Source organism: Pseudogemmobacter blasticus (genome assembly GCF_003071405.1).
Classification (GTDB): Bacteria; Pseudomonadota; Alphaproteobacteria; order Rhodobacterales; family Rhodobacteraceae; genus Pseudogemmobacter; species Pseudogemmobacter blasticus.
Genome location: NZ_CP020470.1, coordinates 2,807,834 through 2,917,955, shown reverse-complemented (window position 1 = coordinate 2,917,955; position 110,122 = coordinate 2,807,834). Strand labels below are relative to the sequence as shown.

The window sequence follows — 110,122 nt, the reverse complement described above, 5'->3', positions numbered from 1 at the left end:
TGAATTTCATCAATGAACAGCACGTCGCGCGGTTCCAGATTGGTCAGGATCGCCGCCAGATCGCCCGGCCGCGCCAGCACCGGGCCGCTGGTCATGCGGAACCCCACCCCCAGCTCGCGCGCCATGATCTGCGCCAGCGTGGTCTTGCCCAGGCCGGGGGGGCCGTGGAACAGCGTGTGATCCATCGCCTCGCCCCGCATCCGGGCGCTGTCGATGAAGACGCGCAGGTTCGCCCGCGCCTCGTGCTGGCCGATGAATTCCTCCAGCGCCTGCGGGCGCAGCGCACGGTCGGAATCCTCGGGCAGCTTTTCGGGCCGCAGGGCGGGGTCAGAGGTCATGCCTTACCTCGGCGCCAGAAGTTTCAGCGCCTGCCGGATCAGCGTGGCCGTGTCGGCGTCGGGCTGTTCGCCCGAAACCGTCGCCACCGCCTGCGCCGCGTCCCCCGGCCCGTAGCCCAGGTTCTGCAAGGCCGACAGCGCATCCGCCGTTCCGGCCGCGCGGCGGGCGGCGGCCTCGTCAACCTTCGCGGGCTTGCGGGGCGCGGCGGCCACCGGCGCCGCCGGCTCGATCAGCTCGACCGTCTCGGCGGTGCCCGACAGCCGCGCGCCCATCGCCATGACCGAAGGCGCCTTGGATTTCAGCTCAAGGATCACCCGCTGCGCCAGTTTCGGCCCCACGCCCGGCGCGGCCTGCACGGCACGGGCATCGCCCAGCGTGATGGCGCGCGCCACCCCTTCGGCGCCCAGCGCCCCCAGAATGGCCATGCTCGCCTTGGCCCCCACGCCCTGCACCGTCATCAGCAGCTTGTGCCATTCGCGGTCCAGCATGGTGGGAAAGCCGAACAGTTGCAGCAGGTCTTCGCGCACCAGCAGATCGGTATAAAGGGCGCAGGCCTCGCCCACCGGGGGCAGCGCGGCCATGGTGCGGTCATTGACATGCACGATATAGCCCACGCCGCGACAGTCGATCAGAACGGTGTCCAGACCCTTCCAGTCCAGCCGCCCGGCAATCTTGCCGATCATCCCGCCGCCCTCCGCAGCGCCTGCTGCAACCGGCCGGCCGATTGCACATGATGGGAATGGCAGATCGCCACCGCCAGCGCATCGGCCGCGTCGGGGCCCGCGATCTGCACGCCCGGCAGATGCAGCCGCACCATATGGTCCACCTGCACCTTGGCGGCATGGCCGACGCCAACCACCGTCTTCTTCACCGCGTTCGGGGCATATTCCCCGACCTCCAGCCCGAACTGCGCCGGCACCAGAAGCGCGATGCCGCGCGCCTGCCCCAGCTTCAGCGTGGCCACCGCATCCTTGTTCACGAAGGTATGTTCCACCGCGGCCGTTTCCGGCTGATACAGGCGAAACACCTCGGTCAACTGGGCGTGCAGGCTGCACAGGCGGCGGGCCAGATCGTCGGTGGCGCCATCGCTGTGGCAGATGCCGTTCGCCACATGCGACAGCCGGGCGCCGGCCACATCAATGACCCCCCAGCCAAGATTCCGAAGCCCCGGGTCGATGCCGATGACGCGCATACCTGTTCCTTTTCGTCGCAGGAAGGGTTAGCACGAAAAGAGAACATCCGCCAAGACGTTACTTCTGCGTTGCATTCTTCGGGATGCGGCTGTATGCAAAGCCGTGAAAACGACGCAGAGCCGCAGAATAGCGACGTTTGCGCCGGCCAGCCGCCCAGGCTGCTTGAAAATCGTCAAAACCCTGGTGTCAGCCATGCATTGGCTGCAAGGCGGCCTTGTTGGCCGCTTCATTGCTTTTCTCACGCTGCACGTCTATCTCGCTCTTCGAGGGGCACAACGCCCCCGAATTGAGTAGTTTGTGAAAAGGAACACCATCATGGCCGCCATCGAAACGAGCCGCCCGGCGCCGTTCGGCGCCATCACGACTTACCGTGCGTTCAACGCGCTTTCGACCGTCTTCTCGACGATCGGCGCCTGGAACGACGCACGTGTCACCCGCAAGGCCCTGTCGAAGCTCTCGGACCGCGAGCTGGACGACATCGGCCTGTGCCGTGGCGATATCGAGATGCTGGGGCGCTGAGCCACCCCTGACCGAACCTTCGGTCGCCGGACGATGAAAGACCGTCGCGCAGGGAACCTGCCGGCGGTCTTTCTGTTTTCCGCACCCCGCCCCGCACCACATGCCGGCGCCGAACATGCAAAAGGCCGCCCCGACGGCGGCCTTTTCAGTCCGGCATCTCGGCCCAGGGGTCAGGCCGGAAAGACCTGCCCCAGGAAAGACGCGATCATCCGCGTCACCGGATCGGCGGCCATCAGCGTTGCGGCCAGCGGGTCAAAGCCGGTTCCGGTCGCCAGTTCCCCGACGCGGCGATCATAGGTTTCATCCCCGACATGGAACAGGATCGCGCCCTTCAGGACAAAGCCGATGGCGATCACCACCACCAGCGACCGCAGCAGCCGCCCGACAGACCCTTCGCGCCGAAAAGTCGAAGACCGGCCCAGCGTGCCCCGCGCCTCAAATCCATAGCCCTTGCGGCGCATCTTTTCGATACGTTCAACGCGGCCGTAAAATTCCTTGAGATTAGGATCAGACCACATTTGCACACCGGAAACAGCGTTTTCCAACACGCCCCCCTTTCCACAGGCCGCCTGACTGCGGCCCGGATAAGGGAACGTTCGCTCAGGAGAACTTAATCAGGCGTTATTTTCAAGCCCGGTTGCCTTTTCCAGCACCAATGCCGACCATTCGCCAAGATCGTTGCGATTCAAAAGACGGAAACCTGACCCAAGATAAGTTTCAATCACAGCTTCTGCCTGAACCGCCAGCAGGCCCGACAGAATCACGCGCCCGCCCGGTGCGGCATAGGTTGCCATCGCCGGCGCCAGTTCGACCAGCGGCCCCTTCAGGATATTGGCGAAGATCAGGTCAAAGGGTGCCGCCGCCTTGATCTTGCGGTGATCGAAACCCGCGGCCTCAAGACAGTCGATCCGGCCTTCCAGCCCGTTGATCGCCACATTCACCTTGGCCACATCCACCGCCACCGGGTCGATGTCGCTGGCGATCACCCGCGCCTCGGGCAGAACCTTGGCCGCGGCCATCGCCAGAACCGCGGTTCCGGCGCCGATGTCGGCCACGTTCGCGGGGCGGAACCCTTCGGTGAACAGGTGGTCAAAGGCCAGCAGGCAGCCCAGCGTGGTGGCATGGTGGCCGGTGCCGAAGGCCATGCTCGCCTCGATCTGCAACGCCACCCGGCCGGCGGGCAGCTTGTCGGCATCATGGCTGCCGAACACGAAGAAGCGGCCCGCATCCACCGGATGCAGCTCGCGCTGCACCTTGGCCACCCAGTCCACCTCGGGCAGTTCCGACACAAGGAAGGATTTGGCGCCGAAGGCCGTGGCCAGGATTTCCAGGATGATGCCATCGGGCGCATCGTGGAAATAACCGGCCACTTCCCACAGGCCCGACCCGTCTTCCACCTCGAAGACGCCCACACCATAGGGCTCGGGTTCCATCCGCTCAACCGCCTCGGCCAAGGCGCGGGCGGCGGCTTCGCCTTGCGTGGAAGTAAGGGCGGAATAGGTCGTCATATCGCAGGCTCCGGTCAGGGCGTGGGCCTTGCGTTACGCGGTTGGGGCCTTAGGCGCAAGCGTCAGGCCCCTTCGCGCCCGTTTCAGGCCGCCGTGACGCCCACCCCGATGGGGCAGGACACGCCGGTTCCGCCAATCCCGCAATAGCCGTCGGGATTCTTCGCCAGATACTGCTGGTGATAGTCCTCGGCGTAATAGAACACCGGCGCGGGCAGGATCTCGGTGGTGATCTGCCCCCGCCCGGCGGCGGTCAGCGCCTGCTGATAGGCGGCCTTGCTGGCCCGCGCCGCCGCATCCTGCGCCTCGGCGAAGGTGTAGATGCCGCTGCGGTAGGTGCTGCCCACGTCATTGCCCTGCCGCATCCCCTGCGTCGGGTCGTGGTTTTCCCAGAACAGCTTCAGCAGCGCGTCATAGCTCACGACCTTCGGGTCATAGATCACCCGCACCACCTCGTTGTGGCCGGTCAACTGGGTGCAGGTTTCCTTGTAGGTCGGGTTCGGGGTGAACCCGCCGGCATAGCCGACCATGGTCAGCCACACACCCGGCACGGCCCAGAACTTGCGCTCGACGCCCCAGAAGCAGCCCATGCCGAACATCGCCTCTTCCATCCCCTCGGGCACCGGCGATTTCAGCGGCAGCCCCGAAAGGAAATGCGTCTCGGCGGTGGGCAACGGCTCGGCCCGGCCCGGCAGGGCGCGGTCGGCGGTCACCATCTCGGTCTTGCGGCGGTCGAAAAGGAACATCTGCAACTCCTCATCTGTATGCCCAAGGAATATAGGGGGCGCGGGCCGAATGTCACTCGGCCGGGCGGGCCAAACCGCGCGACAACAAGGTTTCGTGACCGGGCGCCGGATGACGCGGGATCAGCATCACCAGCCCCACCGTCACCGCCGCCATGCCCGCGCCCAGCACGAACACCTTGTCCGGCGCCACCGCCCAAAGATAGCCCAGCGCCGCCGGCAGGAACACCGCCGCGATATGGTTGATGGTGAAGGCCACCGCCTGCGTGGGGGCAATGTCGCGCGGATCGGCGATCTTCTGGAAATAGGTCTTCAGCGCGAAGGACAGCGAAAAGAAGAACTGGTCGGCGATATACAGGACCCCCGCCACCACGATGCCCCAGCCGAACCAGGTCAGCCCGCCATAGGCCAGGAACACCAGCGTCAGCCCGATATATTCCACCGCCATCACATTGCGCTCGCCCCAGCGGCCCAGCGCCCGCCCCATGGCCGGGGCCGCCACCATGTTGACGGCAAAGTTCACCAGCAAGAGCGCCGTCATCTCGGAAACCTTCATGCCGAACTGTTCCACCATCATGAAGCCGGCAAAGACCACATAGATCTGCCGCCGCGCGCCCGCCATGAATTGCAGCAGGTAGAACAGCCAGTAGCGCCGCCGCAGCACCATATGCCGGTGCTGGGGGTGCGGTGCCTCGATCTGCGGCCAGGCCAGCGCGGCAAACACCACCAGCGCCAGCGTGATCCCGCCCGAGGCCAGATAGACCGTGTTGTAATCCAGGCCCAGCCTGTCCCACAAAAGCACGATCGCCCCATAGGACAGAAGCGACGCCGCCGACCCCACGCCGATGATCCGCCCCAGCACCCGCGGCGCGCGGTCCCGGCCCAGCCATTGCAGTTGCAGCGACTGATTCACCGTCTCGAAATAATGAAACCCGATCGAGGACAGCAGCGTCACCACCAAGAGCCCGCCAAAGCTGGTGAACCAGGCGGTGACCGCCGTCGCCGCGCCCAGCAGCGCCAGCGCCACCAGCGCCAGCGTCTGTTCGCGCATCACCCACAGGACCAGGATCACCCCCACCGCCAGAAAGCCGGGGATTTCGCGCACCGTATGCAGCCAGCCGATTTCCTTGCCGGTAAAGCCCGCCGCCTCGATCACGAAGTTGTTCAGCAGCGCGGTCCAGGTGGCAAAGCTCATCGGCATGGCAAAGGCCATGAGGTAAAGCAGCGCCTCGGGCCGCCGCCAGCGCGGCAGCCGTTCGGCCTCGGCAAGGGTCATGCGGTGCAGGATCATGCCGCGCGCTTACACCGGCCGGATATGCCGGGCCAGCCGAACCTTGTGACGGGCACAATTACACCACATCGCCCCGGTCCAGCCGGGCCAGCACGGTTTCGGCCCCGTTCATCACCCGCGCCCGGTGGTCGGCCGGCATCCGGTCCCAGGTCCGGTACATCTGCGCCATGCGGGGGTTGCGCGCGAACCGCGCCCGGTGCCGGTCCAGAAAGTGCCAGTACAGCAGGTTGAACGGACAGGCCGCCTCGCCCACCTTTTCCGCAACCTTGTAGCCGCAGCCCCGGCAATGGTCGGACATCCGGTCGATATAGGCGCCCGAACTGACATAGGGTTTCGACCCGACCACGCCCCCGTCGGCCCATTGGCTCATTCCCAGGGTGTTGGGCGCCTCGACCCATTCGAAGGCGTCGATATAGACCGACAGATACCACTGATGCGCCGCCGCCGGGTCCACCCCCGCCAGCAGCGCAAAGTTGCCCGTCACCATCAGCCGCTGGATATGGTGGGCATAGGCCAGCGCCTCCGTCTGGCCCACCGCCGCGCGCAGGCAGGCCATCCGCGTCTCGCCGCCCCAATAGGCCGCCGGCAGGGCGCGGCCATGGCCCAGCGCGTTCGCTTCCAGATAGGCCGGCCCCTTCAACGCCCAGATGCCGCGCACGAACTCGCGCCAGCCGATGATCTGCCGGATGAACCCCTCGGCGGCGTTCAGCGGCACCCGGCCCGCCCGCCAGGCGTCTTCGGCTGCCCGGCACAGCTCCAGCGGCCGCAGAAGCCCGATGTTCAGCGCCGCCGACAGCAGCGAATGGGAAAGCCACGGCTCGCCCTCCAGCATGGCATCCTGTTCGGCGCCAAAGCTGGGCAGGCGGTGCGTCACGAAATCGTCCAGCGCCTGCACCGCCTGCGCCCGCGTCACCGGCCAGCCGAACGGGCGCAGCCGCCCGAAATGGGCGAACCGCGCCTCCACCAGCGTCAGCACCTCCTCGGTCACCGCATCGGGGGCAAACCGCAGCGGGGCTCGCCGCAACAGGCTGCGCTCCGCCCGCTTGCGGTTCTCGGCGTCCAGGTTCCACTGGCCGCCCGCGGGCTTGTCACCCTCCATCAACAGGCCGGTCTTGCGGCGCATGTCGCGGTAGAACCATTCCATCCGCAGCTCCTTGCGCCCCTCGGCCCAGGCCGCAAAGTCACCCGGCGAACACAGGAACCGGTCATCCGGCAGCACCGTCACCGCCAGCGGCAGCGCCTGCAGGTCCGCCAGCACCCGCCATTCGCCCGGATGGGTGCAGATCAGCGCCTCCGCCCCCGCTTCCGCCGCCCGCCGCAGCAGTTCGGCCGCCAGCGTCTGCCCATTCCCGGGGTCATCAAGCCGCGAATAGGCAACCTGCCAGCCGGCCGCCCGCAAATCCTGCGCAAAGTGCCGCATGGCGGACAGGATCAGCGCAATCTTCTGCGGGTGGTGCGGGACGCTGGTCCCCTCGCCCGTCACCTCGGCCATCACCACCAGATCGCGCGCCGGATCGGCGGCCCGCAGCGCCGACAGATCCGCGGATAGCTGGTCGCCCAGCACCAGAATCAGCCGCGGCTTCGGCATCGTCCCTTCCCTGCGGCCCCCGATGGCCGTGCTGCGGCGGAACCTAATCCGTCTGCCGCCGCCATCCAGCCCGCCGGGAATGCGTTTCTGCTCTTTCCTTCGCGGAAAACGCCCGTATAGTCCGGCCCCATGACCAAAGCGCCGCAGATTCCTGCTACCTGCACGGGCTTCCGCCCGGCAGCCGCGCTTGGCCTTCTTCTTCTTAGCCGCCTCTGAGCGTGCCCTTGGGCGCGACCGCTCGGAGGTGACCAGCGCCCGGACCACGCAAACAGGCTAAGACTCCAAGGATTTCCCCGATGACCGACACGAATGCGCAACCCCGCGTCCTGATTTTCGATACCACGCTGCGCGATGGCGAACAGTCGCCCGGCGCGACCATGACGCATGAAGAGAAACTCGAAATCGCCACCCTGTTGGATGAAATGGGGGTCGATGTCATCGAGGCCGGCTTCCCCATCGCCAGCGAGGGCGACTTCGCCGCCGTCAGCGAAATCGCCCGGCGCGCGAAGAACAGCACCATCTGCGGTCTGGCCCGCGCCAATACCAAGGACATCGACCGCTGCTGGGAAGCGGTGAAGCACGCGAAATCGCCGCGCATCCACACCTTCATCGGCACCTCGCCGTTGCACCGGGCCATTCCCAATCTGGACATGGACCAGATGGCCGAGCGGATCCACGACACGGTGACCCACGCCCGCAACCTGTGCGACAACATCCAGTGGTCGCCGATGGACGCGACCCGGACCGAGGCTGATTACCTCTGCCGCGTGGTGGAAATCGCCATCAAGGCCGGCGCGACCACGATCAACATCCCCGATACGGTGGGCTACACCTACCCGTTCGAATCCGCCAAGATCATCCGCATGTTGCTGGAGCGGGTGCCGGGGGCCGATACCATCGTCTTCGCCACCCATTGCCACAACGATCTGGGCATGGCCACGGCCAACGCCCTGGCCGCTGTGGAGGCCGGCGCGCGGCAGATCGAATGCACCATCAACGGCCTTGGCGAACGCGCTGGCAACACCGCGCTGGAAGAGGTGGTCATGGCGATGCGGGTCAGGAATGACATCCTGCCCTACCGCACCGGCATCGACTCGACCAAGATCATGAACCTGTCGCGCCGCGTCAGCCAGGTGTCGGGCTTCCCGGTGCAGTTCAACAAGGCCATCGTCGGCAAGAACGCCTTTTTACATGAATCCGGCATCCATCAGGACGGCGTGCTGAAGAACGTCCAGACGTTCGAGATCATGCGTCCCGAAGACATCGGCCTGACGGCGAAGAACATCGCCATGGGCAAACACTCGGGCCGCGCCGCGCTGCGCTCCAAGCTCAAGGAACTGGGCTTCGATCTGGCCGACAACCAGTTGAATGACGTGTTCGTGCGCTTCAAGGCGCTGGCCGACCGCAAGAAGGAAATCTACGACGATGACCTGATCGCGCTGGTCGCGGATGAACAGACCAACGATGCCTATGAATTCCTGCAACTGAAAAAGCTGCGGGTCATCTGCGGCACCGAAGGCCCGCAGGAAGCGGACATGATCCTGACCATCGACGGCACCGATCACCACATCGACGCCACCGGCGACGGCCCGGTCGATGCCGCCTTCAACTGCGTGAAGATGCTCTTCCCGCACAAGGCGCGGCTGCAGGTCTATCAGGTTCATGCCGTGACCGAAGGCACCGACGCGCAGGCCACCGTCTCGGTCCGTCTGGAGGAAGACGGCCGCATCGTCACCGGCTCGTCCGCCGATACCGACACGATCGTCGCCTCGACCCGCGCCTATATCAACGCGCTGAACCGCCTGATCATCCGCCGCCAGAAAACCGCCCCCGGCGAGGATGTGAAGACCGTGACCTATCACCACGGCGAATGACCGGCAGCGCCCGGTGCCCTGCAACGCGGGGCACCGGGCAAGCCGTCACCTCAGCCCGCCAGCAACTTGCGAAAGCGCCACAGCACACCGGCCACCGCAACCACCGCCATGGCGGAAATGGCCGCGATCTGCGGCCAGACGGCCGCAAGCCCTACCCCCCGGTAAAGAACAGATTGCGCAAAGGCCGCGAAATGCGGCGCGGGGCTGACAATGCGGATGACGATCTGCAACCAGTCGGGCATGGATTCGATCGGTGTCATGCCGCCCGACAGCAAGAGCATCACCACGATCACCGGAATCACCAGCAGGCCGAACTGCCCCATGTTCTGCGCCAGCGTTCCCAGCAGCAGCCCGATGCTGCCCACCGCCAGGGCATAGACCACCGCCCCCACGATATAGACGCCCAAAGACCCGGCCACCGGCACGCCCATCAGCCCTTCCACCACCAGAACAAGGCTCAGGATCTGGGCGCACAGGATCACCATCCCGTTGGCCAGGATCTTCGACAGCGCAATCTCGTGCGGATGCACCGGCATGACCAGCACATGTTCGATGGTGCCATGCTCGCGTTCGCGGATCAGCGATGAACCGGCCAGGATCAGCATCAGGATCGTCACGTTGTTCATCAACTGCATGACGGCGGTAAACCAGCGCGGCGTCAGGTTGGCGTTGTAGAGGTTGCGGAACGCCACATCGACCTTTGGCACGCTCGCCGCGTCCGGGCCGGCCCAGGCGGCGATCTCGCTCAGAACCGCCTGTTGCAGGAAGGTGGCCCCGTTGCCGGCATGGGCCACCGCCGTGGCATCCACCAGCAGCAGCAGGCTGGCCGGCTTTCCTTTCATCAGGTCGCGCTCAAACCCCGGCGGAATGGACAGCACCAGCACATGATTGCCCGCCTTTTGCCCGGCCGCCGCCTGTGCCGGCGTCAGCGGCACCGGCGTGGCGAACATCGGCTGGCGGATGGCATCGGTGATGCGCCCGGAAAGCTGGCTCTGGTCCTCGTCCACCACCCCCACCGACAGGTTTCGCACCTCGGTCGAGGCGGCGTTCGACACCAGCCAGACCGCCGCGGTAAAGACGTAAAGGATCAGCACCAGCATCACCCGGTCCCGCGCCAGGGCCCGCAGTTCCTTGACCGTCAGCGTGGCGATGTTCTTCACGCTCTGCATCTATCGCTCCTGCTTGCGCAGGCCCAGAACGGCCAGGGCCAGATACAGGACCGCGAACCCCGCCAGCACCAGCCCCGGTCCTGCAAGATCGGCCCCGCCAAAGCCCTTGACGAAAGACCCCACGCTGACCGGCTGGAACCAGCCCCCCGGAAACGCCTGCCCGATCAGCCACCCGGCCGGGGCCAGCGTCGATGTCGGCACGATCAGGCCCGAGAAGTTCACCGTCGGAATGATCGCGATGATGGCGGTGGCAAAAACGGCGGCAACCTGCGTCGTCGTGAAGGCCGACATCAGTTGTCCAAAGCCGGTCGAGGCCGTGACATAGGCCAGCGCGACAAGGCCGAAGGCCCAGACATTGCCGGTGAAGGGAACACCGAACAGCCCGCGGGCCAGCAGCACCAGCATCCAGAAGCTGGCCCAGGCCACCACGATATAGGGAAGCTGCTTGCCGATCAGGAACTCGGGCCGCGTCACCGGGGTTGACCGGAAATTGGCGATCGTGCCTGTTTCCTTTTCCCGCACCACGCTGATCGCCGCCATGATCGCGGGGATCAGCATCAGGATCAGCATGATCACCGAAGGCACCATGGCATTGGCGCTTTTGAAGGACTGGTTGAACAGGAACCGCGTCTCGAAACCGACCGGGGCTGAAACCGCCTGCCCCGCCGCCAGATCCTCGTTGCTGCGGTTCAGCACCCCAAGCGCATATCCCCGCGCCACTTCCGCCCGAAAGGGCATGGCCCCATCGACCCAGACCGAGAGTTCGGGCACCTCGCCCGCCGCCAGCTTGCGCCCGAAGCCATCGGGGATGTCCAGCGCCAGCGCGATTTCCCCCCGCCCCATCCGCGCCATCAGATCCTGCGGCCCCGAGACCGGCCCCGCATCCGCAAACTGCCGGATCGCGGTGAACCCCTCGATCACCTGTCGGCTCTCGGCGCTCTGGTCCTGGTCAAGGGCGGCAAAGGCCAGCTCGTCCACGTCGAAGGAAATGCCATAGCCCATGGTGATGAACAGGATCAGCGGCCCGGCCAGCGCGAACAGCAGCCGGATCGGGTCGCGCATCAGTTCCAGCGCCTCCCTCCAGGCATAGGCCCGCGTGCGCACGGCCCAGGCCAGCCGCGCCGGCCCCGCGGGCGGCAGGTCAAGCGGACCCGTGGCCAGCGGCCGCGCGGCCTCGCCCATTTCGGCGGCCAGCACCGAGATGAAGGCGGCCTCCAGCGTGGGCGCGCCATGGCGGGCCACGATCTCGGCCGGTTCCCCCACGTCCAGCACCCTGCCCGCGTGCATCAGGGAAATCCGGTCGCACCTCTCGGCCTCGTTCATGAAATGGGTCGAGATGAAGATGGTCACGCCCTCCTGCCGCGACAGCCGGATCAGCTTGCGCCAGAACACGTCGCGCGCCACCGGATCAACGCCCGAGGTCGGCTCGTCCAGAATCAGGATGCGGGGCCGGTGCAGCACCGCCACCGCAAGCTGCAACCGCTGGCGGATGCCCAGCGGCAGGTCTTCGGGCCGCGTATCGGCAACATCGTCCAGATCGAAATCCCGCAAGACCTCGGCGATGCGGGCCGCGCGTCCTTCGGGCGGCAGGGCGTAAAGCCGGGCGTGCAGCGCCAGGTTCTGCCGCACCGTCAGCTCGCCATACAGCGAAAACGCCTGCGACATGTAGCCGATGCGCAGCCGGCTTTGCATGTCGCCCGTGGTCAGATGTTCGCCGAACAGCCTGGTCGTGCCCTCGCTGGGGGTCAGAAGCCCGGTCAGCATCTTCATCGTCGTCGATTTTCCGCAGCCGTTCGACCCCAGGAACCCGAAGATCTCGCCCTCGGGAATGGTGAAGCTGACATCGCTGACCGCGGTGAACTCGTTGAACCGCATGGTCAGGTGGCTGGCCTCGATGGCCGGCGCGGCCCCCTCGTGCGCCGGGCGCGGGGGCAGCACGACGGGCGTGGTATCGCCGCGCCGCGCCGGCGGCAACAGATTGACGAAGGCCGCCTCAAGACTGGCCGCGCCCCCCTGCGCCCGCAGCTCGGCCGGGGTGCCGCGCGCGATGACCTGGCCGGAATACATCGCCGCCAGCCAGTCGAAACGGTCGGCCTCCTCCATATAGGCGGTGGCGGTCAGCACGCTCATGCCGGGGCGGCTGGCGCGGATGTGGTCGATCAGATCCCAGAACTGCCCGCGCGACAGCGGGTCCACGCCCGTGGTCGGCTCGTCCAGGATCAGCAGGTCAGGGTCATGGATCAGCGCCGAACACAGCGACAGCTTCTGCTTCATCCCGCCCGACAGCTTGCCCGCCGGGCGGTCGGGAAACGGATCAAGCCCGGTCGCCTTGAGCAGCATCCCGATCCGCGCACCCCGCTCTGCCGGGCCCTGCCCGAACAGCAGCCCGAAGAATTCAAGGTTCTCGCGCACGGTCAGGGTGGGGTAAAGGTTGCGGCCCAGCCCCTGCGGCATATAGGCAATGCGCGGCGCAATGGCGCTGCGGGCCCGCGCCCCGGCAATATCGGCGCCCAGAACCGAAACCCGGCCCCTCTGAAGCTGCCGCACCCCCGCGACAAGCGCCATCAGCGTGGACTTGCCCACGCCGTCCGGCCCGATCAGCCCGGCCATGCAGCCCGCCGGAATATCCAGCGTGACATCGGTCAGGGCCGGCCTGCCGCCATAGGCATGGCTGACCCCCTGCAACCGGGCAACCGGGTCCATCGGCCTACTCCGGCAGCTTCACGGACAGCTCGGCCGGCCAGTCGGCCGAAGGGTCGGATCGCACGAACCCGATGCCCCGCACCCCGGCCTTGACCTGGCTTTCGAACCTTTCCAGCAACTCGCGCGGAATGGTCAGCTTCACGCGGAACACCAGATCCTGCCGTTCGGTCGCCGTCTCGACCGACCGCGGCGTGAACTGCGCCTCGGGTGAGACAAAGGTCACCCGCGCCGGCACCACGAAATTCGGGATCGGGTCCAGGATCAGCCGCGCCTCGTCGTTCAGCATCAGCCGCCCCACCGCATCGGCCGGCAGGTAGACGTTCATCCAGACATCGCTCAGATCCAGCAGCGTGACGATGGAAGACCCCGCCGCGATGACTTCGCCCGGTTCGCGCAGCCGGTACAGTACGCGGCCCCGCGTCGGCGCGCGGATGGTCAGGTCATCCAGCGCCACCTCAAGCTGCCGCAAGGACGCCCCCGACACCTCGATCAGCGCATCGGCATCGGCCACCTGCGCCTGCGCCATGGCCAGCGCAGCCTGGGCCGAGGTCAGCGCATTGGTCGCATCGTCCAGCACCGATTGCGCGGCATGGCCATCGGCGTTCAGCTTGCTGATCCGTTCCTGGTTGGTGCGGGCCACGTCCAGCGTGCTTTGCGCCTGCATCACCGCCGCCTCGGCAATCTGGCGGGCGGCACGCGCACGCAGCACATCGGCCTTGGCGCCCAGCATCCGGGCCTGGGTGTCGCGGTCATCCAGCCGGGCGATAACCGTCCCGGCCTCGACAAGCGCGCCCTCCGCCACCAGAACCTCGGTCACCCGCCCGGCATATTTCGAGGCCACCGCCACCGACTGCGCCTCAAGCCGGCCGTTGGAACTGGTGAACCCGGCATAGGCGTCGCCGCCACGGAACCGGGCGATCAGCGCCTCGAACGGCGTTTCGGCCTGTGTCGCGGCGGGCAGGCAGGACAGCGCCAGCAGGGCAGCAAGGGCAAGGGGCTTCATCGGCAGGCGCTCCGGTCGTTCGTTCATTGCGGGGTCGAGACGGTTTCAAGCCGGCGGTGCGCGCGCACCAGCAGGCTCTGGTCAGGCAGGGACAGCGGGCAGGCATCCAGATCGGCAACAACGGCCCGGGCCTCGGCCCCCGAAAGCCCAAGCCCGCGCAGGACCGAGGCCACCACCCGCGGCACATGCCCCGGCTCGGCCGGCCCCTCGATCTGCCGCAGCACGCAAAGAAGCGCGGCCCCTGCGATCAGATCAAGCTGAACCGCGGGCGGATCATCCAGGAACCGCCCCTGTGCAACACCCTCCGCCAGATGGGACGGCAGATAGTCATAGAACAGCGCCGCCGGCCCCGCGGCCTCCAGCCCGGTCGCGCGGAAGAAATGCGCCAGCAACGGAAAGGCCCGCGCCGTTTCGATGAACAGCGTCATGCCCAGGGCAATCTGCCGGGCCGGGTCGGCAACCGGGCGGACCACGGGTTCGATCTGCGAAATCAGCTCCGCCGCCAGCTCCTCGCTGATCGCCACCTTCAGGTCATGGACCGACGCGAAGTATTTGTAGAACGTCCCGCGCGCGACCTCCGCCGCGCGGACCACATCGTCGATGACCACCGCATCCGGCCCCCGTTCCTCCCAAAGGGGCACGGCGCTTTCGATCAGCCGCCGCCGCATCGCATCGCGCCGCCGCTCGGCGGTGCGGGTCCGGTGATCGGAAGGCGGGGCAGACAGGGACATGACGGCAGGATAGAGCCGGGTTTCGGAACTGTGAATGACAGTTTTGTCAAAATGACAAAACTGTCGCAGCAAATCGGCTGTGCTGCCGTGAAGCGCCCATAAAGCATACGCGCCGCATACCTTCCTGACACCCGGCCAGAACGCCTTAGCGTTCGGTCAGCTTCAGCTCGATCCGGCGGTTCTGGGCCCGGGCGGCTTCGTCGTTGCCCGGCACCACGGGGCGGTATTCGCCAAAGCCGGTGGCCGCCAGACGGTCGGGCGGAAAGCCAAGGTCGGTCTGCATGTAGCGCACCACCGACAGCGCGCGGGCCTGGCTAAGCTGCCAGTTGTCCTTGAATTCGCCCAGTCCCGACAGTGGCTGGTTGTCGGTATGGCCATCGACCCGGATGATCCAGTCAATGCCGGCGGGGATCTCGCCCTTGATCTCGTTCAGGATCTGCACCACGCCGGCAATCTGCGCCTTGCCTTCAGGCGACAGGTCGGCGGCACCGGGCTGGAACAGCACTTCGGACGAGAAGACGAAACGGTCTCCCACCACCCGCACGCCTTCGCGGCCGGCCAGCAACCTGCTGAGTTGTCCGAAGAATTCCGACCGGAAGGTTTCAAGATTGGCCTTCTCGGCCTCCAGCCGCTTGCGCTCGGCCTCTTCCAGTTCGGCGCGTTTCTTCTGCTCGGCGGCCACTTGTGCCAGCGCCGCGTTCAGTTGCGATCCCAGCGTGTCCAGTTGCACCTGCGCCGCCTCGTCCTTGCTGCGGGCGGCGTCCAGCACCTCTTGCAGCCCGGCCAACTGGCCGCGCAGATCGGCGATCTGCCGGTTCAGCAGTTCAACCTCGCGCGCGGCTTTCAGCGCCTTGTCCTGTTCGGCGGTCAGCGCAGCCTCGGCCGCCTTCAGCGCCGCGTCCTTCTCACCGGTGGTCGTGCTGGCCGCCGCCCGTGCCGCCGCCAGCAGCGTCAGCGTCTGCTCGGCCTTCAGCCGTTCGGCCTCCAGCGCCAGCGTCATCGCCGTCAGCTCCGTTTCCGACCCCGCCAACCGCTTGCGCAATTCCTCCAGCGCCGCCGCATCCGCCAGCCGCCGCGCCTCCGCCTCGGACACGCTGACCTTCGCCGCCTCAAGCGCCGCGCCGTCGGCCTCGCCCTTCTTGCGCAGGTCGGCCACCAGCGCCTCCAGCGCCTCGGTCCGGGCCGCTGCCAGCCGCGCTGTCTCGGCCCCGGCGTCGATTTCCTCGCGCGCCTTGGCCAGCACGATCTGCATCGCCTCGGCGTCCGAGATCAGTTTTGCCTTCGCCGCCTCAAGCTCGGCCACCGTCGCGGCCAGACCTTCGGCGCGGGCGGCGGTGCTGTCGCGATCCTTCGTCACCAGCGCCAGATCGGACAGCGCCTTGTCGCGGTCAGCGACCAGCGCCGCCACCTCGGCTTCGAAGGCGGTGATCCTGGCGGCGGCGGCCGAAAGCTCGGAACTGCGGGTGGCCAGATCGGCGTGCAGGCCCGCGATCACGCCGTCCTGCCGCACCGCCGCCGCCTCGGCCTCGGCCAGCGAGGTGGTCAGGCGGCCCACCTGCGCCTCAAGATCACTGGCGCGATTTCGTTCCAGACCAAGGGCTTGCGACAGCGCGGCCACCTGTTCGTTCAGCGCCGAAAGCTCGTTGTCCTTTGTGGTGATCGTGTCGCGCAGCACCGCCTGCATCAGCGTGAAGATGGTCAGGACGAACATCATCACCATCAGCAGCGTGGTCACGGCATCCACGAAGCCGGGCCAGATCATGTTGGAATCGCGGCGGCGCGACAGGCCCATGGCTTACCCCCGCGGGGCCGGGGGGGTGCGGGCCGCCTGCCGGATGGCGGCGGTCATCGCGGCCAGGTCGGCACGCAGATCGGCCAGCGCCTCTTCCCGCCCGGCACTGATTTCTTCCAGAATCCGCAGAAGCTGCACGTCGATCGACCGCAGGCGCATCCGGCTTTCGGGGTCTTCGCCCGTGTCCTCGGCGGGCCGGGCGGCGGCAAGGGTGGCGGTCAGCCGATCCTGCCCCTCGGCCAGCCGCGCCAGTGCCTCGGCCAGACGGTCCTGCCCCTCGGCCATGCGTTGCAGAAAGGCGCTGTCGCCCGATTGCGCCTCAAGCCGCGTGGCCAGCCGGTCCAGCGACTGCCCCAGCCCGCCAAGCCGCCCGTCCAGCAGACCACGGCCGGCCTCGGCCTGCGCCTGAAGCGCCTCCATCTGCCCGGCCAGATTGTCCAGCACCTGCACGATCACCGACTGGTCGGCATTGCCATCGCCATCCGACAGGCCGATCCGGGTGATCGAGGACAGCCATTCCTCAAGCTCGCGATAAAAACGGTTCTGGCCGTGGCCGGCGAACAGCTCCAAGAGCCCCACCACCAGCGACCCGGCCAGACCCAGAAGCGAGGACGAAAAGGCCGTGCCCATGCCGCCAAGCTGGCTTTCCAGCCCGCCCATCAGCTTGGAAAACACCTCGATCCCGGTCTCGCCTTCCTTCGGGGCCAGCCCGCGGATGGTTTCCACCACGGCGGGCACCGTGGTTGCCAGCCCCCAGAAGGTGCCCAACAGGCCCAGGAACACCAGAAGGTTCACCAGATAGCGGGTGATGTCGCGCGCCTCGTCCACCCGCTGGGCGACCGAATCCAGGATCGACCGGCCCGAGGTGGCCGAGATGGTCATCGACCGGGCCTTGCCGCGCGCCTGCAACAGCGCCGCCAGCGGCGCCAGCAGCACCGGCGGCGTCGCCTCGGCCGCGCCGGGCTTGCCGCGCACCACGCTTTCGATCCAGCTTACCGACTGTGCCAGACTCCAGACCTGCCAGAAGCAGGTCAGCACCCCCAGCACGAAGACGAAGGCGATCAGCCCGTTCAGCACCGGGTTGGCGGCAACAATGCCGGCGATCTGTCCGTGCATGGCCCAAGCGGCAGCTGCCACCAGCGCGCAAACCACCAGCATGGTGGTCAGGGCACGGATGGGCTGGCTGAACGTGGTGCCCGGCGTTGCCTGATCTGCTCTCATGGCCGGAACGGACTGCCCTGTTGTTGATCTTGCGCGCAGACTAGCAGATCGACCCGCGCTGCCAATTCAAATCGCCCTCTGCGTGCAGGGGGCCAGTTGCCGCAGGGGACTTCAACCCACCAGCGCGCGCACGCGGGCCGACAGCCATTCCAGATCGGGGTCGGCAATGCCCAGTTCGGCCAGATGGGCGGCCGTGGCCCAAAGATAATCGCGGTTCGGGCCGCGCCCGCCATGGGCATGGGCAATGATTTCGGCCTGTTCCTCAAGCGGCAGGCCGCCGCAATACTGCACATGCACCGGGTCAATCACATAGGCCAGCGCCCGCAGGGGGCCGGTGGCGGTATCCAGATCCAGCCATTCCTCAAGATAGGCCGAGGAGATCAGCTCGCGTTCGCGCAGCGCGGCCAGCGTTGCGGCTTCCTCTCCCGGCGCCACGCGAAAGGCCACGCCATCGCAGGCGGCCTTCGGCGCGCGGTCCAGCGCCAGCACCAGACCGGGCGCCGTCTCGCTGCCGCGATGGTGGATCGACCGCATACAGAAACTGCGGTGCCAGCCGGTTGCCCGCGCCAGCCTGCGCTCGGCCACCGGAAATTCCGGGTTCCAGATCAGCGATCCATAGCCGAAGACCCAAAGCGCATCGTCCAAAGCTGGCCCTCCTGTGCGGCCCCCTGTAAACACCGGGGAAGGCGGCAGGAAAAGGGGAAAGCGATGCGCTGGCTGGGATGGCTTGCCGGGATCGGCGCGCTGCTGTGGAGCGGCCTTTGGTACGGCGGATCGGTGCTGATCCATGACGGTGTCGAGGGCTGGTTCCAGCAACAGGCGGCGCACGGGATCACCGCGGAAAAGACGGCGCTGGCGGTGACGGGCTTTCCGGGCCGGTTCGATCTGGGGATCACCGGGCTGCGGCTGGCCGATCCGGCAACCGGAACGGGCTGGCTTGCGCCCGAACTGCATGTCTTTGCCCAAAGCTGGAAGCCCTGGCACCTGACCGCCGCCCTGCCGCCCACCCAGACCGTCACCCTGCCGGGCGAGACGGTCACCGTCACCGGGCAGGCGCTGGCCGCGACCCTTGGCTCGGCCCCCTCGCCCGATGTGCCGCTGACCGAGGTGACGCTGACCGGCGACCGGCTTGACCTGCGTTCGGACGCGGGCTGGACACTGGGGCTTGGCGAGTTTGCGGTGACCCTGCGGGTTGACCCGGACAGCCCGCCCGGCGGCTATCTCCTGACCTTCGATCTGGCGCCGCTGACACCCGACCCCGCCCTTCTGGCCCGGGTGCGGGCCGTAACCCTGCCCGACCTGCCGCACCCCGATTTCCCCGATGCGGTGGAAGCTCTGGCCGGCACGATCCACCTGCAGTTCAGCGCCCCACTGGACCGCCACGCGGCAGACCGCCAGCCCCTCCTGAACACGGTCGAGATTGCCGAAGCCGGCTTTACCTGGGGCCAGTTGTCCCTTGCCGCCACCGGCACGGTTCAGGCCGACGCCCAGGGTTTCGCCGCCGGCCGGATCGAACTGGCGCTGACCAACTGGGACCGGCTGCCCGGCCTGCTGGTGGCGGCGGGCGTGGTTCAGCCCGGTGTCGGCCCGACGGTGGGCAACATGCTGCGGGCGCTGGCGGGGCAGACGCCTGATCCGGCGGTGCTGAAGTTGCCGCTGGTCTTGCAGGACGGCCGGATGAGCCTTGGCCCCTTCCCGCTGGGTCCGGCCCCGCAGATGCACCCGCCCACCGGCTGAGCGGTCAGCGGCAATAGGGCCCGTTGCGCTGGCTGGCCGTGTCAAAGTGCATGTGGTCTTCGTGATAGCCGTCCGACCCCGGCCCCAGCGTGGTTCCGAAGATGCCGCAGGCGCTCTTGTAGGCGCGGCGCATCGTTCGGTCGAAGTTGCGCGCCACAGACAGGGTCTTGCCGTTGCTCAGAACGAAGCCGGCCACGTCAACGGCCTTGCCCCGGCCATGTTCGCTGATCTTGGCGCCCTTCTTGTTGTTGCGCGGGCGGCAGATGTAATGCGCGGCGATCTTCAGTTCGACCACCGAATTGCCATAGCTGGGCTGCAACACCTGATCGACCCAGGTGTTCAGCGCGCGGGCCGTGTCGCAGTCGATGGTGGCCGCCTGGCTGAGCCGCACACCCGAAACGCTGGTCACGCGAACGCCATCGGCCAAGCCGCAGCCCTTCACCTTGGCCTTGATAGGGGCGATCTTTTCGCCCTTGATCGCCGCCACCCCGCAGACCGAGCCCTTCTTCGACACGGTTTCGCGGTCTTTCTTGCGTTTCTTCTTGCCGGTCGGCGCCGGTTCGGGGGTCAGTTCGGGGGCCGGGGCGCTGGCGGTTTCCACCGCGCTGCCGCCGGGGCGCAGACCCAGCAGATCAAGCCCTTCGTCGCCCTGCCCCTTGCGGGCGGCGGCAACCTTCTGTTCCAGACCGCCGGGGCGCGGCGCCGGCCGCAGCGACGCCGCGATCACCGCCTGCGTCCCCTCCTCGGCCGCCGGGGGTGCGGCGGGCGTGGCGGCGGGGGCGGCCGTGGCATAGACCGGGTTCAGCACGGGCCGGGGTGAGCGGTCCATCGTCTGCGCCGCCAGCGGGGCGGACAGCAGCGTCAGGACAACCGCCAGCGCCGCCCTCATTCGCCCGCCGTTCCCTTGGCCGGATCGACACCGCGGCCAAAGTCGGGGGCGGCCGTGTCCTGCCCGGCCTCGATGATGCCACGGCGAATGGCCCGGGTGCGGGTGAAATAGGCGTGCAGATGGTCGCCATCCCCCATGCGGATGGCCCGTTGCAGCACGAACAACTCCTCGGTGAACCGGCCAAGAATGTCGAGAACCGCATCCTTGTTGGTCAGGAACACATCGCGCCACATCGTCGGATCGCTGGCCGCGATCCGGGTAAAGTCGCGGAAGCCCGAGGCCGAGTATTTCACGACCTCCTGTTCGGACACCCGGCGCATGTGATCGGCCACGCCGACCATGGTATAGGCAATCAGGTGCGGCGTGTGGCTGACCACGGCCAGCACCAGATCGTGCCGCGCCACGTCCATCTCATCGACATTGGCGCCCATGGCCTCCAGCAACGACCGCAGCCGCGCCAGCGCCGCCGGATCGGTGCCTTCCAGCGGGGTCAACAGCCACCAGCGGTTCTGGAACAGCGTGGCAAAGCCCGACCGGGGGCCGGAATATTCGGTTCCCGCCAGCGGGTGACCGGGAATGAACTGCACAGCGGCGGGGATATGCGGCGCCACCGCCTCGACCACCGCCTGCTTGACGGACCCCACGTCGGTGACCACCGCGCCCGGCTTCAGATGCGGGGCGATCTCGATCGCGATGGCCTCCATCGCGCCCACGGGCACGGCCAGAACCACCAGATCGGCCCCCTGTACCGCTTCGGCCGCCGTGTCACACACCCGGTCGCAGAACAGATCGCGCGCCACCGTCCGCGTCTCGGCCGAGCGGGCATAGCCGACGATCTCGCCCGCCAGGCCACCGGCCCGCATCGCATGGGCCATCGAACCGGCGATCAGACCCAGCCCGATCAGCGCCACGCGGTCATAGATCACGGTCATCGCGTTCCCTTGAACTGGGCCACCGCATGGGCGATGCGGCGGCACGATGCTTCATCCCCCACGGTGATGCGCAGGCAGTGGGGCAGTTTGTAGCTGGCCACGCGGCGCACCAGCAGGCCCTGGCCTTGCAGGAAGGTATCGCAAGCCTCGGCCTCTTCCACGCTGGCAAAGCGGGCCAGGATGAAATTCGCCGACGACACGTCCGAAGGCACGCCATGTTCCGCCAGCGCATTGGCCAGCCAGGCGCGCATCCGGGCGTTTTCCGACCGGCATTTCGCCACCCAGTCCTGATCGCGCACCGCGGCCTCGGCGGCATCAAGCTGCGCGTTTGACAGGTTGAACGGCTGGCGGATGCGGTTCAGCACGTCGATGATGGGCTTCGGCCCGTAGCCCCAGCCGATCCGCAGCCCGCCAAGACCGTAGATCTTCGAGAAGGTCCGCGTCATCACCACGTTCGACCGCGCCTCGACCAGCGACAGCCCGGCGTCGAAGCCTTCGACATATTCGGCATAGGCCCCGTCCAGCACCAGAATCGCCTGTTTCGGCAGCTTTTCGGCCAGCCGGGCCACTTCGGGCGGGCTGATCATCGTGCCGGTGGGGTTGTTCGGGTTGGCAATGAACACCAGCCGCGTGCGCGGGCTGCAAGCAGCCAGAATGGCATCGACATCGGTCACCCGCTCACGCTCGGGCACCTCGACCGGGGTGGCCCCCACCGCCAGGGCGCTGATGCGATACATCAGGAAGCCGTGTTCGGTGAACACCACCTCGTCGCGCGGGCCGGCATAGGCTTGCGCCAGCCACTGGATCACCTCATCCGACCCGACGCCGCAGATCACCCGGTCGGCATCCAGCCCGTGCACCTCGGCAATCGCGTTGCGCAAGGACGCGTGATCGGTGGAAGGATAGCGGTGCAACTGGTGCACCGCCCGCAGATAGGCGTCCTTGGCCCGGTCGGGCGCGCCGAACGGATTTTCGTTCGACGACAGCTTGACGACATTCTGCACCCCCGCGACATGCGCCTTGCCGCCCTCATACAGGGCGATGTCAAGGATGCCGGGTTGCGGGCGAATGGCGTCAGACATGGGGCTTCTCCAGAACTTGCCCGGCTAATACCGGCCCCGGTGGCGCAAGGCCAGACCCTTGATGTCAAAGCCCTGGTCGCGCCGGGGCTACTTTCCGACGTACTTGCTGCCGTAGGCCTTGGCCTGCAACCAGTCCATCAGCGCCATCAGCACGCCCGACAGCACGAAGGTCAGGTGAATCACCACCAGCCAGAACAGCTCGGACGCGCCGAACACGGCGGCCTTTTCGATGTCCTGAATCTCCATGAACCGCTTGAGCAGGTGAATCCCCGAGATCGCCACGATCGAGGCGATCAGCTTCATCTTCAGCCCGCCGAAATCGACCTTGCCCATCCAGTCGGGCCGGTCCTGTTCGTCTCCGATGTCGAATTTCGACACGAAGTTCTCATAGCCCGAGAACATCACGATCAGCACCAGATTCGCGGCCAGCGTCAGGTCGATCAGCGTCAGCGCCACCAGGATCACCTGTTCCGATTTCATCGTCATCAGCTTCGGCAGATAATACATCAGGTCGCGCGCGAAGATGAAGGTCAGCATCCCCAGGGCCGCGACAAGGCCCAGGTACATGGGCGCCATCAGCCAACGGCTGGCGAAAAGAATCCGCTCGAAAGTGCGTTCGACAGGGTTTGGCATGAAGGGTCTGGGCTCCGGCTGTGCTCGGGCCCCAGATAGTCTGGCCTGCGCCAAACGCAAGGCAGGAATACATGATTTCCGGCCCGGCGCTGCCCGTTACGGCGCGGCGCCGTCCAGCCGATGTTCCATCTCGATCTGGCGCAGGGGCGTCCGGGTCCAGCCCGTAGCCTGCAGGAACCCCTCTGCCATGCCCTCGGGCAGGGTGGCAGAGATCGTCCAGGGCTTGCCCGGCGTCTGCGCCATCGCCGCCCGCATCAGGGCACGCCCGGCACCGCGCCGCCGGGCCTCGGGCCTCACCGCCAGCGCCAGAAGCCGCGCCGCCGGGCCTGTCCGGTCCACCAAAGCCGCGGCCGCCCCCGCCGCATCGGTGAACGCCTCGACCGGCGCCACGGCACCGGCATGGCAGCGCGGATCGGTCTGCCAGCTTGCTCCGGCCGGCCAGGCCCCCAGCAGAAGCGGCAGCACCTCGGCCGGGCTGACGGCCTGCGCCGCCCCGGCATCCCGGCCCTCGTCCCCCGGATGGGAATAACTCACCAGGCGTCGCCGGTCGGTGAACCCCGCCTTGCGATAGGTTGCCACCGCCGGATCGTTGCCCTCGATCACCTCAAGGATCAGCGCCGAATCGCCCCGCGCCCGCGCGGTATCGATGGCCCAGCGGACGGCCCGGCCCCCAAGCCCGGCCCCGCGCCAGGCCGGCCGCAGCCCAAGCGCCGCAATCCGGCTGATCCGGCCGCGCCGGGCGACCAGAAGGATGCCGGCCGGACCGGCCTTGCCCGCAGACAGAAGGCCACTTGCCGACAGGTCGATATGCTCGGCCAGCACCCGCCGCATCAGTGCCGCCTCGTCGAACCGCACCGGCACGACATAGCCTTCGTAGCCCGAATTCAGGATGGCGCAGATCTCGGCCAGCGGACGGGTCCACAACGGCACCACCTGGAAATCCCCGGACATTGCGCTGCTCCTGTGCTGACATGGGCCGCGCGCGGGCGCCCCCGAAATGCAGAAGGCCGCGCCCACGGGCGCGGCCTTCGTCTCCGGCCCGGGGCCGGATCGGATCAGTTCTTCGCGTAGTATTCCACGACGAGATTCGGTTCCATCTGCACCGGATAGGGCACGTCGCCCAGGCCCGGGGTGCGGACGAACTTGGCGGTCAGCTTGTGGGTGTCAACTTCCACATAGTCCGGCACGTCACGCTCGGTCAGGGCCAGCGCTTCGGTGATGGCGGCCATCTGCTTCGACTTCTGGCGCACTTCCACCACGTCGCCTTCCTTGACCCGGTAGGACGCGATGTTCACGGCCTTGCCGTTCACCGTGACATGGCCATGGTTCACGAACTGGCGGGCGGCGAAGATGGTCGCCACGAACTTGGCGCGGTAGACCACGGCGTCCAGGCGGCGCTCCAGCAGGCCGATCAGGTTTTCGCCGGTGTCGCCGGTCACCCGGGCAGCTTCGGCATAGATGCGCTTGAACTGCTTTTCGGTCAGGTCGCCGTAATAGCCCTTCAGCTTCTGCTTGGCGCGAAGCTGGGTGCCGAAGTCGGACATCTTGCCCTTGCGGCGCTGGCCGTGCTGGCCCGGGCCGTATTCGCGCTTGTTCAGCGGCGACTTCGGACGACCCCAGATGTTTTCGCCCATGCGGCGGTCGATCTTGTATTTGGCAGCGGTGCGTTTGGTCACCCCTGATCTCCTTCTTTGCGTTTCAGAAGGGCGTTGTCCTCTCCGGGTCTCCCCGGCGACAGGCCGTCCCTTGCGGGAGCCGCCAACACCAATGAAAAGCCCCGGGTGTTCGACCCGGGACAGGGAGCGGCTTATACAGCCCGAACCGGCAGAGTCAACAGCCCCGCCAAACCTCAATTCCCATCACGCCCGCCCGGCCATCGGCGACAGCGTCAGCGGGTCGATGCCAAGGCTGCGCAGCGCGCTGGACCATTTCTGGGCATCGGGCAGCGCGAAGATCACCTCGTCGCGCGGATCGGCCACCAGCCAGTCGTTGCGGCGGATCTCGCCTTCCAACTGGCCAGGCCCCCAGCCGGAATAGCCCAAGGCCAGCATCGCCTGCGCAGGCCCCCCGCCCGAGGCCAGCGCCTCAAGCACCTCCAGCGTTGCCGTCATCCGCAGCCCGCCCGGCACGACCATCGACCCCTCGCCGCAGGCCCAGTCATCCGAGTGAAGCACGAAACCCCGGCCGCGTTCGACCGGGCCGCCCAGATGCACACGAATATCGCGGGCGTCCGCCCCGCGCGGAATACCCAGCGTTTCAAGAAGCGTGGCAAAGGGTGTCGCCTCAGCCGGATGGTTGACCACCAGCCCCATGGCCCCTTCGCCGGAATGGGCACAAAGCAGGATGACGCTGCGCGCGAAGCGCGGGTCGCCCAGGGCGGGCATCGCGATCAGGATCTTGCCGGCAAGGTCCATGGCTCTCCCTTCACGGCGGGCGCTGGCCACCGCTTGTTGCGCCAATGTGGGCCGGTGCGGGCGCGGCCTCAAGCCCTGTCCTGCGGCTTGCGGGCCACATCACGCGATCTGTCGCCGGGTTGTGATTTCCGCAAGGCGCCACACCGCCTATGCTTGGATGATGATCATTCGCGCCCTTGCCCGTTCCGCCTGCCTTCTGTTGCTCGCCCTGATGGCGACCGGCGCCGCCCGCGCCGAGGTCACCTCGCAGGATCAGGTTCTGTCGGCTGACCTGCTGACCGGGTGGAAGATGGACAGCGGCGCCCATATGACCGCGCTGAAGCTGGACCTGGCGCCCGGCTGGAAAACCTATTGGCGCAGCCCCGGCGATGCCGGCATCCCGCCCCAGTTCGACTGGTCGGGGTCGCAGAACCTGCGCGCGGTGCGGCTGCACTGGCCCGCGCCCTCGGTCTTCCGCACCAACGGGATGCAGACCATCGGCTACCATGATCAGCTTGTGCTGCCGGTCGAGATCGTGGCCCTCGATCCGTCGAAGCCGGTGATCCTGTCGGCACAGGTCGAACTGGGCGTCTGCCATGACATCTGTATGCCGGCCTCGCTGGCGTTCCAGGCGGCGCTGCCCTCGCCCGGGGCGCAGGATGCCACGATCCGGGCCGCGCTGGCCGCCCGACCCAAGACCGCGAAAGAGGCCAGGCTGAAGACCATCGGCTGCAAGGTCGAGCCGATCAAGGACGGTCTGCGCCTGACCGCCACGCTGGACCTGCCGGCCCGCGGCGGGCGCGAAACCGTGGCGTTCGAGACGGCCGATCCTTCGGTCTGGGTCGCCGAAGCGGTGTCCCGGCGGCAGGGCGGCAAGCTGGTTGCGGTGACCGAACTGGTGCCACCCTCGGGCGCGCCCTTCGCGCTGAACCGCTCTGGCGTCACCGTGACCGTGATCGACGACCGCGGCGCGATCGAGATTGCCGGCTGCCCCGCCCCCTGACCGGCCAGAAGCGGGGGCCAGCCCCCGCACCCCGGGATATTTATGGACAGATGAAACGGTGGAACGACCCCGCCAGATCACTTGCGGCGCTTGTGTTCCTCAAGGCGCGGCAGGATCTCGACAAAGTTGCAGGGGCGGTGGCGGTAATCCAGTTGCCAGACCAGGATTTCGTCCCAGGCATCGCGGCAGGCGCCGGGGCTGCCCGGAAGGGCAAACAGGTATTTCCCCCCCGCCACGCCGCCGGTGGCCCGGCTTTGCACCGCCGAGGTGCCGATCTTCTGCATCGAGACCATGGTGAACACCGTGGCGAAGGCCTCGATCTCTTTCTCATAAACGTCGCGATGCGCCTCGACCGTGACATCGCGGCCGGTCAGCCCGGTGCCGCCGGTGGACAGGATCACATCCACCCCGGGATCGGCGATCCAGTCGCGCAGGCGGGCGGCGATCCTGTCGCGGTCATCGGTCACGATGTCGCGCGCGGCAAGGTGGTGGCCGGCCCCCGTCAGCCGTTCCACCAGCGTATCGCCCGAGCGGTCATCCCCGGCTGTTCGCGTGTCGCTGACCGTCAGAACGGCAATGCGGACCGGAATGAAATCGCGGGTCTCGTCGATGCGGCCCATGTCGTTACCCCCGTTCCATCACCGCCAGCCGCAGCGCCAGCAGCGCAAAGATCCCGGCCGATACGCGCCCCAGCCCGCGCGACAGCGCGGCCGACCGCGCCAGCCTTGCGCCAAGCCCCGCCGCCGTCAGCGCCACCGCGCCGTTGACCAGCAGCCCGCCCAGATTGAACACCAGCCCCAGCACCGCGAATTGCGGCAGAACCGGGCGGGACGGGTCCACGAACTGCGGCAGGAAGGCCAGGATGAACAGCGCCACCTTGGGGTTCAAAAGGTTCACCACCAGCGCCTCGCGAAAGATGCGCGGCAAGGACGCCGCGGCCACCGCGCCCGGACGCGCCGGCCCCGCCCGCAGGCTTTTGACCGCCAGCCACAGCAGATAGGCCACACCGGCCCAGCGGATGGCCTCGAAGGCGGCGGGATGGGCCTTCAGCAGCGCGGCCAGCCCCAGCGCCGCCACGGCCACATGCACCAGACAGCCCGCCGCGATGCCAAGGTTCGCCATCATGCCGGCCCGCGGCCCGCCGCGCAGCCCCTGCGCCAGCACGAACATCATATCCGCCCCCGGTGTCAGGTTCAGCGCCAGCCCGGCGGGGATGAAGGCGGCAAGCGTCAGCAGATCGACCGGAAGGTTCATCCCCGCAGCCTTGCCTTGAGCGACAGCAGGTCCGCCCAGGCCTCGCGCTTGGCAGACGGGTTGCGCAACAGATAGGCCGGGTGCGTCATCGGCAGCATCGGGCGGTTCAGCGCCTGCGTCCAGGTGCCCCGCGCCCGCAGGATGCCGCGGTTGCCGGTCAGCGCGATCAGCGGGGTATTGCCCATGACCACAATCACCTGCGGATCGACCAGCTCGATATGCCGTTCGACAAAGGGGCGCATCATGGCAATCTCACCCGGTTCCGGGTCGCGGTTGCCGGGCGGGCGCCAGGGCATGACATTGGTGATGTAAAGCGCCGCCCCGGCATCGGGGCTGCGGCGCGACAGGCCGATGGCCGCGAACATGCGGTCCAGCAACTGCCCGGCACGGCCCACGAAGGGCCGGCCTTCAATATCTTCGTCCCGTCCCGGTGCCTCGCCCAGAATCAGGACGCGCGCCCCGGGGTTGCCATCGGCGAAAACCGTGTTGCGGGCGCCCTTCTTCAGCTCGCAATGGTTGAAGGCCAGCAGCGCCTCGCGCAGATCGTCCAGCGATTGCGCAGCGGTGGCGGCGGTCTGCGCCAGCCGGACAGGATCGACCTCGGGCGCAGGCGCGGCGGCAACGGGCGGGGAAGGACGCGCCGGCACGGGCTGCGCGGCAGCCACGGGCAGGCGCGGCGCCTCGGCCGGCAGGTCGTAGCGGTTCAGGGGCGCATCGCCCAGAACCTCATCCACCCCGGCATCCAGTTGCCAGGCCAGCGCGGCCAGCGCGGCGTGCCAGTCTTCGGCGATGTCGGTAGCGATTCCCATGGCGCAAGGTAAGCCCCCGCCGGGAGCAGGGCAACCAAGGCCCGCGCGGATGCCTCAGCAGCTTGTCGGTTGCGGGGATGTGTGGCAGCAGGTGGCGATGGAGCACATCGTTCCGATCGTGATGCTTGCCCTGACCCTGGCCGGGGTCATCGCCCTGCCCGGGCCCGGGCTGCGGCTGGCCACAACGGTGGCCGTGACCGTGCTGAGCCTGATTCTCCTGAGCCCCACACCCTATGATCCCGGCGCAGGCTACGGAATCGGGTTGGCAATCCTGGTCTTCAGCTTGTTGCAACTCTGCGCGGTCGCCGGGGTGGCTCTGCTCGTCCTGCGCGTCACCGGATTGGTCCGGCCCGGTTGGGTCAGGACCATGGCGGTTGACCCATGGCTTGCGGGGTTTGCCATGCTGCCCGTCGCCGTTTGGCTGGCTTTGGTGCTGGGCGAGGCGCTGGCTGGAACCCGGGCGCCACTTGCCACCCACCTCGGTCTGCTGGGGGCCTGCGTGCTTGTGGCCGTATTCGCCCTTTTGCGCCTGCGCGGCATCCCACGCGGTGCAGCGCTTGGCCTTGCGCTGGCCTTTGCCGTGATCTGCGTCACTTCCATGCGGCTTGAAGCACAGATCATGGCCGCCCTGCCCGCCCCCGCGACAAAGAACCCCGCCTGCCTGAGCTTTGGCGGCGATGCGGCCCCTGCCCGCCCGCTGATGGGCCTGACGACGGCCAAACCCCTTCTTTTGCTGGCCGAGCAGGACGGGCAGATCGTGACCTGGCGCTGGTCCTTCCGGGGCATGTATTTCTCGCGTGCGGGCGGATCGCACCCCCTGCCCTGCCAGCCCGTCGCCGGAGGGCTGGTGCTTCCCTGACGCTTGCCCCCCCGCCCCCGCTTTGTCATAAGCGGACAAACCGAAGGGAAACGCCCATGGCCTTCCGTGCCCGCCATCTGCTTGGCATCGAACAGCTTGCCCCGCTGGAAATCACCACCGTCCTTGATCTGGCCGAACGCTATGTCGACCTGAACCGCTGCACGGTGAAACAGTCCGACGTGCTGGCAGGCATGACGCAGATCAACCTGTTCTTCGAGAATTCCACCCGAACCCAATCCAGCTTCGAACTGGCCGGCAAGCGGCTGGGGGCCGATGTGATGAACATGGCCGTGGCCAATTCGTCGGTGAAGAAGGGGGAAACCCTGATCGACACCGCGCTGACGCTGAACGCCATGCACCCCGACCTGCTGGTGGTGCGGCACGCGGCCTCGGGCGCGGTGAACCTGCTGGCGCAAAAGGTGGATTGCGCCGTCCTGAACGCGGGCGATGGCCGGCACGAACATCCGACGCAGGCCCTGCTGGATGCGCTGACCATCCGCCGCTCGAAAGGCCGGGTCGAACGCCTGACCATCGCAATCTGCGGCGACGTGGCCCACAGCCGGGTGGCCCGCTCGAACCTGATCCTGCTGGGCAAGATGGGCAACAACCTGCGCCTGATCGGCCCGCCCACGCTGATGCCCCCGGGCTTTGCCGAACTGGGGGCCGAGGTCTTCGACGACATGCGCGAAGGGCTGAAGGGCGCCGATGTGGTGATGATGCTGCGCTTGCAGAAGGAACGGATGGACGGCGGGTTCATCCCCTCGATGCGGGAATACTACCACCGCTTCGGGCTGGACGCGGAAAAGCTGAGCCATGCCAAGCCGGATGCCATTGTCATGCACCCCGGCCCCATGAACCGGGGGGTCGAGATCGACGGCGAGCTGGCCGACGACATCAACCACAGCGTCATTCAGGACCAGGTGGAAATGGGCGTCGCCGTGCGGATGGCCTGCATGGACCTGCTGGCGCGCAACCTGCGCGCCGAACGCGGGCGGCGGATCGTGGAGACGCTGGTATGATCCGGGCAGGCGCGGCGCCCCGCTTGACCAGGGGCATCCCGCAATGAGCGATGATCCCGGCCGCAAGCCTGCGAAACCCGACGCCCGCGCCAGCGGCATGGTGGCCATGGCCGTGCTGGTCTTCCTTGCGGTCTTCACCGCGGTTTTCGTGATGATGGGATAGCCGATGGCCCGGATCGAACCTGATAGCATCGTGGCCCGCGAGGCCGATCTTGGCGCCGACGAGACGGTGCTTGAAGAGTTCCGGGCCGACCGCACCACCTATTGGCGCCAGCATCTGGTTCTGGCGGCGGTGCTGGGGGTGGCGGCGGGGCTGTTGCTGATGTGGCAGGGCAACCCCTATCCGGTGGCCGGCCCGCTGGGGGCCATCCTCGCCATCGGCGCGCGGGCGGCCTATCTGGCGTCCGAGGCGCTGTCCGACCGCTGGCGCCTGACGAAGACCCGGCTGATCGGCCCCGGCGGGCGCATCCTGCCCCTGTCCTCGATCCAGACGGTGCGGCCGATCCTGGGCGCGGTGCAGGTGATCACCCGGTCGGGCGACAAGCATCTGATCAAGTATCTGGCAGACCCCGACGCGGTGGCAGACCGCATCGCCCGGGCCAGATCGTGACGGCGCAAGACGAACCCCAACCCCCGCCCCTGCCCGTGCCCGACGGGTGGGAGGGGATTCTGGAACCCGGAGAGCGTATCCTCTGGCAAGGCCAGCCCGCCGCGGGTCTGCGCTTGCAGGATCTGCTGGACAAGCGCACGCCCTTCGGGCTGGTCTTCGTCGGTTTCGCGGTGTTCTGGATGGTGCAGGCCGCAAGCGCCTCGGGCGTATTCATGGCGCTGTTCGGCCTGCCGTTTCTGGCGGTCGGGCTCAACATGGCCATCGGCGGCCCGCTGCGCGATGCCCGCCGCCGCCGCGCCACCTTCTACACGCTGACCGACCGCGCCGCCTTTGTGGCCACCCGCGGCACCGGCGCACGCAAGCTGGACCGTTACCCGCTGGGCCCCGGCTTCCGCCCCACGCTGGAAGACGGCGATCCGGGCAGCGTCTGGTTCGCCACATCGCAGGCTGATGCCCGTCGCGGCTGGCGCGGCACCGGATCGGCGCGCAGCTATGATCTGGTCCCGGTCGGGCAGCAGCGGATCGGGTTCGAACAGATTTCCGACGCGCGCATGGTCTATGGCCTGATGCTGGCCAACCTGCGCGATCAGGCCGGGGTGGCTGCGGCAAAGGGCTGACCCCGCGGGCAATGGACAGCGGCCCGCCCACCGCGTTATGAACCCCGCACCCCTGCGGCAAGGCAAAGGGCGCCATGACCATCCTTTTCACCGACGCACGCCTCATCGACCCCGAGGCGCTGACCGAAACCCAAGGCAGCCTTCTGGTGGCCGAAGACGGCAGCATCGCCGGCCCCTGGACCGGAAAGAAGCCGCCGAAAGGCACGACCGTCATCGACTGCGGCGGCAAATGCCTGGCGCCCGGCATCGTTGACTGGGGCGTCAAGATCGGGGAACCCGGCGAACGCCACCGCGAAAGTTTCCGCTCGGCCGGGCTGGCCGCCGCCGCCGGGGGCGTGACCACGATCATCGCCCGCCCCGACACGCTGCCCGCCATCGACACGCCGGAAACGCTGGAATTCGTCACCCGCCGCGCGGCCGAGGCCAGCCCCGTCCGCATCCGCCACATGGCCGCGCTGACCAAGGGCCGCGAAGGCCATGAGATGACCGAGATCGGCTTCCTGCTGGATGCCGGCGCCGTGGCCTTCACCGATGTCTTCTCGGTCTCGTCCGACAGCAAGGCGCTTGGCCGGGCGCTGACCTATGCCCGCAGCCTGGGCGCGCTGATCGTGGGCCACCCGCAAGACCCGGGCCTGTCCGCAGGCGCCGCCACCACCAGCGGCAAGTTCGCCAGCCTGCGCGGCCTGCCGGCGGTGTCCCCCATGGCCGAACGCATGGGGCTGGAGCGGGACCTTGCGCTGGTCGAGATGACGGGCGCGCGCTACCACGCCGACCAGATCACCACCGCCCGCTCCCTGCCCGCGCTGCGCCGCGCGCGTGAGGCCGGGCTGGACGTGACGGCCGGCACCTCGATCCACCACCTGACGCTGAACGAACTGGATGTCGGCGACTACCGCACCTTCTTCAAGCTGACCCCGCCCCTACGGTCGGAAGACGACCGCCAGGCGGTGATCGCCGCGCTGGCCGAGGGGCTGATCGACGTGATCGCCAGCTTCCACACCCCGGCGGATGAGGAATCGAAGCGCCTGCCCTTTGAAGAGGCCGCCCCCGGCGCGGTGGCGCTGGAAACCCTCCTGCCCGCGGCGATGCGGCTTTATCATGGTGGCCACCTGTCGCTGCCGCAACTGTTCCGCGCCATGGCGCTGAACCCCGCGCGCCGGCTGGGCCTGCCGCAAGGCCGGCTGGCCGAAGGCGCCCCGGCCGATCTGGTGCTGTTCGACCCGGACGCCCCCTTCCTGATGGACCGCTTCCGCCTGCGGTCAAAGTCCAAGAACACCCCCTTCGACGGCGCACGGATGGAGGGGCGGGTGCTGGCCACCTGGGTCGGCGGGGTCGAAGTCTTCCGGGCCGAGGGGTAAGCCACATGCCGGAACTTGTCACATCCTGGGGCCTGTTGGGCGTGACCGCCCTGCTGGCCTATCTCCTGGGTTCGGTGCCCTTCGGCGTGGTGATCACGCGCGCCATGGGCCTGGGCGATCTGCGCAAGATCGGTTCGGGCAACATCGGGGCAACCAACGTGCTGCGCACCGGCAACAAGGCGGCGGCGGCGGCAACGCTGGTGCTGGACGGGGCCAAGGGCGCGGTGGCGGTGCTGCTGGCCCGTGCCTTCGTCGGTGCCGAAGACGCCGCGCAGACCGCCGCGCTGGCGGCCTTTGTCGGGCATCTATACCCGTTCTGGCTGGGCTTTCGCGGCGGCAAGGGCGTGGCCACCTTCCTGGGCACGCTGATCGCACTGGCCTGGCCGGTGGGTCTGGCCGCCTGCGCCACCTGGCTGGTCGGCGCGGCGCTGACCCGCATCTCCTCGGCCGCGGCGCTGATCGCGGCGGCGGTCACTCCGCTCTGGCTCTGGGCCTTCGGGCAGGGGCAGATGCTGATTCTGGTGATCGTCCTGACGATCCTGATCTACATCCGCCACGCCGCCAATCTGGCCCGGATCAAGGCCGGAACCGAACCGAAGATCGGCCAGAAGAAAGGCTGACGCCGGATGCCGTGGGAACCGTCAGACGGGCTGATCCTCACGCTCCTGGCGCTGGTCCTGCTGTTCGTCTATCTCCTTCTGCGGCAGTTCACCGGGCGCAAGCCGCCCACACAACGCAAACCTCCCGCGCAGGGCAGGCCATCTGTCCGACGTCAGCCGCTTCCGGAATACAAACGCCCGCCCGTCCGGCCCAAGCCACATGTCCGGCGCAAGCGAACCCCGGAAAACAGCCCCTATGCCGTGGTTGACGGGTCGAACGTGATGCACTGGCGCGACAACACACCCGATCTTGGCCCCGTCATCGCCACCGTCGACATCCTGCAGGCGCGGGGTTACCGGACCGGGGTGATCTTTGATGCCAATGCGGGCTACAAGCTGACCGATCGCTATCAGGACGATGCGCAACTGGCCTATCTGCTTGGCCTTCCGGCAACGGACGTGTTCGTCGTGCCCAGGGGACAGCAGGCCGATCCCTTCCTGCTGGATTTCGCAAGCAAATCCGACGCGATCGTGGTCAGCAATGACCGCTTCCGCGACCGGATTGCCGACTATCCCGCCCTTTCCGCCCCCGGCCGCCTGATCCGGGGCGGCTGGCAGGATGGCAGGGTCAACCTGACCCTGCCCGAAGCCTAAAGGCTGGCCGCTTCATAGACCGGGGTCAGCGACCCGGCCCATTCACCTTCATAGGCGGCAAGCCAGCGGTCAGCCTGCACATTGCCGGTCTTCAGGCTTTCGACCAGCGGCGCAAGGAAGCGTTCCTCGCCAAGGCCGCGCGCGGCAAGCCCCGCATGGGACAGGGCCACAGCCGACCGCGCCAGATCCATCAGCCGCACGCCCCCCGCCTCGCCCCGCAGGGCCGAGACCGAGGCCGCAACGCGCAGGCCCTGCCGGGTTTCGGCATCCAGCCCCTTGACCAGATCCCAGGCGGAATCCAGCGCGGTCTGGTCATACATCAGCCCGGTCCAGAACGCCGGCAAGGCCACCAGATGCGGCCGGTCGCCGGCATCGGCGCCGCGCATCTCGATATAGCGCTTCACGCGCGCCTCGGGGAAAACCGTGGTCAGGTGGTCGGCCCAATCGCTCAGCGTGGGCTTTTCCCCCGGCAGCGCCGGCAGTTGCCCCTTCAGGAAATCGCGGAACGACTGGCCAAGCGCGTTGATGTATTTGCCGTCGCGGTAGACGAAATACATCGGCACATCCAGCACCCAGTCGACATAGCGCTGAAAGCCCATGCCCGGTTCAAAGGCAAAGGGCAGCATCCCGGTGCGGCTGGCATCCAGATCGCGCCAGATCCGGCTGCGCCAACTGCGGTGGCCGTTCGCCGCCCCGTCGAAGAACGGCGAACTGGCGAACAGCGCGGTCGCCACCGGCTGCAAGGCCAGCGCCACCCGCAGCTTCTGCACCATGTCGGCCTCGGACCCGAAGTCCAGGTTCACCTGCACGGTCGAGGTGCGATACATCATCTGCGTGCCATGGGTGCCGACGCGGCCCATGTAATCGGTCATCAGGCGGTAGCGGCCTTTCGGCATTACCGGCATCTGGTCATGCCGCCATTCCGGCGCGGCCCCCAGCGACAGGAAGCGGATGCCCAGCGGGGTGGCGATAGTCTCCACTTCCGACAGGTGGTTGTCCAGTTCGGCGGCAACCTCATGGATGCCGGTCAGGGGCGCACCCGACAGTTCAAACTGCCCGCCCGGCTCCAGGCTGATGTTGGCACCGTTCCGCGTCAGCCCGATGGTGTTCTCGCCTTCCCGCACCGGGGTCCAGCCGAACCGCGTCTCAAGCCCCTTGAACAGGGCCGAGATCGAGCGGTCGCCGGCATAGGGCAGCGGGGTGCGGCTGTCGGTCAGCCAGCCGAACTTTTCATGCTCGGTGCCGATGCGCCAGTCGGCCTTGGGCTTGCAGCCGGCCTCAAGGAAGCCGGCAAGCTGGTCAAAGCTCTCGATCGGTCCGCCGCCGGACTGGGGAATCGACATGAGGGCTGGCTCCGGTTTTCTTGCAGGGTCATGGTCCGCACCCTTGGGGAGAGTGCGTCTCGGGATGGCAAGAGGTGGAGCGGCGCGCCCGGCCTGTCAAGCCCGGCCAGCACCCGCATCACGAAAGCTGATGACGTTGCTGACGGGCCGCCTCCAGACCCGCGTTTCATCCAGCGCCAGCGTGGGCAGGCGCGACAGGTCTTCCTCGGGCTCGGGCGACTTGCCTTGCAGCGCGGCCACCAGCGCGGCCGACGACAGGCCCGGCAGCGCCGAAAACGTGTCGAACAGCGCCGGCGCCCCGGCGGCATCCAGCGGAATCAGCAGGGCGCGGCCATTGGTTTCGTTCAGCCGCCACATCTGGCGGCCCCGGAATTTTGTCAGCCGCAGTTCGGCCAGATCGTCCAGGCTGATTTCGCCACCCAGCTTGGGGTGCAGGTAGCGCACCCGCGCCTCTGTCACCTCAACCAGACCGGGCGCGCCGGGGTCGATGTCGAACCGCGCGCGGCGCAGGCCAAGAATGGCCCAGCCGGCGCCAAGGGCAACGAAGGCCAGCCCGGCAAACAGCGGCAGCCAGCCGCCTTTCGCGATGGTCCACACCCCCACGGCAACCGTGGCAAGGCCGGCGGCCGGATCGACCCAGCGGCGCATCAGGCTTGTGACTTCAGGACGGATCAGGCTCATGTCGTCTCCCCGACCCGGAAAGGGCCGCGCAAAAAGGCGATGCGATACCAGCCGATCTGGGCAAAGCCGATCGCCCGGTAGGCGCGCGCCGCAGCTTCGTTATTGGCGAACAGAACCGCCTCACTCATCCCTTCCGCGCGCATCTCGGCCAGCAGGGCACGGGTCACCTCGCGCCCCAGGCCGCGACCGCGCAGCGGCGGCGGCACGAACACGCCGCCGACCTGCACCATCCGCGCCACCCGCGCATTCAGCGCCGCCATGGCCAGCGGCCCCTCGGGGCCGACCAGAAGCCGCGTGTCAGGGCCGGCGATCGCGTCCCGAACCCGATCGGCCACCAGGGCCGCCGTCGGCCCCGGTTCGCCAGACGCAAGCCCGGTTTCCCTGAGATACGCGTCAAACCAGCCGCTGAGAAGGGTCGCGTCCCCGGGCAGGGGGCGACGCAGCGACGCGGCATCGGGCGGCGCGGGCGGCAAGCGGGCCAGATCCAGCCGGAGCAGCGGTTCATGGTTCACCCGCCGGACCGCCGCCATCGGCAGGCGCAGCGCGGTCAGCAGCCGGTCGGTCTGCCCGGCCTCTCCCGCCGCGCCCACAATTGTGCGCCCGCGCAGCGCCAGGGCAAAATCGGCAATCGCCTCGGGCACCCCGGTCGCCTGCGGCAGCAGCATCCCGTTCGCGGCATGGCCCAGAACAGCCCGGATCGGCCCGGTTTCCGGCCAACGCCAATAGGTTGTGCGAAACGGATTCGGCGGTCCCGACAGGCCATGCGCCGCCAGACTGTTGCGCAGGAACATCGAGGTTGCGCTGTGGCCCGCCAGAAAGGCGTCCAGCTCCGCCTCCTCGCCCGGCACGGCCAGACGGATCACCGCCAGTCCCCGAATCGGGCCTGCCACAGCGTCAGCGCCGCCAGAGCCGCCGTTTCGGCGCGCAGGATGCGCGGGCCCAGGCTGACCGGCGTGACGAAGGGTCGCGCCGCCAGCCGGGCGCGTTCGTCGTCGGAAAAGCCGCCTTCCGGACCAATCAGGATGGCCGCCGGTTCGCCCGGCGATCCGGCCTCCCAGCCGCCGCCCGCCCCGGCGCGGGCCTCATCGGCCCAGTAAAGCCGCCGCCCCTCGGGCCAGCCCGCCAGCAGCCGGTCCAGCGGTTGCAGGTCTTCCACCACCGGCACCCAGGTCGCGCCGCATTGTTCGGCCGCCTCAACCGCATGGGCCTGCTGCTTGTCGGTGCGCAGCCGTTCCGAATTCATGTGCCGCGTCGAAACCGGCATCAGCCGGGCCGCGCCCAGTTCCACCGCCTTTTCCACGATGAAATTGGTGCGGTCCTTCTTCACCGGGCTGAACAGCAGCCACAGGTCGGGCGGCGCCCCCTGCGGCGCGGTCTGCTCCGCACAGACGGCAATGCCGCGCCGGCGACCGGCCTCGGCCACCTCGGCCCGCCATTCGCCATCCTGGCCGTTGAACAGATGCACCGCATCGCCCGCCCCCAGCCGCATGACGGCAAACAGATAGTTTGCCCGGGCTTCATCCAGGGCAACGGCTTGCCCCGGCCCAAGCGGCTGATCTACAAACACCCTGATCTTCGGCCCTGTCATGAGGCGACCCTATGTTTGAACCGCCCAGAACGCCAGAGGCCGCGCCCTTGGGCGCGGTGGCCGACGCCCCCCCCGACAACTGGGTCGATGTCTGGGCGCCCGAACCGCTGCGCCCCTATCTGCGCCTGTCGCGCGCCGACCGGCCCATCGGCACCTGGCTTCTGTATATCCCCTGCCTCTGGGCGGTGGCGCTGGCCGCCAATGCCGATGGCTTCCGCCTGTGGGACATCTGGCTGATTCTGTCGTCAGGCCTTGGCGCCTTTCTGATGCGCGGCGCGGGCTGCACCTGGAACGACATCACCGACCGCGACATTGATGCCGCCGTGGCCCGCACCAAAAGCCGCCCCATCCCCTCGGGGCAGGTCTCGGTGGGGCAGGCCCTGATCTGGATGGTGGCGCAGGCGCTGGTCTCGGCGCTGATCCTGTTCAGCTACAACTGGCTGTCGGTGGGCCTTGGCATCGCCTCGCTGGCATTGGTCGCGATCTATCCCTTCGCCAAGCGGTTCACCTGGTGGCCGCAGGTCTTTCTGGGGCTGGCCTTCAACTGGGGGGCGGTGCTGATCTGGGCCGCCCATTCCGGCAGCGTGCCCTTTGCCGCGCTGCTGCTTTACGCCTCGGGCATTGCCTGGACGCTGTATTACGACACGATCTACGCCCATCAGGACAAGGAAGATGACGCGCTGATTGGCGTCAAATCCACCGCGCGCCTGTTCGGCGACAACAGCGGCGCCTGGCTGGCGGGGTTCCTGGTGCTGGCCGTGCTGCTGATGGCGGCGGCGGTGATCCTCACCATCCTGCCCTCGCGCGGGCTGCTGCCGATGGGGATCGCGCTGGCGGGCGTCTGGGGCTTCGGCCTGCACATGGTCTGGCAGATGCGCCGGCTGGACCTTGACGATCCGGCCAGTTGCCGCGCCGCCTTTCTGGCCAACCGCGATGCCGGGCTGATCGCTGTGCTGTTTCTTGCCGTCGCGGCGCTGGTCTGATTGAACCCGGGCCGACAAACCCCTAGGAAGCGGGGGTTGCCGCTGCCGAGTCCGTCCCTTGCCCAAGCGTCTGCTGCGCCTTTCCCCGACCGTCCTTGCCGCGCTGACCTTTGCAGCGGCCGGTGTCCTGATGCTTTGCGTGGCCTTCGGCGCCGCGCTGGTGATCGAGCGGCGCTCTGAAACCGTGATCTCGGAACGGCTGGCCGCCGCTGGAATGGGCTGGGCCAGCGTTGAAACCAACGGCTTGCAGGTGCTGCTTTCCGGCACCGCCCCGAATGAGGCCGCGCGCTTCTCGGCGCTGAACCTGGTCGGCAGCCTGATCGACAGCTCGCGCATCCGCGACGGGCTGGACGTGGCCCCCGCCAGCGCCCTGGAAGCGCCCCGCTTCTCGGTCGAGATGCTGCGCAATGATGACGGGATACAGTTGATCGGCCTGATGCCCGAAGTGCCCGCCGACAAGGGCCTGACCGCGGAAGAGCTGGCCATCGCCGCCGCCGAACTGACACCGGGCAGCGAACCCGCCAACATGCTGCAAGCCGCCGCCTACCCGCCCCCCGAAACCTGGGACGCCGCGCTGGATTTCGGCCTGCAGGCGTTGCAGATGCTCAAGCGATCCAAGATCTCGGTCTCGGCCGAACTGGTCGAGGTGACGGCCATCGCCGCCAGCGCCGATGAAAAGCGCCGCTTTGAAACCCTGCTTGCCGCCCGCAAACCCGAAGGTGTGCGTCTGGTCACCGACATCTCGGCCCCGCGCCCGGTGATCACGCCCTTCACCCTGCGCTTCCTCAAGGATGCCAACGGCGCCCGTTTCGATGCCTGCTCGGCCGATACCGACCGCGCGCGCCTTCAGATCCTGGCCGCCGCCCGCGAAGCCGGCCTGCCTGACGGCGCCACCTGTGTCATCGGGCTTGGCGTGCCCTCGCCCCGCTGGGGCGAGGCCGCCGCCGCCGGCATCCGCGCCGTGGCCGCCCTTGGTTCGGCCACGCTGACCTTTTCGGATGCCGACATCACCCTTGTCGCGGGTGAAGGCGTCTCGCAGGCCGATTTCGACCGCGTGGTCGGCGATCTCAGCGCCGCCCTGCCCGATGTGTTCTCGCTGGAGGCCACCCCGCCCAAGGCCGATGCCGCCACCCTTGGCCCGGCCGAATTCACCGCGAAACTGTCGGGCGAAGGCAAGGTGGAACTGCGCGGACGTCTGGTAGACGAGGCGCAGCAGGCCGCGGTCGATGCCTTCGCAAAGGCCGAATTCGGCGCGTCCAAGGTCTATGTCGCCACCCGGCTTGACCCTGAACTTCCCAACGGCTGGCCCGTCCGCGTGCTGGCCGGGATCGAGGCGCTGGCGGAACTGCACGAAGGCAGCCTTCTGGTCCGCGCCGATCTGGTTGAAGTGAAGGGCATTACCGGATCGCAGGGGTCGCGGGCGCGGATCACCCAGATCCTGTCGTCGCGACTGGGTCAGGGCCAGACCTTCCGCGTCGATGTGCGCTATGACGAGGCGCTGGACCCGCTGGCCGCGCTGCCCACCCCGCAGGAATGTGCAGACCGGGTTGGTGCGGTCATGGCCAGCCGCAAGATCGCCTTCACCCCCGGTTCGGCCGAAATCGCCTCGGAAGCTGGGCCGGTGATCGACGCGCTGGCCGCCATCCTGAAGGATTGCCCCGGCATCCGCATGGAGATTGCCGGCCATACCGATTCGCAAGGATCGGAAAGCGGCAACCAGGCGCTCAGCCAGGCCCGGGCCGAAGCGGTGCTGATCGCGCTGCAAGGCCGCCGGATCGACGTGTCCGGCATGGTCGCCATGGGGTATGGCGAATCCACCCCCATCGCCGACAACGGCACCGAAGAGGGGCGCGAAGCCAACCGCCGCATCGAATTCGTGCTCAAGGAACCCGGCGCCGCCGCCCCCGCCGGCAACGCCAGCGCCCCGGCCGAAGCCGGCGAAGCGCCCGCCCCGGAAGCGGCAGCCGGCGGCCCTGACTTCTCGAACGACACCAGCCCCTCGGTGGCGCCCACCGAAAAGACCATCCGACCGAAACCGCGCCCCGCGCGGAATGGCTGAGGCCAAGGAAGACCCATGGACCGCACCACATTCGTCATCGCGACCGCCATCACCCTGCTGCTTTCCTTTGCGATGGGGTGGTTCGCGCATTGGATCCTGCACCGCTTCTCGCGCCAGTCGGGCGGCACCGATCTGGCCGAGATGGACCGTCTGGCCCAGTCCCTGCACGAGGCGGAAGAGGTGCGCGATCAGGCGGTGATCTATCTGGAACAGCGCGAGGGCGAATTGCTGAACCAGATCTCGCAGACCGAAGCCGAATTGCGCGCCGCGATGGATGGCCTGCGCGACGCAAGGCAAGAGGCCGAGGAGATGCGCGCCTATATCGAACGGATGCACGCGAACGGCTGACATCTGGCCTTTGTGCCGGCCCGGGCGTAGCCTTTCGCGCGATTTGCCGACAGATTTGCCGACAAGGACATTGCCCATGGCCCGCCCCCGCCTTTCCGCCGCCGCGCTGGTCGCCGCAACCCTGTCATGTGCCGCCACGGCCCGGGCCGACGCCGTGTCGGACGCGCTGGAGGCTGCGCAGGCCGCCTATGCTGCGGGCGACCTGACCGCCACCTCGCATGGCATCGCCGAAGCCAGCGCCGCCCTGTCCGCCCTGCAATCGGCCGAACTTCTGGCCCTTCTGCCCCCTGCCCCGGACGGCTGGACCCGGTCCGAAAACACCGACATGACCGCCAGCATGATCGTGGTCGGCGGCGGGTCGGGGATCGAGGCCACCTACACCACCCCGCAAGGCGTGACCTTCACGCTGGTGATCCTGGCCGACAATCCGATGGTCACCTCGGTGAAAGAGATGTTCGCCAACGAAATGCTGGTCACCATGATGGGCGGCGCGAAACCCATCGGCGGGGCCAGCTATCTGGCGCAGGACGAACGCAGCCTGATGACGCTGGTCGATGACCGGCTCATCGTGCAGGCCTCCGGCGCCCCCGTCGCGGTGATGGAGCCGGTTCTGGCCCGGATCGACCACGCGGCGTTGGCCGCCTATGGCAAATAGCGCCGCATCCGGCCAGCCGGCGCCAAGTTTGCCGTCGCACTGGACCTAAACCCGGCCCCGAACTGGACAAGCGGGGGCCGGCCATGTCATCGGTCTGCGATCCGTGTTTCCTGACCCCGAGGTCTGTCATGCTCGATACCGTCACCAACCTGCGCGACCTGCTGAAAGACCCGTCGCTTCTGGCGACCAAGGCCTATGTGGCCGGCGAATGGATCGACGCCGACGATGGCACCACCTTCGCCGTGGTGAACCCCGCCCGTGGCGACGTGATCGCCGAAGTGCCGAACCTGTCGCGCGCCGAAACCGCCCGCGCCATTGCGGCAGCGCAGGTCGCCCAAAAGGAATGGGCCGCGCGCACCGCCAAGGAACGCGCGGTGATCCTGCGCAAGTGGTTCGACCTGATGATGGCCAATCAGGATGATCTTGGCATCATCCTCTGCGCCGAAATGGGCAAGCCACTGGCCGAGGCCAAGGGCGAGATCGCCTATGGTGCCAGCTTCATCGAATGGTTCGGCGAAGAGGCCAAGCGCGTCTATGGCGAAACCATCCCCGGCCACCAGCGCGACAAGCGCCTGACGGTGATCAAGCAGCCCATCGGCGTTGTCGCCTCGATCACGCCGTGGAACTTTCCCAATGCGATGATCACCCGCAAATGCGGGCCGGCGCTGGCCGTGGGCTGCGCCTTCGTTGCCCGCCCGGCGGCGGAAACCCCGCTGTCGGCGCTGGCGCTGGCGGTTCTGGGCGAACGCGCGGGTCTGCCCAAGGGGGTTCTCTCGATCATCACCTCGAAGAAATCCTCCGACATCGGCAAGGAATTCTGCGAGAACCCGATCGTCCGCAAGCTGACCTTCACCGGCAGCACCGAGGTTGGCCGCATCCTGCTGCGGCAGGCCGCCGATCAGGTGATGAAATGCAGCATGGAACTGGGCGGCAATGCGCCCTTCATCGTGTTCGACGATGCCGATCTGGATGCCGCCGTCGCCGGCGCCATGGCGTCCAAGTTCCGCAACAACGGCCAGACCTGCGTCTGCGCCAACCGCATCTATGTGCAGGCCGGCGTCTATGACGCCTTCGCCGCCAAGCTGCGCGACGCGGTGGCCAAGACCAAGGTCGGCGACGGCCTGACCGGCGACGTGCAGTTCGGCCCGCTGGTCAACCATGCCGCCGTGGAAAAGGTGCAGGAACACATCGCCGATGCCACCGCGAAGGGTGCCTCGGTCATTCTGGGCGGCAAGCCGCACGAACTGGGCGGCAACTTCTTCCAGCCCACCATCCTGACCGGCGTCACCGACCAGATGGTCGTGACGAATGAGGAAACCTTCGGCCCCGTCGCGCCGCTCTTCAAGTTCGACACCGAGGAAGAGGTGATCGCCAAGGCCAATGACACGATCTTCGGTCTGGCCTCGTATTTCTACGCCCGCGACATCGGCCGCATCACCCGCGTCCAGGAGGCGCTGGAATACGGCATCGTCGGCGTGAATACCGGCATCATCTCGACCGAGGTCGCCCCCTTCGGCGGCGTCAAGCAATCGGGCCTTGGCCGCGAGGGCAGCCATCACGGGATGGAAGATTACCTTGAAATGAAATACATCTGTCTGTCGATCTGACCGGCATCCTGTTCGAAACGGCAAGGGGCGGGTCACCGCCCCTTTGTCATGTCAGGAGAAGACCGATGTCCGAAGACTATGTTCCGCCCAAGGTCTGGACCTGGGAAAAGCCCTCGGGCGGCACCTTCGCCTCGATCAACCGCCCCGTGGCCGGCCCCACCCATGATGCCGCGCTTCCGGTCGGCAAGCACCCGCTTCAGCTTTATTCGCTGGCCACGCCGAACGGCATCAAGGCCACCATCCTGCTGGAAGAGCTGCTGGAAGCCGGCCACGATGCCGAATACGACGCCTGGCTGATCGACATCAACAAGGGCGACCAGTTCGGTTCGGGCTTCGTGGCGGTGAACCCGAATTCCAAGATCCCCGCGCTGATGGACCATTCGACCAACCCGCCGCAGCGGGTGTTCGAAAGCGCCTCGATCATGCTTTATCTGGCCGAAAAGTTCGGCGGCGCCTTCATCCCGAAGGCCCCCGCCGCGCGCACCGAAATGCTGTCCTGGCTGTTCTGGCAGATGGGCAGCGCCCCCTTCGTCGGCGGCGGCTTCGGCCATTTCTATGCCTATGCCCCGGTCAAGATCGAATACGCCATCAACCGCTATGCGATGGAGGCCAAGCGCCAGCTTGACGTGCTGAACCGGCATCTGGCGCAGAACGACTGGATGGCCGGCGGCGAATACACGCTGGCCGACATGGCGATCTGGTCCTGGTATGGCAGCCTGGTTCTGGGCCGCGCCTATAACGCGGCCGAATTCCTGGATGTGGCAAGCTATGCCCATGTCCTGGAATGGGCCCGGCGAATCGATGCCCGTCCCGGCGTGATCCGGGGCCGCAAGGTGAACCGCACCTGGGGTGAGCCGTCCGAGCAGCTTCGCGAACGTCACTCCGCCGCCGATTTCGACAGCCTTCCCAAGGGCTGATCTTGCGAACGGCGCTGGCCAGCCCGCAACGGGCTGGCCGCAATACTTTGTAAACACTGATGTTATCGGATAGCGCCGCCGGGTTTCCCGCTAGCGGCGCCGCGTTTTTGCCTAACCTGCCGGGTCTGCCCAGATTGGCCTCATCGCCCCGCTGCCACGGGGTCAGCCAGGAAAGGACAACCCGATGTTCACCACTGTCAAATCTGCCCGCACCGCCGCGCTGGCCGCCCTGACCGCCCTGTCGGTCGCGGCCGTGCCCGCGGCCCCCGCGCTGGCCATGGGGGACAAGGAAAAGGGCTTCGTCGCAGGTGCCCTGACCGCCGTGATCGTGGACGAACTGCTGAAGCAGGGCCGCCAGGCCCGTGAACACCGCCGGGAGCCGGTCTATGGCGCACCGCCGGTCTATGCGCCTGCCCCGGTTTACAACCCCGCGCCGGTCTATGCCCCCGCGCCGGTTGCCACCACCTCGATCCATGCCACACCGGTTGCACGGGCCTTCAACACCTATTCGCTGCGCGAACGTCAGGCGATCCAGCGCAGCCTGCGCGCCTCGGGCTACTACGCCGGCTCGATCGACGGCGCCTTCGGCCCGCGCACCTATAACGCCGTCGTGGCCTATGCCCGCGATGCGGGCGCGCGCAACAACCTGCAAACCACCGGCGGCGCCTTTGCGATCTATGACGGGCTGATCTTCTGATCCGCCCCACCCGACAGGCGGCCCTGATCTTGCTTCCCCAGCCGGGGCCGCCCGCCCCCTTTCCGACCCCATCGGAAAGGGGGCTTTTCCTTCGCCGCGTCTCAGTCTGCGGTCATGTTCCAGGTGAACCAGGTCGTGTCATGCACGGTTTCCGCATCGCGCAGCACCCCGGCAACCGCGTCCGGCGGAACCACCGCCCCGCTGCGCCGGTGCGTCCATTCCAGCCGCATCGCGCCCGCGTCCGTCGCTTGCCCGGCAAAGTCGAAACGGAAGGCCGGGTTCTCCAGATGCACCTCGGGGGGCGGGTTGAAATCGAACCCCGCACCCGTGATCCGCACCACATGATGAAACACCGCCGGCCCGCCGCTTTGCATCGGCAAGACCCGGGGCCCGGGCTGCCGGTCCGGCAGGTTTGACGCGAAATCCTCGGCCGCGAAGGGGAAATCCTGATCCAGCCCGTCCGTGCGCAACGCCAGTCTGGGCAACCAGTAGCTTTCCTCCATCACCAGCCGGTTCTGTGGCCGGTCATCGGTCATGGCAATCGGATCACGCAGGATCAGGCCGGGATAGCGGTTCTGGTAGAACTCCAGATAATCGGTCTCGATCTGGCCGCGGGGCGAGGTGGCCCAGCGTTGCCGCATCGAATCCGCCGCCCCGCCGCGATAGACCGAGGTGACGGTCAGGAAGACCCCCGCAAAGTTGAAGTGATAGCTTTCCGTCACATCGGTGGACCAGGCGGTTTCCGCCGTGACCGGAATCGGCTCCAGCACCCGCTGCCCGGCCCCGGCCAGCGGCAGCGCCCAGGCATATTCGGGCGGGGCCATGGTGGCAAAATCGCCGCCCTGATGCGATCCGGTCGGGTCCACCCAATAGGCCCGGCCCTTCACCATGATCCGCACGATGGCATGATCAAAGGCCCCCAGCATGGGCACCTCTGCCGGCAGGGCTGCGCCATTGTCGATGTCGGTCAGCGCCACCTGCGCCTCAACCCCCAGCCGCCGCAGCATCACCACCAGCAGCAGCGCCTTGTCCTTGCAATCGCCAAAGCCCGAGGTGATCACCTCTGCCGGCTTGCGCGCAACAATTCCGCCCGCCCCGATCGAAAGCGAGACATAGCGCAATTCGTCCTGCACCAGCCGCAGCGCCGCAATGGCCCGCGTCTCGGGGCCGGAATTCGCCGCCGCAATCGCGGCAACCTTTGCGTCCCATTCCGGCGTCAGCGGATAGTCGGCGCCATAGCGGGGCGTCAGCGCCGCCGACAGCGGCCCCCAGTCCGGGTCGGCGCTCAGCCGCAGATAGGCGGTCGGGTCATCCTGCGGCGGCACCGCCTCTTCGGCACGGGGCGGCACATGGCCCAGCCGCTGCCATTCGTGGCGCACCGTGCCATCCGGTCCGGGGCCTTCGGCATGGATCACCCGGTCCGGCAACGCGCCCAGGGTCATGGGCCAGTCCTTCGGCCAGAACACCACCGTGCGCGTCAGCACCACCGGCACATTCCATTCCATCACGGCAAAGACCGAGCGTTCCCCCGCCCCCACCATCGGCTTCATCTCGCGCAGGCTGGCGTAATCGACAATGTCGCCCACCCGCAGGTCGGGCACCTGCAGATAGGCCGTCAGCGACCCGTCCAGGATCCCCTCCTCCAGCCGCTGTTCGCGGCGGAACACCTCGGGCGTCACCTTGTCGATCAGGTCGATCTCGCGCCCGTCGCGCAGGATCTTCAGCCGGGTCAGCGTCATGCGGTCAAAGGCCGGGTCATAGTCGAAGCTGATCGTCGCAGCCTCTTCCAGCCCGGCACGGTCGGTGACCTGCATCACCGTGCGGGCATAGGAATGGCGCTCCTCGCCCACGAACATGACCTGATAGTCGCTGAGGATGTAATGCACCCCGTCCTGCGCCTCGGCTTTCAGACGGGCATCGTCGGCCGGCAGGGGCAGCTCTTCCACCCAGTCCGGCGCGGGGCCAACGGCAAAGCCTTGTGCCCAGGCGGGCGCCGCAAGGCACAGAAACAGGGCAAATCTCAACAGGTGCAACATGGCGCTCTCCGCAATCGCACGAACCCTAGGTCACGCCTCGGGTCCGGGCAAGCGCCGCCCCCAAGGATTGCGGCCCGGCCCGCGTCCAATTAGCGTCATGCTGATGGATACGCCCGATGAAACCCTGGCCCAGGCCGCCAATGGCGGCGACCGCGCGGCCTTTGCCACGCTGGTCGGCCGGCATTACGACCGCATCCTTGGCCTTGCCTTCCGCCTTACCGGCAACCGGACCGAGGCCGAGGATCTGGCGCAGGACATCTGCGCCGCCCTGCCCGCCAAGCTGCGCCAGTTCCGCGCCGAGGCGCGGTTCACCACCTGGCTTTACCGCATCGTGGTGAATGCCACCCATGACCTGCGGCGCCGTCAGGCCACCCGCGCCCGGGCCGCCGATGGCTGGGGCGATTGGGAAATCGCCCGCCAGGACGAAATCGCCACCGAGCGTGAGGCGCAGGACTGGCTGGCCGCCGCCATGGCCCGCCTGTCGCCCGAACTGCGCGACACGGTGGCGCTGGTGCTGGGCGAAGAGATGACCCAGGCCGAGGCCGGTGCGGTTCTGGGGGTCAGCGAAGGCACCATCGCCTGGCGCATGTCCGAGGTGAAGAAACGGCTGCGCGCGATGGCCGCGGAGGAAGCAAAATGACCGACGACCGCGATCCGCTTGACCTGTTGAAAGCCGGCCTGAAGGCCGCCCCGCCACCGCCCGATCCGGCGGCCCGCGCCCGCGCGCTGGCGCTGGCCATGGAAAATTTCGACCGGCTCCAAGATTCGACCGAAGCCGCACGTCCCAAGGAAGACCGCCCCCCGCAGGCGGGTTTCCTGAACGGAGTGCGTTCCATGCTGAACTTCCTGACCACCCGCCCCGCCCTTGCCGCCACCACCTCGGTCGCGGCGCTGATCGTGGGCGTGGCCGTGCTGCTGCCGGTCGCGCAGAAACTGCCCGTGGCCCCCGGCCAGCCCCCGCTGGCAACCCCTGCCGAGGCGCCGCAACCGCCGCTGCCTGAAGCCTCGTCCCTGGCGCAGGCCGCACCGCCTGCCCCGGACACCCCGGTCGCGACCGGCACGGTCGAGGTGCCCTATCCCGCCCCTGCCGAAGCCGCGCCCAAGGTTGTCGTGGACATGCCCGAGGCCGAAGCCGCCGCCCCGGCGGCGGATGCGACGCTGGACTATCTGGCCGAAGCCTCCCCCCGCCTGCGCCGCGAGGCCCCCGCAGGCGGCGCAGGGATCATGCCGGAAGCCGTCGCCGCCCCGGCGGTCGAACCGATGGCTTTGCCCCAGCTTGACCCGAATACCGAAGCCTATGCCACCGCCGAGGCGAACCCCGTCAAGGTCACGGCGGAAGAGCCGGTTTCCACCTTCTCGACCGATGTCGATACCGCCTCCTACGCGCTGGTGCGGTCCACCCTGAACCTTGGGGTGATGCCGACCCCCGATCAGGTGCGCGTCGAGGAAATGGTCAACTACTTCCCCTACGCCTACCCCGCGCCCGAGGCGGGGCAGGCCTTCCGCCCCACCGTTTCCGTGATGCCGACGCCGTGGAACGAAGGCACCCGTCTGGTCACCATCGGGCTGCAGGGCGCCCTGCCCGCCATTGCCGACCGGCCGCTGCTGAACCTTGTCTTCCTGATCGACACTTCCGGTTCGATGGAAGACCCCATGAAGCTGGGCCTGCTGAAACAGTCGCTGGCGCTGATGCTGCCCGAACTGCGCCCCGACGATCAGGTCGCGCTGGTGGCCTATGCCGGGTCGGCCGGCGAAGTGCTGCCGCCCACGCGCGCGGCAGAGAAGGACAAGATCCTGGCCGCGCTGGACAGCCTGGCCGCGGGCGGCTCCACCGCCGGGGCAGAGGGCATCGAGCTGGCCTACAAGGTGGCCGCCGGCATGACGGCGCAAGGTGAGGTCAGCCGCGTGCTGCTGGCAACCGACGGCGATTTCAACGTCGGCCTGTCCGACCCCGCCGCGCTGGAAACCTTCATCGCCCGGAAGCGTGACGAAGGCATCTATCTTTCCGTCCTTGGCTTCGGTCGCGGCAATCTGGACGATGCCACGATGCAGGCGCTGGCCCAGAACGGCAACGGAACCGCCTCCTACATCGACACCCTGGCAGAAGCGCGAAAAGTGCTGGTCGATCAGCTCAGCGGGGCCCTTTTCCCCCTTGCCGATGATGTGAAAGTGCAAGTCGAATGGAACCCGGCGCAGGTCGCCGAATACCGGCTGATCGGCTATGAGACCCGCGCCCTGAAGCGCGAGGACTTCAACAACGACAAGGTGGACGCCGGCGAGATCGGCGCCGGGTTGCAGGTGACGGCGATCTACGAAATCACCGCGCCCGGATCGAAGGCGCTGAAGAACGATCCGCTTCGCTATGGCGCGGCCCCGGCAGCGGACGGCACGGCCGATGAACTGGGCTTCCTGCGCCTGCGCTGGAAAGCCCCCGGCGCAAGCGAAAGCCAACTGACCGAAACCGCGATCACCGGCCGGGAACCGGCAACTGATGACACCCGATTTGCCGCCGCCATCGCCGGCTTCGGCCAGATCCTGCAGGATTCGGTCTATCTGGGCGATTGGGGCTGGGATCAGGCCATCGCACTGGCCCTGGACGCGCGCGGCGACGATCCCTTCGGCTACCGGATCGAGGCGGTCAACCTGATGCGCCTTGCCCAAAGCCTGGACCGTTGATCCGGGCCGGGCAGGCCCTTGATGACACGACAAAGGGCGCGCCGGTCCCCCGGCGCGCCCTCCAATTCTTGATGGTGTGAACCTCAGTTCACCGTTTCAACCTTGGCCTCCAGCGCCGGGGTCATGGCGCCATCGGCACGGGCAATCTCGATCCGGCGCGGCTTCATCGCCTCGGGCACTTCGCGCACCAGGTCGATGTGCAACATGCCATGCTCATGCACGGCGCCGGTCACGCGCACATGATCGGCCAGCGCGAAGCGGCGTTCAAAGGCCCGGGTGGCGATGCCACGGTGCAGGAAGCTGCGCTCGGCCTCGTCGGTGGCCTTGCGGGCGGTCACGTTCACGCTGCCATCCTTCACCTCGACCGACAGTTCGTCGGGGGTGAAGCCGGCCACCGCGATCGAGATCCGATAGGAATTCTCGGCGGTCTTTTCGATGTTGTAGGGCGGATAGGCGGGCGGGGTCAGGTCGGAACTCAGAACCCGGTCCATCAGGTCGGCCACACGGTCGAAACCAACGGTGGCACGGTAAAGCGGGGCGAAGTCGAAGCTGCGCATGATCATCCTCCGAAAAGCGATGCGTCGTTCAGGTTGCCCGCCCCATCATGGGGCCGGGCGGTTGCGCCAGACCCGTCATGGCGTCCGGCATCAGATCATTTGGGAACGCCCCCTGCCGCCGTCAAGACCCCCCTCACGGCCGCCGTCAGGGCGACAGGAACTTCGCCCCCGCCGCCGCATCGCCGCCCGAGATCACCCGCACCCCCGGCGTCGCCTTGGGCGCGTCCTCCGCCTCCATTTCGGCCCGCAACAGCGCCAGCGGCGCATCCAGCGGCACGGCCAGCGCCACCTTGCGGCCCTCCATCTCGGCCTTGGCGGAAATCACCGAAACCACCTTCTGCACCCCGTCGCGCAGCGCGAAGACCGGCGCCCCCGACGACCCGAAGTCGATGTCGCAACTCAGCACCATGGCCTCGCGGAACTGGGTCAGCACCGTGCAGCCCTGCTGGATCGACGGTATCTCGGCCCGGTCCTTCGCATAGGACACCACGCTGACCCGGTCACCGCTGCCCGGCTGCGCCGCCGTGGCAAAAGGCTGCAACTGCGGCAACAGGATCGGCTGATCCAGCTCCAGCAGCGCCAGATCGTCGGCCACCCGGCTTAGGTCTTCCTGCGCCGAATAGGCATAGTCGGGATGGGTCAGCGACCGGCGCACCCCGCGATAGGCCTCGGCCCGGCCATTGCGCCAACCGGCCTGAAAGGTAATGTCGGCATCCGCCATCCGGGTGCCGCTGGTCTTGTCATACAGGCAATGCGCCGCCGTCAGCACCAGTTGCGGCCCGATCAGCACGCCGGTGCAGAAGGCATGGTCCCCCAGCGTCAGCTTGCCCACCGCCTGCCAGCCCTTGACCGCATCGCCGGTGGTCAGCGCCACCAGGCCGCTGTCCTGCGCCGCAACGGGCAGGGCAAGGCACAGGCCAAGACCAAGAAACCAGCGTTTCACCATGCCACACACCCTTGCCTGCCCCGGCACCGGCACCGGCACCGGGCCTAGGCCGCAATTCGGGCCGTTTTGCGGCGCCTCGGTCAAGCGAAATCCGCGGTCTCAGCCCGGCCCCAGCGCACGCGGGCGCGGCCCGCCGGTCGCCCAGTCCAGCAGTTCCACCGTATGCACCACCGGCACCGCCGTGCCCGACCCGATCTGCGTGATGCAGCCGATATTGCCCGCCGCAATGATGTCGGGCTTGCGCGCCTCAAGCGTGGCCACCTTGCGCGCCTTCAACTGGCCGCTGATCTCGGGCTGCAACAGGTTGTAGGTGCCGGCGCTGCCGCAGCACAGATGGCTGTCCGCCGGCTCCACCACCTCGAACCCCGCGCGTTTCAGCAGGTCTTTCGGCGCGGTCCTGATCTGCTGGCCATGCTGCAACGAACAGGCCGAATGATAGGCCACCCGCACGCCCTTCGGCGCGCCTTCCGGCAGGCCCAGCCGGACCAGCACCTCGCTCACATCCGCCGCCAGCCCCGCCACCAGCGCCGCATCAGCGGCCAGCGCCGGATCGCTGCGGAACATGTGGCCATAGTCCTTGACCGTGGTGCCACAGCCGCTGGTGTTGATGACAATGGCATCCAGCCCGCCGCCCCGGTGCTCTGCCGCCCAGGCCCGGATGTTCGCCGCCGCGCTGGCATGGGCCAGCGCCTCCTGCCCCATGTGGTGGGTCAGCGCCCCGCAGCAGCCCGCACCCTGCGCCACCACCACCTCGCAGCCCAGCCGCCGCAGCAGGCGGATGGTGGCATCGTTGATGTCCGGGTCCAGCGCTTTTTGCGCACAGCCGGTCAGCAGCGCCACCCGCATCCGCCGCGCGGCCGTGGCGGCAAACACCTGCGGCCGGTCGCTGGCACTGGCCGGCGGCACCCGCTTCGGCGCCAGCGCCAGCATGGCCCGCAACCGCGCGTCCGGCATCAGCCGGGCGAAGGGTCGCGCCAGCACCGCCCCCCGCAGCATCAGCCGCAACCGCCCCGGATAGGGCAGCACCCGCGCCAACAACCCGCGCAGCAGCCGGTCCATCAGCGGCCGGCGATAGGTCTTTTCGACATGGGCGCGGGCGTGGTCGATCAGGTGCATGTAATGCACCCCCGACGGGCAGGTCGTCATGCAAGACAGGCAGGACAGGCAGCGGTCGATATGGCGCACCGTCTTTTCATCGGCGGGCCGGTCGTTTTCCAGCATGTCCTTGATCAGGTAGATCCGCCCCCGCGGGCTGTCCAGCTCATCCCCCAGCACCTGATAGGTCGGGCAGGTGGCCGTGCAGAACCCGCAATGCACGCAGGTCCGCAGGATCTCGTTCGCCCGCGCGATGCCAGGATCGGCCAGTTGCGCCTCGGTGAAAGTCGTCTGCATCAGCCAAGGCTCCCCGGATTCAGAATCCCGCGTGGGTCGAACTGCGCCTTCAGCCCCGCCTGCAAGGCCGCCACCTCGGGCGATACCGGCGGCAGCACCGGGCTGCTCTCCTCGCCGCGCAGCCGCGTCGCATGGCCCCGCGCTCCAAGGGCCGACCGGATCAGCGCCCCCCGCCCCTCGGGGCAGGCCAGCCACAAGAGCCCGCCCCCCCAGTCCCACAGCGCCTCATGCGGCACCCGGGCGGCGGCCAGCGCCTGCGGCACCGCCAAGGCCTCGCCCGGCACGCAGGAAATCCGCCACAGCGCCCCCGGTTTACCGGCAAGGGCCGCCACATCCCGCACCCCCTGCCAGATCGCGGCGCTTTCCGCCGCCTCGGCCAACCGCCAGTCCCCCGCAATCCGCGCGCGCACCTGCCCCGCCCGATAGGCGACCGATCCCGCCATCCCCTCAACCCGGATCAGCACCTGCCCGCCCGCATAGGCCGCCCCCGACACATCGAACGGCGACCCCAGCGCCGACCGCAGCGCCGCCAGCCCCGCCTCGGGCGAAAACCCCTCGCCCACCAGCGTCGTCTCGGCCTCGGGCACGGCCTGCACCTTGAAGGCCACCTCTGTCAGCACGCCAAGACTGCCGCGCGACCCCGCCAGCAGCTTGACCAGATCATAGCCGGTGACGTTCTTCATCACCCGCCCGCCATTCGCGATCACCGCCCCCGTGCCATCCACGCAGCGCAGCCCCAGCATCGCATCGCGTGCCGCCCCCGCCTGCACCCGGCGCGGGCCGCTGGCATTCTCGGCCGCCACGCCGCCCAGCGTCGACACGCCCGTCCGCCCCAGCAGCGCCCGCAGGTCGGGCGGCTCGAAGGCCAGCCGCTGCCGCTCGGCCGCCAGCACCGCCTCCACCTCGGCCAAGGGCGTGCCCGCCCCCGCCACCAGAGTCAGCGCGCCCGGCTCATAAAGCCGCACGCCCGACAGGCCGCCCGTCTCCAGCACCGCGCCGGCCCCGGGCAGCCCCCGCGTGCCGCCGCCGCGCACCGCGACGGGCCCCGTCGCCGCCCGGATCGCCTCTGCCAGTTCCGCCTCAGTGCAAGGCCGCATCATCCACTCATTTTCTGTCTGAAAATATCCTCGGGGGTCCGGGGGCAGACGGCCCCCGGCGCTGTCATCCCGCGCGCCGTCCGGCCGAAACCGCCAGCGGAAATACCTTCGCCGGGTTCAGCAGCCATTTCGGATCGAACACATCCTTCACCCGCATCTGCGCCTCCAGATCGGCGGGCCGGTACTGCACCCCCATCAGGTCGCGCTTCTCGATCCCCACGCCATGTTCGCCGGTCAGGCAACCGCCCACCTCGACACACAGTTTCAGGATCTCCGCCCCCAGGGCCTCGCACCGCTCCTGATCCCCGGGCTTGTTGGCGTTGTACAGGATCAGCGGGTGCATATTGCCGTCGCCGGCGTGGAACACATTGGCCACCTCCAGCCCGAAGTCCGCCGCCAGTTCCCCGATCCGGCGCAGCACCTGCGGCAGGGTCGAAACCGGAATCGTCCCGTCCAGACACATGTAATCGTTGATCTGCCCCATGGCGCCAAAGGCCGACTTGCGGCCCAGCCAGATGCGCTTGGCATGGGCCTCGTCCGTTGCCTGTTCCAGCGCCACGGGGTCATGCCGCCGGGCAATGGCGGTGATGGCGGCAAGCTGCTCGTCAATCTCGGCCGGGCTGCCCTCGACCTCGACGATCAGCAGCGCCTCGCAATCGGGGTAGCCCGCCTTGGCAAAGGCCTCGCAGGCGCGGATGCAGGGGCGGTCCATGAACTCGATCGCCACCGGCAACAGGCCCGCCTTGATGATGTCGGCCACGCAGGCCCCGGCCACCTCGTTGGACGAAAACCCCATCAGCACCGGCCGCGCGCCCTCGGGCTTGGGCAGGATGCGCAGGGTGGCCTCGGTCACCACGCCCAACTGCCCCTCGGACCCGCAGATCACCCCCAGCAGGTCCAGCCCCGCCGCGTCCATCCACGGGCCGCCGATTTCAACCACGGTGCCGTCCATCTTCACCAGCGTCACACCCAGCAGGTTGTTCGTCGTCACCCCGTATTTCAGGCAATGCGCCCCGCCGGAATTCATCGCGATATTGCCGCCGATGGCACAAGCCAACTGGCTTGAAGGATCGGGGGCATAGAAGAACCCCTCCGCCTCGACCGCGCCGGTCACCGACAGGTTGGTCCGCCCGGCCTGAACCCGGATGAAGCGGTTGTCGTAATCGGTTTCCAGAACGCCGTTCATCCGGGCAATGCCCAGCACCACCGCATCCGCCGTCGGCATGGATCCCCCGGCCAGCGAGGTTCCCGCCCCGCGCGGCACCACGGGCACGCCTTCCTCCCAGCAGACCCGCAGCGCCGCCGCGACCTCGGCCGTCGTGCGCGGCAACACCACCGCCAGCGGCTGCATCCGATAGGCCGACAGGGCATCACATTCATAGGCCCGCGTCTCGGCCGGATCGTCGATCACCGCATCGCGCGGCAGCACGGCCCGCAGCCGCGCCACGATGGCAGGTTTCCGCGACAGGATCGCGGCATCAGGAACCGGCACGTCCATCGGCGATCCTCCCCATATTGGTCAGGAAATATAACCAATTTTACGCCTGGGCAAGCTGCAAGCACTGGCGTTACCGCAAGCAAGGGCGTTAAATGCGCAAATCATGCTGTCAAACCTTCCCCTTGTCCTGAGTCTGCCGGACATGGCCGCGCTGATCGGCCTCTTCGTCGTCTGGTTCGCCTGCGTCTGGATCATCGAAAACCCTCCGGCGCGGCACCCTTCGGTCTCGGTGCTGATGAAAACCTACAGGCATGACTGGATGCGCACCTTCGTCACCCGCGGCACGCGCATCTTCGACGGCACGCTGATCGATTCGCTGCGCCAGGGCACGGCCTTCTTCGCCTCGGCCTCGCTGATCGCCATCGGCGGCGGGGTGGCGCTGATCGGCAATGCCTCGACCGTGGAACGGCTGGCGCAGGATCTGCCGCTGGATACCGTCACCGTCGACCTTGCGCTCAAGCTGCTGGTCCCCGTCGCCATCCTGTCGAATGCGCTCCTCAAGTTCATCTGGGCGCACCGGCTGTTCGGCTATTGCTCGATCATGATGGCCGCGGTGCCGAATGACCCCGCCGATCCGCTGGCCTTTCGCCGGGCGGAACAGGCGGCCAAGATCAACGTCACCGCCGCCCGCAGCTTCAACCGCGGGCTGGAATCGATCAATTTCGCGCTGGCCTCGGCGGGCTGGCTGCTGGGGCCGGGCGGGCTGGCGCTGACCACGGTCGCCGCCGCGCTTGTCACCCTGCGGCGGGAATTCTGGTCACATTCCCGGCTGGTCATCCTCGACAAGACCGACTGACCGCCCCGCTCTCAGCGGGCGCTGCGGCGCCTGCGGCCCTCAACCAGCCAGGCAGCCACCGACAGACCCGCCGCCAGCAGCAGCCAGACCCAGCCCGGCAGCACGGCGCTGACCCGCACGTCCGAGGTGACATAGGCCGCGCGCGGCGTGATGCCGACCCAGCCACGCCCGGCCGCCGGCCGCCCTTCGGCCACGCTGCGGATGTCGGGCACACCCTCGGCCAGCCGCAGCACCCCGCCCCGGGTGGCCTGCACCACCGGCGCCAGCGCCTTGCCCGAGGCGATGGTGGCTACGAATTCGCGCGGCGCCGAAGGCCCGACCGCGATCACCCGCGTCAGATCCTCCTGCTCCAGCCGGTACAGACCCAGGGCCGGCGCCTTCCAGTCAAGCTGATACTTGCCGGGCGCCTTCCGCATCATCTGCAGCTCGACCTTGGCACCGTCCGGCCCCGTCACCGTCAGCGGTCCCGGCGCTTCTTCCCGGATGGTGCGGCGGGTGATGGTCAGCACATCGCCTTTCGCCGTGGCGGTCAGGGTCTCTTCCTCAAGCTCGGGCTCTTTCAGCATCCAGTGCGCCAGCCGCCGCAGCAGTTCCAGTTGCGGCCCGCCACCTTCATAGCCCCGGCCCCACAGCCACATCTGGTCACTGGCCAGCACCGCCACGCGGCCCTGATCCACCCGGTCCAGCACCAGCAGCGGCAGGCCGTCCGGCCCCTCCATCACCGTCTGTCCCGACAGCTTTTCCACCTCGACCGCGCGGAACCAGCGGCCCCAGCCGCCTTCGGGCGCGAACTTCTCCAGCCCTTCGGTCACCGGATGACGCTGCCCCAGGTCGGTGATCTTCGGGCGGAAGCCTTTTTCCACCACCTGCGCCGTGGGCGCCACCGGCAGGATTTCCGCCAGCGGCGACCGATACAGACTGTCCACCGCCCCGTATTCCGGCCCCGCCGCCACCAGCACCGTGCCGCCGTTGCGGACATACTGGACCACGTTGTCGATATAGGACATCGGCAGGATGCCCCGCATCCGGTAGCGGTCAAAGATGATCAGGTCGAACTCGCTGATCTTCTCGACAAACAGCTCGCGCGTCGGAAAGGCGATCAGGCTCAGCTCGTCCACCGGCACGCCATCCTGTTTTTCCGGCGGCCGCAGGATGGTGAAATGCACCAGATCGACGCTGGCATCCGATTTCAGCAGGTTGCGCCAGACCCGTTCGCCGGCATGGGGTTCGCCGCTCACCAGCAGCACCCGCAGCCGGTCACGCACACCGTTGATCTGCGCCACCACCGCGTTGTTGCGGTCCGTCAACTCGCCCGCCACCGGGGCCACGCTGAATTGCAGCACGTTCAGCCCGCCATGCGGCAGGGTGACCGGCAGGTCCAGATCCACCCCCACCGGCACGGTATAGGTCTGCGGCGGATCGGCATCGACCGCGATGGTCAGCTCGACCTCGGTCCCGGCCAGGGCGGGCACGGCGCCGCTGTCCTCGACCTGCAACTGCATCACGAATTCCTCGCCGATGATGGCGAAGGCAGGCGCGTTCTTCAGCACCACCCGGCGGTCCCAGTCGCTGTCCTGCCCGGTCAGCAACAGGTGGAACGGCGCCGGCATCTGCGGCGCAAGTTCCAGGTCATGCACCCGCCCGTCGCTGATCAGCAGCACGCCGGCCACCCGCGCCCGCGGTTCTTCCGCCAGCGCCTCTGACACTGCGGTCATGGCCAGAGTGCCCGCATCCTCGGCGCCGTCACCGAAGCGCACCACCCGCAGTTCGGTGTTGGGCAGGGCGGCCACCTCGGCCTCGATCCGCGCCACCGCGGCGCCGGTCTGCGCCGCCCGGTCGCCCAGGGTCTGGCTGGTGCTTTCATCCACCACCAGGATCACGATGTCCGACAGCGGCTGCCGTTCCTCGCGCTGCAAGGACGGGTTGGCCAGCGCCGTCACCAGCACCGCCGCCGCCAGCCCGCGCAAGGCCCAGCCCGCCAGACCGCGCCACAGCGCCAGCGCCAGCAGCAGCAAGGCCAGCCCCGCCAGCGCCCAAATCGCCGCCCAGGGCAGCAGCGGGTCGAACACCACCTGCGCGATCATTGCCCCAGCCTTTCCAGCAGCGCCGGCACATGCACCTGATCGGATTTGTAGTTGCCGGTCAGCACATGCATGATCAGGTTGATCCCGAAGCGATAGGCCATTTCGCGCTGCCGTTCGCCGGCAAAGCCCCGGCCCACCGGCACCAGCGCCGCGCCGGTCTCATCCGCCGCCCAGGCCGCCGCCCAGTCATTGCCGCCAATCACCACCGGCGTCACCCCGTCGTTCAGGTTGCGGAAGGGCATCCCCTCGGCTTCCTCAACGCCCGCAGGCGCGGCTTCCACCCAGATCGGGCCCTGCCCGAACCGGCCGGGAAATTCCTGCAACAGATAGAAGGTCCGCGTCAGCACATGGTCGGCCGGGGCGGTTTCCAGCGGCGGCACATCCAGCCCGGCCGCGATCCGCTGCAAGGCGGCCCCTTCCGGCGTGGCACTGCCAAACCCCGCCACATCGGCATCGCGCGTGTCGAACAGGATCATCCCCCCGGTGCGCAGATAGTCGTTCAGCCGGGCATAGGCCGCAGCCGATGGCGTGGGCATATCCGCCGTCACCGGCCAGTAAAGGAAGGGGAAGAAGGCCAGTTCGTCCTTTTCGATGTTCACCCCCATGGGCGTGCCCGGCTCGATCGAGGTACGCTCCCACAGCCGGTCGCCCAGACCTTTCAGCCCCGCCTGCGCCAGATCATCAACCTGCGCGTCGCCGGTGATCACATGCGCCAGCACCACCGATGTCGTGGCCTCCAGCGCGAAATCGTCGCCCGGTTTCGGGCCTTCGGGCGCGGCGTCCTGCGCGCGGGCCTGCCCGCCCAGGGCCAGAGCCGCCACCGCCAGCACCGCCACGCCCCGGCGCAGCCCCGTCAGGCGCCCCGCCACCCAAAGCGCGGCCAGAATGTCCAGCAACAAAAGCCCCAGCCCCGCCGCCAGCAGCGGCCCTTTCAGGCTGCGCTGCGGCGTGACCGCCAGCCCCTCAACCACCGCTGCCGCCGGCCAGACCGCCGGCTTCAGCTCCGATTTCGCGTTCACCACGTTCAGCGCCACCCGCCGGTCCTGCCCGGCATACAGCCCCGGCGGTCGCGTCGGGCCCGGCCCGCTGGCCATGGCCTGCGCCAAAGCCTCGCCCTCAACCCCTGCAACGCCCGCCGCCTCGGCCTCGGCGCCCCAGACATCCAGCACAACCTCGGGCACCCAGACCTGCCCTGTCAGATCGGCCGCCTCGGGCAGCGCCGGGCGGGCGGAAACCGCCAGCCGTTCCAGCATCTGCACGAACAGCCCCGACAAGGGCAGCGTTGACCATTCCGTGTTCGCCGTCACATGCACCAGAACCACCTGCCCATTGCCCAAGGCCTTGCGGGTCACCAGCGGCGTGCCATCCTCCAGCGCGGCGATGGTGCGTTCGGCAAGCTCGGGGTCGGGCTGGGCCAGCACCTGTTCCTTGACCTCCACGTCATCCGGCAGGGCCAGACCATAGAACGGGCTGCCTTCCGCAAAGGGCGCCAGTTGCTTCGGCTCGCCCCAGCTCATCGCGCCGCCCACCGTGCGCCCCCCTTCGCGCAGCCGCACCGGCATCAGCGCGTCTTCCTCGAACCGGCTCACATCGCTGGCCGCCATCCGTGGCCCGGCAAAGCGCAGCAACAGCCCGCCCCCCTCGACCCATTTCACCGTGGCCTCCTCTTCGGCCTGGGTCAGCTTGGCAACATCGGCCAGAATGATGACATCGGGCTTGGCGACCAGCACTTCCGAAAGCGAGCCTTCAACCAGATCGGCCACCGGCACCAGCGCCTGCCGCAGGTAATGCGTGGGCGACAGCAGTTGCAGCCCCTCGCGCGCCGGACCGGCGCCGATGATGGCCACCTTGCGCCGTTTCAGGCTGTCGTCGGTCAGGCTGACGGCGCCTGCGCTGCGCAGGCCCGCCACCTCGAACCGGGTGATGCGGTTGCGCAGTTCGGGCGGCAGGTCCATCGGTGCCTCGGCCCGGCCATCGCCGGGGGCAAAGACCAGCGGCACCCGCGCCAGTTCGCGGTCAATCCCGGCCGGGTCCGGCCCGCGCGCCGCCACCTCGATCTGCAGCGGCCCGCTCACCGGCAGGCGGCTTGCGGCCACCATGACCTTGCCCTCGGCAAAGGTCGGCGGATGCAGCGCCACCACCGGCCGCGCGCTTTCGATCACCGTCAGCCGCCCCTTGTCGGCCAGCGCCGCCGCCAGCGCCTCGCGCCCGTCATGCGCCAGCCCGTCGGCCAGCCAGACCGTGTCGAACCCGTCCGCCGGCAGCTTTTCCGCCCAGTCATCCAGCGCGGCCGGCGCCCAGGCCTGCGGCTGCATCGCCGCCACCCGGCCCGCCCAGACATCCGCCGTCTGGAAGGTCACGTCCTGCGGCGGGTCGGTCAGCCGGACCACCGCCACCGGCCGCCCGTCCTGCCCCGCCTCGGCCACCAGTTGCGCCGCCCGTTCCACCCGGCGCGGCCAGTCGCGCGCCTCGGCCCAGCCGCCATCCAGCACCACCAGCAGCGGCCCCTGCCCGGCCTGTTTCGGCTCGGGGTTCAGCACCGGCCCGGCAAAGCCCGCAATCGCCGCCGCCACCGCCGCCATCCGCAGCAGCAACAGCCACCACGGCGTCTTGTCGGTCTCGGAATCCTCATCCGTCAGGCCCAGCAGCAAGGCCACGCCCGGAAACCGCCGCCGGATCGGCGCCGGCGGCACCGCCCGCAACAGCAGCCACAGGATGGGCAGGGCCACCAGCCCCCACAGCAACCACGGTGTCAGAAACCCGATGGGGCCCAGCGTGAACATCTACCGCCCACCTTCCAGCGCCCGGAACAACCACAACAGCGCGCCTTGCGCCGGGGCGCCGGTGTGGTGGGTGCTGAAATGCCAGCCCACCGCCCGCGCCAGCCCGGCCAGCCGGTCCTTGCGTTCCGCCAGCCGCGCCAGATAGCGCGCGCGCAAGTCGCCCGCCTTGCGGGTTTCGTGCTGCAAGCTGCCCCCCATCGATTCAAAGATCGTCCGGCCGTCAAACGGGAACTCTTCCTCGGCCGGGTCCAGCACCTGCACCAGCACGCCCTTCACACCCCGATCCGAGGCCCGCCCCAACGCGGCCTCGACCGCCTCCAGCGACCCCAGGAAATCCGACAGGAACACCGCCCGGCCATGGCCAACCATTCCGTCTACCATGGGCGCGCCATAATCGGCGCCCTCCCCCATATCCGCCAGTTGTGCCGCCAGCCGCACGATCTGCGGCCGTCCGCTGCGGGGCGGCGTCTGGCCCGAAAGCCCCACCCGCTCGCCCCCCTTCAGCAGCAGCACGGCCAGCGCCAGCGCCAGCAGCCGCGCCCGGTCGGCCTTGGGCGGCCGGGCCTTGTCGCCGGTGAAGCCCATGCTTTTCGAAGGGTCCACCCACAGCGTCACCGACTGCGCCGCCTGCCATTCGCGTTCGCGCACGAAATGCGCGTCCGACCGGGCTGATCGCCGCCAGTCGATCATCCGCGCCCCGTCGCCGCCATGCGCCGGGCGGTATTGCCAGAATTCGTCGCCCAGGCCTGCGCGCCGCCGGCCATGCTCGCCCAGCATCACCGTCGCCGCCAGCATCTCTGCCTCGGCCAGAAGCGGGGGCAGCGTCTGCCCCAGCGCCTCGGCGCGCGCTCGCAGGTCTGTGGTCACGCCGCGGCCTCAAGCCCCAGCGTGCGGCCCGTCACCCGTGCGATGATGCCCGCCAGGGTTTCACCCCGCGCCCGCGCTGCAAAGGACAGCGCCATCCGGTGTTCCAGCGTGGCCAGCGCCAGCGCCGCCACATCCTCGGTCGAGGGCGCCAGCCGCCCCTGCAACAGCGCCCGCGCCCGCACCGTCAGCATCAGCGCCTGCGCCGCCCGCGGCCCCGGACCCCAGCTCAGGCTGCCTTCCAGATCGCGCCCCTCGGGCTCGCCGGGGCGGCAGGCGCGCACCAGATCCAGGATCGCCTCAACCACCTTGTCGCCCACCGGCATCCGCCGCACCACGGCCTGCGCCGCCAGCAGTTCCCCGGCGGTAAACACCTGCGTGCTGTCCGCCTCGTCCACGCCCGTCGTGGCAATCAGGATGTCTCGCTCGACCGCGCGGGTGGGATAGTCCACATCCACCTGCACCAGGAATCGGTCAAGCTGCGCCTCGGGCAGCGGATAGGTGCCTTCCTGCTCGATCGGGTTCTGCGTCGCCAGCACATGAAACGGCTTGCCCAGCGGGCGGTGCTGCCCGGCAATCGTCACTTCCTTTTCCTGCATCGCCTGCAACAGCGCCGATTGCGTCCGCGGGCTGGCGCGGTTGATCTCGTCCGCCATCAGCAACTGGCAGAACACCGGCCCTTCCAGAAAGCGGAACGCCCGGCTGCCATCCGCCGCGGTTTCCAGCACTTCCGACCCCAGAATGTCGGCGGGCATCAGGTCGGGCGTGAACTGCACCCGGTTCGCCTTCAGCCCCATCACGGTGCCCAGCGTATCCACCAGCCGCGTCTTGCCCAGGCCCGGCAGGCCCACCAGCAGCGCATGACCGCCGCACAACATGCTGGCCAGAACCAGATCAACCACCTTCTCCTGCCCGATGAAGCGCCGGTTGATGCTGGCCTTCGCCTGCATGAGCTTGTCGCCAAGGCTTTCGATCTCAGCCACAAGCGTGTCGGTTCCGGCCATGGAAAGGCTCCCCTGATCCCTGTATCCTGGACATTAGACCGAAATCCCGCTGCGACCGCAAATCCCGAAAGGGGACTTGACACAAATGATCGTGAAACCTTCCGCCGATGGACTTGTCGCCTCCGTGAAGGCCGCCGGCGCCAAGGGGCCGCCGCCGGTGCATCTGTGGAACCCGCCCTTCTGCGGCGATCTTGACATCCGCATCGCCCGCGACGGCACCTGGTACTATCTGGGCACCCCCATCGGCCGCGCGCCGCTGGTCAAGCTGTTCTCGTCCATCCTGAAACGCGAAGGCGACCGTTACTTCCTGGTCACCCCGGTCGAAAAGGTGGGCATCACCGTTGACGATGCCCCGCTGCTGGCAGTGGATTTCACCGCCACAGGTCAGGGCCGCGACCAGAGCCTGACCTTCGTGACGAAAACCGAAGATGAAGTCACCGCCGGCCCCGACCGCCCCATCCGCGTCAGCCGCGCCGCTGACGGCGAACCTTCGCCCTATGTGCTGGTCCGCGCCGATCTCTGGGCGCTGATCGACCGGAAATCCTTTTACCGCCTGATCGAATTAGGTTGCCACGAGCCGCATGAGGGCGCTAGCTGGTTTGGCCTCTGGTCACAGGGCGCGTTCTTTCCGGTGATCCCGTCCTCCGAACTGCCCTGAACACAGGCCTGAATGCCCCGTTTCGCCGCAAACCTCACGCTTCTCTTCAACGAAGTGCCCATGCTTGACCGGCCCGACTGGGCCGCGAAATCGGGGTTCGACGGGGTTGAGGTGCTGTTCCCCTACGATTCCCCGGTGGCCGAATGGGAACGCGCGCTGAACGGCCTGCCGCTGGTGCTGATCAACACGCCCCCCGGCGACTGGATCTCGGGCGACCGCGGCTTTGCCGCCCGCCCGGAAGATGAAGGCAAGTTCCGCGACGGGTTCCTGCGCGCCGCCGATTACGCCACCCGGCTGGGGGCCGGCCGCGTGCATGTGATGGCCGGTGTCGCCAAGGGCCCGCAGGCCGAGGCGATCTATGTCGAGAACCTGGCCTGGGCCGCCGCGCAGGCCCCCGACCTGACCCTGACAATCGAGCCGCTGAACCCCGATGACATGCCGGGCTATTTCCTGAACGACTACGATCAGGCGGCCCGCATTCTGGACGATCTGGCCAATCCGCGCATCGGCCTGCAATTCGACCTGTGGCACGCCGCCCGGCTGCATGGCGATGCCGCCGCCGTCTGGGCCGCGCACCGGCACCGCGTCGCGCATGTGCAGATCGCGGGTTTTCCCGGCCGCAACGAACCCGGCGGCGGCGGCTTCTCGCTGCCCCAGCTTTGCGATGAGGTGGACGCCCTGCCCGACCTCTGGATCGCTGCCGAATATGTGCCCGCCAAGGGCACGGCCCAGGGTCTGTTCTGGCTGACCGCCCTCAAGTCGCGCAGCGCCCTGATCGGGGGTTAGCCCGCGCCGCCCCCGGCCCGTGCCGCGAACACCTCTTGCGCTGCGAACAACCCGTTCAGCGCCGCCGGAAAACCCGCATAGACCGCCATCTGCATCAGGATCTCGGTAATCTCGTCCTGGCTCAGGCCCACGTTCAGCCCGGCCGCGACATGCACCTTCAGTTGCGGTTGCGCCGTGCCCAGCGCGGCCAGCGCCGCAATCGTGGCGATCTCGCGGTCCCGCAGCGAAAGGCCGGGGCGGGAATAGATGTCACCGAAAGGGAACTCGAACAGATAGGTGGCGAAATCCGGTGCGATCCCGGCCAGAGACTCGATCACCTTCTGCCCCGCTTCGCCGTCAATCGCTGCCAACGCGCGCTGCCCACGCTGCAACCGGGTTTCGCCCGGATCGTGATCCGCCCTCATGGTGCTGTTCCTTTCCCGGCCGTGTCAGCCGTCCTGTAGCTTTCGATCTTGGCGTCCAGAACCGACAGGCAGGCCTGCAACTCTTCCACCTGTGCGCGCACCGTTTCCCGATGCGCCTCCAGCAGGGCGCGGCGTTCCGGGCCGGTCCCGTCCCCCTGCCGGCGCAGCCCGGCATAGCGCTGCATCTCGCGCAGGGGCATCCCGGTGGTCTTCAGCCGCCGCAGGAACCCGATCCAGGTCAGGATCGCAGCGTCATAATCGCGCCGCCCGCCGCCGTCGCGGTCCGCGCGCGGCAACAGCCCGATGCGTTCGTAATAGCGCAGGGTATGGACACTCAGCCCCGCCCGCCGCGCCAGGTCTCCGATCTTCATTCCGCGCGCCTTTCGCCAAGGATGCCGCGAAGCTACGGGTTTGAGTGCGCTCTAGGTCAAGCCCCGTTTCGTGGCCGGCAAATCCGGCCGATTCGCGCGCAATGGGCAAGACGGAAGGAAGACGTGGGGAAGATGGAAGAAAGACAGCGTTTTTTCTGCCATTTCAGGGCCTTGCCGCCGGAGTGGCCAGCGCCCCCTTGTCGCGGTCTTCCGCATCCGTAATATGTCTTTCATCGCATCCGAAGGACCGCCGCCCATGCCCGCACCCGCCCCCGAGACCAAGGTCGTCACCAGTTGGAAAGTGGCCTGCGACGGCGGCGAAGGCGCGCTTGGCCATCCCCGCGTCTGGCTTGTGATCCCCGAAGATCGCGGCTGGGTCGAATGTGGCTACTGCGACCGCCGGTTCGAGATCGACCGCGAACACGCCCATTCCGATCACTAGGCGCGGCTCTGCCGTAACGGCCAGCCTCAACTCAGGGGTATGCTGTAGTCGCCGCACTGCATGACGGCCTCAGCCGCAGGATTTCCATCGCGGAAGAACTCCAGCACATGCTCGCCTGACCAGCCCTCGACGATCTCGCCGGTATTGGCCATGCCGCGGCCACTTACCGTGCCAGTCGCCGGGTCCTGCGAAAAGTACAGCACCGAAACCCGGTTGCCATCGTCGCAGAACACATCCGCCCGACCACCGCCAAAGCCGGAGAGTGTTGTCCATTTGCCTTCGCAGACCACACCGTCATTTGCGACTGCGTGCAGGTTACCCTGATCCCAGCCATAGGCCTGTCCGTCCAGCCACCGCCCCTGCTCTCCCCAGCAAGCTATGAACCGCACACAGCTTGACGTGTCTCCCGGCACCAGATCACAAGGTGGCTCTTCCGTCCGGGCCGGCCCGGCAGCCAGCGCGGACAGGAAGACAAGCGGTGGAACGATGCTGCGGAACATGGCACAACCTACGTCAGACAAGGGAAGACAGTAACATGACGGGCACCTTCGGCAAGGGTCACCACCTGCACCTCATCGACGGTTCGGCCTATATCTTCCGGGCCTACCACGCGCTGCCGCCGCTGACCCGGCAATCCGACGGGTTGCCCGTGGGGGCTGTGGCCGGGTTCTCGTCCATCCTCTGGGGCGAGATCACCCGCGACAAGGGCGCCGGGGCGGCCACGCATATCGCGGTGATCTTCGACCATTCCTCGAAGACCTTCCGCAACCGCCTTTACGCCCCCTACAAGGCCAACCGCCCCGAACCGCCCGAAGACCTGCGCCCGCAATTCCCGCTGACCCGCGAAGCCACCCGCGCCTTCAACGTGGCCTGCATCGAGGTGCCGGATTATGAGGCTGACGACATCATCGCCACCCTCGCCCGGCAGGCGGTCGAGGCGGGGGGAAGCTGCACCATCGTCTCGTCGGACAAGGATCTGATGCAGCTTGTCCGCCCCGGCGTGGACATGCATGACCCGATGAAGAACCGCCCCATCGGCCCGGATGAGGTGATGGAGAAATTCGGCGTCACCCCAGACAAGGTCGTGGATGTTCAGGCACTTGCCGGCGACAGCACCGACAACGTGCCCGGCGCGCCCGGCATCGGCCTGAAAACGGCGGCGCTGCTGATCAACGAATTCGGCAGTCTGGAAGACCTGCTGTCCCGCGCGTCCGAGATCAAGCAGCCCAAGCGGCGCGAGGCGCTGGAACAGAACGCCGATCTGATCCGCATCTCGAAGCAACTGGTGTCGCTGGACGCCAACGCCCCGGTTCCGGTCACGCTGGACGCGCTTGAGGTCACGACGCCTGACCCCGAAAAGCTGATGGCCTTCCTGACCGAGATGGAGTTCCGCAGCCTGGCGCGCCGGGTCTCGGAACGGCTGAAGATCGCCGCCCCGGTGATCGAGGCCCGCAGCGACGACGGCCCGCAAACCGCCGAGGAAACGCGCCTTCCCTTCGACCATGCCGCCTATGAGGCCATCCGCGACCGCGCGGCGCTGGACCGCTGGATCGCCCGCATCCGCGACGTGGGCCATGTCGCCGTGGATACCGAAACTACCTCGCTGGACGAGATGCAGGCCGAACTGGTGGGCATCTCGCTTTCGGTCGATGCCGGTCAGGCCGCCTATGTTCCGCTTGGCCACAAGCAGGGCGGCGGTGATCTGTTCGGGTCGACCGAACTGGTCGCGGGCCAGCTTGGGCTGGATGAAACGCTAAAGGCCCTGAAACCGCTTCTGGAAGATCCGGCCATCCTGAAGATCGGCCAGAACATGAAGTATGACTGGAAGATCTTTGCCCGCCACGGCATCCGCATTACGCCGTTCGACGACACGATGCTGATGAGCTATGCCCTGTCGGCCGGGCTGAACAACCACGGCATGGATGAGTTGTCCGAACGCCACCTTGGCCACCAGCCGATCCCGATCAAGTCTCTGCTGGGCAGCGGCAAGTCACAGCTTACCTTTGACCGGGTCGGGATCGAGGATGCGGTGAAATACGCCGCCGAAGATGCCGACGTGACGCTGCGCCTGTGGCAGAAGTTCAAGCCGCAACTGCACCGCGCCCGCGTGACCACCGTTTACGAAACGCTGGAGCGCCCGCTGGTAACCGTGCTGGCCGATATGGAAATGGCCGGTGTTCTGGTGGACCGTGACACGCTGTCCCGCATGTCGAACGCCTTTGCCCAGAAGCTGGCGCAGTATGAGGACGAGATCCAGGACATCGCCGGCGAAAAATTCAACGTCGGATCGCCCAAGCAACTGGGCGAGGTTCTGTTTGACCGCATGGGGGTGCCCGGCGGCGAAAAGGGCAAGACGGGTGCCTATGCCACCGGGGCGGACGTGCTGGAAGACATCACCACCCTGGAAGACAGCCATCCGAAGGGCGCGCGTCTGGCGGCCAAGGTTCTGGACTGGCGGCAGATTTCCAAGCTGAAATCGACCTATACCGATGCGCTGCAACAGGCGATCAACCCCGAAACGGGGCGGGTTCACACCTCTTACTCCATCGCGGGGGCGAACACCGGGCGGCTGGCTTCCACCGATCCGAACCTGCAGAACATTCCCGTCCGCACCGAAGAAGGCCGCCGCATCCGCGAGGCCTTCGTGGCGCCGAAGGGCAAGGTTCTGGTCAGCCTTGACTACAGCCAGATCGAACTGCGCATCCTGGCCCATATGGCCGACATCCCGGCGCTGCAGCAGGCGTTCAGGGACGGGCTGGACATTCACGCCATGACTGCCAGCGAAATGTTCAACGTGCCGCTTGACCAGATGACACCGGAAATCCGCCGCCGGGCCAAGGCCATCAACTTCGGCGTGATCTATGGCATCTCCGGCTTTGGTCTGGCCCGCAACCTGCGCATCCCGCGCGCCGAAGCGCAGGGCTTCATCGACCGCTACTTCGAGCGGTTCCCCGGCATCCGCGAATACATGGATGCCACCGTGAAGTTCGCCAAGGACAACGGCTTTGTGCAAACCCTGTTCGGCCGCAAGATCCACACGCCCGAGATCAACGCCAAGGGCCCCGGCGCCGGCTTTGCCAAGCGTGCCGCCATCAATGCGCCGATTCAGGGCACGGCCGCCGATGTGATCCGCCGCGCCATGATCCGTATGCCTGCCGCCATTGAAGGGTTACCGGCCAGAATGCTGTTGCAGGTGCATGACGAACTGCTGTTCGAGGTCGAGGAAGGCGCGGCCGAGGCGCTGATCAAGGCCGCCCGCGACACGATGGAACAGGCAAATCACCCGGTCGTGCCGCTGAAGGTGCCGCTGGTGGTTGATGCCGGTCAGGGCCGCAACTGGGCCGAAGCGCACTGACATGGCCCGGCCCGCCGAAACGGCGCCTGTCGTCACCGTCCGGTCACGGCAGGACTTGCGCGACTGGCTGGCGCAGCATCATGCCGAACCCGGCCCGGTCTGGCTGGCCGCCTATCGCCCGCACCATGCCGATTATCTGCCGCCCGAGGCCAGCACCGAGGAACTGCTGTGCTGGGGCTGGATCAACAGCCTGCCCCGCGCGCTGGATGCAGACCGTTCGATGATCCTGATCGCGCCGCGGCGGCCAGATTCGGCCTGGTCTGCGGTGAACAAGCGGCTGGTCGAACAGGCCCGCGCTTCGGGCGCGATGACGGCGGCCGGCGAAGCGGCGATTGCCGCCGCGCAGGCGAACGGCGCCTGGTCGTTTCTGGACGATGTGGAGCGGCTGGAACGCCCTGCCGATCTGGATCTTGCCCTTGGGCCGCTGGTGGCCGGCTGGGATGCCTTTCCCCGGTCGGTCAAGCGCGCGGCGCTGGAATGGGTCAAGACTGCCCGCACCGCCGGGACACGCGCCAAGCGGATCGAGGACATCCGGGCCAGTCTGGCGCAGGGGCTGCGCCCCACCCCGTTCCGGCGTTAGGTCAGGCGCGGTCAACCCGGCACTGGAAGCAGTTGTTCCGCGCCGAGCGGACGTGGACATAGGCGATGGCCGGATCGGCCAGCAATTCCTGTGCCGTGGCGGCGATTGCGTCGCGCGGGATGACGGCGCCGGTGCCATAGACGATGCGATCATCGGTGCCATAGCCGCGGACGATGTAGTCCGGCGCGGACAGAATCTCCGGCAACTCTGCCCCGCCCCCTGCCGCGCAGGCATCGGCGCACAGGAAGATTGGCCCGATTTCGGCATAGGGCTGCGGCGCGGGAAACGGCCGGTGTGCAAGAATCAGATACGCGCGCCCGGCGGGCACCTGTTGCAGGCAATGCCGGCAGGGCACACCCTTGCCATCAGACAGGTGCCGCTCGGGTGTCTGGCCGTTGGCATCAGGCCCGCCGGCCTGATAGGCGCGGACAACCTCGGTCGGGATCGGGGAAAAACGGATCATTGCGGCACCTCTCGCGTCTGGTGCCCCCGGATGCCAGCCGCCAGCACTTCAGGCGACCCGGAACTTGCGCAAAGCGGTCAGGCAGGCCCGACCAGCCGCCCCAAGACCCGGCCCCCCAGGATATGCAGGTGGTAATGCGGCACTTCCTGCATACCCGACACCCCGGCATTGGTGATGGCGCGATAACCTGCCTCACCCGCCAGCCCCAGATCGGCGATGACACTGGCCACGGTCCGGTGGAAATCGACAATCTCTTCGACGCTGGCTTCGGCCGCGAAGTGATCGAAGTTCACATAAGGCCCCTTGGGAATGGCCAGAAAATGCACCGGCGCATGGGGATTGATGTCGTGAAACACCAGCGTATGCACCGTTTCCGCGACGGTCTTGTTCGGGATCTCACCGCGCAGGATGCGGGCAAAGATGTTCTGGGGATCGTAGGTATAGGCCATGGCTCAATCCACAAACAGGTATTCGGTGGCGGCGATCTCGCGCGCCTTCTCGGCCGGGATATCAAGAAAGGCGGCCAGTGACACGGCATTTTCGTCGGCGTCGGCCGACTGACGGATCACCTGGAAGCCCGAGAAATCCATCTCGCGCAGCCGCTCGCTTTCAAAGCGCACATCATAGCGGATCGTCGGCAACAGGCGGTTCAGCGTATCTTGTGGCGTGGAGCCCCCGGCCAGCCCAACCCGGCGGGCATGGCCGATCAGGTAATCGTCGGTGAAATCACACTCGATCTCAAGCAGCCGAACCTTGGCCTTGTCGTTGTAGAAATCGCGGATCATCTCGACCGAGGCCGGGTCGATACAGAAAATCAGCCGGTCGGTCTTGTAGTAGTCGAACAACATCCGCACCAGCGCCCGGCGGTGGCGGGCACGCTTTTCCAGGGTGGACTGGATGCCGCCCAGATCCGGCAGCGCGGTCGAGGCTTCGTCGAACAGATAGTCGATGGCAGGCGTTCCCGTGACAGCCCGGATGCGGGACACCAGACGCTTGGCAACATGCCATTTCTTGCAGGTCACCATCATCAGCGTGCGGTTGCGGCCCACCGAGGATTCGGATTCCCAGAACCGGGGCGCAAAGCGCCGGCCGATCCGTCCGCGCCCGGTCAGGAAGGTGAACAGCCGCCGCCCTTCGCCGGAAATGCGGAACTCGTGCCCTTCGGCGGAATACAGCGCCCCAAGCCGTGCCTTCAGCTCATGCGCGTCGGGGCTGATCTTGCGGGCGAACAGGTAATCCTGGCTGAGCAGCAGGTCATAGTGATCGTTGTAGAAGGTCTGCGGCATCCCATAGTCGGTGAAGACAAGGAAGGTCAGCGTCCGCGACCGGATTTCGGTTTCGGGCACCAGATGGCGCACCAGGGTCTGGAAGAAGGTTTCATCGGGAATCCAGGTTGTGCGGAAGAACCGCATCACATCGGGGCGCTTGCGGATGAACTTCAGCAATCGTTCGATGGTCTGGCGGCGCAGGCACCACCACTGGCTGCCGATCTGGATCGCCAGGTCGGACGGCACCTTGCGGGCAAGCCCAAGGGACTTTTGCCACTCCATCGAGCGGTAGAACCATGTCTTCTGCGTCCGTTCGTTGAACCAGTGGCGGTAGATCAGCCGCTCTTCCTTGATGCCGGTCTTGATCCAGTCAGACGCGAAGAAATCAAAACTTTCGATGTAGTCGACATCGGCCTTCTGCAGGAAGTCATGCGCATATTCGCCTGACTTGATCGGCATACAGTCGCCCGAAAGCATGTAGAAATGGGTGGCACGCGGGAAGGCATCGACGGCCGCATAAAGGGCCTGAAGCGTGGCGTCGACCAGGCTCCATTCGCCCCAGCCACACTTCACCCGCCGCTTGGCGAAGGTGACCGAGGGGTTGTCGGCCAGGGCGGTGCGAATCCGGTCGTAATCTTCCCGTTTGGCGCGGCCATCGAAGTGAATCGACACAAAATCGCCAACCGCCGTCAGGCGCTCGGCCTGGGTGACAATGCCATCAGGGTCTTTGTGGCACAGCAGGATGTAGGCAATCTTTACCATGGCGCGGGGCAATCAGGTCCATTTCACTTCAGGAACACGCATTAATTGCTTGAAGCTTCCTTGAAAAGGCAATCCATCTTTGATCTGTTCCGGCAGAAGTTGCGAAGCGGGACGATCCGCTAAGTTGAGAGCAGGAGTAGCGATCATGGGTTTCCCCGGCACCTGGATGACGGAAAGTGAGAGCGTGGTCTACCGTGTGGTGCCGAAATGCGCCTGTTCGACCATTGGTCAGATCATGTTTTACTCGGACCATGGCCGATTCTTCGACGGCGACATCCATGATGCAACCGAAGGTATGCACAAATGGGCGATCGAGGCGAGCCAGCCGGTGATCGAGCGCAATGTGAAGACGCATGGGTCTTATGCCTTCACCTGCGTGCGCAACCCCTATACCCGCATCCTGTCATCGTTCTTCGACAAGATCTGTGGCATCCAGCGCAACGGGAAACGTTATCGCGGCAACCTGGTGCCGCTGCTGATCCAGAAATACGGGATCGAGGTGGGTGGCCCCGATGGCAAGCAGGAGTTCGACCAGATCAAGTCGTTCCGCCGCTTCCTGCTGTTCGCGCGCGACACCATCCGCTGGAAAAAGCCGATGGAACCCGACATCCACTGGTCGGCCATGTCGGGCCATATCTCGACCTTCATCGTGAACGGCGGCCGCTACAACAACATCTTCTTCACCGAGAAGTTCGACGAAGGGATGCAAAGCGTGCTGGATGACATCAAGGTCAAGCACAAGGTCGACCTCAAGACGATTCCGCGCTTCAACGAAAGCGAAGGGCACGGCCCCAAGCGTGCCCATCCGGTTGAGGACTACTTCGACGATCTGTCGATGCATCTCGTCTGGGAAATCTACAAACGCGACTTCCAGCTTTTCCGTTATGACTTCGAGAACCCCGGCAACAAGATGCCGAAGGGGCCGGTCGATCTGGACGAAGTTCACGCCAAACTGGGCAAGTAACGGCCCCGCACCGGCACCTTAGACCGGGTCGCCTCCGGCGGCCCGGAACCATTCCACGATTCGGGCCCGCTCTTCCGGCTCCATGAAGCTGCGGTTGCCGGGCGGCATCGCATGGGTCAGGCCGGCCTGCATCACGATCCGGGCCGCCTGATGGGCGATCTCGGATTCGGTTTCCAGAACCACCCCCTTGGGCGGCCAGTGCAGCCCTTCCCAGGACGGCTGCGCCGCATGGCACATGCTGCACCGGCCCTGCACGATACCCACCACCTCGGCGAAGCCCGGGGCGGCGGCATAGCGCAGCGCATCCCCCCGCAACTGCGCCTCGGGCTCGGGCGTGGTGCGCATGGGTGCGGTGGACAGCCAGGCGATGGCCAGGAACAGCAGCGCCGTCACCGCCCAGGTCCAGTGCGGGTTGCCCTTGCGGGCATGGCGGGTGTTGAACCAGTGCCGGATGGTGACCCCCATCAGGAACACCAGACTGGCGATCACCCAGTTCCATTCCGTCGCAAACACCAGCGGATAATGGTTCGACAGCATCAGGAAGATGACCGGCAGCGTCAGGTAATTGTTGTGCATCGACCGCTGCTTGGCGATCTTGCCATATTTCGGATCGGGCTTCCGCCCTGCCTTCAGGTCGGCCACCACGATGCGTTGGTTCGGCATGATGATGAAGAACACGTTGCCCGACATGATCGAGGCGGTGAACGCCCCCAGATGCAGCAGCGCCGCCCGGCCCGAGAACACCTGGGTGTAAAACCAGCTCATCCCCACCAGCACGACAAACAGCGCCAGCATCACAAGGGTCTGGTTGGCATTGACGAAGATCTTGCAGATGGCGTTGTAGACGATCCATCCAAAGGCCAGCGACGCCATCGAGATGGCCACCGCCTGCCAGACCGACAGGTCCATCACCGTGGGGTCGATCAGGTAAAGCTCTGCCCCCAGGTAGTAGACCAGCACCAGCATGGCAAAACCCGACAGCCAGGTGGCGTAGCTTTCCCATTTGAACCAGATCAGATGGTCCGGCATCGCCTCGGGCGCCACAAGGTATTTCTGGATGTGGTAGAAGCCACCGCCATGAACCTGCCATTCCTCGCCATCGGCACCACTGGCAAGGTTGCGGTCGCGGTGCAGACCCAGGTCCAGCGCGATGAAATAGAAGGACGATCCGATCCAGGCGATGGCGGTGATCACATGCAGCCAGCGCGCCGCGATCATCACCCAGTCCCAGAGCACCACCCAGTCATACATCTTGTCCGGCTCCCTGTCTTTTTCGCCACGCTATACCGACGGGGCTTTTCCTGATAACCCTGTCAATCGCCTGATGACTTTCAATCCTGCAAAGACAATCGCGCCCGATGAGCTATGTGAACAACATCCGCATGTTCGTTCGTGTCTACGAATTGGGCAATATGAGCGCCGCCGCGCGCGACCAGCGCACGTCGCCGGCGGTTGCCTCGGCGCGGATTTCCGATCTTGAGCGGCATCTGGGTGTGCGCCTGTTCAACCGCACCACCCGCAGCCTGCAACCCACCGAGAATGGCCGCATCTTCTATGACGGCGCCCGCCGCATCCTGGAGGCGATTGATGACGCCGAAGCGGCGGTGATGGACGTGACGCAGAACCCGCGCGGCACGCTATTCGTGGCGGCCCCGCTGGGGATCGGGCGGCGGCTGATCGCGCCGCAGGTGCCGGTGTTCAAGGATCTTTACCCGCAGATCGACGTGCGGCTGCGCCTGTCGGACCGCAGCATCGACGTGGTGGCGGAAGGCATCGACGTGGCCTTTCATCTGGGCCTGCTGGATGACAGCACGCTGAAGGTGCGGCTGGTGGCGGAATGTCCGCGCGTGCTGTGCGCCGCGCCGGGCTATATTGCCCGCCGGGGCCTGCCGGCCGATGGGGCGGCGCTGGTCTCTGACCGGCATGATTGCCTGAACCTGCGCTTTCCCGGTGCCAAGGAATTCCAGTGGACGCTGCAAACCCCCGAAGGTCCGCGCCGGTTCGAGATCGGCGGACCCTTCGAATCGGATGACGGCGACGTGCTGACCGGCTGGGCGCTGGATGGCCGGGGCGTGGTGCTGAAGCCGGTTTTCGAAGTGGCCGAATACCTGCGCGACGGCCGGCTTGTGCCCGTGGCCACGGCAACCCCGCCGGTGCCAACCCAACTGTCCTCGCTCAGCCCGCATCGGCGGCTGAAAGACCCCAAGGTCCGCCTGTTCACCGATTTCATCACCCTGCACATCCGCGAAGCGATGCGCCGCGCCACAGACGGCGCATGAGAAAGGCGCGGTCCTTTCGGTCCGCGCCTCCTGTCTGCTTAAGTCGGGTCAGCGTGACCCCGGATTACTGAATCCGCTGGCCGTTCACGAAGATCTGGAAGCCCTCCTTGGCTTCGATCTTCGAGGTCAGGCTGTCGGGTTCGCTGCCCGGCGTCATGAAGGCGCCCATCATCATCCGAACGCCCATTGCGTCTTCTTCCTTCACAAGTCCGGTCTTGATCAGACCGTCGATCAGCGCATTCGCGCCGGTCACGCTGACATCGGCGGTGCCCAGGGGCATGGGGGCGCCCATCGAATTGTCGAAGGTGAAGGCGCCGGTCGCGTTGGCCGCCGCCCCGGCCACCTTGAGCGCGATTTCGGTGATGTTCAGCGTTTCAGGCGCCGGAACCGGCGGCTGGCTGCCGGTTTCATCGGCCGCGATGATGGCCGGCCAGTCGATCTTGGTCTTGCCGTTCACATCAATCACCAGATCGAACGGTTCACGCTTCAGCGCGCCCCCCGCATCGACCAGACCCCAAAGCTCATCGTTCAGGGTCAGTTGGCCCAGCTTCAGCGTTACCCCGTAATCAGCCGCCGCATCGACCGCCTTCATCGGCGACAGCAGGTTCATCACCATGCTTTCGACCGAAACCTTGATCGGTGCCGGCACGGAAGGCGAGGTGATGTCAACCACCAGGCCGCCACCTTGCGACTGGACCGATACGACCGACTTGTCGATCGAGAACGCCCCCTCGCCACCGGCCGAGGCGATGGTTCCCTGATAGGGGAACATCTGGTCTTCCTGGCTGATGGTGCCGGTGGTCGCGCCCTGCTTGGTGGTGAACGAAGCCGCCATGCCTTCTTCCAGCGCCTTGCCGAACCCGGCGGGGCTGTTGATCTCGGCCAGAGGCAGGGTCGACGGCAAGGCCAGCTTGAACGACATGGCAACATCGTCGGTCGTGCTGGTGCTGACGTTCTTCATCTGCATGTTCGGATCATCGGTCTTGACCTCATAGGCCAGTTTCGACGTCGCAATATCCATGCTGAAGGTGCGGTTGGTACCGGGCGCATCGGTATAGGTGCCCTTCAGGTCATCGAAGTTCACCACGACATCGTTGGTGACCTTCTTCGCCGGCTCTTCGGTGAAGGTGACGCCATCGGTGACAAAGGTCGCGATCGCCGACAGCTTGTCGGCGCTGTAGTCATAGACCAGCGCCCCGGCATCGCCTTCGCGCGCTTTCAGTTCCAGCCCCTCATGGGTGATCGCCAGACGGCCCGCCTCGCCGCCATCGGCGCCGATGGTGGCGCCCGGGCGGATGGTGACGGACCCGTCTGATTCCTCGGTCAGGATGATGTCGGAAACCTTCAGGCCATCGGTCTTGCCGGGCGGGGCGATGGTGACGCCGTTCAGCGTCAGAACGCCGCCCGAATTCGCCTCGGTCGCCGAGGTGATCTCAAGCCCGGCCAGCTTGGCCGCGTCCTTCCAGGACTGCCACACCTGATCCGCGGTCAACGCGGCATGGGCCGTGCCGCCCATCAGGAAAACCAGGGCGGAAGAGGCTGCCAATGCCTTGTAGTGGAACATGTGTTACGTCTCCTCGGGAAAGTCGTCAGGTTTTTCGGCGCACACCAAAGCGGTTTTGCGCCGCGCCCGCAAGCAGGGTATTCATCACCTTATCCGGCGCGAGAGGTGAGAACCGGACAGGGTGAATGACCGTGCCGCCAACAGCAGACCGCGCCGCCTGTCCGCCGCGCCCGTTTGAACGCCTGGTCGAACAGGGCGGGCTGGCCTTTGACCTGATGGCCGGCAGCACGGGGGCGTTCCCGGGGGCGCTGGTGATCGCCTTTGCCTCGATCGGCCATGATCCGGCCCGCGCACCATCGCCGGAATTCGTTGGCACGGCCACGGCGGGCGGGCGATCAGCCCTGTTCGTAACCGACGCCCGCCGAAGCTGGGGCCAGACCGCCGATTTTGCGGAAGGGCTGCAACAGGCAGTGGCGCTGGTGCGCCAAAGGCAGGACATTCGCCAGACCCTGACACTGGGCAGTTCGATGGGGGGCCACATGGCGCTGCGCGCGGCCGGTGTCCTGCCCGTCGATGTGGCGCTGGCCTTCGGCCCGCAGTCCATGCTGGACCCGGCCAGCCCCCGCTGGCAACCTTGGGCCGCACAGGCCGCACCGATCAGCCCGCCGCCGCCTGCCGCAGGGTGGACCCTGCTGTTCCACGCGATGCAGGATGATCTGGATCAGGCGCTTGGCTTCCCGCCTGCGCCGGGGGTTGATCATGTGTTGTTCGCCGACCAGTGCCATTCCGGCCTGATGGCGCATCTCAAGGCCCGCGGCGCACTGGCCGGCCTGGTCGAGGCTGCGCTGGCCGGCGACCGCCGTCGCCTCTTGCGCATCGCCGCATCGGCCGGCGGGCGGCTGCGGCACAGGATGGCCGATCAGCTTCCGCGATAGGTGGAATAGGCAAAGGGAGAGATCAGCAGCGGCACATGATAGTGCTGCGCCGCATCCGGCACCCCGAACCGGATCGGAATCTGGTCCAGGAACAGAACGCCGTCAGCCGGGGCCTGCCCGCTGGCGCGCAGATAATCACCGGCAAAGAACACCAGTTCATAACTGCCTTCGGTGAAATCCTCGCCCGTCAGCATCGGTGCGTCGGTGCGACCATCGGCATTGGTGACCGTTTCGGCGATCTTGCGGTGCGAATTGCCGCTGACCCGGTAAAGCGCGATCCTTACCCCTGCCGCCGGTTTGCCCCGCGCGGTATCCAGCACATGTGTCGTCAACCGCCCGCTGCCCATTCGCCGCCTCCTGTCTGCCGGTCACAGCTTGCCCGGTTCTGCAATGGTTTGCCACGCCCTCCTGCGCCAGAATGACCTTCTGGCAATTCCTGAAAGACTGCGGTCAACTCTGCCCCTAGGGTGTGGGCCGAACCGGAGGTGCCGATGAACCGCTATCCGCGCGATTTCCGTGGCCATGGGCCCAACCCGCCCGATGCCCGCTGGCCCGGCGGCGCAAGGATCGCCGTCAGCCTTGTGCTGAATTACGAAGAAGGTGGCGAAAACAACCTTCTGCATGGCGATGCCCAGTCCGAGGCCTTTCTGTCCGACATCGCTGGCGCCGCGCCCTGGCCGGGGATGCGGCACTGGAACATGGAATCGATCTACGACTATGGCGCGCGGGCCGGATTCTGGCGCCTGCATCGCCTATTCACCGAACGCGACCTGCCCGTCACCGTCTATGGCGTGACCAGCGCGCTGGCCCGCAACCCCGAACAGGTGGCCGCCATGAAGGAGGCCGGCTGGGAAATCGCCAGCCACGGCCTGAAATGGGTGGACCACCGCGACATGACAGAACAGGAAGAGGCGCGGCAGATCGCCGAAAGCTTCCGCCTGCATGAAGAGGTTGTGGGGGCCCCGCCGCAGGGCTGGTACACCGGCCGGTGCAGCATGAACACGGTGCGGCTGACGGCCGAAACCCGGCGGCTGGCCTGGATTTCCGACACCTATGATGACGACCTGCCGTATTGGCTGGACTGCGGCGACCATGACCAGCTGGTCATTCCCTACACGCTGGAAGCCAACGACATGCGCTTTGCCACCGCCCCCGGCTACATCACCGGCGAGCAGTTCTTCCAGTATCTGAAGGACAGTTTCGACACGCTTTATGCCGAAGGCGTGGAGGGCCGCGCCAAGATGTTCTCGATCGGGCTGCACAACCGGCTGATCGGCCGCCCGGGCAAGGTTGCCGGGCTGAAGCGGTTCCTTGACCATGCACAATCGCACAGCGGCGTCTGGTTTCCCCGCCGCATCGACATTGCCGAGCATTGGCGAAAAGCCCATCCGCCCAAACGGTTCGACCGCCCAAGCCGGATGCCCCGCGAAACCTTCGTCGCGCGCTACGGGTCGATTTTCGAACATTCGCCCTGGATCGCTGACCGGGCCTGGGCGCTGGAACTGGGGCCGGCGCATGACTGCGCAACCGGGCTGCACAACGCGCTGGCGCGCATCTTCCGCTCGGCCAGCCCCGAGGAACGGCTGGGCGTTCTGAAGGCCCACCCCGATCTGGCGGGCAAGCTGGCCCAGGCGAAACGGCTGACCGCCGAAAGCACGGCGGAACAGGCCAGCGCCGCACTGGACGCCCTGACCGACGAGGAACGGGCCACCTTCCAGCGCCTCAATGCCGAGTATGTGGCCCGCCACGGGTTTCCCTTCATCATCGCCGTACGCGACAATACCAAGGACAGCATCCTGCGCGCCTTCCAGACCCGCATCGCCAACGACACCGCAACCGAGCTTGCCACCGCTTGCGGCCAGGTCGAACGCATCGCCCAGCTTCGCCTCAAGGACATTCTCCCATGACCTCGTCCAGCTACTTCTCGCCCGCCGGCGGCCTGCCGCCGCAAACCGCGCTGATGACGCAACGCGCCGTCTTCACCACGGCCTATGCCTTCATTCCGCGCGGCTGCTTTTCCGACATCGTGACCAGCTTCCTGCCTGGCTGGACGCGCACCCGGCTGTGGCTGATTGCCCGGCCGATGTCGGGGTTTTCGGAAACCTTCAGCCAGTATGTGATGGAAGTGGCCCCCGGCGGCGGATCAGACATGCCCGACCGCGAGACCGGCGCCGAACACTGGCTTTTCTTCACCGGAGGCCTTGCCACGCTGACCATCGACGGCACCGGCTATGAGATGGAGGCGGGGTCTTACGCCTATCTTCCCCCCGGCGCGCGCTGGACGCTGCTGGCCGAAGGCAAGGAACCGGCCCGCTTCCACTGGATCCGCAAGATCTATGAAGCCGTTCCCGGCCTTGCCGCGCCCGAGGCCTTTGTCATCAACGAAACCGACGTTCCCGTCCGCTGGATGCCCGATACGGGCGACCGCTGGGGCACCACCCGCTTTGTCGACCCCGAAGACCTGCGCCACGATGCGCATGTGAACATCGTCACCTTCCAGCCGGGCGGCGTGATCCCGTTCGAGGAAACCCATGTCATGGAACACGGGCTGTTCGTGCTGGAGGGGAAGGCGGTCTACAAGCTGAACCAGGACTGGGTTGAAGTCGAGGCGGGCGATTTCATGTGGCTGCGTGCCTATTGCCCGCAGGCCTGTTATGCGGCCGGGCCGGGGCGGTTCCGCTACCTGCTGTACAAGGACGTGAACCGCCACGCCAAACTGCGCGGACCGGGCGCCTTTGGCCCGCTGAAATGACCGCTTGGCATCAGCAGAACCGAGAGATCGTCGCGGAACCGCTGACCGCCGGAGCCTTCGCCCCCTTTGGCGAGGTGCTTGAGGCGGCCGGCGAGTTCCGCTTGATCAATGCCGGCCTCTGCCGCCGCCACCATGACCGCGCGCGGCTGGATTTCGGCCCCGAAGGCCGCGCCGGGATTTCGGTCTTTCAGGCCGAACCGCGGGCGCTGCCCTACAGCTTTGACCTGATCGAGCGTCACCCCGAGGGATCACAGGCCTTCCTGCCCATGACAGCGAACCCGTTCCTTGTCATCGTCTCGGCCGGCCCCGAGGCAAGGCCGCGCGCCTTCCTGACCAACGGATCGCAGGGCATCAACCTTGCGCGTGGCACCTGGCATGGCGTGCTGACACCGCTGGCCGCGCCCGGTCTGTTCGCAGTGGTGGACCGGATCGGCGCCACCCCGAACCTGGAAGAGCATCGCTTTCCAAGCCCCTGGATTGTTCTGCCGGGCTGACACCTACCCGCTGCCGCCCGCCTGTTTTTAGGGCTGCGACGGCCGCAGGGACGATATGTCACAGCAACCGCAAGGCGCTTGCCGTGATGCCAGCCGTGGCAGGGCAGCACCATCCAAATCCCCGCCCCCCTTGGATTTTCGGCGCCTGGCCGGACAAAACGCCGCATCGAAAAACATGCGGATGAAACCCTAATTTACAGAAATCATTGAGAATTTGGCTTGGCACTTGCCAAACCGCACGGCAAACCGAAGGCGTGTGCCGGCCCCAGCCGGACTCGCCCATGCGGAGAAAGCCAGGACGCCCATGCGTCACGCCAGCATCGCCATTCTGTTCGGGGCTGCGTCCCCGCCGGCGCTGACGCACGTTTCCGCCCCCCGTCTGGCGACAAGACGTTCCGGCCTCCGGGCCGGGACAAGGAACAAAGCGCCGGGCCATCGTCCGGCCCCCAGGCAGCAAGAAGGAGACTGAGGATGAACACTTCGATGAAGGTCGGGCTGGCCGCCCTGTTCAGCGCCACGGCGCTGGCCTCGGTCGCGTCGGCGCAAACCGCCCCGGCTGCGGCCGAAGGCTGGACCTGCACGCAATACACCTGGACCGGCATCCCCGAAGCCGCCGCCCCGGAAGCCACGGCAGAAGCGGCAGCCCCCGCCGAAGCCGCTGCACCGGCGGAAGCGGCCCCGGCAGAGGAAGCCACCCCGACCGAGCCGGCCGCAACCGAAGCTGCCGCACCGGCAGAAGAAGCCGCAGCCGCACCGGCTACGGAAGAGCCTGCACCGGCGGCCGAAGCCGCGGCCGAGGCCCCCGCCGCGGCTGAACCAGCCGCGCCTGCGGAAGAGGCGGCGGCCCCTGCAACACCGGAAGCCACCGGCTGGACCTGCACCCAGTATCGCCTTCTGGGCGCCGAAGATGCGCCTGTCGCCGGCGAATGGACCCCGCCGGCGAACTGATCGCCTGCCCTTCTGATCCGGGGGTAGCCTGCCAAGGCACACGCCCCCGGAGTGCAACCCACTTACACCGGCGTGGAAAACATGGACAACAAACAAGCCGTGGCCGTCGTCGCCATCATCGTGATCATCGCGGGGGCCATCTATGTGACCAAGGGCGCCAAGGACATGGGGATCGGCTGGAAGCCGACCACACCCGACGGTCAGCCCGTGGTCAGCAGCGGGTGGACGACAGTTCCCGCAGAACCCGCCAAGACGCCAACCTGCATTCAGTATGATCTGCAGGCCGGAGCCTGGACCTGCACCGCGATCGGCATCGCACCCTGAGCCCCTGACGGGCTGATGAAACCGGCAAGGCGTGCCTGCGCGCGCTTTGTCTGGCCGGCCTATACCTAGGCAGACCTTGCCGGACCGCGCCGTTCAAGCCGCAGCCCCGGTGCCTGCCCCCCGGAAAAGCCGTGCTTCGGCCAATCCTCGCCAAGAGCGGACGCCCGTTCGGCGTTTCCCTTCAGATGAACATCCAGAAACGCCAGCGCGAAATGCTGGGCGATGTTGTTCATGGCCACGGCATCCCAGGCCGGATCAGCATAATGCGAATAGGGCGGCCATTGCATATGCGGTGACGGCTCCCACGCCTCTGCCGGGGCGGGAATGGCTGCGCCGGCGCAATGTCCGGCGTGTTCAAAGGTCAGCAACCAGGCCGGCCCGCCCACCTCGTTGAAAATGCGGCGGATGCCCGTGTCATAGCCGGAAACCCCGTCGGCGCTGCCCCCCATCAGCAGGCAGGGCAGGCGCATCGCCGCCAGACCTGCCGCATCCCACAGTCCGCGTTGCCGGCCCCAGGGCCCGATGGGCAGGATCGCCTTCAGCGCCGCCGGTGGCACGGGGGCTGCGCAGCCCTGCCACAGGCCATGCGGCGGCGCCATGCCGCCTGACAGCGCCGGTTCGGCCACACCGGCCCCCGCCAGGACCAGCGCACCGTAACCGCCCATGGAATGACCGATGACGGCATAGCTTCCGCCCAGTTCCGCCGCCACCGCTGCCACATCGCCGGGGCGGTGGACAAGGGTGGAGGTCAGGCCGTTATTCGCCAGATAGGCCGCATCGCCATAGGTGGAATCAAGATGGTCGATGCTGGCCACGCGATAGCCATGGCTGGCCAGATGTTCGCCGAAATGGCCCATGAACAGCCGGTTGCCGGGATAGCCGTGCGACAGGATTACCAGCGGGAAATCACCCGCAGCGGGTTCAGCGTCGCGGCCTGCCGATCCGTGCAGGACAACCGCCCGGTGCCCGTCGCGCAACAGGGTGGGATAGTTGGCGCCCCCTGCCCCCGGCGCAGCCGCCGGATACCACAGCTCCACCGTCAGCGGCCGGTCAACCCGCGCCCCGGCTTCACCGAAGACATCCGGTTGATCGGGGCTGATCACCGTCCGCGTCCGCACCCCCACGGGATGCGGGCCGCGCTGCGCACCGGCCGGCGCGTCGGGACGGATCAGGTCAATGCGGTTCTGCATGGCGTTCCCCTTTGCGGGTCGGGTTCGGCCAGAGGCTATGCCGCCGTGCGGGCGCTGCAACCGCAGCATGAAAAAGGGGGCAGCCCTGCGGCCACCCCCTTCTTGAATTTCGCCTGAGCGGCGGCTGAAAAATCAGGCCAGAGCCAGATTGATCGCCGATTCGCGGCCGTCACGGCCACGTTCCACGTCAAAGGTCACCGCCTGGCCATCGGCCAGTTCACGGATGCCCGCACGTTCCATCGCCGAGATGTGGACGAACACGTCCTTCGACCCGCCTTCCGGCGCGATGAAACCGAAACCCTTGGTGGTGTTGAACCATTTCACGGTGCCATTTGCCATCGTGAGTACTCCTGTCTGTATCGCCACCCGCACGCTGCGGTGGCCTGGCTTAGTCACGAAGAAGATCGAGTGCTGAAGCCGTTAGGAGACAGAAGTTCGATGATCGAGTGGTGTCGCGGGTTGAATATGCGCTTTCCGGGACGAAAAAGCAAGGCCGGTGCCGAACTTTCCCGATCCGGCCCGCAGTCAGCCGGTACTGCCCTGCAACCCGGCACCTTTTGCGATTGCCGCCCGAGGCGGGAACTGGTCAAATCTCCAGACCAATCGGCCCCTCGGCCGCAGCGGAGACTGGAATGCCGTTCCTGAAGGTGCAGCCCGAAAAACTGTCGCAGGCGGTGGTGCGGCAGATCGAGCAGTTGATCCTGCGCGGCATCCTGCGCCCGGCCGAACGGCTGCCGCCCGAGCGCGATCTTGCGGAACGGCTGGGCGTCTCGCGCCCCTCGCTGCGCGAGGCGGTGGCCGAACTTTCCGAGCGCGGCCTTCTGGTCGCCCGGGCCGGATCGGGCATCTTCGTCGCCGATGTCCTTGGCGCCGCCTTCTCGCCCGCGCTGATCGAGCTGTTCGCCAGCCATGAAGAAGCCGTCTTCGATTACATCGCCTTTCGCCGCGATCTTGAAGGGCTGGCGGCGGAGCGCGCGGCCACGCTGGGATCGGAAACCGATCTGCGCGTGGTGGATGCGATCTTTGCCAAGATGGAAACCGCGCATCACAAGCGCGACCCTTCGGATGAGGCCGAGCTGGATGCCCAGTTCCACATGGCCATCATCGAGGCGGGGCATAATGTCATCATGCTGCATATGATGCGGGCGATGTTCGATCTGCTGAAACAGGGCGTGTTCTACAATCGCCAGATCATGTTCAGGAACCGCACCACCCGCGATCAGTTGCTGGACCAGCATCGCGCCATCAATACCGCCTTGCAGGCCAGGGATCCGGTGGCGGCACGGGCGGCGGTCGCGTCGCATCTGGCCTATGTCGAAGCGGCCTTCCACGCCCATCTGCGCGCCGAACGCCATGAGGCGATTGCCCGCCAGCGGTTCGAACACGAACAGGACCGCTGAAACGAAAACCCCGGATGCGGTGGCACCCGGGGTTCCGACTTCTGTCCCTCGAAGTCTGTTCAGTGCATCTTGGCGCCGACCTGTTCGATGGCATCGTCAATCGAGGCTTTCGCCCCGTCCGCGGTCATCTGTTTCGACAGGATGTCGCCCGCCGCCGCAATGGCCACCGAAATGGCCTGCTCGCGCACCTGACGCACAGCACCGGCTTCGGCGCTGGCGATCTGCTCTTCGGCAGCCTTCAGACGCCGCGCGATCGAGTCCTTCAGGTCAGCCTTGGCCTGCGCCGCGGCCGCCATCGCTTCTTCCTTGGCGGACGAAACGATGCGCTCTGCCTGCTCGGCCACGTCCTTCTGCTTGCGCTCATACGAGGCAAGAATCGTCTTCGCCTCTTCGCGCAACGCGCGGGCCTCTTCCAGCTCGGCCTTGATCTGGACAGCGCGCGCGTCCAGCATCCCCGTCAGCTTCTTCGGCACGCCCATGTAGACCAGGATGCCCAGGAAAACGAGGAAGGCGATCAGAACCACGAAGTTGGTGTTCTGAAGGCTGAAGAACGGCCCCGAAGCCGCCATCGCGGGCGAGGCCAGAAGCGCGAAAAGAACCGTAAGCTTCCGCATTGCCTTACCCTTTCAGACGCGCGGCAACAGCCGCGGTGACAGCCTTGGCATCGGCAGAGCCGCCCAGAGCCGCAACCAGTTCCTTCGCGGTATCCTTGGCAACGGCTTGCACCGCCTCCATGGCTCCGGCCCGGATTTCCGCAATCGACGCTTCGGACTGAGCCGCCTTGGCGGCAATCTCGGCATCGGCCTTGGCTGTTGCGGCGTCCAGATCCTTCTGGATGTCGGCCTTGGCTGCCGCAACGATCTTGGCCGCCTCGGTGCGGGCATTCGCCAGCGCCTCGTTATAGGCCCGTTCCGCCGCCGCGGCCTTCTGCTTCAGCTCTTCGGCTGCCGCAAGGTCGTTGGTGATCGTGCCCTTGCGTTCGGCCAGCACCGCGCCGATGCGCGGCAGCGCGATCCGCGACAGGATCAGGAACATCACGATCAGCGTGACGACGAGCCAGAAAACCTGGTTCGGAATCCATTCGGCGCAAAGCTGCGGCATACCAATGGCACCGCCATGGGCGTTGACGCAAACGCCTGCCGCTTCTTCAAGGATTGGTTCTGTTGCCATCTTGTCCCCCATCGGACCCTTATGAACCAGGAACGCGCCAGGCCATACCGGGCGCGATCCTTCTCAAGGTGTCGGATGCCGGATCAGACGGCGAACATCAGCAGCAGGGCGACCAGGAACGAGAAGATGCCCAGAGCTTCCGCGAAGGCGATGCCGACGAAGAGGTTGGCCATCTGCGACGGAGCCGCCGAGGGGTTGCGCAGGGCGCCGGCCAGGAAGTTGCCGGCAATGTGGCCCACGCCGATGCCGGCGCCGCCCAGACCGATGGTGGCCAGACCGGCACCGATGTACTTGCCGAGCAGCGCGAGTTCGCCTTCCATGATGGTTCTCCTGTGATTGGAATGGCTAGGGTTCTGTGTCCGGACCTTAGTGATGGGCTTCGCCGACGGCGTCGCGCAGATACACGCAGGTCAGAATGGTGAAGACGTAGGCCTGAACCGCCGCAACCAGCGTTTCCAGACCGTAGATGGCGGCGATGGCGACGATCGGCACGACCGAAGCCACGCCCATGGCGCCGGCGAAGCCCGCGAAGACCTTGATCACGGCGTGACCGGCCATCAGGTTGCCGCCAAGACGAATGGAGTGGGACAGCGGGCGGACGAAGTAGGAAATCACTTCGATCACGGCCAGCACGGGACGCAGCACCAGCGGCGCCGACGACACCCAGAACATGCCCAGGAAGCCAATCCCCTTGCGATAGAGCCCCACCAGCGTGACCGTCAGGAAGACCGTCACCGCCAGGACCGCCGTCACGGCGATATGCGAGGTGGTGGTAAAGCTCATCGGGATCAGACCCAGCATGTTCGCCAGGAAGATGAACATGAACAGCGTCATGACATAGGGGAAGAACTTCGCGCCTTCATGGCCGGTCACTTCTTCCACCATGTTGTGGATGAAACCGTAGAACAGTTCGGCCACCGATTGCAGGCGCGACGGGATGATGCCGCGATGACGGGTCGCCAGAACGAAAAGCCCCAGCAGCACGACGATCGAGATCGCCATCCACAGCGTCACGTTGGTGACGGTGTACCAATGCACCGGACCGTCGCCGAACAGCGGCTTGACGATGAACTGATCCATCGGGTGGATCGCCAGACCGCTGCCTTCCGCCGCGTGCTCTTCAGTTCCCGTCGCCACCTTCGTTCCCCTCACGCTTCGCGGCGATCGCCGCTTCGGTCGCCTGTTTTCCCTGAAGTTCGCGTGCGGTGCCCAGCATGGTGCGCACCCCGGCCGCGAACCCCACCAGCGAGAAGATCGCCAGGAACAGCGGGAGCGTGCCGATCAGCACATCCAGCCCGTAACCGATGCCGACCCCGAACAGTATTCCGGTGGCCAGCTCGATCACCATCCGATAGGCGACCTCGCCTTGCGAGAATCCTTTCGCCGTCTGGGATTTCACCGGCTTCGGCTTATCCCTCAGTTTCGCAAGCCGCTCTTCCAGCGCACGAAGTCGGTCGGGATGGGGGTCCGAAGCCATTTGAAGGCCCTTTCCGGCAGTCCGGGGCGTTCTACGGGCGGGGGCGGCCTGTGTCAACCCGCCGCAGACCACAGCGCCACGGTCGTAACCAGTTGAATTTCAATAACATCGCGACTCATGGCTGAGTCTTCCTCCCCAAGCGGCGCCCGGCCATGCCGGATCGCCATATTCAACCGTCAAGTTGAGGAATTTTCCGGGGTAGACGGCAAGGCCTGCCGCCAGGCCGGGAATCGCCCCGCCGGTCATCCGGCGGGGCGCTGTCTGTTTCAGGTGGCCAGCGCGGGCCCGTTGCGCCCGGTCAGCGTCTGGCGCAGGAACACCGCGCCAAGAATCGCCGCGCCGATCAGCGTCGACACGATCTCGGGCGCGATCATCAGCAGCGCGGCAATCGACAGCACGATCCGTTCCACCAGCAGCAGCGGAGCGCGCAGCCAGTTGGTGATCGCCGCCGACAGGGCAATGATCCCCAGCACCGCCCCGGTAAAGGCCGTCAGGAAATCGGGCAGGGTGAATGCCTCTGTCACCAGCAGCAACGAGGGCGAGAAGACAAAGACGAACGGCACAAGCGCCTTGCCCATCGACAGCCGGAAGGCCGTGTTCCCCGCCTTGAAGCCGTTGGCCCCGGCAATGCCTGCCGCCGCATAGGCCGCCAGCGCCACAGGGGGTGTCACATCAGCCAGAACGCCGAAGTAGAACACGAAGAAGTGGGCCACCAGCGGCTCAACCCCCATCATGCCCAGAACCGGCGCGGCAACCGCGACCATGATGATATAGTTCGCCGTGGTCGGCACACCGCAGCCCATCAGCACGCAGACCACCGCCGTCAGGATCAGCGTGAACAGCAGCGCCAGCGTGGGCATGGTGAACAGTTCGAACGGCAGGAAAGACAGGAACGCATGGGTCGAACCGGCCCAGTCCTGCGCCACGCTGGTCACCATGAAGGCGATCTTGAAGCCCACGCCCGTCAGCGTGACGATTCCGATCACCACGCCCACCAGGGCCGCGGCCACCGTCACCGAAAGCGACTGGCGGGCGCCAGCCACAAAGCCTTCATAAATACCCAGGGCGGTTTCCTTCGCCCCTTCGGCCGGCCCTGCGGCCATGATGCGCTGGATGAGGTAGACCACCATGCAGGCGGTGATCGCCCAGAAGGCCGAAAGGAACGGCGTGCGGCCTGACATCAGCATCCACACCAGCAGCACCAGCGGGAAGACCGAAAGCCAGCCTTCACGCAGAACCTTCATTGCCTTGGGCAGTTCTTCTTCGCGCAGGCCGCGGATGCCAAGACGCTTGGCCTCAAGATGCACCTGCACCAGCACGCCGAAGAAATGCATGAAGGCCGGAACGATGGCGGCGATCAGGATCGTCCGCAGCGGGATTCCCAGATACTCGACCATCAGGAAGGCCACCGCCCCCAGCACCGGCGGCGTGATCTGCCCCCCGGTGGATGACGCCGCCTCGACCGCCGCCGCGAAATGGCGCTGGAAGCCGACCTTGATCATGGCCGGAATGGTCAGCGCGCCGGTTGTCACCGTATTGGCGATGGAGGATCCCGAAATGGTGCCAAGCATGGCCGAGGACACCACCGAAACCTTGGCCGGCCCGCCGGCAAAGCGGCCGGTCAGCGCGGTGGCAAGGTCAATGAACAACTGCCCCAGCCCGATCTTCTGCGCCATCACCCCGAACAGGACGAAGTGGAACACATAAGTCGCGATCACCCCAAGCGCGGTGCCATAGATGCCCTGCGATGTCAGATAGAGGTGATTGATGATGTTCGACCAGTCAGCGCCCGGATGCACCAGGATGCCCGGCATCGACTTGCCGAAATAGGCATAGGCAATGAACAGCAGCGCAATCACCGGCAGCGGCCAGCCCATCGAGCGGCGGACCGCCTCAAGCAGGGCAACCAGCAGGATCGTGCCCATCACGATGTCGATGGTCAGCGGATTGCCGACACGGAACGCAAGCTGGTCATAGATCCACGGCACATAGAACGAACTTGCCGCAGCGGCGAAGGCCAGAACCCAGTCGTAAACCGGGATACCCAGAATGGCGAAGCCGCCGCTGGTCTTCTCGCGGGTCCGGGCAAAGGCGGAAAAGCTGAGGAACAGCAGGAACAGCGACACGCCCATGTGCAGCCCGCGGTGGGTTGTGGCGCGCGGAATGCCGAAGCCGGCGGTATAGAAGTGATAGACCGACAGCAGGAACAGGATCACCCCGGACAGGACGGCCACCGGCCGGGTCACGGTTCTAAATCGTGCCTCCGGGTCATATTCTTCTTCGATCTTGCGGATTTCTTCGTCGGAAAGTTGGCGCGTTGCGTCACTCATTCACCGGTCCCCACTGGCAGGATATTGCTTTTGTTTGAAAGGGCGCGGTGGTTGCCCGCCGCGCCCTTCATCCGGCATTGCCTTACTTGAGCTTGCCAACTTCCTTGTAGAACTTCTCTGCGCCCGGATGGAACGGGATGCCTGCGCCCAGGGTCGCGGTGTCCAGCGTGATCATCTTGCCCTTGGCATGACCGGCGGCGAACAGCTTCTGGGTGTTCTCGTTGTAAAGCGCCTTGACGATGCCATAGACCAGATCTTCCGGCAGATCGGCGCTGGTCACCAGTTGCGCCCCGACCGAGATCGTGGCGACATCGGCGTCCTGGCCCTTGTAGGTGCCGGCCGGAACGGAATCGGCCGCGAAGAAGGAATACGTTTCGCGCAGCTTGTCGATTTCCGGGCCGGTGATCGGCACCAGAACCACGTCATGCTGGCTGGCCAGTTCCGCAATCGCGCCCGCCGGATAGCCGCCCACGAAGAAGAACGCATCCATCGCACCATCGCGCATCCGGTCCGCCGCCTGATCCGGCTTCAGGTATTCCGGGGTGACATCGGCTTCGGACAGGCCAAACGCCTCAAGGATGATCTTGGCATCAACCAGCGTGCCCGACCCCGGCTCGTCCAGCGAGACGCGCTTGCCCTTCAGGTCTGCGACCGAGGCAATGCCGGCATCCTTGCGCGCGACAAGGTGGATGCTTTCGGGGTAAAGGTTCGCGATCAGCCGCAGCTTTTCAACCGCCGGCTGGCCTTCCCAGAGGCCGGTGCCGGTCTGCGCCCAATAGGCCACGTCCGATTGGCTGAAGCCCGCTTCCAGAGCGCCGCCATTAATGGCGTTGACGTTGCCGACCGACCCGTTCGAGGCAACGGCCGTGGCCACCAGCCCCGGAACGCCGCAGGAACCACCGTCCTCGCAGGCGCGCGAGCCGGGCGGGTTCGAGATCGCGTTCGCGATCAGGCCGCCAATCGGATAATAGGTGCCGGCCGTGCCGCCGGTGCCGATGCGGAAGAACTGGATTTCCTGCGCCGTGGCCCCTTGGGCAAACAGTCCCACCGCAAGGGCGGCCCCCATGATCGACTTCATGAATACGGTTTTCACAACATTCTCCCTAGGCTGTACTTGACGTTCCACCCCCACGATCGCGCGGGCAGTTTCCCTAGGTAGTCGATGGTTTGCCGGGGGTCCACACTTCAGGCGCAAGTCTTTCCGGGTGACTTTTCTTTCGCCCGGACGGCCCGATGGGGGCGATTTGCGCCAAAGTAACAAGTAATTTGCAGGTTTCGTGCTTTCGATTGACGCCCGCGCGCCTGGCCCGGATAGTTGCGCCATGTCCGAAGCACGCCCCGCAGAACGCCCTGCCGCCAGCCGCCTTGACGCCGTCTTTGCCGCGCTGGCCGACCCCACGCGGCGGGTGATTCTGTCGATGCTGCTGGAAGACGACATGGCCGTAACCGATGTGGCGCACCCTTTCGCCATGTCGCTGGCCGCCATCTCGAAACACCTGCAGGTGCTGTCCGACGCCGGGCTGATCAGCCGCGAACGCCGGGGGCGGGTGATCTGGTGCAAGCTGGAGCCTGATGCCCTGCGCGCGGCCTCGGTCTGGATGCAAGGCTTCGGCCAGTTCGAACCGGTCGATCTGGATGCCTTCGAGCGGTTCCTGGAAGCCGAGCTTGCGGATGGCGACCCGGACGACGACGGCGATCAGCCGGAAAACCAGCCGGCATAGGTCTTGCGCAATTCGGCCTTCTGCACCTTGCCCATGGTGTTGCGCGGCAGCTCGGGCAGCACCACGGCGGCCTTGGGTTGCTTGAACCGGGCCAGCCGGTCCTGCAACCCGGCCAGCACCGCACCCGCGTCCAGCGTCACCCCCTTTTGCGGCACCAGAACGGCAAAGACGGCCTCGCCGAAATCGGGGTGCGGCAGGCCGATCACCGCGCTTTCCAGCACACCCGGCTGCGCATCCAGTTCCGCCTCGACCTCAACCGGATAGACGTTGAAACCGCCGGTAATCACCAGATCCTTGGCGCGGCCCACGATCTGCACATAGCCCGCATCATCCAGCCGCCCCACGTCGCCGGTGATGAACCAGCCGTCGGGGCGCAGCTCCTCAGCCGTCTTTTCGGGCATCTGCCAATAGCCCTTGAACACATTCGGCCCGCGCACCTCGATCACGCCCACGTCGCCGGGGGCGACCTCGGCCCCCTCGGCCATGATCCGCAACGCCACCCCCGGCAGCGGCAGGCCCACGGTGCCGGGGCGCCGCTCCCCGTCATAGAGGTTCGAGGTGTTCATGTTCGTCTCGGTCATGCCATAGCGCTCCAGGATGCGGTGGCCGGTCCGCGCCTCGAACACGCGGTGCGTTTCAGCCAGCAGGGGCGCCGAGCCGGACACGAACAGCCGCATATGCGCGCTGGCCGCCCGGTCAAAGCGCGGATCATCCAGCAGGCGGGTATAGAAGGTGGGCACCCCCATCATCGCCGTGGCCCTTGGCATCAGGCGCAGCACGGTTTCCGGATCGAACCCCGGCAGGAAGATCATCGCGCCGCCGGTCAGCAGGCTGATGTTGGTGGCCACGAACAGCCCGTGGGTATGAAACACCGGCAGCGCATGAAGCAGCACATCCTGCGCCGTGAACCGCCACAGATCGGCCAGCACCTCGGCATTCGACAGCAGGTTGCGGTGCGTCAGCATCGCGCCTTTCGAGCGCCCCGTGGTGCCGCTGGTGTAAAGGATCGCCGCCAGATCATCGGGGCCACGGTCCACCGGCTGCACGGTTACGGGCTGGCCCGCCATCGCCGCCGCGAAACTGCCGCCGCCAGCCCCGTCCAGCGTCAGCACTGCCGTGCCATGGGCGGCGGCAACGGGGGCAAGGGCCGCCTCTTTCGCCGGGTCGCAGAGGAAAAGCCGCGGGGTGGCGTTGCCGATGAAATAGTCCACCTCGGCGGGCGTATAGGCGGTGTTCAGCGGCAGGAAGACCGCGCCTACGGCCACCGCCCCGGCATAGACCGCCAATGCCTCGGGTGATTTCGCCACCTGAACCGCCACCCGGTCGCCCGGCTGCACGCCAGCGGCCCGCAGGGCGTGGGCCGCCTGCGCCACCCGCGCCAGAAAGCCAGCACCGCTGATTTCCCGCCCGTCCGGCAGGATCAGGAACGGCGTCGTCCGCCCGGCCAGCGGGGCGAAAAGCGCGTCGAACAGCGTGTTGGCCATGATGATCCTGCCCTTGTCGGTGCCGTCTCGCTTTTGCCACGGCCGGGCCCCGCGCCTCAAGCCGGGAAACAATCTGTCGCAACACGGCGGACGATGGCCCGACTTTCAGCCCCAACCCGCCACAAACCTGCCCAGCTTGACCGGCACGGTCCTGTCAAAGGGTGCCGATACCGAAGGAGAGCGTCCCATGGCGAAGATGTTGGAGTTTCTGCGCCGGCTGCGGCTGAAACGTTCCCCGGCAGCACCGGCAGAACCGGAAACGGCCTTTGACCGCCGGCTGCGGAAAATGGGCAATGCGCATCAGGCCAGCCGGGCGCGGGCCGGCCTGTTCAGAACGCAACCTGAACGGATGGAAGCCTGAGCGCGCCCACCAGATCACGCAGTTCCTGCCGCGCGGCGACGTTCGACAGGTTCAACTGATCCACCCCTGTATCCTTGAGATCCAGCAGCGTCAGGCCACGGGGGAACAGTTCGCGGAAGATCACCCGTTCGGAAAAGCCGGGCGCCACGCGAAACCCGATCCGGCGCGACAGGTCTTCCAGCGCCGAACCGACCTTCTTCTTGTTGTGCATCTGCTGCGCGCCCAGACGGTTGCGCACCACGATCCAGTCAATCGGCGGCAGCCCGGCCTGCGCCCGCAACTGCCGCGCGCCCCAGACCATTTCGGAATAGATCGACGGCCCCTTGACCTTGCCGGTCTCGGCATCGACGCGCGCCAGCAGGTCGAAATCGACGAAGCTGTCGTTCAGCGGCGTGATCAGTGTATCGGCCAGCGAATGGGCCACCTGGCTTAGCCTTGTGTGGCTGCCGGGGCAGTCGATGACGATGAAATCCTTTTCGGCGTCCATCGCCGCGACGGCCATCGTCAGGCGCTGGTCATAGGCATTTTCGCCGGGGGCCAGCGTGGCCGGGTCCGCCTCGGGCAGGTCACGGTAATCGGGGCTGGGCAGATCCAGCCCGGCGCGCGCCAGATAGGCACGGCGGTTCTCGACATAGCGGCCAAAGCTCTTCTGCCGCAGGTCAAGGTCCAGCCCGCCGACGCGATGCCCCATCCGCGCCAGCGCGGTGGCCACATGCATACAGGTGGTGGACTTGCCCGAACCGCCCTTCTCGTTCCCAACAACGATGATATGCGCCATCCAAGCCCCCAGGTCTTCGGCCGCGTGGCAGCGCGGCAGTTCTAGGCAATGGGGGGTAGCGGGGGAATCCGCCGACGGCAAGAGGGTTGCACGGCATGGCCGGCCGGAACAGCCTGCCGGACAAGCAAAAAGGGCGTGCCCTGCGGCACGCCCTTCGGTTCGGATCGCGACAGTCTCAGAAGCCGAGGCCCGCGTATTTGTTCTTGAACTTGGACACGCGGCCGCCGGTATCCATCAGCTTGGCCGACTGGCCGGTCCAGGCCGGGTGCGCCAGCGGGTCGATGTCCAGCGACATGACATCGCCTTCCTTGCCCCAGGTGGAACGGGTCTTGTAGGTGCTGCCGTCGGTCATCTTCACTTCGATGAAGTGATATTCGGGGTGAATGCCTTCTTTCATCTCGGCCGCTCCTTACTCGGATTTCGCTTTGTAGGTGGCGTTTTCCGCGATCCGGGCCGATTTGCCGCGGCGCGCACGCAGATAATACAGCTTCGCACGGCGAACCTTGCCGCGGCGGACAACTTCGATGCTGTCGATGTTGGTCGAGTAGAGCGGGAACACCCGTTCCACGCCTTCGCCGAACGAGATCTTGCGAACGGTGAAGCTGGCGGCGAGCGTGGCGCCGCCCTTGCGGCCGATGCAGACGCCTTCATAGGCCTGCACGCGCGAGCGGTTGCCTTCCTTCACCTTGTAGCCGACGCGAACGGTGTCGCCGGCCTTGAAGTCGGGGATGGTCTTGCCGAGGGCGGCGATCTGTTCCGCCTCGATCTGCGCGATGAGGTTCATGCGCGGTCACTCCGGTTGCCTGCGGTGGTTCCGCAGAGGTGATGCCGTGCCAGAGCTCCTGGTCTTCGTCCGGGTCCCCCTTTCCTTTCGGAAAGAAGCCCGCCAGAGGTGGCGCCTGCTTTTCTGTCGTCTCCCCGCAAGAGATGCCGGACGAAGGGTTCCGGCCTTGCAAAAGGGAATCGTGTCCGATGGGCAAGGCTGCCCCGGACCGGGCGCGTATAGGGCCTGCGGGGGGCTTTGGTCAAGGGGCAGAGTGGTCCACGCCAAGGCGGGATACTGCGCCAGCGAAGCCAACGGGGTGCGAGCCCGTTTTCAGGGTTTCCCGGGCTTTCGCCCCGGTTTCGGCACCGCGTCCTGCGCCGCCTGATGCGCCGCCCAGAGGTCGGGCCGCCGCGCGGCGGTCAGCGCCTCGGCCTGCGCGCGGCGCCATTTGGCCACTTCGCCATGGTTGCCCCCCGTCAGCACCGCCGGAATCTCCTGCCCTTCCCAGACCTGAGGGCGGGTGTATTGCGGGTGTTCCAGAAGCCCGTGCGAAAAGCTCTCCTCCTCGGTCGAGGCGGCATTGCCCAAAACGCCGGGCAACAGCCGGACAGTGGCGTCCAGCATGGCCTGCGCCGCGATCTCGCCCCCGGTCAGGACGAAATCGCCCAGCGAGACTTCCTCGATCTGCCAATGGTCCAGCACCCGCTGGTCCACGCCTTCGAACCGGCCGCAGAGCAGCGTGATGCCCGAGCCGGCCGCCCAACGGCGGGCGGTGGCCTGATCGAAGGGCCGGCCGCGCGGCGAGACATAGACCACCGGCCAAAGGCTGCGGTCCGGGTCGGCGCCCTGCATCGCCACGCGCAGCGCCGCATCCACCACATCGGCGCGCAGAACCATGCCGGCCCCGCCACCAGCGGGGGTATCGTCCACGGTGCGGTGACGGCCTTCGCCGAAATCACGCAAGGGCACCGTATTCAGCCGCCACAGGCCGAAATCCAGCGCGCGGCCGGTCAGCGACAGACCAAGGGTGCCGGGAAAGGCATCGGGAAACAGGGTAACCACCCGGGCGTCGAAGGCCCCCTTCACAACCCGCGGCTCTTCCATCAGGTCGCGCGGTTGCAGGCTGGCCTTGATCGACAGGCGGCCGTGGCTTTTCGGGGGATCGGACGGGTTCGACATGGGCCCCGGATTAGCGGCAATCCGACCGGCAGGAAAGGGGCCTGTCGCCCCTGCCCCGCTCAGGCCGCGCGCGAGGTGCCCCGGGCGGGTGTGGCGGGCAGCAGGTCAGCCAGTGCCGACAGTTCGGCGGCCCGGTCCCCGCCAAGTTCCTGGGCCAGCGTCCGCAGGGCAAGGGCATCGGGGAACTGGTCCAGCCGGTCCGGCAGCGCGCGGGCCAGCGCGGTGGCGCGGGGCAGCAGATCGGCCAACAGCCCGTCGTCCCGCCCCGCCGCCGCGAAGGCGGCCCGCAGCGCGCCCGGTGCGCTGCCCGCGGCCAGCAGGGCCGGATCGGTTCCCCACAGCACCAGCGCCTTGCGCAGCGCGGCATGGCGGGTGGCGGGTGCCTTGGCCAGCGCCGTAGCCAGCCCGGCCGCCGACGGCCACCCCTTCCCCGGCACCGCCGACTGTTCCAGCAGCCCCAGCACGGTTTCGGGCGCGGCATCATCGGGCAGCGCCAGCAGGGCGGCTGCGGCGCGGGCCGGATCACGCGCCAGCGGGTTGACCCCGATCGGCAGGCGCGCGGCCTCCATCAGCGCGTCGATGGTGACACCTTCGGCAAGGGCGCGGTCCGGGTTCCAGGCCAGCCGCATCAGCGGCAGGGCCAGGAAGGACATGGCAACCGGCAGCATGGGGAACATCACCGGCAAGGTGCCCAGCACCCCGCCGATGCCGCGCCCGACGCCGAACAGCACCGTCACCAGCAGGATCTGGCTGAGGATCTGCGTCAGCGCGGCCCCGACCCCCACGCCGGACCGCCAGTCGGCCAGCGTCATCGGCCATTGGTGCGGGCGCAACAAAACCAGCCAAAGCACGAAGATCGACACGAAGGGGGGCAGCATGGCCCAGCCAAAGCCGCCCAATCCCGCCACCAGCGGCCCCATGTACAAAAGCGCCGTGGCGATCTGCAGGAAAAGAACGCGGAAACGAGACATGGCCAGACCCCTTTGCTGCCGGCAGGCCGCAGCCCTGCGCCGACCAGCACAAGCGGGGTGCACGGGGCGCGCAGAAACCTTGCGACTTGGGCACCTTTGACGGCGGCAAGGTTGACCACCGTCATGGCGAAAGAAGGGCGGATTTGCGGCCTTGCGGGTGCGCGGCCGATTGCCGTTCAGACGCCCGGGTTCAGTCGTCCAGCCCTTCGGGCAGGTCGGCGATCAGCCGGCGCGAGGCAAGGTCAACCGTGGGCACATTGGCGCGGGTAAAGGGCAGCAGCAGCGCGGCCCCGGTCGCGGCAAGACGGATGTCCAGCAGATCGCCCGCGCCGTGATTGTGCACGGCGGTCACGGTGCCAAGCACGGCACCGCCGGGATCGCGCACCTCAAGGCCGATCAGGTCGGTGTGATAGAATTCGTCGTCCGGCAGGCTGGGCAGCCGGCTGCGGTCTGCATAAAGCTCGGTCCCTTTCAGGGCGTCGGCTTCTTCCTTGGTCGAGATGCCCGACAGGCGGGCACCAAGGCCGCCCGCCACCGGACGGGTCAGCCGCAGGGTAAAGCTGCGGCGGCCGTCTTCGGTGGTCAGCGGGCCGTAAGAGGCGATGTCCGACGGTTCGGCGCAAAAGCTTTTCAGCCGCACCTCACCCTGAACACCGAAGGCGCCGGCGATGGCGCCCACGCAGATGCGGTCGGTCATGGCTGGGGCTCCTCTTTCGGTTCTTCGCAATAGCCGCGCGTGTCCCATGTTCCGCCGGCATCAAGGCAGGCATCCTGCTGCCCCGAGGTGCCCAGCCTGACGCCGGCCCAGAACGCCGCCACCAGAAGGGCCAGCGTGATGGTCCGGCGCACAAGGCCAAGGCCGGGGATCATGGAACCGCGTCAGCCGGTCACTCGGTCGCCGGTTCGGCGGCGCGGGCGGCCTTCTTCGCGGCGCGTTCGGCCATGGCCTTGCCGGGAACGGCAGACTTGGGGTTCGAACGGGCGGTCTTCGGGCGAACGCCGGCGGCTTCCAGGAAGCGGGCGACGCGGTCGGTGGGTTGGGCGCCTTGCGACAGCCAGTGGTTCACGCGGTCAAGGTTCATGACGATGCGCTTTTCATCGTCCTTGGCCAGCAGCGGGTTGTAGGTGCCCAGCTTTTCCAGGAAGCGGCCGTCGCGCGGCATACGGCTGTCGGTTGCAACGATCGAGTAGAACGGGCGCTTCTTGGAGCCGCCGCGTGCCAGACGAATTTTCATAGCCATGTGAGTTCTCCTTTGGTGATGGCTGAAAGACGGGGGGCACCCCGCCCTATTTCTGCAGTTTCTCGTGATGCCTGATGACTTCGCTGATGATGAAGTTCAGGAATTTCTTGGCAAATTCCGGGTCAAGCCGGGCCTCTTCGGCCAGCCGTTCCAGGCGTTCGATCTGCCGCGCCTCGCGGGTGGGGTCGCTGGGCGGCAGTCCGTGTTCGGCCTTGAGACGCCCCACGCCCTGCGTGTGCTTGAAGCGTTCGGCCAGGGTGAAGACGAGGATCGCGTCAAGCCGGTCGATCGACTCGCGGTGTTCCTTCAGCAAAGCTGCGGCCTTGGCGGCGGCGTCCATCAGGCCCCCCTTTCCGTGATCTTGCGCGCGTCTTCCACACGTCTTCCTTCCGTCTTCCCCTGGCGCCGGACCTGCGCGTCATCTGCGTTGTCGGCGGCAGCGCCGGGCATCGGCGTCTGGTGCGGGCTGCGATGCGGGGCGAGGGTCATGCCAGCCCCCCCCGGCGCGCGGTGGCGGTAGATGTGATAGCTGCCCTTGTCATCCGACAGCGTCTTTTCCCGCGTGGCGCCCAGCCGAAGGGCCAGCGCCTCGGACCGGGCATTGTCGGTGGCGATCATGCTGATCAGCGGCGCGGGCGACAGGCGGGCGTGGTAATCGGCCTGCGCGGCAAGGGCCGCCTCTTGCGCATAACCCCGGCCTTCGTGGCCGTCGAACAGGTGCCAGGCCAGTTCGGGTTCGGGCCAGCCGTCGTGATAGATCACGCCGATCCGGCCGATGAAATCGCCGGCGGGGGTATCGACGGAATAGAAGCCATAGCCGCGCAGCGCCCAGTGGCCGATGTTGGCCAGAAGCCCGCGCCAGATCCAGCGGCGTTCGATGCCGCCGCCCAGATGCACCGCGCGGGGGCTGTCGTTGAAGGCCAGCATGGCCGGGAAATCGGCCTCGCGCGGTTCGCGCAGGATCAGGCGTTCGGTGGCCAGCACCGGAATGGCGAAAGGCAGGGTCATGCCGCCCCCCGCAGATCGTGGCGGATCACCACATCGCCGGGGTCGATACCCGGCAAGGACGGGTCGATCACGCCACCCAGACGCAGGCCAAGCGCGATGGAGCGGGCATTGGCCGGTTCGATGATATTGGTGACATGCGGCCAGTCGAAGGTGACACGCACCCAGTCAAGCACGGCGCGGGCCGCCTCCAGCGCGATGCCCCGGCCTTCGGCGGCAGGCACCACGAACCAGCCCAGTTCCGGGGCGGGATAGTCATCGGCGTGATAGATCCCGACCTCGCCCAGATAGGCGCCGGTCTGGCGGTCTTCCACGGCGAAGGGGCCATAGCCCCGCAGCGGCCACAGCGCCACATCGGCCGCCCAGTGCCGCCAGGCAGCCGCGCGCGGCAGGGGGCCACCTTCGTGAACCGACCGGGGCGAGGCGAAGAAATCGGCCCAGGGTTCGAAATCCGACAGCTTCGGCAGGCGCAGCCGCAGGCGGCCGGTCTCAAGGACCGGGCCATGTGCCGCGAACTGTGCCGAACCGAGGGTCATTTCTTGCGCATCAGCCCCGAAAGACCAGCCGGCAGGGTGATGCCGCGCGCCATGCCGGGCAGGCCGGGCATACCGGCGCCGGACATGCCTTGCTGCATACCCTTGGCGGCCTCGGCCAGTTGTTCAGGCGTCATCTTCGAAGGGTCGGGCATCCCGCCCTTGCCCATCATCGACTTGATGGCCTGTTTCATCATGCCACCCTTGCCCATCTTCTTCATCATCTCGGCCATCTGCTTGTGCTGTTTCAGCAGGCGGTTCAGGTCCGAGACATCAAGGCCGGCACCGGCGGCGATGCGCTTCTTGCGGCTGGCGGCCAGAAGGTCGGGGTTGGCGCGTTCCTTCTTGGTCATCGAGTTGATCAGCGCGATCTGGCGTTTCAGCATCTTGTCGTCGATGCCGGCTTCCGCCGCGGCGGCCTGATGCTTGGCCATGCCGGGCAACATGCCCATCAGGCCCTTCATGCCGCCCATCTTGATCATCTGTTCCATCTGAGCCTTGAGGTCGTTCATGTTGAACAGACCCTTGGCAAAGCGCTTGGCCATGCGTTCGGCCTGTTCGGCCTCAAAGGTTTCCTGCGCCTTCTCGACCAGGGCCACGATGTCGCCCATGCCCAGGATGCGGCCGGCCACACGCTCGGCCTCGAACACCTCGATGGCGTCCATCTTTTCGCCAAGGCCGACAAAGCGGATCGGCTTGCCGGTGACGGCGCGCATCGACAGCGCCGCACCGCCGCGACCGTCGCCATCCATCCGGGTCAGGACAACGCCCGAGATGCCGACCTTGCCGTCGAATTCGGTGGCGACATTCACCGCGTCCTGGCCGGTCAGGCCATCGACCACCAGCAGGGTTTCGCGCGGGGCGGCGATGTCGCGGACCGACTGCACCTCGTCCATCAGCACTTCGTCGATGTGCAGGCGGCCGGCGGTATCGAGGAAGATCACGTCATAGCCGCCAAGCGACCCTTGGGTCTTGGCGCGCTTGGCGATCTGGACGGCGCTTTCGCCCTTGACGATGGGCAGGGTATCGACGCCGATCTGGGTGCCCAGGATCTGCAACTGCTCCATCGCCGCGGGACGGTTGGTGTCCAGCGAGGCCATGAGGACGCGCTTGCCGTTCTTGTCCTTCAGGCGCTTGGCCAGCTTGGCGGTGGTGGTGGTCTTGCCCGAGCCCTGAAGGCCGACCATCAGGATGGTGGCGGGCGGGTTGTCGATCTTGAGCGCGTCGGCCGGGCCGTCGCCGGCCAGCACGCGGATCAGTTCGTCATGGACGATCTTGACGACCATCTGGCCGGGGGTGATCGACTTGGTGACGGCGGCGCCGGTGGCCTTGTCCTGCACGCGCTTGATGAAATCGCGGGCGACGGGCAGCGAAACGTCGGCCTCAAGCAGGGCGACGCGCACTTCCCGCAGGGCGGTGATGACATCGGCCTCGGTAAGGGCGCCCTGCTTCGTCAGGCGGTCGAACACGCCGCCAAGGCGTTCTGACAGGCTTTCGAACATGGCGCTCTCCTTTGCGCGGGTCACGGGTCTGCCCCGATATGGGGCGGCGGGGCCATGCTGCAAAGCCGGACGGCACCCGTGGGCGCAACCGCGCTGACGGATGTCGATCCCGGGCCTGTGCCCATGGGACCGGAAGCGATCAGCCTCCGGGGAATTGGGTCGGGCGATACGCCTGCGGGGGCACGGAGTCAAGCGCCGCGGGTTACAGCCCCTGCCCGGCCAGCATGGCGCGCAGCGCTTCCAGCCGTTCGGCGGGCCAGTCCAGCGCCAGAACCTCTGTCCAGGCGTTCAGGTAATCGGCGCCGGCATAGACATGGCCGCGGCCCGGCGGCGTGGTCGTGGCGGTCAGCATGTCGAAGCCGACCTGAAGGAAGGTGACCACCGGAAACCAGCGCAACCCCGGCGAGACATCGGGGCCGCGCGGATCGGCCAGCCAGGCGGGACGGCGCCACAGAAGATCGGCCGAGAAATGGGCGATCGCGTCGGACGGGTAGGCAAGATAGACGATGCGCACCGCGCCCCAGGGGGCGGTGGCGTCGCGAAGCCGGTTTTCCTGCGTGGTCACGCGGATCACCGACCCGTCGCCCACCAGGGGCGCCCAGGCGGGGCTGCCGGCGTTGCGGCCGGTGATCACCTGCCGCCAGTTGCCATCGGCAAAGGGCGGCCCGGCCCAGAGGGCGCCCTGCATCGGGTCGCCCAGAACCTTGGGTAGCCAGACCGCCAGTTCGCCGTTGCGCGCGCCCAGCGACAGGCCGAACAGGTAAAGCTGCGGGCGGCTGTCGCGCGGCAGGCTGTGCCAGTGGTCATAGAAGGTGCGGAACACCTCGGCTGCGGTTTCGGCCCCGTATTCGGGTTGCAGGATCAGGGTCATCCAGCTTGGCAGGTAGGAATACTGCACCGCCACCGTCGCCACGTCGCCCTGGGTCAGGTAATCCAGCGGCTGCATCGCGGCCGGGTCCATCCAGCCGGTGCCGGTGGGGGTGGCGATCACCAGAACCTTGCGGTCGAAGGCGCCCTGACGTTCCGCCTCGGCCAGGGCCAGCCGGGCGCGGTCGGCGGCGGTGTCGGCGTTGTTCAGGCCGACATAGATGCGCAGGGGTTCGCGCGCCGGCAGTCCGGTCAGCGCGGTGATGGTGGCGGCATCGGGGCCATCCAGCACCCAGCTTCGGCCGGCCGCCCCCAGACCTTCCCAGCCAACCAGCGAGGCGGGGCCGCCGGTCTTGCCTGCGGGCGGTGGCGCCTGATCGTCCGGCATCAGCCGGTCGAGCGCGGCATATGTATCGTCCAGCGCCCCAAGGGCGCGTGCCAGAACCAGATCGTTGCCGACGGCCAAGAACAGAAGGCCGGCCAGGAACAGCCCCAGCGCAAGGGCCAGGCGGCGCGGGATCAGCCGCTGAAGCTGGGCCGAGATCACCCGCCAGAGCCGGCGGAACAGCCGCCCCAGCAGCACCAGCAGCAGCGCCAGCACGGCGGCGACGGCCAGGATGGTGAAGGGGCGCGCGGTTTCGACCGGCGGAATGTCCATCGCCAGATGGATGCCGTTCTGCCAGCCGGTCACGCTCCACAGCCCCCAGCCCGCCAGCGCCAGCGCGGCCGCAACCGACAGGCGCAGCGCGCGGCGCTGGTTGCGGGGGGCGGGGTCCGCCCTTTCAAACAGCCAGCGCCAAAGCGCGACCATCGCCCAGCCGATCAGATAACCGGCGGCGAAGCAGACGCCCGCCAGCGCCCCCTGCACCAGCCCCGCCCGCGGAATGAGCGATGGCGTCAGCGAGGCGGCAAAACAGGCCGCCCCCAACACCAGCCCGGCCGCCGAAGGGCGGCCCAGCAGCGGCAGATCCTGCGAGGGAACGAGGCGGAACATGCGGCATCTTTCGGTTGTGCCCGCCCTGTTTCCCAAGGCCGGGGGTGTGCCGTCAACCGCGAACTGCGCTGGCCGGAACAGGCCAAAGGCGCGCATCATCGCGCTGCGAAGGTAATGGCAAAACGGCGGCGCAAGAACTTGTCAGGCGTCGCTGCCAAGGCCAAGGGAGGAAATCTGCCTTCTCGGCACCGAATCGGCCAAATTCGTAGCATGAATGATTCATTTCAAAGTCATGCAAGTTGACAGACTGACGATAAGCCCACACCCTGATCAAACAATTCATAGCAAGTTGCCCGCGCTGAATGGCCAGGGTTGTAGCGTGGCGGCCTTGGGACTCATGTTGGAAAGGATGCGAAATGCCGACAACAACCGATACCTGGGGCTGGGTGCAGACAAGCCCCGGACTTAACAACGGCGGTTCCACCGATATCAGCGCGGCGATGAACGGCCGCGTGTTCACCATGGGCGGCGGCGGGAACACGGCCGCCGTCGATTATGGCAACATGGACATGTACGATGGCAACGACGACGGGCTTATCACAACCACTGTCAACACGCCCGCTACCGCCGACAGGCTTGTCATCAACGGCACGAACTACACCCTGAACGAGGTCGGGATTTTCAACAGCTCGACCTATACCTATGTGGGGGCGGGCGGCGTGGTGAAGACCTATGTCGCCAGAGTGGTGGTGTACCAGCTTGGCAACGGCAACCTTGTCATCCGCATGCGCGACGATGATCGCGATGCTGCTCCGGCAGACTTCGGGTATCAGAATGTCACGAATATCGCGCTCGGAACGTGGGACGGGACACGCTACTCGTCCACCGTGGTTTCGAACTTCGATGCCTTTCCGCCGAACGCCTGCTTTTGTCGCGGAACCCTGATCGACACGGAACAGGGGCCTGTCGCAATCGAATCGCTGCGCCCCGGCGACCTGGTCCGGACCCGCGACAACGGCTTGCAGCCGATCCGCTGGATCGGGTCTTCCGTGGTCAGCGGCGCCGCGCTGGCGGCAAACCCCAAGCTGCGGCCGATCCGTATCCATCCCGGCGCTCTGGGGACGAACATGCCGTCAGCGACACTGCTGGTTTCGCCGCAGCACCGCGTGATGATTTCCTCGCAGATCGCCATGCGGATGTTTGGCATCGCAGAGGTGCTGGTGGCGGCCAAGTCTCTTGTCGAAGCCACTGGAATCGAGGCCGCCGACGATCTGGACGAGGTTGAGTATTTTCACATGCTGTTCGACCGCCATGAGATCGTTTGTTCGAACGGCGCCGAGACCGAATCGCTGTACACCGGCCCCGCGGCGCTGCGCTGCATTGACCGGGAGGCACTGGAAGAGATCGCGACCCTGTTCCCCGAACTGCGAATCTCGATCGACCAGCCGGTGCCGGCCCGGCCGGTGCCCGCAGGACGGCAGGCGCGCCGGCTGGTAGCGCGGCACGTCGAGAACGGGCATGCGCTGTTTGGGGCGGTATCGCGGGAACAGTCGGGGACCGGCCGCGCCCTGGCCGGATAGCAGCCATACCGGACAGCCCCCGGTGCAAGGCCCCGCCCCTTTTCGGCCTTGCGGTGGCATCGGGTTTCTTCTTTGCTGTGCGACAGCGCACAGGCAAAGGGTCCGATGATGGAAAACTGGGACGAGATCCGCACCGCCTTTCAGGTGGCGCGCATGGGCACGGTTTCCGGCGCGGCCGAGGTGCTGGGCGTGCATCATGCGACCGTGATCCGCCATATCGACGCGCTGGAAAAGCGGCTGGGGACGCGGCTTTTCCAGCGCCATGCCCGTGGCTATACCGCGACCGAGGCGGGGCGTGACCTGCTGTCGGTGGCGCAGGCCACCGAAGAGCAGTTCGCCCAGTTGCAGAACCGGATCAAGGGTCAGGGCGAGACGGTGCAGGGCGAGCTGGTGGTGACATCCATCGCCGGAATCCCCGATCTGCTGGTGCCGGTGCTGACCGGATTCCAGACGCGCTGGCCTGCGGTGATTGTCCGCTTTCTGACCGACATGCGGCTGTTCCGGCTGGATTATGGCGAGGCGCATGTCGCCATTCGTGCAGGGTCGGTGCCGGAAGAGCCGGACAATGTGGTGCAGCCGCTGGTGCGGCTGAAGACCGGGCTTTACGCGGCGAAATCCTATGCGGCCGCGCATGGCCTGCCGGCATCCGAGGCGGATTTCGCCGGGCACCGCTTCATCTCGCCCGACAACGAGGCCAGCCGGGCACCGTTCTACCGCTGGCTGCGCGACCATGTGGCGGCCGACCAGATGGGGTTCCGCACCACCGAGCCGGCCGCCTCGGAAGCGGCGCTGCGCGGCGGGGCGGGGATCGGCTTCCTGTCGGCCTATCGGGCGGCGGGCGACCCCGATCTGGTCGAGGTGCTGGCGCCCCGGGTCGAGTGGGACTCTCCGCTCTGGATCGTCACCCATGTCGACCTGCACCGCACCCGCAAGGTGCAGGCCTTTGTCACCCATCTGAAAGAGGCGGCGAAGGACTGGCGGCTGTGCAGTTGACCGAAAGCCGCCGCGGCCATGCCGCGATGCTGGGCTTTTCGGCGCTGGTGGCGGGGTCATTCTCGCTGGGCAAGCTGGCGGCGCCGCTGATCGACCCGGCGGCGATCACCGCGGCGCGCTTCGCGGTGGCGGCGGTTCTGGTGGGGGCCGTGGCCGGGCTGACGCGGGGCTTTCCCCGCGCGGCGCTGGCGGCGCCGTGGCGCTATCTGGCGCTTGGGGCGCTGATGGCGGCCTATTTCGTGCTGATGTTCGAAGGGCTGAAAACGGCGACGGCGGTTTCCACGGCGGCGGTCTTTACCCTGACGCCGGTCATGGCGGCGGGGTTCGGCTGGCTGCTGTTGCGGCAGCGGACCGGCGCGCGGATGGCGCTGGCCCTTGCACTGGGCGCGGCGGGGGCGCTGTGGGTGATCTTTCGCGGCGATCTGGCGGCGCTGATCCGGCTGGAGGTGGGGCGCGGCGAGGCGATCTATTTCTGGGGCTGCGCGGCCCATGCGCTGTATGCCGCGCTGGTGCGCAAGCTGAACCGGGGCGAACCGGCGATTGTCTTCACCTTCTGGACCATGGTCGCGGGCACGGCGGCGATGCTGGTCTGGGGCGGGCCGGCGCTGCTGGCCACCGACTGGGCGGCGCTGCCGGGCGTGGTCTGGGTGACGCTGGCCTATGTCTCGGTCGCGGCAACGGCGGCGACGTTCTTTCTGGTGCAATATGCGGCGCTGCGGCTGCCGGCGGCCAAGGTGATGGCCTATACCTATCTGGTGCCAAGCTGGGTGATCCTGTGGGAGCTGGCACTGCATGGCACGGTTCCGGCGGCGCTGGTGGCGCCGGGGGTGGCGCTGACCTGCGTGGCGCTGGCGCTGCTGCTGAAGGAATAGGCCCGTGCGCGTGGTGGTGATGGGGGTGTCGGGCTGCGGCAAGTCCACGCTGGCGGCGGGGCTGGCGCAGGCGCTGGACGCGCGCTTTGTAGATGCCGACGACCTGCACCCGGCGGCCAATGTGGCGCGGATGGCGCGGGGCGAGGCGCTGACCGATGCCGACCGCGCGCCCTGGCTGGACCGGGTGGCGCAGGTGCTGGCCGAAGGGGCGCCGGTGGTGGTGGCCTGTTCGGCGCTGAAACGCGCCTATCGCGACCGGCTGCGCGCGGCGGGCGGGGTGCGGTTGCTGTATCTGGCGGTGCCGAGGGCCGAGCTGGCGGCGCGGATGCAGGCGCGCAAGGGGCATTTCATGCCGCCCGCGCTGCTGGACAGCCAGCTTGCCACGCTTGAGGTGCCGGGGCCGGATGAGGCCGTCACGCTGGACGGCACGCAGCCGCCCGCGCAGGTGCTGGCGGCCGCGATGGCGGCGGTGTCGGGCCGGTTCAGTTGAAGGCGTAGCCGGCGCGGATGCCCAGCTTCCTGAACACGATGGCCGCCGGGCAGAAGCCGGTGAACGAGGACTGGATCAGGTTCAGCCCGATGAACACGGTGAACCAGACGAACAGCGGCGAGACATAGGCCGTCAACAGCACGCTGAGCAGCACCATGCAGCCGGCGAACAGCATCACGGAACGATCAAGGGTCATGGGGTTTCCTTTCAGGGTTCAACTGCGGAAGACGCGGTAGATGGCCGGGATGACCAGAACCGTCAGCAGGGTCGAGGTCAGCAGGCCGAACAGAAGCGAGATGGCGAGGCCCTGGAAGATGGGGTCGGCCAGGATGACCGCCGCGCCGATCATGGCGGCGATGGCGGTCAGCAGGATGGGCTTGAAGCGGATCGCGCCGGCCTCGATCAGCGTGGCCACGGTCGGGCGGCTGCCGGGCGGCGTGGCATGGCGGATGAAATCGACCAGCAGGATCGAATTGCGCACGATGATGCCCGCCAGCGCGATGAAGCCGATCATCGAGGTGGCCGAGAACGGCGCGCCGAACAGCCAGTGGCCCAGCATGATGCCAAGGAAGGTAAGCGGAATGGGCGTCAGGATCACCAGCGGCAGCTTGAAGCTGCCGAACTGCGCGACGACAAGGATGTAGATACCCAGAAGCGCCACGCCGAAGGCGGCGCCCATGTCGCGGAAGGTGACCCAGGTCACTTCCCATTCGCCATCCCACAGGAGGGTGACCTTCGATTCATCCTGCGGCTGGCCGTGCAGGCTGATGTCGGGCGCCTGCCCCGCCGGCCAGTCCATCGCGCGGACGGCATCGGCCACGGCCAGCATCCCGTAGAGCGGCGCTTCGAAATCGCCGGCCATATCTGCGGTGACCATCTCGATCGAACGGCCGTTGTGGCGGAAGATCGGATAGCTGGCCTGTTCCCCGGCCACGGTGACGACATCGCCCAGTTCCACCACGCCGCGCGCACCGGGCAGGGTGTTGGCGGGAATGGGCGTGGTCAGGAAGGTTTCGTCCAGAACGCGGCGGTTCTTCGGCAGTTCCAGCCGCAGCGGCAGCGGCATCCGCCCTTCGCCCCGGTGGGAATAGCCGACGGTCTGGCCGCCGTTCAGGATGGCCAGCGTATCGAACACGTCCTGTTCCTGCACGCCGAAGAATTCAAGCTGATCGGTCGAGATGGTGGCGCGCAGGCGGCGGGCGCGGGTGCCGAAACTGTCATCCACATCCACCACGAAGGGCACGCTTTCAAAGGCCTGCCGGATGCGGGTGGCCGCTTCGCGCCGCGCCTCGGGCGTGGGGCCGTAAACCTCGGCCAGGAGGGTGGCCATGACGGGCGGGCCCGGCGGCGGCTCGACGGTTTTCAGCACGGTGCCGGGCGGCAGGGTCAGGGCCTTCATCCGTTCGCGGATGTCCAGCGCGATGGCGTGGCTGGGGCGGTCACGGTCGGCCTTGTTGGTGAGCAGGATTTCCACCTCGCCCAGTTCGGGCGAGGCGCGCAGGAAGTAATGCCGCACCAGACCGTTGAAGTTGAAGGGCGCGGCGGTGCCGGCATGGGTGCGGACCGACAGCACCTCGGGCAGGCCCATCACCACGGCGGCCACATCCTGCGCCACGCGGTCGGTCGCCTCGACCGAGGCGCCTTCGGGCAGGTCGATCATCACCGACAGTTCCGACTTGTTGTCGAAGGGCAGAAGTTTGACCGTGACATCCTTGGTGTAAAGCGCGGCCAGCGAGCCGAAGGACAGGACCACGGTGCCCAGAAGGAAGACCAGCGCGCTTTTCCGGCTGGCCAGAACGGGGCGGGCGACGGCGACGTAAAGCCGGCCCAGCTTGCCGCCGGGGGTGCTGTGGGCATCGTCATGCCCGTGCGCCGACATGTCGGCGCGGCCGGCGATCCTGACCATCAGCCAGGGGGTGATGATGACGGCGACGAAGAAGGAAAAGATCATCGCCGCCGAAGCATTGGCCGGGATGGGTGACATGTAGGGGCCCATCAGCCCCGAGACGAAGAGCATGGGCAGCAGCGCCGCGACCACGGTCAGCGTGGCGACGATGGTGGGATTTCCCACCTCGGCCACGGCGTCGATGGCGGCCTGCACGCGGGGGCGGCTGTCCTTCATACCCCAGTGGCGGGCGATGTTCTCGATCACCACGATGGCATCATCAACCAGGATGCCGATGCTGAAGATCAGCGCGAAGAGGCTGACGCGGTTCAGCGTGTAGCCCATGATCCAGCTTGCAAACAGCGTCAGCAGGATGGTGACCGGAATGACGATGGCCACCACCATCGCCTCGCGCCAGCCGATGGCGACCCAGACGAGGACGATGATCGAGATCGTCGCAAGGCCCAGGTGGAACAGCAGTTCATTGGCCTTTTCATTGGCCGTCTCGCCATAGTCGCGGGTGACGGTGACCTGAACGCTGTCGGGGATCAGGGTGCCTTCGGCGGCGTGCAGGCGGTGCAGCGCGGCCTCGGCCACCACCACGGCATTGGCGCCGGCGCGTTTGGCGATGGCCAGCGTGACAGCGGGGGTGCGGATCAGGCTGCCGTCTTCGGCCCGGGTGACCATGGCGACGATATGGTCTGACGTGTCAGGGACGTATGACACGGTTGCCACATCTGCGACATACACGGGGCGACCATCGCGGGTGGTCAGCAGCAGGTTCGCCACCTCGGACGGGGCGCGCAGGGTTTCACCGGCAACAAGGTCGATCTGGTCGCCACCGTCGCGGATGCGGCCAGTGTTCAGCGTGCGGTTGGCCTGCTGCACCTTGCCGGCCAGTTGCTGCAAGGTAACGCCGTAAAGCGCCAGCCGGTCGGGATCGGGGGCGATGCGGATCGCTTCGGTCGCGTCGCCGACAAGGTAGGTCAGGCCCACGTCATCAGTCTTGGCAAGGTCTGCCTGCAAGGCGCGGGCGATGCGGGTCAGGTCGGCCGAGGAAACCTGCTGGCCCGGGCGGGGCGACAGGGTGAGCGAGAGGATCGCCACATCGTCGATGCCGCGCCCGACGACCAGCGGTTCGGGAATGCCGACCGGCAGCCGGTCGATGTTGGCGCGCAGCTTTTCGTGGACGCGCAGGATGGCGTCTTCGGCCTTGGTGCCGACGTTGAAGCGGGCGGCGACCATGGTGCTGTCGTCATGCGTCTGGGAATAGACGTGTTCCACGTCGTTGATGCCCTTGACGATGATCTCAAGCGGTTCGGTCACCAGCTTGACCGCATCTTCCGCGCGCAGGCCGGGGGCCTGAACGAAGAT

115 protein-coding genes (2 of these 115 cut by a window edge) are annotated in these 110,122 nt (G+C 67.1%); 41 read left to right on the top strand and 74 right to left on the bottom strand.

Features of this window, described 5'->3' with window-relative positions; genetic code table 11:
* The 3 genes in view from ruvB to ruvC are tightly spaced (at most 3 nt apart) and all read right to left on the bottom strand, a layout consistent with a single transcriptional unit that may run on beyond the window.
* Nucleotides 1–338: the start of a Holliday junction branch migration DNA helicase RuvB gene (gene ruvB / locus B6K69_RS14245; protein WP_107673666.1), read on the bottom strand. It extends 688 nt beyond the left edge of the window; the window shows 338 of its 1,026 coding nt (coding positions 1–338); it begins with the start codon at nt 336–338; its stop codon lies off the left edge, out of view.
* 3 nt (nt 339–341) lie between these two features.
* Nucleotides 342–1,022 (bottom strand): Holliday junction branch migration protein RuvA, encoded by a 681-nt coding sequence (gene ruvA, locus B6K69_RS14240; protein WP_108644248.1) that lies wholly within the window; start codon nt 1,020–1,022, stop codon nt 342–344.
* Nucleotides 1,019–1,531, bottom strand: a complete 513-nt coding sequence (ruvC, locus tag B6K69_RS14235) for a crossover junction endodeoxyribonuclease RuvC (protein WP_107673668.1) — start codon at nt 1,529–1,531, stop codon at nt 1,019–1,021. Before ruvC ends, ruvA begins: the two co-directional genes overlap by 4 nt.
* Before the next feature lie 316 nt (nt 1,532–1,847).
* Here ruvC and B6K69_RS14230 point away from each other — a divergent pair, with 316 nt between their 5' ends.
* Entirely contained in the window at nt 1,848–2,051 is a 204-nt protein-coding gene (locus B6K69_RS14230) for a DUF1127 domain-containing protein (protein WP_107673760.1), read from the top strand.
* A 170-nt stretch (nt 2,052–2,221) separates the two neighbouring features.
* On the opposite strand, the gene B6K69_RS14225 is transcribed toward B6K69_RS14230, so the two are convergent.
* The 5 genes from B6K69_RS14225 to B6K69_RS14205 form a co-directional block, all read right to left on the bottom strand.
* The gene (locus B6K69_RS14225; protein ID WP_228156747.1) at nt 2,222–2,596 is read right to left on the bottom strand and encodes a hypothetical protein; all 375 of its coding nucleotides are present in this window, start codon (nt 2,594–2,596) and stop codon (nt 2,222–2,224) included.
* Between the two features lie 69 nt (nt 2,597–2,665).
* A complete protein-coding gene (locus B6K69_RS14220; RefSeq protein ID WP_108644247.1) occupies nt 2,666–3,559 on the bottom strand; it encodes a 50S ribosomal protein L11 methyltransferase in 894 nt (297 codons plus the stop codon).
* A gap of 83 nt (nt 3,560–3,642) precedes the next feature.
* Nucleotides 3,643–4,302 (bottom strand): peptide-methionine (S)-S-oxide reductase MsrA, encoded by a 660-nt coding sequence (msrA, locus tag B6K69_RS14215; RefSeq protein WP_108644246.1) that lies wholly within the window; start codon nt 4,300–4,302, stop codon nt 3,643–3,645.
* Nucleotides 4,303–4,354: 52 nt separating this feature from the next.
* Nucleotides 4,355–5,590: an MFS transporter gene (locus B6K69_RS14210; RefSeq protein WP_108644245.1), complete on the bottom strand. Its 1,236-nt coding sequence runs from the start codon at nt 5,588–5,590 to the stop codon at nt 4,355–4,357.
* 58 nt (nt 5,591–5,648) lie between these two features.
* Nucleotides 5,649–7,178: a cryptochrome/photolyase family protein gene (locus B6K69_RS14205; protein ID WP_108644244.1), complete on the bottom strand. Its 1,530-nt coding sequence runs from the start codon at nt 7,176–7,178 to the stop codon at nt 5,649–5,651.
* A gap of 296 nt (nt 7,179–7,474) precedes the next feature.
* On the opposite strand from B6K69_RS14205, the gene B6K69_RS14200 reads away from it, so the two are divergent.
* Nucleotides 7,475–9,052, top strand: coding sequence for a 2-isopropylmalate synthase (locus B6K69_RS14200; protein WP_107673674.1), 1,578 nt, complete (start codon nt 7,475–7,477; stop codon nt 9,050–9,052).
* Between the two features lie 50 nt (nt 9,053–9,102).
* Here the strand turns inward: B6K69_RS14200 and B6K69_RS14195 are convergent, their stop codons facing one another.
* From B6K69_RS14195 to B6K69_RS14165, 7 genes are all read right to left on the bottom strand, one after another.
* Nucleotides 9,103–10,221: an ABC transporter permease gene (locus B6K69_RS14195; protein WP_108644243.1), complete on the bottom strand. Its 1,119-nt coding sequence runs from the start codon at nt 10,219–10,221 to the stop codon at nt 9,103–9,105.
* A complete protein-coding gene (rbbA, locus tag B6K69_RS14190; RefSeq protein WP_108644242.1) occupies nt 10,222–12,924 on the bottom strand; it encodes a ribosome-associated ATPase/putative transporter RbbA in 2,703 nt (900 codons plus the stop codon).
* 4 nt (nt 12,925–12,928) lie between these two features.
* Nucleotides 12,929–13,927: an HlyD family secretion protein gene (locus B6K69_RS14185; RefSeq protein ID WP_108644951.1), complete on the bottom strand. Its 999-nt coding sequence runs from the start codon at nt 13,925–13,927 to the stop codon at nt 12,929–12,931.
* A gap of 23 nt (nt 13,928–13,950) precedes the next feature.
* Nucleotides 13,951–14,658, bottom strand: a complete 708-nt coding sequence (locus B6K69_RS14180; protein WP_107673677.1) for a TetR/AcrR family transcriptional regulator — start codon at nt 14,656–14,658, stop codon at nt 13,951–13,953.
* A gap of 145 nt (nt 14,659–14,803) precedes the next feature.
* Nucleotides 14,804–16,450, bottom strand: a complete 1,647-nt coding sequence (locus B6K69_RS14175; RefSeq protein ID WP_108644241.1) for a peptidoglycan -binding protein — start codon at nt 16,448–16,450, stop codon at nt 14,804–14,806.
* Between the two features lie 3 nt (nt 16,451–16,453).
* A complete protein-coding gene (locus B6K69_RS14170; RefSeq protein WP_108644240.1) occupies nt 16,454–17,671 on the bottom strand; it encodes a biopolymer transporter ExbB in 1,218 nt (405 codons plus the stop codon).
* A gap of 111 nt (nt 17,672–17,782) precedes the next feature.
* Nucleotides 17,783–18,316 (bottom strand): gamma-glutamylcyclotransferase, encoded by a 534-nt coding sequence (locus B6K69_RS14165; protein WP_108644239.1) that lies wholly within the window; start codon nt 18,314–18,316, stop codon nt 17,783–17,785.
* A 63-nt stretch (nt 18,317–18,379) separates the two neighbouring features.
* Here B6K69_RS14165 and B6K69_RS14160 point away from each other — a divergent pair, with 63 nt between their 5' ends.
* Nucleotides 18,380–19,408 carry a DUF2125 domain-containing protein gene (locus tag B6K69_RS14160; protein ID WP_108644238.1) on the top strand — a complete coding sequence of 343 codons (1,029 nt, stop codon included), beginning with the start codon at nt 18,380–18,382 and terminating at the stop codon, nt 19,406–19,408.
* Between the two features lie 4 nt (nt 19,409–19,412).
* On the opposite strand, the gene B6K69_RS14155 is transcribed toward B6K69_RS14160, so the two are convergent.
* The 7 genes from B6K69_RS14155 to B6K69_RS14125 form a co-directional block, all read right to left on the bottom strand.
* Complete coding sequence (locus tag B6K69_RS14155) at nt 19,413–20,297, bottom strand: extensin-like domain-containing protein (RefSeq protein WP_228156746.1); 885 nt, start codon at nt 20,295–20,297, stop codon at nt 19,413–19,415.
* Entirely contained in the window at nt 20,294–21,229 is a 936-nt protein-coding gene (locus B6K69_RS14150) for a prephenate/arogenate dehydrogenase family protein (RefSeq protein WP_108644237.1), read from the bottom strand. Before B6K69_RS14150 ends, B6K69_RS14155 begins: the two co-directional genes overlap by 4 nt.
* Nucleotides 21,226–22,311 (bottom strand): histidinol-phosphate transaminase, encoded by a 1,086-nt coding sequence (hisC, locus tag B6K69_RS14145; protein WP_107673684.1) that lies wholly within the window; start codon nt 22,309–22,311, stop codon nt 21,226–21,228. Before hisC ends, B6K69_RS14150 begins: the two co-directional genes overlap by 4 nt.
* An 87-nt stretch (nt 22,312–22,398) precedes the next feature.
* A complete protein-coding gene (locus B6K69_RS14140) occupies nt 22,399–22,944 on the bottom strand; it encodes a TIGR00645 family protein (protein WP_107673685.1) in 546 nt (181 codons plus the stop codon).
* A gap of 96 nt (nt 22,945–23,040) precedes the next feature.
* Nucleotides 23,041–23,895: a GNAT family N-acetyltransferase gene (locus tag B6K69_RS14135; protein WP_108644236.1), complete on the bottom strand. Its 855-nt coding sequence runs from the start codon at nt 23,893–23,895 to the stop codon at nt 23,041–23,043.
* A gap of 104 nt (nt 23,896–23,999) precedes the next feature.
* A complete protein-coding gene (rpsD, locus tag B6K69_RS14130; RefSeq protein WP_107673687.1) occupies nt 24,000–24,620 on the bottom strand; it encodes a 30S ribosomal protein S4 in 621 nt (206 codons plus the stop codon).
* A 183-nt stretch (nt 24,621–24,803) separates the two neighbouring features.
* Nucleotides 24,804–25,358 (bottom strand): YqgE/AlgH family protein, encoded by a 555-nt coding sequence (locus B6K69_RS14125; RefSeq protein WP_108644235.1) that lies wholly within the window; start codon nt 25,356–25,358, stop codon nt 24,804–24,806.
* A 160-nt stretch (nt 25,359–25,518) separates the two neighbouring features.
* Here B6K69_RS14125 and B6K69_RS14120 point away from each other — a divergent pair, with 160 nt between their 5' ends.
* Nucleotides 25,519–26,340 (top strand): protein-disulfide reductase DsbD domain-containing protein, encoded by an 822-nt coding sequence (locus B6K69_RS14120; protein ID WP_108644949.1) that lies wholly within the window; start codon nt 25,519–25,521, stop codon nt 26,338–26,340.
* A gap of 77 nt (nt 26,341–26,417) precedes the next feature.
* Here B6K69_RS14120 and moaB read toward each other — a convergent pair whose 3' ends face one another.
* Genes moaB through B6K69_RS14105 form a run of 3 tightly spaced genes read right to left on the bottom strand, consistent with a single transcriptional unit; the run spans nt 26,418 to nt 28,403 of the window.
* The gene (gene moaB / locus B6K69_RS14115) at nt 26,418–26,960 is read right to left on the bottom strand and encodes a molybdenum cofactor biosynthesis protein B (RefSeq protein WP_108644234.1); all 543 of its coding nucleotides are present in this window, start codon (nt 26,958–26,960) and stop codon (nt 26,418–26,420) included.
* A gap of 4 nt (nt 26,961–26,964) precedes the next feature.
* Nucleotides 26,965–27,594: a LysE family translocator gene (locus B6K69_RS14110; RefSeq protein WP_108644233.1), complete on the bottom strand. Its 630-nt coding sequence runs from the start codon at nt 27,592–27,594 to the stop codon at nt 26,965–26,967.
* Entirely contained in the window at nt 27,591–28,403 is an 813-nt protein-coding gene (locus tag B6K69_RS14105; protein WP_108644232.1) for a uracil-DNA glycosylase, read from the bottom strand. Before B6K69_RS14105 ends, B6K69_RS14110 begins: the two co-directional genes overlap by 4 nt.
* Nucleotides 28,404–28,500: 97 nt before the next feature.
* Between B6K69_RS14105 and B6K69_RS14100 the strand changes: the two genes are divergently transcribed.
* From B6K69_RS14100 to B6K69_RS14070, 7 genes are all read left to right on the top strand, one after another.
* Nucleotides 28,501–29,262: a hypothetical protein gene (locus B6K69_RS14100; RefSeq protein ID WP_108644231.1), complete on the top strand. Its 762-nt coding sequence runs from the start codon at nt 28,501–28,503 to the stop codon at nt 29,260–29,262.
* Between the two features lie 56 nt (nt 29,263–29,318).
* Nucleotides 29,319–30,281, top strand: coding sequence for an aspartate carbamoyltransferase catalytic subunit (locus B6K69_RS14095; protein WP_108644230.1), 963 nt, complete (start codon nt 29,319–29,321; stop codon nt 30,279–30,281).
* A 166-nt stretch (nt 30,282–30,447) separates the two neighbouring features.
* Nucleotides 30,448–30,891 carry a hypothetical protein gene (locus B6K69_RS14090; RefSeq protein ID WP_107673694.1) on the top strand — a complete coding sequence of 148 codons (444 nt, stop codon included), beginning with the start codon at nt 30,448–30,450 and terminating at the stop codon, nt 30,889–30,891.
* Nucleotides 30,888–31,508 (top strand): aspartate carbamoyltransferase catalytic subunit, encoded by a 621-nt coding sequence (locus B6K69_RS14085; protein ID WP_123876573.1) that lies wholly within the window; start codon nt 30,888–30,890, stop codon nt 31,506–31,508. The genes B6K69_RS14090 and B6K69_RS14085 overlap by 4 nt, the downstream gene beginning before the upstream one ends.
* Before the next feature lie 74 nt (nt 31,509–31,582).
* The gene (gene pyrC, locus B6K69_RS14080; RefSeq protein WP_108644228.1) at nt 31,583–32,866 is read left to right on the top strand and encodes a dihydroorotase; all 1,284 of its coding nucleotides are present in this window, start codon (nt 31,583–31,585) and stop codon (nt 32,864–32,866) included.
* A gap of 5 nt (nt 32,867–32,871) precedes the next feature.
* Complete coding sequence (plsY, locus tag B6K69_RS14075; RefSeq protein ID WP_108644227.1) at nt 32,872–33,486, top strand: glycerol-3-phosphate 1-O-acyltransferase PlsY; 615 nt, start codon at nt 32,872–32,874, stop codon at nt 33,484–33,486.
* A 6-nt stretch (nt 33,487–33,492) separates the two neighbouring features.
* Nucleotides 33,493–34,119 (top strand): NYN domain-containing protein, encoded by a 627-nt coding sequence (locus B6K69_RS14070; RefSeq protein WP_108644226.1) that lies wholly within the window; start codon nt 33,493–33,495, stop codon nt 34,117–34,119.
* Here the strand turns inward: B6K69_RS14070 and B6K69_RS14065 are convergent.
* The 4 genes from B6K69_RS14065 to B6K69_RS14050 form a co-directional block, all read right to left on the bottom strand.
* Nucleotides 34,116–35,462, bottom strand: coding sequence for a glutamate--cysteine ligase (locus tag B6K69_RS14065; protein ID WP_108644225.1), 1,347 nt, complete (start codon nt 35,460–35,462; stop codon nt 34,116–34,118). The genes B6K69_RS14070 and B6K69_RS14065 overlap by 4 nt on opposite strands.
* Nucleotides 35,463–35,558: 96 nt before the next feature.
* Nucleotides 35,559–36,143: a hypothetical protein gene (locus B6K69_RS14060; protein ID WP_108644224.1), complete on the bottom strand. Its 585-nt coding sequence runs from the start codon at nt 36,141–36,143 to the stop codon at nt 35,559–35,561.
* A complete protein-coding gene (locus B6K69_RS14055) occupies nt 36,140–37,006 on the bottom strand; it encodes a GNAT family N-acetyltransferase (RefSeq protein WP_123876572.1) in 867 nt (288 codons plus the stop codon). Before B6K69_RS14055 ends, B6K69_RS14060 begins: the two co-directional genes overlap by 4 nt.
* Nucleotides 37,003–37,731, bottom strand: a complete 729-nt coding sequence (locus B6K69_RS14050) for a 16S rRNA (uracil(1498)-N(3))-methyltransferase (RefSeq protein WP_108644222.1) — start codon at nt 37,729–37,731, stop codon at nt 37,003–37,005. Before B6K69_RS14050 ends, B6K69_RS14055 begins: the two co-directional genes overlap by 4 nt.
* A gap of 11 nt (nt 37,732–37,742) precedes the next feature.
* Here B6K69_RS14050 and ubiA point away from each other — a divergent pair, with 11 nt between their 5' ends.
* The 7 genes from ubiA to B6K69_RS14015 all read left to right on the top strand — a co-directional run bounded on the left by ubiA (nt 37,743) and on the right by B6K69_RS14015 (nt 44,997).
* Entirely contained in the window at nt 37,743–38,714 is a 972-nt protein-coding gene (gene ubiA / locus B6K69_RS14045; protein ID WP_108644221.1) for a 4-hydroxybenzoate octaprenyltransferase, read from the top strand.
* Between the two features lie 58 nt (nt 38,715–38,772).
* Nucleotides 38,773–40,773 (top strand): OmpA family protein, encoded by a 2,001-nt coding sequence (locus B6K69_RS14040; RefSeq protein ID WP_228156745.1) that lies wholly within the window; start codon nt 38,773–38,775, stop codon nt 40,771–40,773.
* Nucleotides 40,774–40,788: 15 nt separating this feature from the next.
* Nucleotides 40,789–41,121 (top strand): hypothetical protein, encoded by a 333-nt coding sequence (locus B6K69_RS14035; RefSeq protein WP_107673705.1) that lies wholly within the window; start codon nt 40,789–40,791, stop codon nt 41,119–41,121.
* 76 nt (nt 41,122–41,197) lie between these two features.
* Nucleotides 41,198–41,776: a hypothetical protein gene (locus B6K69_RS14030; protein ID WP_108644220.1), complete on the top strand. Its 579-nt coding sequence runs from the start codon at nt 41,198–41,200 to the stop codon at nt 41,774–41,776.
* Between the two features lie 128 nt (nt 41,777–41,904).
* Complete coding sequence (locus B6K69_RS14025) at nt 41,905–43,383, top strand: NAD-dependent succinate-semialdehyde dehydrogenase (RefSeq protein ID WP_108644219.1); 1,479 nt, start codon at nt 41,905–41,907, stop codon at nt 43,381–43,383.
* Between the two features lie 65 nt (nt 43,384–43,448).
* Complete coding sequence (gene yghU / locus B6K69_RS14020; RefSeq protein WP_108644218.1) at nt 43,449–44,300, top strand: glutathione-dependent disulfide-bond oxidoreductase; 852 nt, start codon at nt 43,449–43,451, stop codon at nt 44,298–44,300.
* A 184-nt stretch (nt 44,301–44,484) separates the two neighbouring features.
* Nucleotides 44,485–44,997, top strand: a complete 513-nt coding sequence (locus B6K69_RS14015; protein ID WP_108644217.1) for a peptidoglycan-binding domain-containing protein — start codon at nt 44,485–44,487, stop codon at nt 44,995–44,997.
* Between the two features lie 101 nt (nt 44,998–45,098).
* On the opposite strand, the gene B6K69_RS14010 is transcribed toward B6K69_RS14015, so the two are convergent.
* Nucleotides 45,099–47,033 carry a DUF3857 domain-containing protein gene (locus B6K69_RS14010; protein WP_108644216.1) on the bottom strand — a complete coding sequence of 645 codons (1,935 nt, stop codon included), beginning with the start codon at nt 47,031–47,033 and terminating at the stop codon, nt 45,099–45,101.
* A gap of 103 nt (nt 47,034–47,136) precedes the next feature.
* Between B6K69_RS14010 and B6K69_RS14005 the strand changes: the two genes are divergently transcribed.
* Both B6K69_RS14005 and B6K69_RS14000 read left to right on the top strand, forming a co-directional pair.
* On the top strand, nt 47,137–47,673 hold the full coding sequence (locus B6K69_RS14005) for an RNA polymerase sigma factor (RefSeq protein ID WP_107673763.1): 537 nt from the start codon (nt 47,137–47,139) through the stop codon (nt 47,671–47,673).
* Nucleotides 47,670–49,709, top strand: a complete 2,040-nt coding sequence (locus tag B6K69_RS14000) for a VWA domain-containing protein (protein ID WP_108644215.1) — start codon at nt 47,670–47,672, stop codon at nt 49,707–49,709. The genes B6K69_RS14005 and B6K69_RS14000 overlap by 4 nt, the downstream gene beginning before the upstream one ends.
* 83 nt (nt 49,710–49,792) lie before the next feature.
* On the opposite strand, the gene B6K69_RS13995 is transcribed toward B6K69_RS14000, so the two are convergent.
* From B6K69_RS13995 to B6K69_RS13975, 5 genes are all read right to left on the bottom strand, one after another.
* Nucleotides 49,793–50,266, bottom strand: coding sequence for an Hsp20 family protein (locus B6K69_RS13995; protein ID WP_108644947.1), 474 nt, complete (start codon nt 50,264–50,266; stop codon nt 49,793–49,795).
* A 145-nt stretch (nt 50,267–50,411) separates the two neighbouring features.
* Nucleotides 50,412–51,212 (bottom strand): trypsin-like serine peptidase, encoded by an 801-nt coding sequence (locus B6K69_RS13990; protein WP_108644214.1) that lies wholly within the window; start codon nt 51,210–51,212, stop codon nt 50,412–50,414.
* 99 nt (nt 51,213–51,311) lie between these two features.
* Nucleotides 51,312–52,604, bottom strand: a complete 1,293-nt coding sequence (glcF, locus tag B6K69_RS13985; RefSeq protein WP_108644213.1) for a glycolate oxidase subunit GlcF — start codon at nt 52,602–52,604, stop codon at nt 51,312–51,314.
* Nucleotides 52,604–53,701 carry an FAD-binding protein gene (locus B6K69_RS13980; protein ID WP_108644946.1) on the bottom strand — a complete coding sequence of 366 codons (1,098 nt, stop codon included), beginning with the start codon at nt 53,699–53,701 and terminating at the stop codon, nt 52,604–52,606. Before B6K69_RS13980 ends, glcF begins: the two co-directional genes overlap by 1 nt.
* Nucleotides 53,702–53,765: 64 nt before the next feature.
* Nucleotides 53,766–55,199, bottom strand: a complete 1,434-nt coding sequence (locus tag B6K69_RS13975; RefSeq protein ID WP_108644212.1) for an FAD-linked oxidase C-terminal domain-containing protein — start codon at nt 55,197–55,199, stop codon at nt 53,766–53,768.
* A 103-nt stretch (nt 55,200–55,302) separates the two neighbouring features.
* Between B6K69_RS13975 and B6K69_RS13970 the strand changes: the two genes are divergently transcribed.
* Nucleotides 55,303–55,995 carry a DUF599 domain-containing protein gene (locus tag B6K69_RS13970; protein ID WP_108644211.1) on the top strand — a complete coding sequence of 231 codons (693 nt, stop codon included), beginning with the start codon at nt 55,303–55,305 and terminating at the stop codon, nt 55,993–55,995.
* 11 nt (nt 55,996–56,006) lie between these two features.
* Here B6K69_RS13970 and B6K69_RS13965 read toward each other — a convergent pair whose 3' ends face one another.
* The 4 genes from B6K69_RS13965 to B6K69_RS13950 are packed head-to-tail and all read right to left on the bottom strand — an operon-like array spanning nt 56,007 to nt 62,730.
* Entirely contained in the window at nt 56,007–58,079 is a 2,073-nt protein-coding gene (locus B6K69_RS13965) for a hypothetical protein (RefSeq protein ID WP_108644210.1), read from the bottom strand.
* Nucleotides 58,076–60,862, bottom strand: a complete 2,787-nt coding sequence (locus B6K69_RS13960; protein ID WP_108644209.1) for a DUF4159 domain-containing protein — start codon at nt 60,860–60,862, stop codon at nt 58,076–58,078. Before B6K69_RS13960 ends, B6K69_RS13965 begins: the two co-directional genes overlap by 4 nt.
* On the bottom strand, nt 60,863–61,729 hold the full coding sequence (locus tag B6K69_RS13955; RefSeq protein ID WP_228156744.1) for a DUF58 domain-containing protein: 867 nt from the start codon (nt 61,727–61,729) through the stop codon (nt 60,863–60,865). It lies immediately after the preceding gene.
* Complete coding sequence (locus tag B6K69_RS13950; protein ID WP_108644208.1) at nt 61,726–62,730, bottom strand: AAA family ATPase; 1,005 nt, start codon at nt 62,728–62,730, stop codon at nt 61,726–61,728. The genes B6K69_RS13955 and B6K69_RS13950 overlap by 4 nt, the downstream gene beginning before the upstream one ends.
* An 85-nt stretch (nt 62,731–62,815) precedes the next feature.
* Between B6K69_RS13950 and B6K69_RS13945 the strand changes: the two genes are divergently transcribed.
* Nucleotides 62,816–63,388 carry a DUF1285 domain-containing protein gene (locus B6K69_RS13945; RefSeq protein WP_107673719.1) on the top strand — a complete coding sequence of 191 codons (573 nt, stop codon included), beginning with the start codon at nt 62,816–62,818 and terminating at the stop codon, nt 63,386–63,388.
* 12 nt (nt 63,389–63,400) lie between these two features.
* Nucleotides 63,401–64,174 carry a hydroxypyruvate isomerase family protein gene (locus B6K69_RS13940; protein ID WP_108644207.1) on the top strand — a complete coding sequence of 258 codons (774 nt, stop codon included), beginning with the start codon at nt 63,401–63,403 and terminating at the stop codon, nt 64,172–64,174.
* Here B6K69_RS13940 and B6K69_RS13935 read toward each other — a convergent pair.
* Together B6K69_RS13935 and B6K69_RS13930 are read right to left on the bottom strand one after the other, a co-directional pair.
* Nucleotides 64,171–64,578 carry a carboxymuconolactone decarboxylase family protein gene (locus B6K69_RS13935; RefSeq protein WP_108644206.1) on the bottom strand — a complete coding sequence of 136 codons (408 nt, stop codon included), beginning with the start codon at nt 64,576–64,578 and terminating at the stop codon, nt 64,171–64,173. The genes B6K69_RS13940 and B6K69_RS13935 overlap by 4 nt on opposite strands.
* Nucleotides 64,575–64,949: a MerR family transcriptional regulator gene (locus B6K69_RS13930; RefSeq protein ID WP_108644205.1), complete on the bottom strand. Its 375-nt coding sequence runs from the start codon at nt 64,947–64,949 to the stop codon at nt 64,575–64,577. The genes B6K69_RS13935 and B6K69_RS13930 overlap by 4 nt, the downstream gene beginning before the upstream one ends.
* A gap of 256 nt (nt 64,950–65,205) precedes the next feature.
* On the opposite strand from B6K69_RS13930, the gene B6K69_RS13925 reads away from it, so the two are divergent.
* The gene (locus B6K69_RS13925; RefSeq protein WP_107673723.1) at nt 65,206–65,391 is read left to right on the top strand and encodes a zinc-finger domain-containing protein; all 186 of its coding nucleotides are present in this window, start codon (nt 65,206–65,208) and stop codon (nt 65,389–65,391) included.
* 26 nt (nt 65,392–65,417) lie between these two features.
* On the opposite strand, the gene B6K69_RS13920 is transcribed toward B6K69_RS13925, so the two are convergent.
* A complete protein-coding gene (locus tag B6K69_RS13920) occupies nt 65,418–65,891 on the bottom strand; it encodes a hypothetical protein (protein ID WP_108644204.1) in 474 nt (157 codons plus the stop codon).
* Between the two features lie 35 nt (nt 65,892–65,926).
* Here B6K69_RS13920 and polA point away from each other — a divergent pair, with 35 nt between their 5' ends.
* Nucleotides 65,927–68,746, top strand: a complete 2,820-nt coding sequence (gene polA / locus B6K69_RS13915; protein ID WP_108644203.1) for a DNA polymerase I — start codon at nt 65,927–65,929, stop codon at nt 68,744–68,746.
* A gap of 1 nt (nt 68,747) precedes the next feature.
* Nucleotides 68,748–69,326: a YdeI/OmpD-associated family protein gene (locus tag B6K69_RS13910; RefSeq protein WP_164681963.1), complete on the top strand. Its 579-nt coding sequence runs from the start codon at nt 68,748–68,750 to the stop codon at nt 69,324–69,326.
* 1 nt (nt 69,327) lies between these two features.
* On the opposite strand, the gene B6K69_RS13905 is transcribed toward B6K69_RS13910, so the two are convergent.
* From B6K69_RS13905 to B6K69_RS18555, 4 genes are all read right to left on the bottom strand, one after another.
* Nucleotides 69,328–69,789 carry a DUF1203 domain-containing protein gene (locus B6K69_RS13905; protein WP_108644201.1) on the bottom strand — a complete coding sequence of 154 codons (462 nt, stop codon included), beginning with the start codon at nt 69,787–69,789 and terminating at the stop codon, nt 69,328–69,330.
* A 77-nt stretch (nt 69,790–69,866) separates the two neighbouring features.
* Entirely contained in the window at nt 69,867–70,238 is a 372-nt protein-coding gene (locus tag B6K69_RS13900) for an HIT domain-containing protein (protein WP_108644200.1), read from the bottom strand.
* Nucleotides 70,239–70,241: 3 nt separating this feature from the next.
* A complete protein-coding gene (locus B6K69_RS13895) occupies nt 70,242–71,819 on the bottom strand; it encodes a DUF5928 domain-containing protein (protein WP_108644199.1) in 1,578 nt (525 codons plus the stop codon).
* A gap of 12 nt (nt 71,820–71,831) precedes the next feature.
* Nucleotides 71,832–71,966, bottom strand: a complete 135-nt coding sequence (locus tag B6K69_RS18555) for a hypothetical protein (RefSeq protein ID WP_257791664.1) — start codon at nt 71,964–71,966, stop codon at nt 71,832–71,834.
* On the opposite strand from B6K69_RS18555, the gene B6K69_RS13890 reads away from it, so the two are divergent.
* Entirely contained in the window at nt 71,965–72,783 is an 819-nt protein-coding gene (locus tag B6K69_RS13890) for a sulfotransferase family protein (RefSeq protein ID WP_108644198.1), read from the top strand. The two genes, B6K69_RS18555 and B6K69_RS13890, sit on opposite strands and share 2 nt — an antisense overlap.
* Nucleotides 72,784–72,801: 18 nt before the next feature.
* Here the strand turns inward: B6K69_RS13890 and B6K69_RS13885 are convergent, their stop codons facing one another.
* Complete coding sequence (locus B6K69_RS13885) at nt 72,802–74,034, bottom strand: urate hydroxylase PuuD (RefSeq protein ID WP_108644197.1); 1,233 nt, start codon at nt 74,032–74,034, stop codon at nt 72,802–72,804.
* Nucleotides 74,035–74,141: 107 nt separating this feature from the next.
* Between B6K69_RS13885 and B6K69_RS13880 the strand changes: the two genes are divergently transcribed.
* Nucleotides 74,142–75,062, top strand: coding sequence for a LysR family transcriptional regulator (locus tag B6K69_RS13880; RefSeq protein WP_107673732.1), 921 nt, complete (start codon nt 74,142–74,144; stop codon nt 75,060–75,062).
* Nucleotides 75,063–75,126: 64 nt separating this feature from the next.
* On the opposite strand, the gene B6K69_RS13875 is transcribed toward B6K69_RS13880, so the two are convergent.
* Entirely contained in the window at nt 75,127–76,626 is a 1,500-nt protein-coding gene (locus B6K69_RS13875; protein WP_108644196.1) for a DUF2125 domain-containing protein, read from the bottom strand.
* 125 nt (nt 76,627–76,751) lie between these two features.
* On the opposite strand from B6K69_RS13875, the gene B6K69_RS13870 reads away from it, so the two are divergent.
* Nucleotides 76,752–77,501 (top strand): alpha/beta fold hydrolase, encoded by a 750-nt coding sequence (locus B6K69_RS13870; protein ID WP_108644195.1) that lies wholly within the window; start codon nt 76,752–76,754, stop codon nt 77,499–77,501.
* Here B6K69_RS13870 and uraH read toward each other — a convergent pair.
* Nucleotides 77,486–77,848, bottom strand: a complete 363-nt coding sequence (gene uraH, locus B6K69_RS13865; RefSeq protein ID WP_108644194.1) for a hydroxyisourate hydrolase — start codon at nt 77,846–77,848, stop codon at nt 77,486–77,488. The genes B6K69_RS13870 and uraH overlap by 16 nt on opposite strands.
* 144 nt (nt 77,849–77,992) lie before the next feature.
* Here uraH and puuE point away from each other — a divergent pair, with 144 nt between their 5' ends.
* From puuE to B6K69_RS13840, 5 genes are all read left to right on the top strand, one after another.
* Complete coding sequence (gene puuE / locus B6K69_RS13860; protein WP_108644944.1) at nt 77,993–79,408, top strand: allantoinase PuuE; 1,416 nt, start codon at nt 77,993–77,995, stop codon at nt 79,406–79,408.
* Complete coding sequence (locus tag B6K69_RS13855) at nt 79,405–80,253, top strand: bifunctional allantoicase/(S)-ureidoglycine aminohydrolase (RefSeq protein ID WP_108644193.1); 849 nt, start codon at nt 79,405–79,407, stop codon at nt 80,251–80,253. Before puuE ends, B6K69_RS13855 begins: the two co-directional genes overlap by 4 nt.
* The gene (locus B6K69_RS13850; protein ID WP_108644192.1) at nt 80,250–80,747 is read left to right on the top strand and encodes an ureidoglycolate lyase; all 498 of its coding nucleotides are present in this window, start codon (nt 80,250–80,252) and stop codon (nt 80,745–80,747) included. The genes B6K69_RS13855 and B6K69_RS13850 overlap by 4 nt, the downstream gene beginning before the upstream one ends.
* A gap of 471 nt (nt 80,748–81,218) precedes the next feature.
* Nucleotides 81,219–81,695, top strand: coding sequence for a hypothetical protein (locus B6K69_RS13845; protein WP_108644191.1), 477 nt, complete (start codon nt 81,219–81,221; stop codon nt 81,693–81,695).
* Nucleotides 81,696–81,776: 81 nt separating this feature from the next.
* Nucleotides 81,777–82,019 (top strand): hypothetical protein, encoded by a 243-nt coding sequence (locus tag B6K69_RS13840; protein WP_107673739.1) that lies wholly within the window; start codon nt 81,777–81,779, stop codon nt 82,017–82,019.
* A 65-nt stretch (nt 82,020–82,084) separates the two neighbouring features.
* Here the strand turns inward: B6K69_RS13840 and B6K69_RS13835 are convergent, their stop codons facing one another.
* Entirely contained in the window at nt 82,085–83,209 is a 1,125-nt protein-coding gene (locus B6K69_RS13835) for an alpha/beta hydrolase family protein (protein WP_108644190.1), read from the bottom strand.
* Nucleotides 83,210–83,341: 132 nt separating this feature from the next.
* Nucleotides 83,342–83,548 carry a cold-shock protein gene (locus B6K69_RS13830; protein ID WP_107673741.1) on the bottom strand — a complete coding sequence of 69 codons (207 nt, stop codon included), beginning with the start codon at nt 83,546–83,548 and terminating at the stop codon, nt 83,342–83,344.
* 293 nt (nt 83,549–83,841) lie between these two features.
* On the opposite strand from B6K69_RS13830, the gene B6K69_RS13825 reads away from it, so the two are divergent.
* Nucleotides 83,842–84,609: an FCD domain-containing protein gene (locus B6K69_RS13825; protein WP_107673742.1), complete on the top strand. Its 768-nt coding sequence runs from the start codon at nt 83,842–83,844 to the stop codon at nt 84,607–84,609.
* 59 nt (nt 84,610–84,668) lie between these two features.
* Here the strand turns inward: B6K69_RS13825 and B6K69_RS13820 are convergent, their stop codons facing one another.
* The 7 genes from B6K69_RS13820 to B6K69_RS13790 all read right to left on the bottom strand — a co-directional run bounded on the left by B6K69_RS13820 (nt 84,669) and on the right by B6K69_RS13790 (nt 90,664).
* Complete coding sequence (locus tag B6K69_RS13820; RefSeq protein WP_108644189.1) at nt 84,669–85,223, bottom strand: F0F1 ATP synthase subunit B; 555 nt, start codon at nt 85,221–85,223, stop codon at nt 84,669–84,671.
* Nucleotides 85,224–85,227: 4 nt separating this feature from the next.
* Nucleotides 85,228–85,779 (bottom strand): F0F1 ATP synthase subunit B', encoded by a 552-nt coding sequence (locus B6K69_RS13815; RefSeq protein WP_107673768.1) that lies wholly within the window; start codon nt 85,777–85,779, stop codon nt 85,228–85,230.
* An 83-nt stretch (nt 85,780–85,862) separates the two neighbouring features.
* Nucleotides 85,863–86,099, bottom strand: coding sequence for a F0F1 ATP synthase subunit C (locus B6K69_RS13810; protein ID WP_107673744.1), 237 nt, complete (start codon nt 86,097–86,099; stop codon nt 85,863–85,865).
* 46 nt (nt 86,100–86,145) lie between these two features.
* Nucleotides 86,146–86,859, bottom strand: a complete 714-nt coding sequence (locus B6K69_RS13805) for a F0F1 ATP synthase subunit A (protein WP_108644188.1) — start codon at nt 86,857–86,859, stop codon at nt 86,146–86,148.
* Between the two features lie 40 nt (nt 86,860–86,899).
* Nucleotides 86,900–87,256, bottom strand: coding sequence for an AtpZ/AtpI family protein (locus B6K69_RS13800; RefSeq protein WP_107673746.1), 357 nt, complete (start codon nt 87,254–87,256; stop codon nt 86,900–86,902).
* Between the two features lie 266 nt (nt 87,257–87,522).
* Nucleotides 87,523–89,586, bottom strand: coding sequence for a TRAP transporter permease (locus B6K69_RS13795; protein ID WP_108644187.1), 2,064 nt, complete (start codon nt 89,584–89,586; stop codon nt 87,523–87,525).
* A gap of 82 nt (nt 89,587–89,668) precedes the next feature.
* Entirely contained in the window at nt 89,669–90,664 is a 996-nt protein-coding gene (locus tag B6K69_RS13790) for a TAXI family TRAP transporter solute-binding subunit (RefSeq protein ID WP_108644186.1), read from the bottom strand.
* A gap of 244 nt (nt 90,665–90,908) precedes the next feature.
* On the opposite strand from B6K69_RS13790, the gene B6K69_RS13785 reads away from it, so the two are divergent.
* Nucleotides 90,909–91,307, top strand: a complete 399-nt coding sequence (locus B6K69_RS13785) for an ArsR/SmtB family transcription factor (RefSeq protein WP_108644185.1) — start codon at nt 90,909–90,911, stop codon at nt 91,305–91,307.
* Here B6K69_RS13785 and B6K69_RS13780 read toward each other — a convergent pair.
* Nucleotides 91,283–92,791, bottom strand: coding sequence for a malonate--CoA ligase (locus B6K69_RS13780; RefSeq protein WP_108644943.1), 1,509 nt, complete (start codon nt 92,789–92,791; stop codon nt 91,283–91,285). The genes B6K69_RS13785 and B6K69_RS13780 overlap by 25 nt on opposite strands.
* 187 nt (nt 92,792–92,978) lie before the next feature.
* On the opposite strand from B6K69_RS13780, the gene B6K69_RS18215 reads away from it, so the two are divergent.
* Entirely contained in the window at nt 92,979–93,152 is a 174-nt protein-coding gene (locus B6K69_RS18215) for a hypothetical protein (RefSeq protein ID WP_164681962.1), read from the top strand.
* Here the strand turns inward: B6K69_RS18215 and B6K69_RS13770 are convergent.
* From B6K69_RS13770 to B6K69_RS13715, 13 genes are all read right to left on the bottom strand, one after another.
* Nucleotides 93,121–93,930, bottom strand: coding sequence for a division plane positioning ATPase MipZ (locus tag B6K69_RS13770; RefSeq protein ID WP_107673750.1), 810 nt, complete (start codon nt 93,928–93,930; stop codon nt 93,121–93,123). The two genes, B6K69_RS18215 and B6K69_RS13770, sit on opposite strands and share 32 nt — an antisense overlap.
* 175 nt (nt 93,931–94,105) lie before the next feature.
* Nucleotides 94,106–94,327 (bottom strand): 50S ribosomal protein L31, encoded by a 222-nt coding sequence (gene rpmE, locus B6K69_RS13765; RefSeq protein ID WP_107673751.1) that lies wholly within the window; start codon nt 94,325–94,327, stop codon nt 94,106–94,108.
* A 12-nt stretch (nt 94,328–94,339) separates the two neighbouring features.
* Entirely contained in the window at nt 94,340–94,714 is a 375-nt protein-coding gene (gene rplS, locus B6K69_RS13760) for a 50S ribosomal protein L19 (protein ID WP_107673752.1), read from the bottom strand.
* A 312-nt stretch (nt 94,715–95,026) separates the two neighbouring features.
* Nucleotides 95,027–95,875, bottom strand: a complete 849-nt coding sequence (trmD, locus tag B6K69_RS13755) for a tRNA (guanosine(37)-N1)-methyltransferase TrmD (RefSeq protein ID WP_108644184.1) — start codon at nt 95,873–95,875, stop codon at nt 95,027–95,029.
* Nucleotides 95,876–95,934: 59 nt separating this feature from the next.
* A complete protein-coding gene (locus B6K69_RS13750; RefSeq protein WP_108644183.1) occupies nt 95,935–96,846 on the bottom strand; it encodes a hypothetical protein in 912 nt (303 codons plus the stop codon).
* A gap of 190 nt (nt 96,847–97,036) precedes the next feature.
* Nucleotides 97,037–97,543 (bottom strand): ribosome maturation factor RimM, encoded by a 507-nt coding sequence (gene rimM, locus B6K69_RS13745; protein ID WP_108644182.1) that lies wholly within the window; start codon nt 97,541–97,543, stop codon nt 97,037–97,039.
* Entirely contained in the window at nt 97,540–97,716 is a 177-nt protein-coding gene (locus tag B6K69_RS18210; protein ID WP_164681961.1) for a hypothetical protein, read from the bottom strand. Before B6K69_RS18210 ends, rimM begins: the two co-directional genes overlap by 4 nt.
* 17 nt (nt 97,717–97,733) lie before the next feature.
* Nucleotides 97,734–98,087 carry a 30S ribosomal protein S16 gene (gene rpsP, locus B6K69_RS13740; RefSeq protein WP_108644181.1) on the bottom strand — a complete coding sequence of 118 codons (354 nt, stop codon included), beginning with the start codon at nt 98,085–98,087 and terminating at the stop codon, nt 97,734–97,736.
* A 46-nt stretch (nt 98,088–98,133) separates the two neighbouring features.
* Entirely contained in the window at nt 98,134–98,427 is a 294-nt protein-coding gene (locus B6K69_RS13735) for a chorismate mutase (protein ID WP_164681960.1), read from the bottom strand.
* A complete protein-coding gene (locus B6K69_RS13730) occupies nt 98,427–99,095 on the bottom strand; it encodes a GNAT family N-acetyltransferase (RefSeq protein WP_108644180.1) in 669 nt (222 codons plus the stop codon). The genes B6K69_RS13735 and B6K69_RS13730 overlap by 1 nt, the downstream gene beginning before the upstream one ends.
* Nucleotides 99,092–99,628 (bottom strand): GNAT family N-acetyltransferase, encoded by a 537-nt coding sequence (locus B6K69_RS13725; protein ID WP_108644179.1) that lies wholly within the window; start codon nt 99,626–99,628, stop codon nt 99,092–99,094. The genes B6K69_RS13730 and B6K69_RS13725 overlap by 4 nt, the downstream gene beginning before the upstream one ends.
* Nucleotides 99,625–101,127: a signal recognition particle protein gene (ffh, locus tag B6K69_RS13720; protein WP_108644178.1), complete on the bottom strand. Its 1,503-nt coding sequence runs from the start codon at nt 101,125–101,127 to the stop codon at nt 99,625–99,627. Before ffh ends, B6K69_RS13725 begins: the two co-directional genes overlap by 4 nt.
* 202 nt (nt 101,128–101,329) lie before the next feature.
* Nucleotides 101,330–102,988, bottom strand: a complete 1,659-nt coding sequence (locus B6K69_RS13715; protein ID WP_108644942.1) for an alpha/beta hydrolase — start codon at nt 102,986–102,988, stop codon at nt 101,330–101,332.
* Between the two features lie 356 nt (nt 102,989–103,344).
* Here B6K69_RS13715 and B6K69_RS13710 point away from each other — a divergent pair, with 356 nt between their 5' ends.
* The 4 genes from B6K69_RS13710 (at nt 103,345) to B6K69_RS13695 (ending at nt 106,863) form a co-directional block, all read left to right on the top strand.
* Nucleotides 103,345–104,508: a Hint domain-containing protein gene (locus B6K69_RS13710; protein ID WP_228156743.1), complete on the top strand. Its 1,164-nt coding sequence runs from the start codon at nt 103,345–103,347 to the stop codon at nt 104,506–104,508.
* Nucleotides 104,509–104,616: 108 nt separating this feature from the next.
* A complete protein-coding gene (locus tag B6K69_RS13705; RefSeq protein WP_108644940.1) occupies nt 104,617–105,501 on the top strand; it encodes a LysR family transcriptional regulator in 885 nt (294 codons plus the stop codon).
* The gene (locus B6K69_RS13700; protein WP_418259945.1) at nt 105,498–106,373 is read left to right on the top strand and encodes a DMT family transporter; all 876 of its coding nucleotides are present in this window, start codon (nt 105,498–105,500) and stop codon (nt 106,371–106,373) included. The genes B6K69_RS13705 and B6K69_RS13700 overlap by 4 nt, the downstream gene beginning before the upstream one ends.
* Before the next feature lie 4 nt (nt 106,374–106,377).
* Nucleotides 106,378–106,863, top strand: coding sequence for a gluconokinase (locus B6K69_RS13695; RefSeq protein WP_228156742.1), 486 nt, complete (start codon nt 106,378–106,380; stop codon nt 106,861–106,863).
* Here the strand turns inward: B6K69_RS13695 and B6K69_RS13690 are convergent.
* Together B6K69_RS13690 and B6K69_RS13685 are read right to left on the bottom strand one after the other, a co-directional pair.
* Nucleotides 106,856–107,059 carry a YgaP family membrane protein gene (locus tag B6K69_RS13690; RefSeq protein ID WP_108644177.1) on the bottom strand — a complete coding sequence of 68 codons (204 nt, stop codon included), beginning with the start codon at nt 107,057–107,059 and terminating at the stop codon, nt 106,856–106,858. The genes B6K69_RS13695 and B6K69_RS13690 overlap by 8 nt on opposite strands.
* 18 nt (nt 107,060–107,077) lie before the next feature.
* Nucleotides 107,078–110,122: the 3' portion of an efflux RND transporter permease subunit gene (locus B6K69_RS13685; RefSeq protein WP_108644937.1), read on the bottom strand. 171 nt of this gene lie beyond the right edge of the window; only the last 3,045 of its 3,216 coding nucleotides appear in the window; its start codon lies beyond the right edge, outside the window — the gene reads right to left on this strand; the stop codon is at nt 107,078–107,080.

Coding starts and splice junctions, on each gene's coding strand:
- ruvA (WP_108644248.1), bottom strand. CDS start 1,022: ATGATCGGCAAGATTGCCGGGCGGCTGGACTGGAAGGGTCTGGACACC.
- ruvC (WP_107673668.1), bottom strand. CDS start 1,531: ATGCGCGTCATCGGCATCGACCCGGGGCTTCGGAATCTTGGCTGGGGG.
- B6K69_RS14230 (WP_107673760.1), top strand. CDS start 1,848: ATGGCCGCCATCGAAACGAGCCGCCCGGCGCCGTTCGGCGCCATCACG.
- B6K69_RS14220 (WP_108644247.1), bottom strand. CDS start 3,559: ATGACGACCTATTCCGCCCTTACTTCCACGCAAGGCGAAGCCGCCGCC.
- msrA (WP_108644246.1), bottom strand. CDS start 4,302: ATGTTCCTTTTCGACCGCCGCAAGACCGAGATGGTGACCGCCGACCGC.
- B6K69_RS14210 (WP_108644245.1), bottom strand. CDS start 5,590: ATGATCCTGCACCGCATGACCCTTGCCGAGGCCGAACGGCTGCCGCGC.
- B6K69_RS14205 (WP_108644244.1), bottom strand. CDS start 7,178: ATGCCGAAGCCGCGGCTGATTCTGGTGCTGGGCGACCAGCTATCCGCG.
- B6K69_RS14200 (WP_107673674.1), top strand. CDS start 7,475: ATGACCGACACGAATGCGCAACCCCGCGTCCTGATTTTCGATACCACG.
- B6K69_RS14195 (WP_108644243.1), bottom strand. CDS start 10,221: ATGCAGAGCGTGAAGAACATCGCCACGCTGACGGTCAAGGAACTGCGG.
- rbbA (WP_108644242.1), bottom strand. CDS start 12,924: ATGGACCCGGTTGCCCGGTTGCAGGGGGTCAGCCATGCCTATGGCGGC.
- B6K69_RS14185 (WP_108644951.1), bottom strand. CDS start 13,927: ATGAAGCCCCTTGCCCTTGCTGCCCTGCTGGCGCTGTCCTGCCTGCCC.
- B6K69_RS14180 (WP_107673677.1), bottom strand. CDS start 14,658: ATGTCCCTGTCTGCCCCGCCTTCCGATCACCGGACCCGCACCGCCGAG.
- B6K69_RS14175 (WP_108644241.1), bottom strand. CDS start 16,450: ATGGGCCTGTCGCGCCGCCGCGATTCCAACATGATCTGGCCCGGCTTC.
- B6K69_RS14170 (WP_108644240.1), bottom strand. CDS start 17,671: ATGAGAGCAGATCAGGCAACGCCGGGCACCACGTTCAGCCAGCCCATC.
- B6K69_RS14160 (WP_108644238.1), top strand. CDS start 18,380: ATGCGCTGGCTGGGATGGCTTGCCGGGATCGGCGCGCTGCTGTGGAGC.
- B6K69_RS14155 (WP_228156746.1), bottom strand. CDS start 20,297: ATGAGGGCGGCGCTGGCGGTTGTCCTGACGCTGCTGTCCGCCCCGCTG.
- B6K69_RS14150 (WP_108644237.1), bottom strand. CDS start 21,229: ATGACCGTGATCTATGACCGCGTGGCGCTGATCGGGCTGGGTCTGATC.
- hisC (WP_107673684.1), bottom strand. CDS start 22,311: ATGTCTGACGCCATTCGCCCGCAACCCGGCATCCTTGACATCGCCCTG.
- B6K69_RS14140 (WP_107673685.1), bottom strand. CDS start 22,944: ATGCCAAACCCTGTCGAACGCACTTTCGAGCGGATTCTTTTCGCCAGC.
- B6K69_RS14135 (WP_108644236.1), bottom strand. CDS start 23,895: ATGTCCGGGGATTTCCAGGTGGTGCCGTTGTGGACCCGTCCGCTGGCC.
- B6K69_RS14125 (WP_108644235.1), bottom strand. CDS start 25,358: ATGGACCTTGCCGGCAAGATCCTGATCGCGATGCCCGCCCTGGGCGAC.
- B6K69_RS14120 (WP_108644949.1), top strand. CDS start 25,519: ATGATCATTCGCGCCCTTGCCCGTTCCGCCTGCCTTCTGTTGCTCGCC.
- moaB (WP_108644234.1), bottom strand. CDS start 26,960: ATGGGCCGCATCGACGAGACCCGCGATTTCATTCCGGTCCGCATTGCC.
- B6K69_RS14110 (WP_108644233.1), bottom strand. CDS start 27,594: ATGAACCTTCCGGTCGATCTGCTGACGCTTGCCGCCTTCATCCCCGCC.
- B6K69_RS14105 (WP_108644232.1), bottom strand. CDS start 28,403: ATGGGAATCGCTACCGACATCGCCGAAGACTGGCACGCCGCGCTGGCC.
- B6K69_RS14100 (WP_108644231.1), top strand. CDS start 28,501: ATGGAGCACATCGTTCCGATCGTGATGCTTGCCCTGACCCTGGCCGGG.
- B6K69_RS14095 (WP_108644230.1), top strand. CDS start 29,319: ATGGCCTTCCGTGCCCGCCATCTGCTTGGCATCGAACAGCTTGCCCCG.
- B6K69_RS14090 (WP_107673694.1), top strand. CDS start 30,448: ATGGCCCGGATCGAACCTGATAGCATCGTGGCCCGCGAGGCCGATCTT.
- pyrC (WP_108644228.1), top strand. CDS start 31,583: ATGACCATCCTTTTCACCGACGCACGCCTCATCGACCCCGAGGCGCTG.
- plsY (WP_108644227.1), top strand. CDS start 32,872: ATGCCGGAACTTGTCACATCCTGGGGCCTGTTGGGCGTGACCGCCCTG.
- B6K69_RS14070 (WP_108644226.1), top strand. CDS start 33,493: ATGCCGTGGGAACCGTCAGACGGGCTGATCCTCACGCTCCTGGCGCTG.
- B6K69_RS14065 (WP_108644225.1), bottom strand. CDS start 35,462: ATGTCGATTCCCCAGTCCGGCGGCGGACCGATCGAGAGCTTTGACCAG.
- B6K69_RS14060 (WP_108644224.1), bottom strand. CDS start 36,143: ATGAGCCTGATCCGTCCTGAAGTCACAAGCCTGATGCGCCGCTGGGTC.
- B6K69_RS14050 (WP_108644222.1), bottom strand. CDS start 37,731: ATGACAGGGCCGAAGATCAGGGTGTTTGTAGATCAGCCGCTTGGGCCG.
- ubiA (WP_108644221.1), top strand. CDS start 37,743: ATGTTTGAACCGCCCAGAACGCCAGAGGCCGCGCCCTTGGGCGCGGTG.
- B6K69_RS14035 (WP_107673705.1), top strand. CDS start 40,789: ATGGACCGCACCACATTCGTCATCGCGACCGCCATCACCCTGCTGCTT.
- B6K69_RS14030 (WP_108644220.1), top strand. CDS start 41,198: ATGGCCCGCCCCCGCCTTTCCGCCGCCGCGCTGGTCGCCGCAACCCTG.
- B6K69_RS14025 (WP_108644219.1), top strand. CDS start 41,905: ATGCTCGATACCGTCACCAACCTGCGCGACCTGCTGAAAGACCCGTCG.
- yghU (WP_108644218.1), top strand. CDS start 43,449: ATGTCCGAAGACTATGTTCCGCCCAAGGTCTGGACCTGGGAAAAGCCC.
- B6K69_RS14015 (WP_108644217.1), top strand. CDS start 44,485: ATGTTCACCACTGTCAAATCTGCCCGCACCGCCGCGCTGGCCGCCCTG.
- B6K69_RS14010 (WP_108644216.1), bottom strand. CDS start 47,033: ATGTTGCACCTGTTGAGATTTGCCCTGTTTCTGTGCCTTGCGGCGCCC.
- B6K69_RS14005 (WP_107673763.1), top strand. CDS start 47,137: ATGGATACGCCCGATGAAACCCTGGCCCAGGCCGCCAATGGCGGCGAC.
- B6K69_RS14000 (WP_108644215.1), top strand. CDS start 47,670: ATGACCGACGACCGCGATCCGCTTGACCTGTTGAAAGCCGGCCTGAAG.
- B6K69_RS13995 (WP_108644947.1), bottom strand. CDS start 50,266: ATGCGCAGCTTCGACTTCGCCCCGCTTTACCGTGCCACCGTTGGTTTC.
- B6K69_RS13990 (WP_108644214.1), bottom strand. CDS start 51,212: ATGGTGAAACGCTGGTTTCTTGGTCTTGGCCTGTGCCTTGCCCTGCCC.
- glcF (WP_108644213.1), bottom strand. CDS start 52,604: ATGCAGACGACTTTCACCGAGGCGCAACTGGCCGATCCTGGCATCGCG.
- B6K69_RS13980 (WP_108644946.1), bottom strand. CDS start 53,701: ATGCGGCCTTGCACTGAGGCGGAACTGGCAGAGGCGATCCGGGCGGCG.
- B6K69_RS13975 (WP_108644212.1), bottom strand. CDS start 55,199: ATGGACGTGCCGGTTCCTGATGCCGCGATCCTGTCGCGGAAACCTGCC.
- B6K69_RS13970 (WP_108644211.1), top strand. CDS start 55,303: ATGCTGTCAAACCTTCCCCTTGTCCTGAGTCTGCCGGACATGGCCGCG.
- B6K69_RS13965 (WP_108644210.1), bottom strand. CDS start 58,079: ATGATCGCGCAGGTGGTGTTCGACCCGCTGCTGCCCTGGGCGGCGATT.
- B6K69_RS13960 (WP_108644209.1), bottom strand. CDS start 60,862: ATGTTCACGCTGGGCCCCATCGGGTTTCTGACACCGTGGTTGCTGTGG.
- B6K69_RS13950 (WP_108644208.1), bottom strand. CDS start 62,730: ATGGCCGGAACCGACACGCTTGTGGCTGAGATCGAAAGCCTTGGCGAC.
- B6K69_RS13945 (WP_107673719.1), top strand. CDS start 62,816: ATGATCGTGAAACCTTCCGCCGATGGACTTGTCGCCTCCGTGAAGGCC.
- B6K69_RS13940 (WP_108644207.1), top strand. CDS start 63,401: ATGCCCCGTTTCGCCGCAAACCTCACGCTTCTCTTCAACGAAGTGCCC.
- B6K69_RS13935 (WP_108644206.1), bottom strand. CDS start 64,578: ATGAGGGCGGATCACGATCCGGGCGAAACCCGGTTGCAGCGTGGGCAG.
- B6K69_RS13930 (WP_108644205.1), bottom strand. CDS start 64,949: ATGAAGATCGGAGACCTGGCGCGGCGGGCGGGGCTGAGTGTCCATACC.
- B6K69_RS13925 (WP_107673723.1), top strand. CDS start 65,206: ATGCCCGCACCCGCCCCCGAGACCAAGGTCGTCACCAGTTGGAAAGTG.
- B6K69_RS13920 (WP_108644204.1), bottom strand. CDS start 65,891: ATGTTCCGCAGCATCGTTCCACCGCTTGTCTTCCTGTCCGCGCTGGCT.
- polA (WP_108644203.1), top strand. CDS start 65,927: ATGACGGGCACCTTCGGCAAGGGTCACCACCTGCACCTCATCGACGGT.
- B6K69_RS13910 (WP_164681963.1), top strand. CDS start 68,748: ATGGCCCGGCCCGCCGAAACGGCGCCTGTCGTCACCGTCCGGTCACGG.
- B6K69_RS13905 (WP_108644201.1), bottom strand. CDS start 69,789: ATGATCCGTTTTTCCCCGATCCCGACCGAGGTTGTCCGCGCCTATCAG.
- B6K69_RS13900 (WP_108644200.1), bottom strand. CDS start 70,238: ATGGCCTATACCTACGATCCCCAGAACATCTTTGCCCGCATCCTGCGC.
- B6K69_RS13895 (WP_108644199.1), bottom strand. CDS start 71,819: ATGGTAAAGATTGCCTACATCCTGCTGTGCCACAAAGACCCTGATGGC.
- B6K69_RS13890 (WP_108644198.1), top strand. CDS start 71,965: ATGGGTTTCCCCGGCACCTGGATGACGGAAAGTGAGAGCGTGGTCTAC.
- B6K69_RS18555 (WP_257791664.1), bottom strand. CDS start 71,966: ATGATCGCTACTCCTGCTCTCAACTTAGCGGATCGTCCCGCTTCGCAA.
- B6K69_RS13885 (WP_108644197.1), bottom strand. CDS start 74,034: ATGTATGACTGGGTGGTGCTCTGGGACTGGGTGATGATCGCGGCGCGC.
- B6K69_RS13880 (WP_107673732.1), top strand. CDS start 74,142: ATGAGCTATGTGAACAACATCCGCATGTTCGTTCGTGTCTACGAATTG.
- B6K69_RS13875 (WP_108644196.1), bottom strand. CDS start 76,626: ATGTTCCACTACAAGGCATTGGCAGCCTCTTCCGCCCTGGTTTTCCTG.
- B6K69_RS13870 (WP_108644195.1), top strand. CDS start 76,752: ATGACCGTGCCGCCAACAGCAGACCGCGCCGCCTGTCCGCCGCGCCCG.
- uraH (WP_108644194.1), bottom strand. CDS start 77,848: ATGGGCAGCGGGCGGTTGACGACACATGTGCTGGATACCGCGCGGGGC.
- puuE (WP_108644944.1), top strand. CDS start 77,993: ATGAACCGCTATCCGCGCGATTTCCGTGGCCATGGGCCCAACCCGCCC.
- B6K69_RS13855 (WP_108644193.1), top strand. CDS start 79,405: ATGACCTCGTCCAGCTACTTCTCGCCCGCCGGCGGCCTGCCGCCGCAA.
- B6K69_RS13850 (WP_108644192.1), top strand. CDS start 80,250: ATGACCGCTTGGCATCAGCAGAACCGAGAGATCGTCGCGGAACCGCTG.
- B6K69_RS13845 (WP_108644191.1), top strand. CDS start 81,219: ATGAACACTTCGATGAAGGTCGGGCTGGCCGCCCTGTTCAGCGCCACG.
- B6K69_RS13840 (WP_107673739.1), top strand. CDS start 81,777: ATGGACAACAAACAAGCCGTGGCCGTCGTCGCCATCATCGTGATCATC.
- B6K69_RS13835 (WP_108644190.1), bottom strand. CDS start 83,209: ATGCAGAACCGCATTGACCTGATCCGTCCCGACGCGCCGGCCGGTGCG.
- B6K69_RS13830 (WP_107673741.1), bottom strand. CDS start 83,548: ATGGCAAATGGCACCGTGAAATGGTTCAACACCACCAAGGGTTTCGGT.
- B6K69_RS13825 (WP_107673742.1), top strand. CDS start 83,842: ATGCCGTTCCTGAAGGTGCAGCCCGAAAAACTGTCGCAGGCGGTGGTG.
- B6K69_RS13820 (WP_108644189.1), bottom strand. CDS start 85,223: ATGCGGAAGCTTACGGTTCTTTTCGCGCTTCTGGCCTCGCCCGCGATG.
- B6K69_RS13815 (WP_107673768.1), bottom strand. CDS start 85,779: ATGGCAACAGAACCAATCCTTGAAGAAGCGGCAGGCGTTTGCGTCAAC.
- B6K69_RS13810 (WP_107673744.1), bottom strand. CDS start 86,099: ATGGAAGGCGAACTCGCGCTGCTCGGCAAGTACATCGGTGCCGGTCTG.
- B6K69_RS13805 (WP_108644188.1), bottom strand. CDS start 86,859: ATGGATCAGTTCATCGTCAAGCCGCTGTTCGGCGACGGTCCGGTGCAT.
- B6K69_RS13800 (WP_107673746.1), bottom strand. CDS start 87,256: ATGGCTTCGGACCCCCATCCCGACCGACTTCGTGCGCTGGAAGAGCGG.
- B6K69_RS13795 (WP_108644187.1), bottom strand. CDS start 89,586: ATGAGTGACGCAACGCGCCAACTTTCCGACGAAGAAATCCGCAAGATC.
- B6K69_RS13790 (WP_108644186.1), bottom strand. CDS start 90,664: ATGAAGTCGATCATGGGGGCCGCCCTTGCGGTGGGACTGTTTGCCCAA.
- B6K69_RS13785 (WP_108644185.1), top strand. CDS start 90,909: ATGTCCGAAGCACGCCCCGCAGAACGCCCTGCCGCCAGCCGCCTTGAC.
- B6K69_RS13780 (WP_108644943.1), bottom strand. CDS start 92,791: ATGGCCAACACGCTGTTCGACGCGCTTTTCGCCCCGCTGGCCGGGCGG.
- B6K69_RS18215 (WP_164681962.1), top strand. CDS start 92,979: ATGGCGAAGATGTTGGAGTTTCTGCGCCGGCTGCGGCTGAAACGTTCC.
- B6K69_RS13770 (WP_107673750.1), bottom strand. CDS start 93,930: ATGGCGCATATCATCGTTGTTGGGAACGAGAAGGGCGGTTCGGGCAAG.
- rpmE (WP_107673751.1), bottom strand. CDS start 94,327: ATGAAAGAAGGCATTCACCCCGAATATCACTTCATCGAAGTGAAGATG.
- rplS (WP_107673752.1), bottom strand. CDS start 94,714: ATGAACCTCATCGCGCAGATCGAGGCGGAACAGATCGCCGCCCTCGGC.
- trmD (WP_108644184.1), bottom strand. CDS start 95,875: ATGTCGAACCCGTCCGATCCCCCGAAAAGCCACGGCCGCCTGTCGATC.
- B6K69_RS13750 (WP_108644183.1), bottom strand. CDS start 96,846: ATGTCTCGTTTCCGCGTTCTTTTCCTGCAGATCGCCACGGCGCTTTTG.
- rimM (WP_108644182.1), bottom strand. CDS start 97,543: ATGACCGACCGCATCTGCGTGGGCGCCATCGCCGGCGCCTTCGGTGTT.
- B6K69_RS18210 (WP_164681961.1), bottom strand. CDS start 97,716: ATGATCCCCGGCCTTGGCCTTGTGCGCCGGACCATCACGCTGGCCCTT.
- rpsP (WP_108644181.1), bottom strand. CDS start 98,087: ATGGCTATGAAAATTCGTCTGGCACGCGGCGGCTCCAAGAAGCGCCCG.
- B6K69_RS13735 (WP_164681960.1), bottom strand. CDS start 98,427: ATGGACGCCGCCGCCAAGGCCGCAGCTTTGCTGAAGGAACACCGCGAG.
- B6K69_RS13730 (WP_108644180.1), bottom strand. CDS start 99,095: ATGACCCTGCCTTTCGCCATTCCGGTGCTGGCCACCGAACGCCTGATC.
- B6K69_RS13725 (WP_108644179.1), bottom strand. CDS start 99,628: ATGACCCTCGGTTCGGCACAGTTCGCGGCACATGGCCCGGTCCTTGAG.
- ffh (WP_108644178.1), bottom strand. CDS start 101,127: ATGTTCGAAAGCCTGTCAGAACGCCTTGGCGGCGTGTTCGACCGCCTG.
- B6K69_RS13715 (WP_108644942.1), bottom strand. CDS start 102,988: ATGTTCCGCCTCGTTCCCTCGCAGGATCTGCCGCTGCTGGGCCGCCCT.
- B6K69_RS13710 (WP_228156743.1), top strand. CDS start 103,345: ATGCCGACAACAACCGATACCTGGGGCTGGGTGCAGACAAGCCCCGGA.
- B6K69_RS13705 (WP_108644940.1), top strand. CDS start 104,617: ATGGAAAACTGGGACGAGATCCGCACCGCCTTTCAGGTGGCGCGCATG.
- B6K69_RS13690 (WP_108644177.1), bottom strand. CDS start 107,059: ATGACCCTTGATCGTTCCGTGATGCTGTTCGCCGGCTGCATGGTGCTG.